Source organism: Pseudomonas umsongensis (genome assembly GCF_002236105.1).
In the GTDB taxonomy this organism is placed as follows: Bacteria; Pseudomonadota; Gammaproteobacteria; order Pseudomonadales; family Pseudomonadaceae; genus Aquipseudomonas; species Aquipseudomonas umsongensis.
On the sequence record NZ_NIWU01000004.1, the window covers coordinates 461,372 to 548,654 of the forward strand.

General features: G+C 59.4%; 76 protein-coding genes, 1 tRNA gene and 3 rRNA genes (1 of these 80 only partly in view). 33 read left to right on the plus strand and 47 right to left on the minus strand.

All coding sequences use genetic code 11. The annotated features are described in order from the left end of the window. Both betT and epsC read right to left on the minus strand, forming a co-directional pair. Positions 1-917: the start of a choline transporter BetT gene (gene betT, locus PSUM_RS21835; protein ID WP_168759123.1), read on the minus strand. 1,039 nt of this gene lie to the left of the window's left edge; the window shows 917 of its 1,956 coding nt (coding positions 1-917); its start codon is at positions 915-917; the stop codon falls past the left edge of the window. A 415-nt stretch (positions 918-1,332) separates the two neighbouring features. Next, the gene (gene epsC / locus PSUM_RS21840) at positions 1,333-2,259 is read right to left on the minus strand and encodes a serine O-acetyltransferase EpsC (RefSeq protein ID WP_020795807.1); all 927 of its coding nucleotides are present in this window, start codon (positions 2,257-2,259) and stop codon (positions 1,333-1,335) included. Positions 2,260-2,449: 190 nt separating this feature from the next. On the opposite strand from epsC, the gene PSUM_RS21845 reads away from it, so the two are divergent. The 13 genes from PSUM_RS21845 (at position 2,450) to PSUM_RS21905 (ending at position 15,451) form a co-directional block, all read left to right on the plus strand. Further along, positions 2,450-3,442 (plus strand): D-cysteine desulfhydrase, encoded by a 993-nt coding sequence (locus PSUM_RS21845; RefSeq protein ID WP_020795808.1) that lies wholly within the window; start codon positions 2,450-2,452, stop codon positions 3,440-3,442. A 259-nt stretch (positions 3,443-3,701) separates the two neighbouring features. Beyond that, positions 3,702-4,502 (plus strand): cystine ABC transporter substrate-binding protein, encoded by an 801-nt coding sequence (gene tcyJ / locus PSUM_RS21850; RefSeq protein ID WP_020795810.1) that lies wholly within the window; start codon positions 3,702-3,704, stop codon positions 4,500-4,502. Then, entirely contained in the window at positions 4,502-5,167 is a 666-nt protein-coding gene (tcyL, locus tag PSUM_RS21855) for a cystine ABC transporter permease (protein ID WP_020795811.1), read from the plus strand. The genes tcyJ and tcyL overlap by 1 nt, the downstream gene beginning before the upstream one ends. Before the next feature lie 4 nt (positions 5,168-5,171). Then, entirely contained in the window at positions 5,172-5,927 is a 756-nt protein-coding gene (tcyN, locus tag PSUM_RS21860; protein ID WP_020795812.1) for an L-cystine ABC transporter ATP-binding protein TcyN, read from the plus strand. A gap of 458 nt (positions 5,928-6,385) precedes the next feature. After that, complete coding sequence (locus PSUM_RS21865; protein WP_020795813.1) at positions 6,386-7,144, plus strand: hypothetical protein; 759 nt, start codon at positions 6,386-6,388, stop codon at positions 7,142-7,144. 220 nt (positions 7,145-7,364) lie between these two features. After that, a complete protein-coding gene (locus PSUM_RS21870; protein WP_033042113.1) occupies positions 7,365-8,606 on the plus strand; it encodes an SfnB family sulfur acquisition oxidoreductase in 1,242 nt (413 codons plus the stop codon). Between the two features lie 38 nt (positions 8,607-8,644). Then, entirely contained in the window at positions 8,645-9,838 is a 1,194-nt protein-coding gene (locus PSUM_RS21875; RefSeq protein ID WP_020795816.1) for an SfnB family sulfur acquisition oxidoreductase, read from the plus strand. Then, a complete protein-coding gene (locus tag PSUM_RS21880; protein WP_083349989.1) occupies positions 9,838-11,196 on the plus strand; it encodes an LLM class flavin-dependent oxidoreductase in 1,359 nt (452 codons plus the stop codon). Before PSUM_RS21875 ends, PSUM_RS21880 begins: the two co-directional genes overlap by 1 nt. Positions 11,197-11,343: 147 nt before the next feature. Beyond that, complete coding sequence (locus PSUM_RS21885) at positions 11,344-12,153, plus strand: MetQ/NlpA family ABC transporter substrate-binding protein (protein WP_083349988.1); 810 nt, start codon at positions 11,344-11,346, stop codon at positions 12,151-12,153. A 2-nt stretch (positions 12,154-12,155) separates the two neighbouring features. Then, entirely contained in the window at positions 12,156-13,277 is a 1,122-nt protein-coding gene (locus PSUM_RS21890; RefSeq protein ID WP_083349987.1) for a methionine ABC transporter ATP-binding protein, read from the plus strand. Next, positions 13,267-13,911 carry a methionine ABC transporter permease gene (locus tag PSUM_RS21895; protein ID WP_008057629.1) on the plus strand — a complete coding sequence of 215 codons (645 nt, stop codon included), beginning with the start codon at positions 13,267-13,269 and terminating at the stop codon, positions 13,909-13,911. Before PSUM_RS21890 ends, PSUM_RS21895 begins: the two co-directional genes overlap by 11 nt. Positions 13,912-14,355: 444 nt before the next feature. Beyond that, positions 14,356-14,688 (plus strand): DUF6124 family protein, encoded by a 333-nt coding sequence (locus PSUM_RS21900; RefSeq protein ID WP_020795821.1) that lies wholly within the window; start codon positions 14,356-14,358, stop codon positions 14,686-14,688. Between the two features lie 133 nt (positions 14,689-14,821). Next, complete coding sequence (locus PSUM_RS21905) at positions 14,822-15,451, plus strand: class I SAM-dependent methyltransferase (protein ID WP_020795822.1); 630 nt, start codon at positions 14,822-14,824, stop codon at positions 15,449-15,451. Between the two features lie 52 nt (positions 15,452-15,503). Here PSUM_RS21905 and PSUM_RS21910 read toward each other — a convergent pair whose 3' ends face one another. The 3 genes from PSUM_RS21910 to PSUM_RS21920 are packed head-to-tail and all read right to left on the minus strand — an operon-like array spanning position 15,504 to position 20,721. Beyond that, the gene (locus PSUM_RS21910) at positions 15,504-18,557 is read right to left on the minus strand and encodes an efflux RND transporter permease subunit (protein WP_020795823.1); all 3,054 of its coding nucleotides are present in this window, start codon (positions 18,555-18,557) and stop codon (positions 15,504-15,506) included. Then, positions 18,554-19,621 carry an efflux RND transporter periplasmic adaptor subunit gene (locus tag PSUM_RS21915; protein ID WP_042955232.1) on the minus strand — a complete coding sequence of 356 codons (1,068 nt, stop codon included), beginning with the start codon at positions 19,619-19,621 and terminating at the stop codon, positions 18,554-18,556. Before PSUM_RS21915 ends, PSUM_RS21910 begins: the two co-directional genes overlap by 4 nt. Then, a complete protein-coding gene (locus PSUM_RS21920) occupies positions 19,618-20,721 on the minus strand; it encodes an efflux RND transporter periplasmic adaptor subunit (RefSeq protein WP_020795825.1) in 1,104 nt (367 codons plus the stop codon). Before PSUM_RS21920 ends, PSUM_RS21915 begins: the two co-directional genes overlap by 4 nt. Before the next feature lie 184 nt (positions 20,722-20,905). Between PSUM_RS21920 and PSUM_RS21925 the strand changes: the two genes are divergently transcribed. Further along, a complete protein-coding gene (locus PSUM_RS21925; protein WP_083349986.1) occupies positions 20,906-22,102 on the plus strand; it encodes an AAA family ATPase in 1,197 nt (398 codons plus the stop codon). 97 nt (positions 22,103-22,199) lie between these two features. Here the strand turns inward: PSUM_RS21925 and PSUM_RS21930 are convergent, their stop codons facing one another. The 4 genes from PSUM_RS21930 to PSUM_RS21945 form a co-directional block, all read right to left on the minus strand. Next, the gene (locus PSUM_RS21930) at positions 22,200-22,982 is read right to left on the minus strand and encodes a MetQ/NlpA family ABC transporter substrate-binding protein (RefSeq protein ID WP_007972924.1); all 783 of its coding nucleotides are present in this window, start codon (positions 22,980-22,982) and stop codon (positions 22,200-22,202) included. Between the two features lie 262 nt (positions 22,983-23,244). Next, complete coding sequence (locus PSUM_RS21935; RefSeq protein ID WP_083349985.1) at positions 23,245-24,168, minus strand: sigma 54-interacting transcriptional regulator; 924 nt, start codon at positions 24,166-24,168, stop codon at positions 23,245-23,247. A 56-nt stretch (positions 24,169-24,224) separates the two neighbouring features. Further along, entirely contained in the window at positions 24,225-24,806 is a 582-nt protein-coding gene (locus tag PSUM_RS21940; protein ID WP_007972928.1) for an alpha/beta hydrolase, read from the minus strand. Positions 24,807-25,410: 604 nt separating this feature from the next. Further along, on the minus strand, positions 25,411-26,484 hold the full coding sequence (locus PSUM_RS21945; protein WP_033045533.1) for a fatty acid desaturase: 1,074 nt from the start codon (positions 26,482-26,484) through the stop codon (positions 25,411-25,413). A 100-nt stretch (positions 26,485-26,584) separates the two neighbouring features. On the opposite strand from PSUM_RS21945, the gene PSUM_RS21950 reads away from it, so the two are divergent. Next, positions 26,585-27,589 (plus strand): AraC family transcriptional regulator, encoded by a 1,005-nt coding sequence (locus tag PSUM_RS21950; RefSeq protein WP_020795829.1) that lies wholly within the window; start codon positions 26,585-26,587, stop codon positions 27,587-27,589. A 144-nt stretch (positions 27,590-27,733) separates the two neighbouring features. Here PSUM_RS21950 and PSUM_RS21955 read toward each other — a convergent pair whose 3' ends face one another. Then, a complete protein-coding gene (locus PSUM_RS21955) occupies positions 27,734-28,099 on the minus strand; it encodes a response regulator (protein ID WP_083349984.1) in 366 nt (121 codons plus the stop codon). Positions 28,100-28,156: 57 nt separating this feature from the next. Further along, the gene (locus PSUM_RS21960) at positions 28,157-28,843 is read right to left on the minus strand and encodes a Crp/Fnr family transcriptional regulator (protein WP_020795831.1); all 687 of its coding nucleotides are present in this window, start codon (positions 28,841-28,843) and stop codon (positions 28,157-28,159) included. Positions 28,844-28,927: 84 nt separating this feature from the next. On the opposite strand from PSUM_RS21960, the gene PSUM_RS21965 reads away from it, so the two are divergent. Next, entirely contained in the window at positions 28,928-29,449 is a 522-nt protein-coding gene (locus tag PSUM_RS21965) for an Mpo1 family 2-hydroxy fatty acid dioxygenase (RefSeq protein WP_083349983.1), read from the plus strand. Positions 29,450-29,553: 104 nt separating this feature from the next. Here PSUM_RS21965 and PSUM_RS21970 read toward each other — a convergent pair whose 3' ends face one another. The 6 genes from PSUM_RS21970 to dibA all read right to left on the minus strand — a co-directional run bounded on the left by PSUM_RS21970 (position 29,554) and on the right by dibA (position 35,761). Then, positions 29,554-30,543 carry a sulfate/molybdate ABC transporter ATP-binding protein gene (locus tag PSUM_RS21970; protein ID WP_020795833.1) on the minus strand — a complete coding sequence of 330 codons (990 nt, stop codon included), beginning with the start codon at positions 30,541-30,543 and terminating at the stop codon, positions 29,554-29,556. Positions 30,544-30,547: 4 nt separating this feature from the next. Beyond that, a complete protein-coding gene (gene cysW / locus PSUM_RS21975; protein WP_008055400.1) occupies positions 30,548-31,420 on the minus strand; it encodes a sulfate ABC transporter permease subunit CysW in 873 nt (290 codons plus the stop codon). A 13-nt stretch (positions 31,421-31,433) separates the two neighbouring features. Next, a complete protein-coding gene (gene cysT, locus PSUM_RS21980; protein WP_008055402.1) occupies positions 31,434-32,252 on the minus strand; it encodes a sulfate ABC transporter permease subunit CysT in 819 nt (272 codons plus the stop codon). Between the two features lie 69 nt (positions 32,253-32,321). Then, positions 32,322-33,335 (minus strand): sulfate ABC transporter substrate-binding protein, encoded by a 1,014-nt coding sequence (locus tag PSUM_RS21985; RefSeq protein ID WP_020795834.1) that lies wholly within the window; start codon positions 33,333-33,335, stop codon positions 32,322-32,324. A 153-nt stretch (positions 33,336-33,488) separates the two neighbouring features. Further along, positions 33,489-33,671: a sulfur starvation response protein OscA gene (gene oscA / locus PSUM_RS21990; RefSeq protein ID WP_007975618.1), complete on the minus strand. Its 183-nt coding sequence runs from the start codon at positions 33,669-33,671 to the stop codon at positions 33,489-33,491. 170 nt (positions 33,672-33,841) lie between these two features. Next, positions 33,842-35,761 (minus strand): phosphodiesterase DibA, encoded by a 1,920-nt coding sequence (dibA, locus tag PSUM_RS21995; protein ID WP_020795835.1) that lies wholly within the window; start codon positions 35,759-35,761, stop codon positions 33,842-33,844. A 147-nt stretch (positions 35,762-35,908) separates the two neighbouring features. Here dibA and desA point away from each other — a divergent pair, with 147 nt between their 5' ends. Both desA and PSUM_RS22005 read left to right on the plus strand, forming a co-directional pair. Beyond that, positions 35,909-37,093, plus strand: coding sequence for a delta-9 fatty acid desaturase DesA (gene desA / locus PSUM_RS22000; protein WP_020795836.1), 1,185 nt, complete (start codon positions 35,909-35,911; stop codon positions 37,091-37,093). 148 nt (positions 37,094-37,241) lie between these two features. Continuing rightward, positions 37,242-38,228, plus strand: a complete 987-nt coding sequence (locus PSUM_RS22005; RefSeq protein ID WP_020795837.1) for a GGDEF domain-containing protein — start codon at positions 37,242-37,244, stop codon at positions 38,226-38,228. A gap of 116 nt (positions 38,229-38,344) precedes the next feature. Here the strand turns inward: PSUM_RS22005 and PSUM_RS22010 are convergent, their stop codons facing one another. The 3 genes from PSUM_RS22010 to gabD form a co-directional block, all read right to left on the minus strand. Beyond that, positions 38,345-39,559 (minus strand): HDOD domain-containing protein, encoded by a 1,215-nt coding sequence (locus tag PSUM_RS22010; protein WP_020795838.1) that lies wholly within the window; start codon positions 39,557-39,559, stop codon positions 38,345-38,347. Positions 39,560-39,696: 137 nt separating this feature from the next. Then, positions 39,697-40,974, minus strand: a complete 1,278-nt coding sequence (gabT, locus tag PSUM_RS22015; protein WP_020795839.1) for a 4-aminobutyrate--2-oxoglutarate transaminase — start codon at positions 40,972-40,974, stop codon at positions 39,697-39,699. 185 nt (positions 40,975-41,159) lie between these two features. Continuing rightward, the gene (gene gabD / locus PSUM_RS22020; RefSeq protein ID WP_020795840.1) at positions 41,160-42,602 is read right to left on the minus strand and encodes an NADP-dependent succinate-semialdehyde dehydrogenase; all 1,443 of its coding nucleotides are present in this window, start codon (positions 42,600-42,602) and stop codon (positions 41,160-41,162) included. Between the two features lie 347 nt (positions 42,603-42,949). On the opposite strand from gabD, the gene PSUM_RS22025 reads away from it, so the two are divergent. Then, positions 42,950-43,026 (plus strand) — tRNA-Arg (locus tag PSUM_RS22025). Positions 43,027-43,105: 79 nt separating this feature from the next. On the opposite strand, the gene PSUM_RS22030 is transcribed toward PSUM_RS22025, so the two are convergent. From PSUM_RS22030 to PSUM_RS22050, 5 genes are all read right to left on the minus strand, one after another. Further along, positions 43,106-43,375: a hypothetical protein gene (locus PSUM_RS22030; protein ID WP_231989891.1), complete on the minus strand. Its 270-nt coding sequence runs from the start codon at positions 43,373-43,375 to the stop codon at positions 43,106-43,108. A 20-nt stretch (positions 43,376-43,395) separates the two neighbouring features. Next, positions 43,396-44,025, minus strand: a complete 630-nt coding sequence (locus tag PSUM_RS22035) for a hypothetical protein (RefSeq protein ID WP_083349981.1) — start codon at positions 44,023-44,025, stop codon at positions 43,396-43,398. Then, a complete protein-coding gene (locus PSUM_RS22040) occupies positions 44,022-44,603 on the minus strand; it encodes an RNA polymerase sigma factor (protein WP_223194248.1) in 582 nt (193 codons plus the stop codon). The genes PSUM_RS22035 and PSUM_RS22040 overlap by 4 nt, the downstream gene beginning before the upstream one ends. A 29-nt stretch (positions 44,604-44,632) precedes the next feature. Further along, positions 44,633-46,342 carry a vWA domain-containing protein gene (locus PSUM_RS22045; protein ID WP_083349980.1) on the minus strand — a complete coding sequence of 570 codons (1,710 nt, stop codon included), beginning with the start codon at positions 46,340-46,342 and terminating at the stop codon, positions 44,633-44,635. An 86-nt stretch (positions 46,343-46,428) separates the two neighbouring features. After that, positions 46,429-46,989: a YbhB/YbcL family Raf kinase inhibitor-like protein gene (locus PSUM_RS22050; RefSeq protein ID WP_083349979.1), complete on the minus strand. Its 561-nt coding sequence runs from the start codon at positions 46,987-46,989 to the stop codon at positions 46,429-46,431. A 140-nt stretch (positions 46,990-47,129) separates the two neighbouring features. Between PSUM_RS22050 and PSUM_RS22055 the strand changes: the two genes are divergently transcribed. Continuing rightward, entirely contained in the window at positions 47,130-48,653 is a 1,524-nt protein-coding gene (locus PSUM_RS22055) for an FAD-dependent oxidoreductase (RefSeq protein ID WP_083349978.1), read from the plus strand. A gap of 110 nt (positions 48,654-48,763) precedes the next feature. Here the strand turns inward: PSUM_RS22055 and PSUM_RS22060 are convergent, their stop codons facing one another. From PSUM_RS22060 to PSUM_RS22100, 9 genes are all read right to left on the minus strand, one after another. Then, positions 48,764-50,275 carry a YdgA family protein gene (locus PSUM_RS22060; protein WP_083349977.1) on the minus strand — a complete coding sequence of 504 codons (1,512 nt, stop codon included), beginning with the start codon at positions 50,273-50,275 and terminating at the stop codon, positions 48,764-48,766. Positions 50,276-50,508: 233 nt separating this feature from the next. Continuing rightward, positions 50,509-51,144, minus strand: coding sequence for a hypothetical protein (locus PSUM_RS22065; RefSeq protein ID WP_020795858.1), 636 nt, complete (start codon positions 51,142-51,144; stop codon positions 50,509-50,511). A 93-nt stretch (positions 51,145-51,237) separates the two neighbouring features. Next, positions 51,238-52,686: an efflux transporter outer membrane subunit gene (locus PSUM_RS22070; protein ID WP_033042760.1), complete on the minus strand. Its 1,449-nt coding sequence runs from the start codon at positions 52,684-52,686 to the stop codon at positions 51,238-51,240. Next, on the minus strand, positions 52,683-53,570 hold the full coding sequence (locus PSUM_RS22075; protein WP_083349976.1) for an efflux RND transporter periplasmic adaptor subunit: 888 nt from the start codon (positions 53,568-53,570) through the stop codon (positions 52,683-52,685). The genes PSUM_RS22070 and PSUM_RS22075 overlap by 4 nt, the downstream gene beginning before the upstream one ends. Then, positions 53,567-53,776 carry a DUF1656 domain-containing protein gene (locus PSUM_RS22080; protein ID WP_008059581.1) on the minus strand — a complete coding sequence of 70 codons (210 nt, stop codon included), beginning with the start codon at positions 53,774-53,776 and terminating at the stop codon, positions 53,567-53,569. Before PSUM_RS22080 ends, PSUM_RS22075 begins: the two co-directional genes overlap by 4 nt. Continuing rightward, entirely contained in the window at positions 53,773-55,845 is a 2,073-nt protein-coding gene (locus tag PSUM_RS22085; RefSeq protein ID WP_083349975.1) for an FUSC family protein, read from the minus strand. The genes PSUM_RS22080 and PSUM_RS22085 overlap by 4 nt, the downstream gene beginning before the upstream one ends. After that, positions 55,842-56,270 (minus strand): MarR family winged helix-turn-helix transcriptional regulator, encoded by a 429-nt coding sequence (locus PSUM_RS22090; protein WP_020795862.1) that lies wholly within the window; start codon positions 56,268-56,270, stop codon positions 55,842-55,844. Before PSUM_RS22090 ends, PSUM_RS22085 begins: the two co-directional genes overlap by 4 nt. 114 nt (positions 56,271-56,384) lie before the next feature. Further along, positions 56,385-56,630 (minus strand): DUF2789 domain-containing protein, encoded by a 246-nt coding sequence (locus PSUM_RS22095; protein WP_020795863.1) that lies wholly within the window; start codon positions 56,628-56,630, stop codon positions 56,385-56,387. A 132-nt stretch (positions 56,631-56,762) separates the two neighbouring features. After that, positions 56,763-57,224 (minus strand): aminoacyl-tRNA deacylase, encoded by a 462-nt coding sequence (locus tag PSUM_RS22100; protein WP_033042421.1) that lies wholly within the window; start codon positions 57,222-57,224, stop codon positions 56,763-56,765. 196 nt (positions 57,225-57,420) lie between these two features. On the opposite strand from PSUM_RS22100, the gene PSUM_RS22105 reads away from it, so the two are divergent. Both PSUM_RS22105 and PSUM_RS22110 read left to right on the plus strand, forming a co-directional pair. Next, complete coding sequence (locus PSUM_RS22105) at positions 57,421-57,954, plus strand: NfeD family protein (protein ID WP_083349974.1); 534 nt, start codon at positions 57,421-57,423, stop codon at positions 57,952-57,954. 2 nt (positions 57,955-57,956) lie between these two features. Continuing rightward, positions 57,957-58,715, plus strand: coding sequence for a slipin family protein (locus tag PSUM_RS22110; RefSeq protein WP_020795866.1), 759 nt, complete (start codon positions 57,957-57,959; stop codon positions 58,713-58,715). Between the two features lies 1 nt (position 58,716). Here PSUM_RS22110 and PSUM_RS22115 read toward each other — a convergent pair whose 3' ends face one another. The 8 genes from PSUM_RS22115 to PSUM_RS22150 form a co-directional block, all read right to left on the minus strand. Further along, positions 58,717-60,216 (minus strand): efflux transporter outer membrane subunit, encoded by a 1,500-nt coding sequence (locus PSUM_RS22115; protein WP_083349973.1) that lies wholly within the window; start codon positions 60,214-60,216, stop codon positions 58,717-58,719. Next, positions 60,213-61,277, minus strand: a complete 1,065-nt coding sequence (locus PSUM_RS22120; protein ID WP_020795868.1) for an HlyD family secretion protein — start codon at positions 61,275-61,277, stop codon at positions 60,213-60,215. The genes PSUM_RS22115 and PSUM_RS22120 overlap by 4 nt, the downstream gene beginning before the upstream one ends. Positions 61,278-61,303: 26 nt before the next feature. Continuing rightward, positions 61,304-62,839 (minus strand): MFS transporter, encoded by a 1,536-nt coding sequence (locus PSUM_RS22125; protein ID WP_083349972.1) that lies wholly within the window; start codon positions 62,837-62,839, stop codon positions 61,304-61,306. Between the two features lie 211 nt (positions 62,840-63,050). Beyond that, complete coding sequence (locus tag PSUM_RS22130) at positions 63,051-63,977, minus strand: LysR family transcriptional regulator (protein WP_020795870.1); 927 nt, start codon at positions 63,975-63,977, stop codon at positions 63,051-63,053. 74 nt (positions 63,978-64,051) lie between these two features. After that, complete coding sequence (locus PSUM_RS22135; protein ID WP_020795871.1) at positions 64,052-64,918, minus strand: ABC transporter permease; 867 nt, start codon at positions 64,916-64,918, stop codon at positions 64,052-64,054. Positions 64,919-64,940: 22 nt separating this feature from the next. Further along, a complete protein-coding gene (locus PSUM_RS22140; protein WP_020795872.1) occupies positions 64,941-65,801 on the minus strand; it encodes an ABC transporter ATP-binding protein in 861 nt (286 codons plus the stop codon). Between the two features lie 5 nt (positions 65,802-65,806). Continuing rightward, complete coding sequence (locus PSUM_RS22145) at positions 65,807-66,832, minus strand: ABC transporter substrate-binding protein (protein WP_020795873.1); 1,026 nt, start codon at positions 66,830-66,832, stop codon at positions 65,807-65,809. An 18-nt stretch (positions 66,833-66,850) separates the two neighbouring features. Beyond that, positions 66,851-67,738 carry a TauD/TfdA dioxygenase family protein gene (locus tag PSUM_RS22150; protein WP_020795874.1) on the minus strand — a complete coding sequence of 296 codons (888 nt, stop codon included), beginning with the start codon at positions 67,736-67,738 and terminating at the stop codon, positions 66,851-66,853. 672 nt (positions 67,739-68,410) lie between these two features. Here PSUM_RS22150 and bcsE point away from each other — a divergent pair. From bcsE to PSUM_RS22200, 10 genes are all read left to right on the plus strand, one after another. Continuing rightward, on the plus strand, positions 68,411-69,955 hold the full coding sequence (bcsE, locus tag PSUM_RS22155) for a cellulose biosynthesis protein BcsE (RefSeq protein ID WP_083349971.1): 1,545 nt from the start codon (positions 68,411-68,413) through the stop codon (positions 69,953-69,955). A 56-nt stretch (positions 69,956-70,011) separates the two neighbouring features. Continuing rightward, complete coding sequence (locus tag PSUM_RS22160) at positions 70,012-70,152, plus strand: hypothetical protein (protein ID WP_231989932.1); 141 nt, start codon at positions 70,012-70,014, stop codon at positions 70,150-70,152. Further along, positions 70,139-71,782: a cellulose biosynthesis protein BcsG gene (bcsG, locus tag PSUM_RS22165; RefSeq protein ID WP_083349969.1), complete on the plus strand. Its 1,644-nt coding sequence runs from the start codon at positions 70,139-70,141 to the stop codon at positions 71,780-71,782. The genes PSUM_RS22160 and bcsG overlap by 14 nt, the downstream gene beginning before the upstream one ends. Then, positions 71,752-72,015, plus strand: coding sequence for a cellulose biosynthesis protein BcsR (gene bcsR / locus PSUM_RS22170; RefSeq protein WP_083349968.1), 264 nt, complete (start codon positions 71,752-71,754; stop codon positions 72,013-72,015). Before bcsG ends, bcsR begins: the two co-directional genes overlap by 31 nt. Next, positions 72,012-72,731 carry a cellulose biosynthesis protein BcsQ gene (bcsQ, locus tag PSUM_RS22175; RefSeq protein ID WP_083349967.1) on the plus strand — a complete coding sequence of 240 codons (720 nt, stop codon included), beginning with the start codon at positions 72,012-72,014 and terminating at the stop codon, positions 72,729-72,731. Before bcsR ends, bcsQ begins: the two co-directional genes overlap by 4 nt. Beyond that, positions 72,728-75,322 carry a UDP-forming cellulose synthase catalytic subunit gene (gene bcsA / locus PSUM_RS22180; protein WP_083349966.1) on the plus strand — a complete coding sequence of 865 codons (2,595 nt, stop codon included), beginning with the start codon at positions 72,728-72,730 and terminating at the stop codon, positions 75,320-75,322. Before bcsQ ends, bcsA begins: the two co-directional genes overlap by 4 nt. Further along, complete coding sequence (gene bcsB, locus PSUM_RS22185; protein ID WP_083350203.1) at positions 75,319-77,619, plus strand: cellulose biosynthesis cyclic di-GMP-binding regulatory protein BcsB; 2,301 nt, start codon at positions 75,319-75,321, stop codon at positions 77,617-77,619. Before bcsA ends, bcsB begins: the two co-directional genes overlap by 4 nt. After that, on the plus strand, positions 77,609-78,742 hold the full coding sequence (bcsZ, locus tag PSUM_RS22190; RefSeq protein WP_225441865.1) for a cellulose synthase complex periplasmic endoglucanase BcsZ: 1,134 nt from the start codon (positions 77,609-77,611) through the stop codon (positions 78,740-78,742). The genes bcsB and bcsZ overlap by 11 nt, the downstream gene beginning before the upstream one ends. Then, a complete protein-coding gene (bcsC, locus tag PSUM_RS22195; protein ID WP_083349965.1) occupies positions 78,730-82,320 on the plus strand; it encodes a cellulose synthase complex outer membrane protein BcsC in 3,591 nt (1,196 codons plus the stop codon). Before bcsZ ends, bcsC begins: the two co-directional genes overlap by 13 nt. A 112-nt stretch (positions 82,321-82,432) precedes the next feature. Further along, on the plus strand, positions 82,433-82,798 hold the full coding sequence (locus PSUM_RS22200; protein ID WP_083349964.1) for a tryptophan synthase subunit beta: 366 nt from the start codon (positions 82,433-82,435) through the stop codon (positions 82,796-82,798). A gap of 76 nt (positions 82,799-82,874) precedes the next feature. Here the strand turns inward: PSUM_RS22200 and lapD are convergent, their stop codons facing one another. Both lapD and lapG read right to left on the minus strand, forming a co-directional pair. Further along, positions 82,875-84,821 carry a cyclic di-GMP receptor LapD gene (lapD, locus tag PSUM_RS22205; RefSeq protein ID WP_083349963.1) on the minus strand — a complete coding sequence of 649 codons (1,947 nt, stop codon included), beginning with the start codon at positions 84,819-84,821 and terminating at the stop codon, positions 82,875-82,877. A 14-nt stretch (positions 84,822-84,835) separates the two neighbouring features. Then, positions 84,836-85,531 (minus strand): cysteine protease LapG, encoded by a 696-nt coding sequence (gene lapG / locus PSUM_RS22210; protein WP_083349962.1) that lies wholly within the window; start codon positions 85,529-85,531, stop codon positions 84,836-84,838. Between the two features lie 197 nt (positions 85,532-85,728). Between lapG and PSUM_RS22215 the strand changes: the two genes are divergently transcribed. Further along, on the plus strand, positions 85,729-86,436 hold the full coding sequence (locus PSUM_RS22215; protein WP_020801050.1) for a GntR family transcriptional regulator: 708 nt from the start codon (positions 85,729-85,731) through the stop codon (positions 86,434-86,436). Positions 86,437-86,753: 317 nt separating this feature from the next. Here the strand turns inward: PSUM_RS22215 and rrf (PSUM_RS22220) are convergent. From rrf (PSUM_RS22220) to rrf (PSUM_RS32690), 3 genes are all read right to left on the minus strand, one after another. Further along, positions 86,754-86,869, minus strand: a 5S ribosomal RNA gene (rrf, locus tag PSUM_RS22220). A 110-nt stretch (positions 86,870-86,979) separates the two neighbouring features. Further along, positions 86,980-87,095: ribosomal RNA gene (gene rrf / locus PSUM_RS22225) — 5S ribosomal RNA — on the minus strand. A 110-nt stretch (positions 87,096-87,205) separates the two neighbouring features. Further along, a 5S ribosomal RNA gene (rrf, locus tag PSUM_RS32690) occupies positions 87,206-87,283 on the minus strand; the annotation flags it as partial.

Genomic DNA, 87,283 nt, shown 5'->3' on the forward strand with positions numbered 1-87,283 from the left:
CCACCCAACCAGTCGCTGGGCTTGTCGTAGGCGTAGAGATCAAAACTCTTCATCGGCAAGGCGCCAAGGTAATCGCCAATGTTCTGGATCAGGGTATTGAGCAAGTGCTGGGTCGGCCCGGCGAACAACACGAACAGCAGCAGCGCGCAGGCCAGCAGCATGTTGATGTCGGACATCACTCGCACACCCTTGTCGACACCGGACACCGCCACGATGATCGCCGCGCCCATCATCAGCGTGATCAGCCCGACCTGAATCCACTGCGTGTGAGCGATGCCAAACAGGTAGTCCAGACCCGAATTGAGGTGCAACACGCCAAAGCCCATGTCGGCGCCGAGACCGAAGACTGTGGCGATAATGCCGAAGCCGTCCACCGCGTAGCCAATGGGGCCATTGATGCGCTTGCCGATCAGCGGGTACAGCGCCGAGCGCAAGGCCAGCGGCAGGTTATGTCGGTAGGCGAAGTAGGCCAGCGCCATGCCGACAAAGGCGAACACGCCCCAGCCATGCAGGCCCCAGTGCAGAAACAGGATCTGCATCGCCTGCCGCGCCGCATCCGCGGTGCCCGCCTCGCCCTGAGGCGGTTGCAGCATATGGGTCAGGGGCTCGGACACGCAGAAGAAAAACAGCGTGATGCTGATTCCGGCAGCGAACAGCATGCCGGCCCAGGACAGATAACTGAATTCGGGCTCGTCGTGGTCGGCACCGAGTTTGATCTTGCCGTAGCCCGATAACGCGGTGACCACCACGAAGACCAGATACAGGGTCATCGCCAGCATGTAGTACCAGCCAACGGTGTTGGCTGCCCAGTTTTGCGCCGCCAGCAACCAGGCGCCGGCCTGTTCGGGCATGGCCATGACCACGACACCGAACAACAGAATGAAGGTTGCCGCGAAGTAGAAAACCGGCGGATTCATGCGGACCAGGCCGCTTGGGGGAATGGACGATGCACTCATTGAAGGTGCACCTCGACGGGGTTGGACGTGGCTGTAGAAATCGGACTCAGCAAAGGCAAGCCTCCTGTTGTGAGCGGGCAGCGAACCACCGGTTTAACTTGAATGAACGTTCAAGTTAAACATGAATAGGGTGCTAAGGACTAATCGCAAGGTTCGGCGGTCGTGGTTGAACACTAGCTCAAGGAGGTGTATTACGCGGATTTTGGAGGATTGGCCCACCGCAAAATTGCTGGACGCCATTACCAGGGTTCGCCTTGAAACCATTCGCGAGCAAGCCCGCTCCCACATTAGACCGAGTTGCCAGGCAGGTACGCATCTAATGTGGGAGCGGGCTTGCTCGCGAAGGCGGCATATCGAGCAGCGGAGGTCTCAGGACTTACTTCTGCGCCCCGTCATCAAGCTGCAAATTCGCCTGGGTCAGGTTACTGCCTGCCGGTACGCTGCGGGTCAGCCAGACATTACCGCCAATGGTCGAGCCCTTGCCGATGGTGATCCGCCCCAGAATCGTCGCGCCGGCGTAAATCACCACGTCATCCTCGACGATCGGATGCCGTGCCTGGCCCTTCTGCAACTGGCCGTCTTCGTCCGCGGGAAAACGCTTGGCCCCCAAGGTCACCGCCTGATAGATCCGCACCCGCTCGCCGATGATCGCGGTCTCGCCGATCACCACGCCGGTTCCATGGTCGATAAAGAAACTGCGGCCGATCTGCGCGCCCGGGTGAATGTCGATGCCGGTGGCCGAGTGGGCGATTTCCGCGCTGATCCGTGCCAGCAACGGCAGCCCGGCGCGATACAGATGGTGCGCGAGGCGATGGTGAATCACCGCCAGAATACCGGGATAGCACAGCAACACTTCGTCGACGCTACGCGCCGCCGGGTCGCCGTGATAGGCCGCCAGGACGTCGGTGTCCAACAGACTGCGCAGCCCCGGCAACGCGAGGGCGAAGTCCTGGATGATCTGGATGGTTTTAGCCTCGACCTCAGTGTCGACCTTGGCGCTGTGCCGTGCGGCGTAGCGCAATTCAAGCCGCGCCTGGGCCAGCAACGCATTTAACGCCACATCAAGGGTGTGGCCGACGTAGAAATCTTCACTCTCTTCGCGCAAGTCCACCGGTCCCAGGCGCATCGGGAACAGCGCACCGCAGAGCGCTTCGAGAATATCCGCCATGGCCGCCCGTGACGGCAATTCGCGACCACCCTGCTCACCGCTGGCGCGGCCGTTTTGTGCACGCCACTGCTCACGTGCCGTGCGCAGTTGGCTGACGATGGTTTGCAATTGCCAATGGCTGGAACGTTCACTCACGGTAAAAACTCCTCACGGGCGGCCGGACTGTCTGGCCGCACTAACGGCGATTACTTTACGGCAAGGCCCGCAAGCCAAATTAAGAACCAATTGTGCTGTGATAAGCACAAACGGCTATAAGCGATTGGCGGTTGCCCCGACAAAGTGGCGTGCCTATAGTCCAGAGACCTTCCACCGCCAGTACGGACCCATGATCAAACAACAGCTTGCCCGCTTTAATCGTCTCGACCTGCTCGGTCAGCCCACCGCCCTGGAAAAACTCGAACGCCTGTCGGCCTGGCTGGGTCGCGACATCTACGTCAAACGCGATGACCTGACGCCACTGGCGATGGGCGGCAACAAGTTGCGCAAACTTGAATTCCTGGCAGCCGACGCCTTGGCCCAAGGCGCCGATACATTGATCACTGCCGGGGCTCTGCAGTCCAACCATGTGCGCCAGACCGCGGCCATTGCCGCCAAGCTGGGCCTGGGTTGCGTGGCCCTGTTGGAAAACCCGCTGGGCACCGACGACGCCAACTACGTCGGCAACGGCAATCGGCTGTTGCTGGACCTGTTCGATGCCAAGGTTGAGTTGGTAGAGAACCTGGATAACGCCGATGAGCAACTGCAAGCCTTGGCCAACCGTCTGCGCAGCAACGGCAAGAAGCCGTACCTGGTGCCGATCGGTGGCTCGAATGCGCTGGGTGCCTTGGGGTATGTACGAGCCGGGCTGGAACTGGCCGAGCAGATCAAGGACACCGGGTTGAATTTCGCCGCCGTCGTCCTGGCCTCGGGCAGTGCCGGGACACACAGTGGCCTGGCACTGGCGTTGAGTGAAGCGTTGCCGGATTTGCCAGTCATCGGCGTCACCGTTTCTCGCAGCGATGAAGATCAGCGGCCAAAAGTCCAGGGCCTGGCCGAGCGTACCGCCGAGTTGCTGGAGATGCCATTGCCGGCGAGCTTCAAGGTTGAGTTGTGGGATGAATACTTCGCACCGCGCTATGGCGAGCCCAATGCCGGGACGTTGGCAGCGGTGAAGCTGGTGGCTGGTCAGGAAGGCCTGCTGCTGGACCCGGTCTACACGGGCAAGGCCATGGCGGGGTTGTTGGACGGGATCGGGCGCCAGCGTTTCAATGAAGGGCCGATCATCTTCCTGCACACTGGTGGAGCGCCAGCGTTGTTCGCCTATACAAGCTTTCTGTAAAGAGCCAAGATCAAAGATCGCAGCCTCTGTAGGTGCTGCCGAAGGCTGCGATCTTCCCGGGCAACACATATTCCCTTAAGAAATAATAAAAATAGAATTTATTATTTTCTAATCTAAAAGCGCCATCATATAGTCACGCCCCAGGCGAATTTGTAACGAGACGCGTGCGCTGCTTTAAGGCAGGATATCGCAGTCGTCCAAATCCCGATTTTGCCAACTTTCCTTAAGCGTCTTCCATAAGAAAACACAGGGGCTTGTCATGAATTTTTCCGCACTACGTCGAAATCTGCTGGTGGGTTCGCTAGGTCTGGCGCTGAGCGCCGGCCTGATCGGCCAGGCATGGGCCGGTGAGCAACTGAAACAGATCAAGGATAAAGGCGTGATCAACGTCGGCCTGGAAGGTACTTATCCTCCGTTCAGCTTCGTCGATGAAAACGGCAAGCTTTCGGGTTTCGAGGTCGAGCTCTCCGAAGCCCTGGCCCAGAAGCTGGGCGTCAAGGCCAAGATTCAGCCAACCAAGTGGGACGGCATTCTCGCCGCTCTCGAATCCAAGCGCTTGGACATAGTGGTCAACCAGGTGACCATCTCCGACGAACGCAAGAAGAAGTATGACTTCTCCGAGCCATACACCGTTTCCGGTATCCAGGCGTTGGTGCTGAAGGACAAGGAAGCCGCGCTGAACATCAAGAGCGCCGCTGACCTGTCCGGCAAGAAAGTCGGCGTGGGCCTTGGCACCAACTACGAACAGTGGGTAAGAGCCAACGTACCAGGCGCCGACGTGCGCACCTACGACGATGATCCGACCAAGTTCGCCGACCTCAACAACGGTCGTACAGACGCCATCCTGATTGACCGCCTCGCCGCGCTTGAATACGCCAAGAAAGCACCGAAAACCGTCGCTGCCGGCCAGGCGTTCTCCCGCCAGGAAGCCGGTATTGCCCTGCGCAAAGGCGAGCCGGAACTGCTGGCTGCCGTGAACAAGGCTCTCGACGAGTTGCGTGCCGACGGTACCCTGGCCAAGATCTCGGAAAAGTACTTCCAAGCTGACGTCACCAAATAATGGAAGCTGCTTTCCAACTCGCACTGGATTCCGCGCCCTTTCTGCTCAAGGGCGCGTATTACACGGTCATCCTCAGCCTGGGCGGAATGTTCTTCGGCCTGGTGATGGGGTTCGGTCTGGCGTTGATGCGCCTGTCGCGCTTCAAATCGGTCAACTGGCTGGCCCGCATCTACGTGTCGTTCTTTCGCGGCACGCCGTTGCTGGTGCAACTGTTCGTGATCTATTACGGCTTGCCGCAATTGGGCATGGAACTCGATCCACTGCCCGCGGCCCTGATCGGCTTCTCGCTGAACATGGCGGCCTACGCCTGCGAAATCCTGCGCGCCGCGATCGGTTCGATTGAACGCGGGCAGTGGGAAGCCGCTGCCAGTATCGGCATGACCCGTGCGCAAACATTGCGCCGGGCCATCCTGCCGCAAGCGATGCGTACCGCATTGCCGCCACTGGGCAACAGCTTTATCTCGCTGGTCAAGGACACCGCGCTGGCCGCTACCATCCAAGTGCCGGAGCTGTTCCGCCAGGCGCAGCTGATTACCGCACGCACCTTCGAAGTGTTCACCATGTACCTTGCCGCCGCGCTGATCTACTGGGTCCTGGCCACGGTGCTATCGCACCTGCAGAACCAGTTGGAAGCACGGGTCAATCGGCACGACCAGGAGTCCTGACCCCATGATTGTCGTGGAAAAACTGACAAAGCAGTTCAAGGGTCAAGTCGTGCTCAACGGCATCGATCTGCAAGTGAAGGAAGGTGAGGTGGTGGCAATCATCGGGCCAAGCGGCTCGGGCAAGACCACCTTCCTGCGTTGCCTGAACTTCCTCGAAGCACCCACCAGCGGCCGGATCAAGGTCGGCGACATCGAAGTCGATACCAGCCGCCCATTGAACCAGCAACAGAGCCTGGTGCGCCGTTTGCGCCAGCACGTGGGCTTCGTGTTTCAGAACTTCAACCTGTTCCCCCACCGCACAGCCCTGGAAAACGTTATCGAAGGCCCGATCATCGTCAAGAAGATCCCGCACGCCGACGCCGTTGCCCTGGGTAAAAAGCTGTTGGCCAAGGTCGGCCTGGCAGGCAAGGAGGACGCCTACCCGCGCCGCCTTTCCGGTGGTCAGCAACAGCGCGTGGCGATTGCCCGCGCGCTGGCGATGGAACCGGAAGTGATTCTGTTCGACGAACCGACCTCGGCACTCGACCCGGAGCTTGTGGGTGAAGTGCTGGCGACCATCCGCGGCCTGGCCGACGAGAACCGCACCATGGTCATCGTCACCCACGAAATGGCTTTCGCCCGTGACGTGGCCAATCGCGTGGTGTTTTTTGACAAGGGTGTGATCGTCGAACAAGGCGAGGCCAAGGCATTGTTTGCCAACCCCAAGGAAGAGCGCACGAAACAGTTTCTCAGCAAGTTCCTGAACAACGCACACCATTAAATCCCTCGTAACACTTGTCAACTTCCATGGATGGAAGTGACACCTTCCTGCCACAAAACCCAATCCTTAGAATATTTATATACCTGTGCGCGACAAGCATATTTTGTCAGTGCACTCGATACATATATGTATAGCGCAACAGTTTAATGACTGATTCTCGACCACCGCCCAAGCAACACCAACCCTCAAAAGATGGCGCCCTTGGCAAGTATATTCGACGTATCTGGACAGTTTATTAACTTCAAAGCGTAGGATAATTCTGAATAACGCCAGACATCCCTTTTAACCAACCCACTCTATTGACACTTACTCTAGCTAACTCTTATCTAGTCTCTTTCCAGCGGCACCGCTCGCGCCCAGTCATTATTTAAACTCAAAGTAATGAACGGTTTTGCTGTTCGAATTCACGTTTTGTTTTCCCCAAACGGACTTCATTGCAAAACATCAAGGAGACTTCCATGAAAAGCACCTCAACTAAAACAGGACTTGCCGCCCCGACTCTCGCGCAATCGCACAAGGTAGGGATCAACCTCGCCTCGGCGACGCACTTGCTGATCGAGGTGCCGCCCTACCCCGCGATGGACGAAGGCGACCTGATCGAACTGTTCTGGGACAACTGCTTCGTCGCTTCCAGGGTCCTGACGGCCAACGAGATTGGCCAACCCGTCCAGCTACGGGTACCCGAGAGTTTTATCGCTAGCGGCTCTTCATACGTCCACTATCGAATCATGCAGATAGGACAAGCACCGATCGTATCCCCCGCCCAGCGCGTGCAGTCCAAACTCGAGTGTCCGGGCGGGCAGGTATCTGCGTTCAGTGGTGACGAAAATCAGAGCCTGGCCCCGGTAAACATTCCCGGGACAATTCGACGCCAGGGAGTGAACCCTAACCAGATCAAGCGTGGCGTGCCGGTGACCATCGAGCCCTATGTGAACATGGCCGCCGATGACGAAATTACCTTGCGATGGGGCGATGCCCGCATGGATTTGCCCCCACTCAAGGAACGCGATGTGGGCCAGCCGGTTCAGGTCTGGGTGCCTCCGGCGATCATTCTGGAAGCCGGCGAAGACCTGCGACTTGAAGTGACTTACTGCATCCTCGATCGCGTAGGCAACAATTCTCGCTGGGCACCCGCACGGACATTGAAGATTGGTTGTGCCAATCCCTACCTCAAGGAGCCGAAGAGCGATCACCTCCAGGCCGCGGAACATCGCTAGCGATGGCTGCGATCTTGGGACCTTCTATGCATATTCCTAAAAGTTAGTTTTAAAATAATTTATACAATATTAGGGTATATACACCGGACCACCGGACATTCTTGTTTTCGTTCGCCGCACCCCGCGGCGTTTTCATGAGATGTGAGGTAGGTATGGTCCGGAACACAATCACCCCAGTGCAGATCGCCAGGGCATTGCGTGTAGCCAAGGAGTGGCACTGATGTCCAGTCTGGCTGATGCAATCGTCCAGAGTGACCTGGACATCGCCCCATTGTTGTTGCCCGCGCAAGTGCTGCGCAACGACGCCCAAGCCATCAAGGCCGCCCATGAACTGGCGCAAGTCGCTCTCTTGCAGGCGGCCAGGCGCGACCAGCAACGCAAGTTGCCGTGGTCGGAAATCGAACAATTCACTCGAAGCGGCCTGGGCAGCATTGCCATTCCCCGCGAGTACGGTGGTCCAGAGGTTTCCTTCGTCACCCTCGCCGAGGTGTTCGCGATCATTTCCGCGGCGGACCCGGCCTTGGGGCAGATTCCGCAGAACCAGTTCGGCATCCTGAACCTGATACTCGGCAGCGCTACCGAAGCGCAGAAAAAACAGCTGTTCAAAAGCGTGCTCGAAGGCTGGCGCATTGGTAATGCCGGACCGGAACGTGGCGCTAAAAACACCCTTGAACTCAAGGCGCGCATCACTGCCGATGGCGACGGTTTTGTCCTCAACGGCCAGAAGTTTTATTCCACCGGCGCGCTGTTCGCGCACTGGGTCGCGGTCAAGGCGCTCAATGACGACGGCAAGCAAGTGCTGGCCTTCGTTCGTCGCGGTACACCGGGGTTGCGCATCGTCGATGACTGGTCCGGTTTTGGCCAGCGCACCACCGCCAGCGGCACCATTTTGCTCAACAACGTGCGAGTCGACGCCGAGCTGGTGGTGGATAACTGGAAGATCAATGAAAAGCCCAATACTCAGGGCGCGGTTTCGCAACTGATCCAGGCGGCCATCGATGCCGGCATCGCCCGGGGCGCGATTGATGACGCCATCAAGTTCGTGAAAACCCGCGCCCGGCCATGGGTTGACGCCAACGTTGAACGGGCCAGCGATGACCTGTACGTCATCGCCGATATCGGCAAGCTGAAAATCGAACTGCACGCCGCCGAAGCGCTGCTGCGCAAGGCCGGGCAGGTGCTCGACCAGGTGAGCGCCGCACCGCTCACCGCTGAGTCCGCTGCCCGCGCTTCGATTGCCGTCGCCGAAGCCAAAGTGTTGACCACCGAAATCTCGTTGCTGGCCAGTGAAAAGCTGTTCGAGCTGGCCGGCAGCCGCGCCACCCTTGCCGAGTTCAACCTCGACCGCCATTGGCGCAACGCCCGGGTGCACACCCTGCATGACCCGGTGCGCTGGAAATACCACGCGGTTGGCGCCTATTACCTGAACGGCGCGTTGCCGGCTCGGCATTCCTGGATTTGACGGCCAGACACTTTTTTACCAGAGCTCTGGAGAAACACATGACCCTTTCTCAACACGTCGCAGTCATCACCAGCGATGAGCAAGCCCTGATCGTCGCCAGCGATCTGGCCGAAGATTTCAAACGCGACAGCGCCCTGCGCGACCGTGAACGTCGCTTGCCACACCCCGAGCTGGAGGTGTTCTCCCGCTCGGGCCTGTGGGGCATCAGCGTGCCGAAGGCGTATGGCGGCGCGGGCGTTTCCAACGTCACCCTGGCCAAGGTCATCGCACTGATCGCCCAAGCGGATGGTTCCCTCGGGCAAATCCCGCAGAACCACTTCTATGCGCTGGAAGTGCTACGCGTGAATGGCAGCGAAGCGCAGAAAAAGCGCCTGTACGCCGAAGTACTGGCCGGCCAGCGCTTTGGTAATGCACTGGCAGAGCTGGGGACAAAAACCGCCCATGATCGCGTCACCCGTCTGACACGCGATGGCGATGGCTATCGCATCAACGGTCGAAAGTTCTACGCCACCGGCGCGATCTACGCCCAGCGCATCCCGACCTCGGTGATCGATGAAAACGGCGTGCAGCAACTGGCTTTTGTCCCGCGCAACAGCAAGGGCCTGACGGTGATCGACGACTGGAGCGGCTTCGGCCAGCGCACCACCGGTAGCGGCTCGGTGGTGTTCGAAGAAGTCTTTGTGGCCGCCGAAGACGTGATCCCGTTCCAGACCGCCTTCGAGCGGCCGACACCGGTCGGCCCGCTGGCGCAGATTCTCCATGCCGCCATCGACACCGGCATCGCCCGCGCGGCCTATGAAGACGCGCTGCATTTCGTGCGCACCAAAACCCGGCCATGGATCGACGCCACCCATGAAAAAGCCAGCGACGACCCACTGACCCTCAAGAGTTTCGGCCATTTGAGCATTCGTCTGCACGCTGCCGAAGCCTTGCTTGAGCGCGCTGGTGAATTGCTCGACAAGGCCCAGGCCGATACTCATGCCGAGAGCGTCGCTGCCGCGTCGATTGCGGTCGCCGAGGCTCGCGCCATCAGCACTGAAATTTCCCTCGCCGCCGGCACCACCTTGTTCGAATTGGCCGGCAGCCAGGCCACCCTGATCGAGCACGGTCTGGATCGCCATTGGCGCAACGCCCGGGTGCATACCCTGCACGACCCGGTGCGCTGGAAATATCACGCAGTCGGCAACTACTACCTCAACGATGAAAACCCGCCACTGCGGGGGACCATCTGATGGCCGAGGCGAAAAAGAAGATCCTGCTCAACGCGTTCAACATGAACTGCATCGGGCACATCAACCATGGCTTGTGGACGCATCCACGGGACACCTCGACCCAGTACAAGACGATCGAATACTGGACCGAACTGGCACAGGTGCTGGAACGCGGGTTGTTCGACGGCTTATTCATCGCGGATATCGTCGGCGTCTATGACGTGTACCAGAACTCGGTGGACGTGCCGCTCAAAGAGTCGATCCAGCTGCCGGTCAACGACCCGTTGCTGCTGGTTTCGGCGATGGCTGCGGTGACGAAAAACCTTGGCTTCGGCCTCACCGCCAACCTCACCTACGAACCGCCGTACCTGTTCGCCCGGCGCATGTCGACGCTGGATCATCTGAGTCGCGGTCGAGTCGGTTGGAACATCGTCACCGGTTACCTCGACAGCGCGGCCAAGGCCATGGGCCTGAACGAACAAGTCGAGCATGACCGCCGCTACGACCAGGCCGATGAATACCTGGAGGTGCTCTACAAACTCTGGGAAGGCAGTTGGGAAAACGGCGCGGTACTCAACGATCCGCAGCAGCGCATCTACGCTGCGCCTGAAAAAGTACACAAGGTCGAACACAAGGGCGAGTTCTATCAGGTGGAGGGTTATCACCTGTGCGAGCCGTCACCGCAGCGCACCCCGGTGCTATTCCAGGCGGGTAGTTCCGATCGCGGTTTGCTGTTCGCCGGGCGCCACGCCGAGTGCGTGTTCATCAGCGGCCAGAACAAACCGTCGACCAAGGTCCAGGTGGACAAGGTTCGCGCCAGCGCCGTCGAGGCCGGGCGCAACCCTGAGGACATCAAAGTGTTCATGGGCTTGAACGTGATCGTCGGCGCAAATGAAGAACTCGCTTGGGCCAAGCACGCCGAATACCTGAGCTACGCCAGCGCCGAGGCCGGCGTGGCGCATTTTTCGGCCTCCACCGGCATCGATTTTTCCGAGTATGGCATCGACGAACCGATCCAGTACGTCAAGAGCAACGCGATCCAGTCGGCGACCAAAAACCTGCAGAACAACGACTGGACCCGGCGCAAATTGCTGGAGCAACACGCCCTGGGTGGCCGCTACATCACCGTGGTCGGCTCGCCCGGGCAAGTGGCCGATGAGCTGGAATCGTGGATCGCCGAAACCGGCCTGGACGGCTTCAACCTGACGCGCATCGTCACACCGGAAAGCTATGTGGATTTCATTGAGCTGGTGATCCCGGAGTTGCAACGGCGTGGGTCGTACAAGACTGCTTACGACAGGGGCAGCTTGCGCGAAAAGCTGTTTCACGAAGGGGCGCATTTGCCTGAGCAACACACCGGATCTCACTACCGACACTAACCCTTGTAACTGATCGTTCCCACGCTCTGCGTGGGAATGCAGCCAGTGACGCTCCGCGTCACAGCCGCAGGGACGCGGAGCGTCCCGAGAGGCATTCCCACGCAGAGCGTGGGAACGATCGGCCATAACTTGACTGGAATAAACATCATGACCAAGCACTCTCTCTCTAACCCAGTCAAAGCACTGGCCCTGGCCCTCGGCCTGTTCAGCTCTACGGTTTTCGCCGCCGACGCGCCTTTGAAAATCGGCACCACCGCCGCCTTCGCCATTCCTCTGGAAGCGGCCGTAGAAGAGGCCGGCAAACAAGGCCTGAAAGTTGAACTGGTGGAATTCACCGACTGGATCGCGCCCAACGTCAGCCTCGCCGCCGGCGACATCGACGTGAACTACTTCCAACACATCCCGTTCCTGGAAAACGCCAAGAATGCCTCAGGGTTTGACCTGGTGCCCTTTGCACCGGGGATCATCAACAATGTCGGTCTCTACTCGAAGAAGTACAAAAGCTTCGACGAGCTACCGCAAGGCGCCAGCGTGGCCATCGCCAACGACCCGATCAACAGCGGGCGTGGCTTGCAGCTGTTGGCCAAGGCCGGCTTGATCACGCTTAAACCGGGGGTCGGCTACAAGGCCACCGAAGAAGACATCATCGCCAACCCGAAGAACATCAAGATCCTGCAAGTCGAAGCCGTGCAACTGGTACGTGCCTACGACGACGCCGATCTCGTCCAGGGCTACCCGGCCTATATTCGCCTGGCTAAAACCTTCGACGCCGGTTCTGCCCTGCTGTTCGACGGCCTCGACCACAAGGAATACGTGATCCAGTTCGTGATCCAGCCGAAGAGCAAAACCGACCCGCGCCTGATCAAGTTCGTCGACATCTACCAGCACTCGCCAGCCGTTCGCGCAGCCTTGGATAAAGCCCACGGCAAGCTCTACCAAGCCGGTTGGGAGAGCTGAGCATGACAGCTGCGATCCAACGGCGACTGGATATTCCAGAGCCCCAGAAAGCTGAACAGACCGAACTGCACCCGGACCTGAACCGCGCTCACGTGCGCTTCATCGGCCTGGGTAAAACCTATGACGGCAAGCAAGGTCCGGTGGCCGCGTTGCAGGGCATCGACCTGGCGATCCAGCACGGTGAAGTGTTCGGCATCATCGGTCGTAGCGGCGCCGGCAAGTCGTCGCTGATCCGCACCATCAACCGCCTCGAACAACCGACGTCGGGGCGCGTGCTGATCGATCAAGTGGACATCGGCGAGTTCGATGAAGACCATCTGGTGGCGTTGCGTCGGCGCATCGGCATGATCTTCCAGCACTTCAACCTGATGTCCGCCAAGACGGTTTGGCAGAACGTCGAGCTGCCGCTGAAAGTCGCCGGCGTACCCAAGGAAAAGCGCGAGCAGAAGGTTCGTGAACTGCTGGAACTGGTGGGCTTGCAAGCCAAGCACAAGGCTTACCCGGCGCAACTGTCCGGCGGCCAGAAACAGCGCGTCGGCATCGCCCGCGCCCTGGTTCACGACCCGGCGATTCTGCTGTGCGACGAAGCCACTTCGGCACTGGACCCGGAGACCACGCAATCGATCCTCGGCCTGCTGCGCGAGATCAATCAGCGCCTGGGCCTGACGATCATTCTGATCACCCATGAAATGGCGGTGATCCGCGAGATCTGTGATCGCGTCGTGGTGCTGGAACACGGGCGCATCGTCGAACAAGGCCCGGTGTGGGAAGTCTTCGGCAACCCGCAGCATGAGGTCAGCAAGACCCTGCTCGCACCGTTGCAACACGCCCTGCCGCCAGAGCTGCAAAGCCGCTTGCATCCGCAACCGCAGTCCGCGGAAGACGCGGTGGTACTGCGCCTGCAGTTCACCGGAACGGCCCAGGCCGAACCGGACCTTGCCGCACTGTTCAGTGCACTCGGTGGCCGCGTGCGCTTGCTGCAGGGTGGCGTGGAACGGATTCAGGGACACGCGCTTGGGCAACTGCTGCTGGCCGTGACGGGCTCGTCCCTGGGCGTCGAAGAATTGCGTCAACGCGCCGGCCAGTGGGCGCAACAGGTAGAGGTATTGGGCTATGTGGTTTGATCGCTTGCTGCAGGGATTCATCGACACGTTCTTGATGGTCGGCGTGTCGTCGTTGATCGCCCTGCTGGCGGGCATTCCGCTGGCGGTGATCCTGGTCACCAGTTCCAAGGGCGGTATCTATGAAGCCCCGGCGCTTAATCGCGCACTGGGTGCCTTCGTGAACCTGTTCCGCTCGATTCCGTTCCTGATCCTGATGGTCGCGTTGATTCCGTTCACTCGCTTGATCGTCGGTACCACGTACGGCGTTTGGGCAGCCGTGGTGCCATTGACCATCGCCGCTACGCCGTTCTTTGCGCGCATCGCTGAAGTCAGCTTGCGCGAAGTCGATCACGGCTTGATCGAAGCCGCACAGGCCATGGGCTGCCGACGTGGGCACATCGTCTGGCATGTGCTGTTGCCTGAGGCGCTGCCGGGGATTGTCGGGGGCTTCACCATCACCCTGGTGACGATGATCAACTCATCTGCCATGGCGGGGGCGATTGGTGCCGGTGGGTTGGGGGACATTGCCTATCGGTATGGGTATCAGCGCTTCGATAGCCAGATCATGCTGACGGTGATCGTGTTGCTGGTGGCGTTGGTGGCGGTGATTCAGTTGGGTGGGGATCGGTTGGCTCGGGGATTGAACAAACGTTAGATCAAGATCAAAAGATCGCAGCCTTCGGCAGCTCCTACAGGGTGGCGCCACAGGGAATGTGTACACCCTGTAGGAGCTGCCGAAGGCTGCGATCTTGGCGATATTTCGTACAAGAAAATCGGCAATTCTGAAGGCTCAATCCCTTTCCTTTGCAGGACGTTTCCTAGATTATTCCGCTCGCTTGCGCCTGCCAAACTCCGTGGTTAGTCTCGGTCCGTCACTGCTCATCAGTGATCGGGTTTAGTAGCCCGGAACAATAGGCGCATAGCAATTCCATGCTCATGTCCGGCACTTTGCCGCATGCAGAAAATGGTGGCTGTGCGTGGGGTACCTTCGGGTGCACCGGTTTCTCCTATTGACCGGCCTACTAACCTGCGTACAGCCGCCACCCAATCGTTTAGTAGGCGAAAAGTGTCGGCTCCCATGCAGCAATAGGAGCAACACATGGAAAGATCAGTACCCGACCCACCCCCCGAAAAAGACCCGCTCAGGGATCGATCAGCGCTCTACCGCGCCATTGATTTCTACCTCACCGGCGATCAACCCTCCCCGCCCGACGAACTGCGGTTCTACAACGTCAGCAAAGACGTGAGCTTCGAAGACACCCAACTCTACATCGCCGATCTGCTGCGCTGCGCCTCGGTCACAGCCTATCAATGTGGCGACCATCTAAAGGGCGCCGACCGTGCAATGGTGTTCTCGGTCTGGCATTTGCTGGAGATTGCCAAGGCGATGGTGGATCATTCCATTGAGTGCCTGGGGATGAAGAAGAGCTGAATCAAGATCAAAAGATCGCAGCCTTCGGCAGCTCCTACAGGGAGCTCCTCTGTAGGAGCTGCCGCAGGCTGCGATCTTTAAAGCGCGAAAGCGCTTATAGTTTGCGCATCTCCCTTTACCTGCGCAGCCGACCATGAAACAGACTCCCGCCGACCTCGAGCAGATCACGTCCACGACTCTGGACCATTACAACTCGGTGGCCGAAAGTTTCCGCGAAGGCACCCGCGATCACGATGTCAGCCAGAACATCGACGCGCTGTTGCGGCATATTCAGGGCGAGCCGCCGTTCGACATTCTCGATTTTGGCTGTGGTCCCGGTCGCGACCTGCAGACCTTTACGCGCATGGGCCACACGGCGGTAGGCCTTGATGGCTCGCAGAAGTTTGCGCAAATGGCCCGGGAGGACAGCGGTTGCGAGGTCTGGCAGCAGGACTTCCTGAAGCTGGATTTGCCTCAGGAACGCTTCGATGGGATTTTTGCCAATGCGGTGTTGTTTCACATCCCGCGCCAGGAGCTGCCCCGGGTACTGAAAGAGCTGCGCACGGCATTGAAGGCAGGTGGTGTGTTGTTCAGTTCCAATCCCCGTGGCGACAACCAGGAAGGCTGGAACGGGCCACGCTATGGGTCGTATCACGACCTGAAGGCATGGCAGCAATTGCTGACCGAAGCGGGCTTTGTGGAGCTGGAGCATTACTACCGGCCAGCGGGGCTGCCGCGCGAGCAGCAGCCTTGGTTGGCGAGTGTATGGCGCAAGTCTTCGTAGTCAGTACTGACGCCATCGCGGGCTTGCCCGCGATGAGCGCGCAGCGCTCGTCTTAGCGCACTTCTTTCTTCGGCTCGCGAATCTTGTACCAGGCCACATACAAGGCCGGCAAAAACAGCAGCGTCAGCAAGGTGGCGACGATGATCCCGCCAATCATCGCGTAGGCCATCGGCCCCCAGAACACTTCCCGGGCAATCGGGATCATGCCCAGGCTCGCCGCCGCCGCGGTCAGCAGGATCGGTCGACGACGATGCTCGGTAGCTTCCACCACCGCATCCCAGGGTGACGAACCTTGTGCCACGAACTCATCGATCTGGGTCACCAGGATCACCGAGTTGCGGATGATGATACCGATCAGCGCCAGGATGCCGAGGATCGCCACGAAGCCCATCGGCGTTCCGGTCGGCACCAGCGCCAGCACCACGCCAATCAGCCCCAGCGGCGCGACGCTGGCCACCAGGAACATCTTCTGCACGCTGTGCAGCTGAATCATCAGGAAGGTGGCCATCAGGAACACCATCAACGGCACCACCTTGTTGATCGGCCCCTGGGCCTTGGCGCTTTCCTCCACCGTACCGCCCGTGGCGACCTTGTAGCCAGCCGGCAACGAGGCGGCGAATTTTTCGATATCCGGCTTGAGCTGTGTCACCAGATCGGTTGGCTGGATATCACCGATGACCGCCGTCTTGATGGTGATTGTCGGTTTGCGGTCGCGACGCCACACCAGCGGTTGCTCGAGTTCGTAGCGCACGGAGGCAAACGCCAGCAGTGGAATGGAGGTGCCGCCCGGTGTGAGGATCTGCAGGTTCTGCAGGGTATCCGGTGAGCCCCGCTCGGCGTCCACGGCGCGACCGACCACGTTGATCAGATAGATATCGTCGTCGACCTGGGTCACCGTCGAGCCGCTGACGATGCTGTTCATCAGGTTCGCCACGTCTTCGGACGACAAGCCGAGCTGGCGCGCCTTGTCCTGGGCGATGTCGATGCGCAGTACCTTGCCTGGCTCGTTCCAGTCGAAAATGATTTCACCGATGTGCGGGTTCTTGTCCAGTTGGCTGGCCAGATCGATGGCGTGCTTGCGCACCTGGTCGATGTCCGGGCCGCTGACGCGGTACTGGATCGGCCGCCCCACGGGTGGGCCCATTTCCAGGGCCTGGACGAAACTGCCGATGCCGACGAAGTCTTTGCGCAGGCGTTCGCGCAGGCGGTCACTGAGGGCTGCGCGCGTCTCGAAGTCTTTACTCACAATCACCAGCTGAGCGTAGTAAGGGTTCTGCAGTTGCTGGTCGAGGGGCAGGTAGAAACGAATCGCGCCCTGGCCGATGTAGGTACTCCAGCGCACGATGTCGGGGTCGCCCTTGAGGGTCGCTTCAAGTTTATCCACGGCTTTGCGGGTTTCATCAATCGAGGCATTTTGCGGCAGGTTCAGATCCACCAGGATTTCCGGGCGATCCGAGGCCGGGAAGAACTGGTTCTGCACAAAGCGCATGCCGACCACCGACAACCCGAACAGCAGCACCGTTATGCCGATCGCCCACCAGCGGTTACGCATGCTCCACAGCAGGCCGCCATTGAACGCCCGCCCGAGGCGCCCGGGCTCTGCCGAGTGCGGCTTCACATTGGTACTGAGGATGTGCACGCCAATCACCGGGGCGAACAACACCGCGACAACCCACGAGACCAACATGGCCACTGCAATGACCGCAAACAGGGTGAAGGTGTATTCACCGGCTGAGCTGCCATTGAGACCAATGGGGACGAAACCCGCCACTGTTACCAGCGTACCGGTGAGCATCGGGAAGGCGGTCGAAGTGTAGGCAAAGGTCGCGGCCTGTTCCTTGGTTTCGCCCAGTTCCAAACGCGAGACCATCATCTCGACGGTGATCATCGCGTCATCCACCAGGAGTCCGAGAGCGATGATCAATGCGCCGAGGGAAATTCGCTGCATGGTGATGCCGCTGTATTCCATGAACACGAAGACCATCGCCAGCACCAGCGGGATCGAGCACGCCACCACCAGCCCCGCGCGTACGCCGAGGCTGATGAAGCTGACCACCAACACGATCACCACGGCTTCGAACAACGCACTGGTGAACCCGCCTACGGCCGCTTCCACGACGACAGACTGATCGGACACGTTGTGCACACCGACGCCTACTGGCAGATCCGCCGTGAGCTCGCTGATGCGCTGGTGCAGGGCCTTACCGAAGTCCTGGATGTTGCCGCCCGTTTGCATCGCAATGGCCAAACCGATGGCGGGTTGGCCATTGAAGCGAAATTCCGGGGTCGACGGGTCGACGTAACCACGGCGAATATCGGCGATATCGGCCAGGCGATAGAAACGGTCATTGAGCCGCAAGTTGACGTTGGCCAGATCCTTCTCGGAAATGAACTGCCCGGACGTGCGCACGGAAATCCGCTCCGGACCGGCTTCGATCACCCCGGACGGCGTCACGGCGTTCTGGGTCTGCAGGGCTTGTACGACTTGCTGCTCGTCGATGCCCAGCGCCGCCAGTTTGCGTGTCGAGAAATTCAGGTAGAGCACTTCGTCCTGCTGGCCGACCATCTCGATCTTGCCCAGCCCCGGCACACCGCGGATATCGGCGCGCGCCTGCTCGACGTAATCGCGCAACTGGCGCAACGACAGGCCATCGGCGGTGAAGGCGTAGATCGAACCAAACACGTCACCGAACTCGTCGTTGAACGACGGCCCCTGAATGCCCTGGGGAAACGAGTAGCGGATGTCGCCGATTTTCTTGCGCACCTGGTACCAGATTTCCGGGATGTCCTTGGCCTTGGTGGTATCGCGCAAGTACACGTAGACCGTGGATTCGCCAGGGCGGGTATAGCTTTTCACGTAGTCGAGGGAATCAAGCTCTTCGAGCTTTTTCTCGATACGGTCGGTGATCTGCTTGAGGGTTTCTTCCTGGGTTGCACCGGGCCAGCGGGTCTGGATCACCATGGTCTTGATGGTGAACGACGGGTCTTCCTCGCGACCCAGGTTCAGGTACGAGAAGACGCCCATCAGCAGAGAAACAAACATCAAATACCAGACGAACGACTGATGCTTGAGGGCCCATTCGGATAAGTTGAAACTCCCTTTCATTGTGGGTTGCCCTCATCGACTTTCACTTTCTGCCCCGGCTTGAGGCTGTTCACACCGGCACTGACGACTCGCTCGCCAGCCTTGATATCGTTGGCCAGCACCACCGTAGTTTGCGTACGGCTGACGATGCTGACATCCCTTGGAGAAACCGTTTGCGTCTGCGCATCAATGATCCAGACGCGGTTTTTGCCGTCGACCTCCTGCAAGGCACTCAGGGGGAGCTCGATGCGCGGCTTGATCGCGCTACTCAAGGTCACGCTGATCGCCGTGCCGAGGCGAAACGCCGGCGGTGTTTCGGTCAGCGTCAGGCGTGCGCGCCGGGTTCGGGTCGCACTTTCGGCCTGGGGTTCGATTTCACGCACAATGGCCGTGGTGGCAATGTTCGGGTTCAGTTGCGAGGCAACCTGGAACACCACGTCGGCGGGCAACTGGTCGATCAAGGTGTCGGGCAGGTCGATCACCGCTTCCTTGATGTCCGGCTGCGCCAAAGTGACCACCTGCTGACCCGCGGTGACGACCTGCCCGGCTTCGGCACTCCACGCTGTGACCACGGCCTTGTGATCGGCGCGCAACTCGACATAGTTGAGCTGGTCCCTGGCCTGGCTGACCGCGGCCTTGGCCTGGTCGAGCGAGGCCTGGGTGGTTTTCAGGTCGGTGAGTGCGCTGTCGAGCTGCGCCTGGGAGCCCACCCCGCGATCAAACAATTGCTGCTGTCGCCGGGCGCTGGCCTGGGCGTTGATGAGTTGCGCCTGGACACTCGCCAGGTCGCCCTCGGCCGAACGCAACTGGTTCTGCTGGTCGGTGGGATCAAGCGTGGCGAGCAAGGCCCCTTTGTCGACTTCGGCACCGACATCGACGCTGCGACTGGCTATGCGCCCCGGCACTCGGAAACCGATATTGCTTTCATAACGGGCCTGGATGCTGCCCGCGAAACGCCCGAGATTCTGCTCATCCAGGGCCTGGACCGTGATCGACAACACTGGACGCACTATTTCCGGGGCGGGTTCTTCTTTCGAGCAGGCCAGCAGCATCATACCGGCGAGCACCACTAACAGACGCTTCATTGCGCAGCCCCCACAGACAAATCCTTGTAGGTGTCTTCGGCGATTTCCACCGTCACACCGGGGTGCAGCAACTGACCGCCCGCGACGACGACTTTTTCACCGCCGGTCAGTCCGGCGCTGATGATGACTTTACCGGTCAGGTAGCGGCCAACCTTGACGTTGTGCAATTGCGCCTTGCCCTCCCCATCCACCAGCCACACCGCCGGCTCGCTGACATTTTTGGTCAGCGCCGACCACGGAAGCTCCACGGCGGACTTGCCCCGGGTATTGGCGGTGGCACTCACCACCGAGCCCAATTGCATCCCTGGCGGCAAGCTGTCGAGGGTGACTTTGACCTGCACCGTACCCGTTTGCTCGGAGACGGCCGGAGTGACTTCCCGCACGGTCCCGGTGGTCTTGACCGCCGGATTATCCAGCAGACTGACCACCACCGCCCTGTCCGACGGTGGCTCGGCCAGTAGCGACTCGTAGACGTTGAACACCGCATCCCGATCCCCGTCCCGGGCCAGGCTGAAAATCGGCACCGTGGCCTGCACCACCTGGCCGACCTCGGCCTGCCGCGCCGTGATCACGCCCGGTGCGTCGGCGATCAACGCGGTGTAGCTCAATTGTTCACGGGCGTTGGCCAGTTGCGCCTCGGCAGCCGCGAGCGAACTTTGGGTGCTGCGCAATGCCGCCTGGGCGGAATCGTATTCGCTCTGGCTGGTATAGCCCTTGGGCAACAATTTCTGCTGGCGCACGAAGGCCGCGGCGTTCTGCTTGACCTTGGCCTGCTCGGCGACGACCTGGGCCTGGGCCGAATCGACGTTGGTCTGCAGGTCCTTGGGATCGAGCCGGGCGAGCACCTGCCTGGCCGAGACCCGGTCACCGACATCCACCATACGCTGGATGATCTTGCCCCCGACGCGGAACGACAACTCGGTCTGCACCCGGGCCTGGACATCACCGGTCAACGTGATGTTGACGGCGTAGTCGGCCAGCTTGACCTCTTGCACGAAAACCCGGGGCCGGTTCTTTTCGACCGGTGCCTCTTCACTGCAGGCGCTCAGCAAGGCCAACAGGCTCAGGCCAAGCGCTATTTTCATTCCGGGACCAACCATGCAGACTCCTTTGCGTTTAACGGGCGCGATTCGCATGTGAGCTTAGAACAGGGATTAACCTTCGCCTACGCAATAATCGTCATTTCCTACACAGGAGCTGCGAAAGGCTGAGATCTTTTGCATTTAAATGATAAGAATCAAAAAAGATCGCAGTCTCCGGCAGCGCCTACAGAGAACGTCCTTCATGCTCAAGACCCTCGCGGTGGCCAATTACCGCTCGATCAACAAACTGGTCATTCCGCTGGGTCGGTTGAACCTGATTACTGGCCCCAACGGCAGTGGTAAATCCAATCTCTACCGCGCGCTGCGCCTATTGGCGGAAACGGCTCAGGGTGGCGTGGTCAATGCGTTGGCTCGCGAGGGTGGACTTCATTCGACCTTCTGGGCCGGCCCAGAAACCATCACCCGGCGCATGCGCAATGGCGAAGTGCCGGTAGAGGCGACGGTGCGACAGGGCGTGAAGCGCCTGCGATTGGGATTTACCGGAGAAGAATTCGGATACTCGATCAGCCTGGGGCTGCCCGATTCGAATGGTCATTTCATGCTCCCTGGAAACCCTTTACCCATTCCGTCACGTTTCAGCCTCGACCCGCAAATCAAGCGCGAATGTCTGTGGGCCGGGACGTTCTATCGCCCAGCAAGCGTTTTGGTAGATCGTGACGGCCCGCTGATTCGCAGTCGGTCCAACCGCAGCTGGGACGTGCTGGCGCAACACACGCCGAATTTCGACAGCCTGTTCGATCAGGTCGGCAGCCTGCGTACTTCGCCGGAAGTCCTGGAGACCCGTGAGTTCATCCGCCGCTGGCGCTTCTACGATCACTTTCGCAGCGATGCCGACGCTCTGGTGCGTCAGCCACAACTGGGCACCCGCACCCCGGTATTGCACCACGACGGTCGGGACCTGGCGGCAGCATTGCAGACCATTATCGAAATCGGCGACCCCGAGGCATTGCGCAACGCGATCAGTGACGCATTTCCCGGTGCACGACTGCACATCGAACCGCTTCCCGGCGGACGCTTTGCTATCGAGTTCTATCAGGAAGGTTTGCTGCGGCCGTTGTCGGCGGCTGAGTTGTCGGACGGGACGTTGCGTTACTTGCTATTGGTGGCGGCACTGCTGACGCCCCGGCCGCCGACATTGATGGTGCTGAACGAACCGGAAACCAGTCTGCATCCGGATCTGCTGCCAGCGCTGGCGAGGCTGATTATCCGGGCGTCGGAGCAATGCCAGGTGTGGGTGGTGTCCCATGCGCGACGCCTGATTTCGGCACTGCAAGAGGACCCGCAGTGCAATTGCATCGTGCTGGAGAAAAACCTCGGGCAAACCGGGATTGTCGGGCAGCGGATGCTGGATGAGCCGGCGTGGTATTGGCCGGATTGAGGCACATGGATTGTTCCCACGCTCTGCGTGGGAACGATCACGCCGACGCTGTCTCAGCTGTCGGCGTTGGCAACCTGGAACGGGTTTACCTCGTGAATCAGAACGCTGGCAAAACCGCGCCGCTGTACTTCTTCTCGATGAAAGCTTTCACTTCCGGGCTGGTCAGGGCCTTGGCCAGTTTCTGGATGGCGACGCTGTCCTTGTTATCAGGACGAGCAACCAGGAAGTTGACGTAAGGCGAATCGGCACCTTCTATCACCAGTGCATCCTTGGCCGGGTTCAGGCCCGCTTCCAGCGCGTAGTTGGTGTTGATCATGTCCAGGTCAACCTGGTCCAGCACACGCGGCAGCATGGCGGACTCAAGCTCCTTGAACTTGAAGTTGTGCGGGTTCTTGGCGATGTCTTTCGGGGTGGCCAGGGCGTTCTTCGGGTCTTTCAACTCGATCAGGCCAGCCTTCTGCAACAGGATCAGGGCACGGCCGCTGTTGCTGCCTTCGTTAGGGATGGCAATGGTCGCGCCGTCTTTCAGCTCGGCCAGGGTTTTGACTTTCTTCGAGTAGCCACCGAACGGTTCGACGTGAACGCCGATCACGGTTTCCAGGTGAGTGCCTTTGCCTTCGTTGAAGCTCTTCAGGTACGGCAGGGTCTGGAAGTAGTTGGCGTCCAGACGCTTCTGGTCGACCTGCACGTTTGGCTGAACGTAGTCGGTGAAAACCTTGATTTCCAGGTCCACGCCTTCTTTGGCGAGGGTTGGCTTTATCAGTTCGAGAATCTCGGCGTGTGGAACCGGGGTCGCCGCAACCACCAGTTTCTCGCCAGCCTGTGCCAGGCCCGCAGTCAGGGCAGCCGCCAGTGCGGTGAACAACAGAACCTTTTTCATGCAGTGTCCTTATCGAAAATCACGGTCGCTTGTGGCGACGGCTAGATATTTAGGTGCCAGTGAAGTGCTATCGCTGGCGTGACGCGGACAATACCGGGATTTTTTATTCCCGAACAATATCTTTTATTCACTTTCATATTCCATTTTGTTCATGCATCGCCACAACCCATGTAGGAGCTGCCGCAGGCTGCGATCTTTTGATTTTGCTCCTTTGTGACCTCAAGGCAGCTGAAAATCAAAAGATCGCAGCCTGCGGCAGCTCCTACAGGAGGCCGGCGTTTTGTAGAAGGCGTTTCAAGGCTTCTTTCTCAGCAGTGGAGCCGCTTCCGAGTATCCGCTTGAGCTGCTGTTCGACCTGCTTCAGCCCTTCATCAGGCAAATTCAAATGCTCCGGCAAAATCTCGTCGCCGGTACTCACCAACAGCGCAAAGTGAATGACGTTTTCCAGCTCACGGGTATTGCCCGGCCAGCTATGTCGCTCCAGCATCGCTTGCGCGGCCTCGCTGATCAACGGCACTGGCAGGTCCAGGCGCTGGCTGTAGATGCCGAGGAAGTATTCGGCCAACGACAGGATGTCGCCCACACGTTCGCGCAGTGCTGGTAGTTCGAGTTGACCTTCGCTGAGGTAATGGTAGAGCCGCTCGTGGAATTTCCCGGCGGCGACAGCCTGGGCCAGGTCGATACTGGTAGCGGCGACCAGGCGCACGTCCACCGGGCTCGGTTGATGCGCACCGACGCGGGTCACTTCGTGGTTTTCCAGGGCGGCGAGCAATTTGATTTGTATCGGCAGCGGCAGGTCGCCGATTTCATCCAGGTACAACGTGCCACCGTTGGCCGAACCGAACCAACCGGCGCGGCTGCTGGCAGAACCGCTGTAGCTGCCGGCGGCATAGCCGAACAATTCGGCGTCGGCATAGGTTGGGCTGATTGCTCCGCAATTGACCGAGACGAACAAACCGCCGCGATCACTGGCGCGGTGGATGTGCCGGGCCAGCAGTTCCTTGCCGCTGCCGGTTTCACCACGAATCAGTACCGAGATCGAGCGCGGTGCCAGCTGTTCCAGCTCCTGGCGCAGTTGCCGCGAGCGCGGGTCGACGAATACCAGCGCCTTGGCGCGGATGCTCAGGGGACTTTTTTCAGCATCGGGAAAGGTCAGCAGTGGCTGGCCAAAGGTTTCAAAGCTCATGGCAGACTCCCGCCCAAAACCGCCAGGGGACGGGGGCGTTGAAAAAAACAAAAGGTTCAGGCGCGGCGCAGGGCGTGGTGTTCCATGCGGTTTTGCAGACGATAGAGATAGGCAAAACCCTGCTCCCAACGCTGATGACCCGACTTCACATTGATGTGCCCGGCCCCCGCTAGGATCCCCGCCTCCGCGCCCCAGTTACGCGCCAGCTCCAGAGCCCGCGGCGCGCTGACGGCGCTGTCGTTGTCAGAGCTGACAACCTGGCTGGGAAACGGCAAAAGATCGGTTGGAATCGGTGCAAAATTGCGCAGCGCCGGCGCGCAAGCCGGGCGTTCAACGTCCGCTGGCGCGACCAGCAAGGCACCACGTACCTGACGCAGAAACTGCACTGGCGCCGTAGCCGCCCAGTGCGCGACGGTGATGCAGCCAAGGCTGTGGGCGATCAGGATGACGGGAGTGCTGTCGGCTGCAATCGCCTCGGCCAGCGCCGCCACCCAGTCTTCACGACGCGGCGTCAGCCAGTCCGCCTGCTCCACCCGTGCGCTGTTCGGCAAACTGTTTTGCCAGTGGCTTTGCCAATGATCTTCTGGCGATCCTTGCCAGCCCGGCACAATCAGGTAGCGAATTGATTCGTTGCGCATGGGGCAAGCTCTCCTGCTGCGTGTCTGTTCCTGATCGAGTATAGGGATGGGATTTATATTCGTTAAGGAATAAGAAGCTATTTATTAAGACCTGTATCGAATATAAGAATTGTAGGAACTGGATTTGCCAGCGAAGGCGTCCTTCCAGTCAAAGAGCTACCGCCTGACAAACCGCTTACGCTGGGAAGCCAGAGCCTACAGGTAAAAAAAGGGGCCGCACCCTGCCAAGGAGACGGCCCCAGGAAACTTGAAAAATTGTCAGCGCGCAGTGATCACCGACAACTTGATCAATAACGTCATGGTGAATTCCTCCTATAAACGTTTCGCGCTAAATAGGTGTCGGTTTAATGAATCTTGAAGTCGATGGGGATGCCCGAGGTCGAGCAAATTGCTACCCGATGGCTTAATCATCAAGCCAGACGCTTATCTCTTAAAGTAATTTTTAACGTTATAGATAGACCAAAAACGAATATTAACAATGTGTGATTTACTGCGGCCTTGCTCTGTAAGGGCTGCAGCGACCAGACATTGAGTGAGCCGCCATTTCAGCCGGATTGAGGTTGTCTGAAAAATCGCTATCGCTGGCAAGCCAGCGATGAGGCCATCAGACGCGCACGCCCTCTACGTTTTCACCCTGAGCTTCGTCCTTGCGCACAAACCGGTTCGCCCGCGCAAACGTCCCGAAATCATTGAACCGCACCCCCATCTCACGCATCACTTTATGCGCCACCGGCACGGTCATCTGGCGGATGTAGAACGGTTCCTTCACCACAAAGTGATGAATCCCGTGGCTGCTGCCGAAGTTGAAACAGAATGCCTGCAACGGCCATAACCACCAGGCATTCAGCACCTGGCACTGCTGCATGACGTTCCCTGGCTCGATGTCACCGTAGTAGTGCATGTTTGAACTGATGAAGTGCAGGCAAAAGGTGCGCAGCACATTCGGGCCGATGATCACCACCGCGGCGATATCAATCACGCTCATCACCGACATCGTGGTCGCCGACCACTCGATCGGCGTGCCCATCAGGTAGGCAAGGCCGTTCGCGGCGTGGAAGCCGAGAAACACGTACCACGCGCCCCAGTGCATCAGCGCCAGCGGCGCATAGACCTTCAGGGTGCGCTGGATGATGCTGAGTTTCATTGCCCAGGTCTTGGCCCGCAGCATGCGGATGAACGACGACATGATGTTGTCGCCAATCATCAACAACCGCGCGAAACCCCAAGGCTCGCCGTTGGTGATGGCACGCTCTTCCATGTCGGTTTCGGAGCCGGATACCTTGTGGTGATTGAGGTGCAGGTGACGACGAATCCACGGATTGATCGTGCTCGGACGCGCCAACCAGACCAGGCCCATCATCACGTTGTGCGGCACCCGCTGTTTGCGAAAGTACATGCTGTGAATCAGGTCGTGCTCGAGTTCGTGGGTCAGGGACGCAAAAAAAGCATTGAGCAGCAAGCACACCCACCAGGCCATTTGACCCTGGATGTAGAGCGCCGCCGAGCCGATCATCCCGGCCAGCGCGAAGGCCAGGATGCCCGCGCCCAAGGCGTCCTGGTGCTTGAGAATCGGGTAGCGCTGGCGCAGCGCTACGCCCTTGGCCAGAACCACTTCACGAATATGTGCCGATCGCGTAGCTGCATTCAGTCGCTGGGGACTTGCAGAAGTACCTTGCATGCTTCCATCCTCTGGTTATTGATGTTCGCATCCTGCCCGCTTCACACACCTGGAGCGGTAGCCGAGAACGCCAACCTGTTGACCGGAAGCGCCAATCAGCATGACTGAACCGACCTCCCTCGCCAGCTGGACCCGCGCCCTGCGCAAGCAACTCGACGCCCTGGGCCTCGACAGCACCGCCCTGTGCCAGCAGGCCGGGCTCGACCCGCAACTGATGGACGACCCGAATGCGCGCTATCCGTTGTCCGGCACCACGCGCCTGTGGGAAATCGCGGTACAGGTCAGCGGCGACCCGGCGATTGGCCTGCGCGTCTCGCGCTTCGTCAGCCCCACGACCTTCCACGCGCTAGGTTATGCACTGGTGGCCAGCGGCAGCTTGCGCGAAGTCTTCGAGCGCATCGTGCGCTATCACCAGGTGGTCAGCGACGCCCTGGAACTGGAGCTGACCCGCTGCGATGACCGCTACTGTTTCCATCTGAAAATCCCGCCAGGCAATCCAGCCCCGGCCTTCGAAGCCATCGACGCCTTCGTGGCGATTTATGTGCGCACTTGCCGCAATCGCCTGGGCCGCGACTATGCACCGCTGGCGGTGTACTTGCGTCGCCCTGAACCGGCGGACCCGCACCAATGGCACAAGGTATTTCGCTCACCGGTGTATTTCGCCACCGGCGAGGATCGGCTGGAATTCGCGCTGTCTGATTTCGACAGTCACCTGGACGATGCCAACCCGGAACTGGCCGAACACAACGAAACCGTGCTCAACCGTACCCTGGCGCAGCTCAAACCGCTGACGTGGGAACGCAAGGTCCGCGACGCCATTGAAGAGCAATTGCCGGAAGGCGAACCCAGCGCCGAACACATCGCCAAGGCTCTGCACCTGAGTCTGCGCAGCCTGCAACGGCACCTGGCGGATGAGGGTTGCCGGTTCGATACGCTGCTCAACGAAAGCCGCGAAAACCTGGCGTTGCTGCACCTGCGTGATCCGCAATGCTCATTGAGTGAGATCAGCTATTTGCTGGGATTTGCCGATACCAGCAGCTTCAGCCGTGCGTTCAAGCGCTGGACGGGGATGACACCGGGGCAGTTTCGGGATGGGTTGCGGTGATTGATCCAGGAGGTTGGTTGTCTCGTCTGGCCTCTTCGCGAGCGGGCTCGCTCCCACAGTTGAACGAGTTGTTCAGACTGACCCGGTCTAATGTGGGAGCGAGCCTGCTCGCGAAGAGGCCCGGACAGGCACCACAGAAACCACTCAGCGCCCCCGATCCCGCCGCAACAACTTGCGCACCCGCGCCACCAGCTCACTCACGGCAAACGGCTTGATCAGGTAATCATCCTCGTGCAACTCCAACCCACGCAGGCGATCCTCGATGCCGTCCTTGGTGGTGAGGAACAGCACAGGGGTTTCGCCGAGCTTGCGGATCTGTTGCAGCAACTGCCAACCGTTGAGACCTGGCAGCATGACGTCGAGGATAATCAGCTCATATTCGCCATCCTCGATAAAGCGCCGGCCGTCCATGCCATTGACCGCTACATCCACCACAAAGCTTGCCTCACTCAAGCCATTGGCCAGAAGTTTGGCGAGTCCTGGTTTGTCTTCTACTAGCAGTACACGCATGGCACACCTCGACTGTCGTTCTGACAGGCTAAGCGCGTTCACGGACAAAGCCCACCATTAAACAACAACCAACGCCCGCAACCGCTGCACATCGAGGATTTCGATTTCGCCATAACCGAGACGCAATATCCCCTGCCCCTGCAGATCCTTGAGGATCTGGTTGGTGGTCTGGCGTGACAGCGACAACATGGCAGCAAGCTGTTCTTGCGGCAGTTGCAGGACGCGACGCGGTTCGTCGAGCTGGCCGTAGCCTTCGGCGATCATCAGCAAGCGATGCGCCAGCCGGGCCGGGGCCGGCAACAGGCTCAACTGTTCGAGATTGATGAAGGTCATGCGCAGTTTCTGGCTCATCAGCAATGCCAGTTGGCGCCAATGCCCTGGCTGTTCGTCGAGCATCTTGAGCAGCACGGTTTGCGGGAGGTGCAGCAGCGTGCTCTGCCCCACGCCGAACGCATCATGGGTACGTGGCTGACCGTCGAACAGGCAGATCTCGCCGAACCAGTTAGGCGATTCCACCAGGCCCAGCAATGCCTCCTTGCCCTGCTCGTTGACGGCGCCGACGCGAACCGCACCTTCAAGCACCGCGTACAGCCCACAGGGCGGATCGCCACGCTGGAACAGGCGCTGACCCGCTGACAGGTGCCGCACCCGCGCAGCACCCAGCAGACTATCCTGTAGGGACACAGGCAGATGGCTGAACCACTGACCACGCATCAGGCGCGCACGCCAGACCTGCTTATCCATCAAAACTCCTAGAGATTGTCGTCTGGCTGACAGAGCGCGAAATGGCCCCAAGGCATGATCAGTCACCCTACAGGAGGAATAACAATGAAAAAAAGCCTCGTTGACCATCTCAGTCAATACGCCGCCTACCACCGCGACCCGCGCAACATCGCCACCCACTTCGTCGGCATTCCATTGATCGTCGTGGCAGTGGCGGTCTTGTTGTCCCGTCCGCAATGGGCCGGGGGCTGGCTTTCGCCTGCGGTGCTGGTGTCACTGGCGTCGGCGTGGTTCTACCTGCGCCTGGAGTTGCGCCTCGGCGTGCTGATGACGGTGTTGCTGGGGCTGTGCGTTTGGGCCGGCCAGGCACTCGCGCAGCAAAGCACGCTGGTCTGGCTGGCGAGCGGCATCGGGATGTTCGTGATTGGCTGGGCGATTCAGTTTGTCGGGCATCACTACGAAGGTCGCAAGCCGGCGTTTGTCGATGATGTGACGGGGTTGATTGTCGGGCCGTTGTTTGTGGTGGTTGAACTGGCGTTTTTGCTGGGGATGCGCCATGAACTCAAAGAGCAGATCGAGGCGCGGGCGGGGGGTGTGCGGGTTAATCCAAAGCGCGCTGCTATCTAGATCGCAATCGCGAGCAGGCTCGCTCCCACAGTGGATCTCGGTTGTTCACAGATTTTGTGTTCACTGATGATCAAAATGTGGGAGCGAGCCTGCTCGCGAAGCTTTTAGAGGTTGGCGACTTTCTGCCAGACCTTCGGCTTGAAGAACAGCGTCTCGCCCTTCGCCAGGCCGATCAGGCTGTCGTGATCCTTCACCACTTCGGCCTCGATCAAATCACTCTGCCCTTCGACCTTCAGCGTCACGCGAGTGGTCGCGCCCAGCGGACGGATATCCCGCACTTCGGCCGCATGGTGATCTTCCAGTTCATGCCGCGACAGCGACACTTCGTGCGGACGGAACAGCACGTGATTGTCTTCTCCCAGATGCAGGCGGTTCGAATCGCCGAGGAAGTGATAGACGAAATCGCTGGCGGGATTTTCGTAGACATCACCCGGCGAGCCGATCTGTTCGATCACGCCCTTGTTCATCACTACGATGCGATCAGCGACTTCCATCGCCTCTTCCTGGTCGTGGGTCACGAAAACGGACGTCAGGTTGATGTCTTCATGCAGGCGCGCCAACCAACGCCGCAGCTCCTTGCGGACCTTGGCGTCGAGAGCGCCGAAGGGTTCGTCGAGCAGCAGCACTTTCGGCTCCACCGCCAAGGCGCGGGCAAGGGCGATACGCTGACGCTGACCGCCGGAGAGTTGTTCCGGGTAGCGATCAGCCAACCAATCCAACTGCACCATGTTCAGCAGTTCGTGAACCTTGGTTGCGATCTGGCTTTCGCTCGGGCGCTGGTTTTTCGGCTTCATGCGCAGGCCAAACGCGACGTTGTCGAACACCGTCATGTGGCGGAACAAGGCGTAGTGCTGGAACACGAAACCGACGTTGCGATCACGCACGTCGTGGCCGGAGACGTCTTCGCCGTGGAACACGATATTGCCCTGGTCCGGGGTTTCCAGGCCGGCGATGATCCGCAGCAACGTGGTCTTGCCGCAGCCGGACGGGCCAAGCAACGCCACCAGCTCACCGCTCTGAATGTCCAGGCTGATGTCATTCAGCGCCTTGAACGCATTGAAATTCTTGCTGACATTACGCACTTCGATCGACATGAAATCATTCCTCCGCGGCGCTGGCGCGCAGGCGGTTAATACGGTTTTCGCTCCACTGCTTGAGCAGCAGGATGAAGAGCGCCAGGATCAGCAACAGGCTCGCCACGGCGAACGCGGCCACGTGGTTGTATTCGTTGTAGAGGATCTCGACGTGCAGCGGCAAGGTGTTGGTCACCCCGCGAATGTGCCCGGAAACCACCGACACCGCACCGAATTCACCCATGGCCCGCGCGGTACAGAGCACCACGCCGTAGATCAGGCCCCATTTGATGTTGGGCACGGTGACGTGCCAGAACATCTGCCAGCCATTGGCCCCGAGCAAACGCGCGGCCTCCTCTTCCTGAGTGCCTTGTTCCTGCATCAGCGGGATCAGCTCACGGGCCACGAACGGCACGGTGACGAAAATCGTCGCCAGCACGATGCCCGGCAAGGCGAAGACGATCTGGATGTCGTGATCCTGCAGCCACGGGCCGAATAGCCCCTGGGCGCCGAACATCAGCACATAGACCAGACCGGCGATAACGGGCGATACCGAGAATGGCAGGTCGATCAGGGTCACCAGCATGCTTTTGCCGCGGAACGAGTACTTGCTCACGCACCATGCGGCGCTGACGCCGAACACCAGGTTCAACGGCACCGATATCAATACGGCAATCACCGTGAGTTTCAGCGCCGACAGTGCGTCGGGTTCGAAGATCGCGGTGAAGAACGCACCCAGGCCATTTTTCAAACCCTGGGACACCACGATAAACAGCGGCAGTAACAGGAACAGCGCAAAAATCAGCCAGCCAAGGCCGATCAGGATTCGCCGCGACGTTGCACTGCCACGGCGGGCAGCGTTGGCCGAAGAGGCGGCAGCAATAGACGATTGGGACATTGTTCGCGCCTCCTTATGGGGTTTCGATACGCCGCTGCAGCAAGTTGATCAGCAGCAACAGAATGAAGGAAACCACCAACATCAGTACACCAATGGAGGTAGCGCCGGTGTAATCGTATTGGTCGAGCTTGACCATGATCAGCAGCGGCAGGATCTCGGTTTTCATCGGCATGTTGCCGGCGATGAAAATCACCGAACCGTACTCGCCAACCCCGCGGGCAAAGGCCAAGGCGAAACCGGTTAGCCAGGCCGGCAGCAATGCGGGCAGCAGGATATGACGGGCAACCTGCCAGGGTTTGGCACCCAGGCACGCCGCCGCTTCTTCCACTTCACGGGGAATATCGGCCAACACCGGCTGTACCGTACGTACTACGAATGGAAGTGTCACAAAAGTGAGGGCCAGGGTGATGCCCAGGGGGGTGTAGGCAATCTTGAAACCCAGATCCGCTGCAAATTGACCTACCAGACCGGTGGGGGTGTACAGCGCGGTCAGTGCAATACCGGCCACGGCGGTAGGCAATGCGAAAGGCAAGTCGATCATTGCATCGATGACTTTGCGTCCGGGGAAGGTATAGCGCACCAACACCCACGCTAGCAGCGTGCCAATGATGCCGTTGATGATTGCGGCATAAAGGGCGGTGCCGAAGCTCAGTTTCAACGCCGCCAATACCCGTGGCGCCGAGATAATTGCCCAGAACTGATCCCAGGTGAGTTGAGCGGCGTGCACGAACATCGCCGCCAGTGGTATGAGCACAATCAGGCTGAGGTACACCAAGGTGTAGCCCAGCGTCAGCCCGAAGCCGGGTATGACGGGGGAGATACGACGCGACATAAGAGTCCTTGGTTGAGAACGCACAAAGCCTCGAATCGCGATTCGAGGCTCCTTGATGGCTATTTAAGATTACTGCGCCTGGTAAATCTGGTCGAATACGCCGCCGTCGTTGAAGAATTTCGGCTGCGCGGTTTTCCAGCCGCCGAAGTCTTTGTCGATGGTCACCAGGTCCAGTTTCGGGAACTGCTGGACGTATTTGGCGGCCACATCCTTGTCACGTGGACGATAGAAGTTTTTCGCGGCAATTTCCTGGCCGGCAGGGCTGTACAGATGCTTGAGGTAGGCTTCGGCGATCTGCTCGTTGCCCTTTTTCTCGGCGTTCTTGTCGACCACGGCCACTGGCGGCTCGGCAAGGATCGATAGCGAAGGCACGACGATCTCGAACTTGTCGGCGCCGCCATCTTCTTTCAAGGCCAGGAAGGCTTCGTTTTCCCAGGCCAGCAACACGTCACCCTGACCGTTGTTGACGAAGGTAATGGTCGAGCCACGAGCACCGGTGTCCAGTACAGGCACGTGCTTGAACAGGGTTTGCACATATTCCTTGGCCTTGGCTTCGTCACCGCCGTTGGCTTTCAGGCCATAGGCCCAGGCAGCGAGGAAGTTCCAGCGTGCTCCACCGGAGGTTTTCGGGTTCGGGGTGATCACCGAGACGTCGTTCTTGACCAAGTCGCCCCAGTCCTTGATGCCTTTAGGGTTGCCCTTGCGCACCAGGAACACGATGGTCGAAGTGTACGGCGTGCTGGCTTCCGGCAGACGCTTCTGCCAGTCGACCGGCAGGGTCTTGCCGAGCTTGGCGATTTCGTCGATATCGCCGGCCAGGGCCAAGGTCACCACATCAGCGCGCAGGCCGTCGATCACCGCCCGGCCCTGCTTGCCCGAGCCACCGTGAGACTGCTGGATTTTAACGCTGTCACCGGGATTACTTTTCTTCCAGAAGCTGACGAATTCAGCGTTGTAATCCTGGTACAGCTCACGGGTCGGGTCGTATGACACGTTAAGCAGTTCGTAATCCTTGGCAACGGCGGAACCGGCAAACAAGGCGCTGGCCAGGGCGGCCAAGGCGAAATGGCGAATCGACGACATGGTGAAAGCTCCTGGAATTCTTAAATGTGTTGGCTTTTCTTATGATCTGGAATCGGGTTGCCTGCTCAAAGATCGCAGCCTTCGGCAGCTCCTACAGGGAATTGCGTGCCCCTGTAGGAGCTGCCGCAGGCTGCGATCTTTTGATCTTTCGCTTCAGCCCGGTTTATTGCCCGGTTGCTGCAAGCGGAATTTTTCCTTGCGTTCGATCTGGACCACCTGGGCGTTGTGCACGGTGATTTCCACCGCACCAAACCGCAGGTCGCGCAGGGCGCTCTGGATTTCGCGCAGGATGGTTGCTTCGTCCTGGCCGTCAACGCTACGTAGAGATGCGCTCATGGTGCTGCTCCTTCGACTGAGAGGTTGCCTGGCAGTGGCGGCACTGCTTACGGCGTGAGACCAATAGTAGAGAGGCGCTGATATTCTTAAAAAGACTATTTAAGAATGTTTATATAACCAGAAGAGATTATTCGGCGGGACAACGGTTTGCGGCGCTGAAGATCAAAAGATCAACGAATGACTGGGATTCGAGACCAATCCAATTGCCCGGCCGGCACTGGCCGCCCAAACCAGTACCCCTGCCCCAGATGACTGCCGTGTTCCAACAGGAACGCCGCCTGCTCGACCTGCTCGATGCCTTCGGCTTGCACCTGCATGCCCATGCTCTGCGCCAGGGCGATGATGACCCGCACAATGGCCACGTCGTCTTCATCCGCTGGCAACCCGGCGACAAAGCCCTGATCGATCTTGAGTTTCTGCACCGGCAGGCGCTTGAGCCGCAGCAGCGACGAATAACCGGTGCCGAAATCATCGATGGCCAGTTGCACACCCAATTCACGTAGGCGGTGCATTTGCTCAAGCGCAACTTCTGGATCTTCCATCACCGCACTCTCGGTGACTTCCAACTCCAGGAAAGCCGGGTCCAAACCGGTTTCACGCAGTACCTGCGCAACCTGTTGGTACAACTCGCGGCCGGCGAACAGACGCGATGAAACATTCACCGCGACAAACGACAACGCCACGCCCGCCCGCAGCCACTGGCACATCTGCTCGCAGGCCTGGCGCATCACCCAGGCGTCGATCCGGGCGATCAGGCCGGTTCGCTCGGCAATCGGAATGAATTGCGCAGGCGACACCAGGCCGCGCTGTGGATGCTCCCAGCGCACCAGTGCCTCGACGCCGATCAGGCGACAGGTCTTGAGATCGTGAACAGGCTGGTAATACACACGCAGCTCATTTTGCTCAAGGGCCCTGCGCAGCTCGGAGGCCGTCTCGACCCGCTGCTGGGCATGGGCGGTCAACTCTTCGGTGTACAGGGCATAGCCATCTCGCCCGCCACTCTTGGCCTTGAACAGCGCCGAGTCGGCATTGCGCAACAACTGTTCGGCACTCAAGGCGTCGCTGGGGAAGAGGCTGATACCGATGCTGACGTTGATGAACAATCGATGCCCGTGAATGTCGAATGGCTCCTTGAGACCCTCGATGATCCGCTCGGCCAGCGCTGCCGCCTGCATCAGTTGCGGGCAGCTTTCGGCCAGCACGGCGAACTCATCGCCACCCAGGCGCGCCAACGTGATTCCAGGGTCGAACATGGCACTCAAGCGATTGGCCACCGCCTTGAGCAATTGGTCACCCATCGTGTGCCCAAGGCTATCGTTGATCATCACGAAGTGATCCAGGTCGATCATCAGCAATGCACAGCCACGTTTGTGGATTTGCGCCGATGCCAGGGCTTGCGTGGCGCGGTCGGTGAACAGCAGGCGATTGGGCAGGCCGGTGAGCGGATCGTGATGAGCCAGGCGCCTCAACTCATCTTCAGAGTCCTTGATCGCGCTGATATCGGAAAACACCGCCACGAAATGACTGCAGCGCCCATGATCATCGTGAATGAGGCGGATGGTCTGCCATTGCGGGTAGATTTCGCCGCTTTTGCGGCGGTTCCAGATTTCCCCGCTCCATTCGCCGACGCTGTTGAGCGTGGCGAACATCGCCTGATAGAACGCGGGGGGATGATGCCCCGACTTGAACAGACTGGGCTGGCGCCCCAGCACTTCTTCACGCTGATAGCCGGTGATAGCCATAAAGGCGCGGTTCACATGCACGATCAGCCCTTGATGATCGGTGACCAACACGCCTTCTCGGGTGCAATCGAACACGGCGGCCGCCTGGCGCAGGCGCTCGCGGTCTTCGCTTCGTCCCTGCAATGTCGCGCCGCCGCCCAGGCAACGCATCAGCCGCGATCGGGCGAGGAAGATCACGCCTGCGCTCAACACCACCCAAACGTGACCGTTGATCAGTTGCCAGCGAAGGCGCTCGGCCGAATTATCGAATAAGCTGCTCAATAAATAGCCACTGAGCTGCATCCAGATCAGCGAAATCAGCAGGTAAAGCAGTGCTGCGCGCACGGCATTGCGATAGCTGGCAGACATAAGGCTGTCCATGTCCCTACGGAAAAGTCGGGATTATAGATTAAAGACACATCCTGCCACTCATATCTGAAAGGGCGACTGGTTTTATCTGTCCGCTTAGTGATAATGCATCGGCTGTTTTTTTCTTTTTCGAGGGCCCTATAGCCTATGTGGTACGAAGGTTTTCTCGGCTTGTCGCCCTGGTCACTGGTGGCAGTCACCCTGCTGATGACCCATGTCACAATCATCGGCGTCACGGTCTATCTGCACCGCTACTCGGCCCATCGCTCGCTTGAGTTGAATGCTGGCCTGAAACATTTCTTCCGTTTCTGGCTGTGGTTGACCACGGCGCAGAACACCCGCGAGTGGACCGCTATCCATCGCAAGCATCACGCCAAGTGCGAAACCGTCGATGACCCGCACAGCCCGGTGATCAAGGGCCTCTCCACCGTTCTGCGCAAAGGCGCCGAACTGTATCGCGCCGAAGCGGAAAACCCCGAGACCTTGCGCATCTATGGCAAGAACTGCCCCGATGACTGGATCGAACGTAACGTCTACACCCGTTTCCCACTGTTGGGCGTGGCGATCATGGCCGTTATCGACCTGCTGCTGTTCGGCACCATTGGCATCACCATCTGGGCCATCCAGATGATGTGGATCCCGGTGTGGGCCGCCGGCGTGGTCAATGGCCTTGGCCATGCCGTGGGTTACCGCAACTTCGAGTGCCGCGATGCGGCGACCAACCTGGTGCCTTGGGGCATTCTCATCGGTGGTGAAGAACTGCATAACAACCATCACACCTACCCTAACTCGGCAAAACTGTCGGTGAAGAAGTGGGAGTTCGATCTGGGCTGGGCCTGGATTCAAGTGTTCAGCTTCCTGCGCCTGGCCAAGGTCCAGCGGGTCGCGCCCATTGCCCACCGCGTCGAAGGCAAGGGCAACCTGGACATGGACACCGCCATGGCGATCCTCAACAACCGCTTCCAGATCATGGCCCAGTACCGCAAGCTGGTGATCGGGCCGCTGGTCAAGCAAGAGCTGGAAAAGGTCGATCACTCGGTCCGCCACCAGTTCCACCGCGCCAAGCGTCTGCTCTCGCGGGAAACCAGCTTGCTCGACGACAAGCACCACGTACGCATCCAGAACATGCTCGAACACAGCCAGGCGCTGAAGGTAATCTACGAGAAACGCCTGGCCTTGCAGCAGATCTGGGTCAAGACCAGCTCAAATGGTCACGACATGCTGGCTGCCATCAAGGACTGGGTACACGAAGCCGAAGCCAGCGGGATTCAATCGCTGCGTGACTTCGCCGATCAGTTGAAAACCTACTCCCTGCGCCCAAGCGCTGCCTGACGCCGTTGATCGGTGCGCCCATTGCCGGGGCGCACCCTTCGGAACTTCGCTGCAAATCCCTTATCTCAAAGACACTTCGCCATCCAGGCGGGCTTCGCTGTGGTCGCCTAGAACCTTGAGCGGTGCACGCCCCTTGAGATTTGTGACGATGGTCAATAACCAACAAGACTCATCCCTTGCGCAATGGCCCGAGGCCGCGCAAACCCTTATGGCGCTGATGCACGCCCAAGGCGAGGTGGCGCGCCTGAGCGAACGTGAACAGCTGCTGAGCACCTTGCTGGTGAGCGTCAACGCGGTGCTGTGGGCATTCAATTGGGAAACCCGCCAGGTGCTGTATGTCAGCCCCGCCTATGAACGGATTTTCGGCCGCAGCGCCGACCTGCTGCTGGCCGACTACAACCAGTGGCGCGACAGCATTTACCCTGACGACCTGGAGTACGCCGAGCGCAGCCTGGCAGACGTGCTGGTCAAAGGTGCCGTTGAAGACCGCGAGTACCGAATCATCACCGCTGACGGCCAGCTGCGCTGGCTCAGCGACAAGTGCTTCATCAACCGGCAGGCCGAGCCTGGGCAGCCGGTGATCATTGTCGGCATCGCCGAAGACATCACCGACAAAAAGCAACTGGAGTCCGAACTGCAACGACTGGCGACCACCGACGCCCTGACCAGCAGCAGCAACCGCCGGCATTTCTTCGAAGGCGCTGAGCACGAATTCGAACAGGCGCGACAACAGGGCACGCCGTTATCGTTTCTCATGCTGGATATCGATGATTTCAAGGCCATCAACGACACCTACGGCCACCAGGAAGGCGATAACGTGCTGCAACGTATCGCCGACTGTGGCCGAGCCGCATTGCGTCGCGGTGACCTGTTCGGACGCATTGGTGGCGAGGAATTTGCCGCCGTCTTCCCCGGCTGCACGCCGGACATGGCCCTGCAAGTAGCCGAGCGCGTGCAACGGGAGATTCAGGGTTTGACCTTCAACCATGAAGGCCAGACTTTCGGTATCACCGTCAGCCAGGGGCTGACCAGCCTTACTGCCGAGGATGAAAGCGTGGAAAGCCTGTTTGCCCGCGCGGATGCGGCGATGTACGAGGCCAAGCGCCAGGGCAAGAACCGGATCATCACGGCCTGACCCGTCCAACACATAACTCCTGTAGGAGCCGGCTTGCTGGCGAATCCAGACGACTCGGTGTGTCAGATACACCGCCATCGCTGGCAAGCCAGCTCCTACAGGGATCTGCGACAGCCTTATTTCTTGCGAATCCGCACCAACTCCGGCAAGCCGATCTTCAGTAATCGCGCCGCTCGACTATTGGCCAACACCTCAATGCCCTCATGCTCGTTCAGGCGTGCCAATTGCGCCGCCATATTCATCACCAGCGCCTCACGGGAGTAAACCCCGCCACCAAGCTGGTAAGCCGCCGCAATCAGCTGCCGCAGCTCCAGTGGCAAACGCCAGCGGGTGCGCAACGCCGAACCGTAGGCGGCACCGAACTCGGCCAACGCCTCGCCCACTTGCTCCTGCTCGTCCAGTTCGCCACCGGCCTGTTTCCATTCCTGCAGACAACGCAGCAACGCCAGGTCGCCCAGGCGATGCAGCATGCCGGCGCAGTAACAACGGGCCTGATCCAGATCCAGCAAGCGCGCCAGCGTTCGCGCGTACTCGGCCGTGTGTAGCGACAAATCCCAGTAACGCTCGGCATAGTCCGCCAGCTGCGGATCGCTGAGCCGCGCACTGCGCTTGAGTGTCAGGCCCAGGATCAGGTTCATGCTCTGTCCGGTGCCCAATCGGTGCAATGCCTGGGACAGCGTCTGCACGGCGGTGCCATGGTGCTGGGCGGCGCTGTTGGCGGCGGCAATCAGCACGGCGGTGACCTGTGGATCGGTGCGGATCTCACCTTCCAGCACCGCCAAATCCAGACCATCAGGATTGAGGCTTCGCTTGACCGCCACTTGCACGTCAGTCATCAGCGGCGCGCCTTCCGCCAGTTCGCGACGGCGCTCAAGAAACACCGACAGCGTCATGCCCGGCGCCAGCGCTGGCACCTCGCACGATATCTCTTCCCCAGCGTTCAGCAGCAAAGCCTGCAGGCGCTGGGTCAGGCTTGCCATGTTCAGGGGCTTGGTCAGGTAGGCGGCGGGGGCCAGCGGCAGGGCCTCACGTACGCTCGCACTGTCGTTACGGCTGCTCATGAGAATGAAGGGCAACGGTGGGTTGCGCTTGCGCTGACGCACGCTGCGCAACACATTCAGACCATCGACGCCTGGCAACTCCCAGTCGGCGATGACCAGGTCGTACGGGTTTGACGCCAGCAACTCCAACGCCTGCTGGCCATCGGCACATAAATCCAGCCGCGCATCGCAGCGAACGTTCAACAATACTTCCTTGAGCAGATCGCGGGCCCACGGGTCGGCCTCGGCAATCAATACTCTCGGAATCGCGGGTAAAATGACAACTGTCATACAGCTCTCCCTGGCAATGCGTGAACCTTAGCCAAAGCCGGTCATCGGTTACAGCGCTAATACGCGGTTTTGCGGTTTAGAGGTCATGAAAAAACCCGCCGAAGCGGGTTTTTTGTGAAACAGGTCACACTCGCAGATCAGAGCTCGGAGAAGCACTCTTCGATGATCGCCAGGCCTTTGTCCAGTTGCTCGTCCGGCGAAGTCAGCGGTACCAGGACGCGCAGAACGTTACCGTAGGTGCCGCAGGACAGCAGGATCAGACCCTTGTCGCGAGCCTTGGCCACAACAGCTGCCACGGCGGTCGGGTTCGGCTTGTGGCTGTCGCCACCTTCGAACAGTTCGACCGCGATCATTGCGCCCAGGGCACGCACTTCGCCGATCACCGGATACTTGGCCTGGATAGCTTTCAGGCCAGTCACCAGACGCTCGCCAACAGCCTTGCAACGATCCAGCAGGTGCTCTTCTTCGAAGACTTCCATCACGGCCAGGGCCGCGGCGCAAGCGATCGGGCTACCGGCGTAGGTGCCGCCCAGGCCGCCTGGAGCGATGGCGTCCATGTATTCGGCCTTGCCACACACACCGGCCAACGGGAAGCCGCCAGCGATGGATTTGGCGAAGGTGGTCAGGTCGGCAGCAACGCCCATCTGTTCCATGGCGAAGAAAGTACCGGTACGGCCTGCGCCGGTTTGTACTTCGTCAGCGATCAGCAGGATGCCGTGCTGGTCGCACAAGGCACGCAGACGCTTCATGAACTCTTTAGGAGCGACGTAGAAACCACCTTCGCCCTGAACCGGCTCGATGATGATGGCTGCGATGTCACGCGGCTCAGCGTCGTTCTTGAAAATGCGCTCGATGGAAGCGATCGAATCGTCGATGCTCACGCCGTGCAGTTCGTTCGGGTACAGCGCGCGGAAGATGCCGCCTGGCATCAGGCCCATGCCGGCCGAGTAAGGCACGACTTTACCGGTCAGGCCCAGGGTCATCATGGTGCGACCGTGGTAAGCGCCGGTGAACGCGATCACGCCGGCACGGCCAGTGGCGGCACGGGCGATCTTGATGGAGTTTTCAACGGCTTCGGAACCGGTGGTCACCAGCAGGGTTTTCTTGGCGAAATCGCCTGGCACCTTGGCGTTGATTTTTTCGCACACTTCTACGTACGGCTCGTAGGCCAGTACCTGGAAGCAGGTGTGGGTCAGCTTGTTCAGCTGTTCGGTCACGGCGGCGATGATTTTCGGGTGCACGTGGCCGGTGTTCAGCACGGCGATACCACCAGCGAAGTCGATGAACTCGCGACCTTCAACGTCGGTCACGGTCGCGTTCTTCGCGGACTCGGCGAAGATCGGGTGAATCTGGCCAACACCACGTGGAACTGCATTGGTACGGCGGGCCATCAAATCAGCGTTAGTCTTGCTCATTACATTCCTCATTCGCCGCTCATCGGTCGGCGTGGTTCAAGGATTAAGCGGCGGGGAACAACGGCGACAGCATGCGATGATCGACTGCCACAGCGTTCCCGGCCACCGAGAAAATTCCGTTTATTGCACGCAAAGGGGCAGCGCTCTCGTGCCCTTTGCGTTTGAAGCGATGCCTGTTCCCGGGATTAGATGCCCAGGCAGAGGTATTTGATTTCCAGGTAATCTTCGATGCCGTACTTGGAGCCTTCACGGCCCAGGCCGGAAGCCTTGATGCCGCCGAACGGCGCGACTTCGTTAGAGATCAGACCGGTGTTGACGCCGACCATGCCGTACTCCAGGGCTTCAGCCACACGGAACACACGACCCAGGTCGCGAGCATAGAAGTACGAGGCCAGTCCGAACTCGGTGTCGTTGGACATCGCGATCACGTCGGCTTCGTCTTTGAAGCGGAACAGCGGAGCCAATGGACCGAAGGTTTCTTCCTTGGCCACTGCAGCGTTGTTCGGAACGTTGGTCAGGATGGTTGGCTCGAAGAAGTTGCCTTCCATCGGCTTGCCACCGGCCAATACGGTCGCGCCTTTGCTCAGTGCGTCGGCGATGTGCTCTTGCACCTTGGCCACGGCTTTTTCGTCGATCAGCGGGCCAGTGGTGGTGCCTGCTTCCAGACCGTTACCGATCTTCAGCTTGGCCACGGCCACTTTCAGCTTCTCGGCGAAGGCGTCGTAGACACCGTCTTGAATGTACAGGCGGTTGGCACAGACGCAGGTCTGGCCGTTGTTGCGGTATTTGGAAATGATCGCGCCTTCGACGGCCTTATCCAGGTCCGCGTCGTCGAACACGATGAACGGCGCGTTGCCGCCCAGTTCCAGGGACACTTTCTTGATGTCCTTGGCGCATTCCGACATCAGTTGACGACCGATTTCGGTCGAACCGGTGAAGGACAGTTTGCGCACGATCGGGTTGCTGGTCAGCTCGCTGCCGATGTCGCCGGCGCTGCCGGAAACAACGCTGAACACACCGTTAGGGATACCGGCACGCTGGGCCAATTCAGCCAGGGCGAAGGCGGAGAACGGAGTTTGCGAAGCAGGCTTGAGCACCATGGTGCAACCGGCGGCCAGGGCCGGGCCGGCTTTACGGGTGATCATGGCTGCCGGGAAGTTCCACGGGGTGATGGCCGCGGTCACGCCGATTGGCTGCTTGATCACGATCAGGCGCTTGTCTGGCTGGTGGCCCGGAATCACGTCACCGTAGATGCGCTTGGCTTCTTCGGCGAACCACTCGATGAAGGAAGCGGCATAAACAATTTCACCCTTGGCTTCGGCCAGTGGCTTGCCTTGTTCCAGGGTCATCAGGCGAGCCAGGTCGTCCTGGTTCTCGATGATCAGCTCGAACCAGCGACGCAGTTTGTTCGCACGTTCTTTGGCGGTCAGTGCACGCCAGGCCGGCAGCGCTTTGTCAGCGGCTTCGATGGCACGGCGGGTTTCGGCAGCGCCCATTTTCGGCACGGTGCCCAGAATTTCGCCCGTTGCCGGGTTGTTGACCTTGATCGTCTGACCATTGTCCGCGTCTACCCAAGCGCCATCGATGAAGGCTTGCTGGCGGAACAACTGGGTGTCTTTAAGCTGCATGTCGGCTTTCCTTAACAGCACCGCGCACGCGCGGAGCAAATTATGATTGTAGAAAGGCGCCTCAGTAGGCTGCCGTCAGGGAAATCATTCACCGGGCTGAAGCACATAAATAGCGCACTGATTCAGATCGTGCGGTTCAGCACCCAGACAAGAGCGTTTGAAATCTCAAACGAATCCTAGGATCAAAGGGGGTAAAGGACAATAGCCTGTTCGAAAAAAAGAACGAAAACGCCGCATTTGCTGCTATTTTCTGATCAACGTAGCAACCGCAGGTTACGCTTTGAAAAAACGCATGCGATTCAGCAGCATGGACGCCCGCATTGCATATGAGTATCATGGCGCCCGCTGCACCAGTAGCTCAGCTGGATAGAGTACTGCCCTCCGAAGGCAGGGGTCGTGGGTTCGAATCCCGCCTGGTGCACCATACGTAGAAAACGAGAAAGCCTCAGGCCGTTGGGTCTGGGGCTTTTTTGTGGGTTAAAGAAACCGCCTAAGCAGTTTTTTCATTCCGTCGTCCAGTCAAACTCGTCGTACTCATCGTCCTCATCGTCCTCGAATTCTTCCTCTTCAAGAACGTCTTCTTCCTCAGCATCACCCTCTTCCTGCTGGTTCAGCAGAAAATCCTTACGGCTCTCGGTAATTGCCAGTCGTAATTCCTCGCCCTTTTCCGGGCAGTTGAGCATTTGGGCGATGCGGTCGATTTTTTTTGTCACGGCATCCTCCAACGCATCGACTATGGCCCGATAGTGCGCGCTTTCGGGCCTTGATGCCAAATCGACGAGCGCTGTGCCGGTCAGTTTTTCTGCAGATCCTTGAGTCGGGCGCTGAGGTTTTCGTCGGGGAAGCGTGCGTGCAAATCGGCTAGCAGTTTATCGGCGGCTTGCTTGTGCCCGGCTTTTTGCAAGCGAAGCACTTCGCGAAGTTGCTCATCCAGGGATTTAACCGGGGCTGCGGTGCGTTTGCTGGTTTTGGCTTCGTCTGCCATGCCGGCACTGAAGGATTCTGCTTGCGCCGGGGCTGCCGATTCCGCCATGGGTGCGGCGGGTGCAGGTGCGGAGAGCGCACCAACCGGGGCCTTCAGGGAACGGGCCAGAGCTGGCGGCGCTGCTTCGCTTTCCTGTTTGGCAACCGGTGCCGAGGCTTTGGGTGCAGGCGCGAAGTCGTAACCAGGCACTTGCTCAGGCGTGCGCTGCACCAGCGAGAGCATCAGCGCGATGCCGACGAGGCTGGCGAATGCCACTTGCCAACGGGGTTGCTGGCAGGCGCGAATCCAGCGCTGCCACAGCCCTGGCTTCGGCGTGGGCACGGCGTTGCGTGCGGCGGCCAGGATCAAGGCGTCGAGATGCGCCGGCGGTTCGCCGGTGGCCTGCTCGCGGTAATGGTCGAGCGTTTGGTGTTCCGTGGTGTGCTTGGCGTCAGTCATGTCAGTACCTCCTCGGCCAGCAGCCGACGCAGTTTTTGCTGGGCGTAACGCAAGCGGCTCTTGACGGTTTCCAGCGGCGTTTCGGTGAGGGTGGCGATCTGTGGCAAATCGAGATCGCTGTAGGCGCGCAGCAGGAACACTTCGCGCTGGTCGGCGGGCAAGGCTTGCAGGGCGGCGTCAAGGCGCTGGCTGTCGCGGCTCAGGCTCAGCAACTGCTCAGGATCAGCCGTCTCATCGGCCAGCGCATGGGCCTGCTCGTCGTAGCTGTCGTGCAGCGGTTGATGAACGCCGTGCTTGCGCCAGTGATCGATCAAGCGGTTGCGGGCAATCTGGTAGAGCCAGGTACGAAAAGTCGCCCGACCTTGTGGCTGGCTGCCGCTGCGGATCAGGCTCAACCAGGTTTCCTGATAGACCTCCTCGGCGAGTTCAGCCCTGCCGCTCAACCCCAGCAGAAACCGGTACAAGCCCTGGCGATGGCGCGCGTACAGAATCTCGAACGCCGCTCCGTCGCCCTCGCGATAACGGGCCAGCAGCGCTTCGTCACTGCTGGCATCCAGGCTGCTTGCGGGTGCAAACAACTGGCTGATGAACCCCTTCAATCGGCTCACTATTCAATCCGTCGTTCAGTGGCAGTTGGATTGGACGCCGTGGTGGTGCGCAAGCTCTGCGCCAGTTCCACTAATTGTATGAACTCGCTGCGCAGGCCGAAGCGGTCTTCGCCCCGGGCGCCACGGGCCAGCGCTTCGGTGTCCTTGAGGCTGAACTCGCCGGTGTAGCGTCCGTCCTTGAGCTGTTGGGAAAACGCCGCCACCGCCGCTGCAAAACGCAAGTCATCGCTGGGCTTGCCGGCCGGTTCGTTAGCGATCGGGCGTTCGATCAAGCGACTGTTCCCGCCTTCCGGTAACTGATAACGCACACGCAGCATCGCCAATTCGCCATTCTTTTCGGAAGCAGCGGCGGCCGTTTGAGCGTAGCGCAGCGGCTCCAACCAGCCCTTCTCGCCCGTGGGGACAATTTCGTACAACGCCGTCACCGTGTGTCCTGCACCGATTTCACCGGCATCGACCTTGTCATTGCTGAAATCCTCACGTTTCAACCCACGGTTTTCATAACCCAGCAGGCGATATTCGCTGACTTGCGCGGGGTTGAACTCCACTTGCAGCTTGACGTTTTTTGCCACGACGGCAAGGGTCGAGCCGAGTTGATCCACCAGCACCTTGCGCGCTTCACGCAGGTTGTCGATGTAGGCGTAATTGCCGTCGCCGGCATCGGCCAGTTGTTCCATCAGGTGTTCATTGTAGTTATCCACACCGAAACCCAGGGTGGTCAGGGATACACCTGTCTTGCGTTTATCCACAGCCATTTGCTTGAGGCTGTCGAAGTCGCTGACGCCGACGTTGAAGTCACCGTCGGTGGCCAGTAGAACGCGGTTGATGCCCTTGGGGATAAATGCCTGTTGCGCCTGTTGATAAGCCAGCTCGATACCCGAGGCTCCGGCAGTGGAACCCCCTGCGGTCAATTGGTCGATGGCTGTGCGGATCCTGGTTTTTTCCCGTCCGGACGTGGGCTCCAGCACCACGCGCGATTCCCCGGCGTAGACCACCAACGACACCCGATCCTGGTCGCGTAGTTGATCGACCAGCAATTTCAGGGTGCTTTTGACCAGCGGCAGGCCCTCGCGGCGATCCATCGAGCCGGACACGTCCACCAGGAACACCAGGTTCGCCGGGGCCAGGTCCGAGACCGTGCGGTCCGAGGCCTTGATCCCGATGCGCAACAAACGCGTATGCGGGTTCCAGGGTGAAGCTGCCAGTTCCGTGGTCACGCCGAAGGGCGAGCCGTCGGTGGGCAAGGCGTAGTCGTAAGGAAAGTAATTGACCATCTCTTCCAGCCGCACCGCCCCTTGCGGTGGCAGTCGTCCCTGATTGAGCAAGCGGCGGACGTTGGCGTAAGCGCCGGTGTCGACGTCGGCACTGAAGGTCGATACCGGTGTTTCGGCGACACTGTGGATCGGGTTGTCTGCCAAGGCCTGGTATTGCTCTCGCTGTTCATCGCGATAGCCCTGTGGATAAGTTTCTGCGCCCGGCATCGGCGCGAAACGGGTCATGGGCGCCGCGCCTACGCTGCGTTTGGCCACCGCTGCATCAGCCATGACAGTTTCATGCTGCACCGCTTCGGTTTTCAGCTCCGCCTGAGCCGGTGGCGGTACCGCTGCGGACTCAGGTTTCGAAGAAACACCGCAACCGGCAATCGCCAGCAACAGCCCGGCGGTAAAACCCTGGGCGACCGGACGTAGAACATGCAGAGGGAGAGACATGGGGGCTGACCTCAGGAGGAAATTGATCCATTCATCCCGTGAGACGGACAGCCCGGAGGGTTCGGGTTAACCCGCGCAAAAAATCTTCAGCGGTGGTAGCGCCGCACCACGCTGCTGTTTTTCAGCACATGACCTTTGATTTTTTCCAGCAACTGGGTGCGCGTCAGGCCGGCTGGCAGGGCATCCGGGGCCAGGTCCAGGGCAAAGAGCTGGATGATGTAGTGATGTGCGCTGTCGCCAACCGGTGGGCAAGGCCCGACGTACCCCGTAGTGCCTTTGCTGTTGGTGCCGCCGACACCCTCGAGCGTGGATTTTGCACCGACGCCCGCCGGGATCTGGTGAGTGCCGGCCTTGATACCGTAATGCACCCAATGATCGATGCCCTGGCCTTTCTGGCCATCCGGGTCGTGCATGACGATGGCGTAGCTGAGCGTGCCTGCAGGGCCGGCGTTCCAGTTCAGCGCTGGCGAAACGTTGTGTCCGCCGCAACCCGGGGCGTCGCTGGCGGCAGCCGACGTGAACAGTCGATCATCCGAGACGCCTGGGATGTTCAGGGTAAAACGCTCCTGGGCCTGCGCCGGAAATTGCACGCAAAGGGCGACTGTGACAGCCGCTAGCCAAGGGGTCAGAGAGGTCAATCGGGTCATACCGGGAGTACCTGGTGCGGGTGGGGCCGAGGTCGGCGAGCAAACTATAACTGGACCGTTTGCGCGGTGGCAGTGGCAATTGGATGAACCTCGAGTTAAGCGCCAGACTCTTAATTTAAACGCCTGTCCGGAGAGCGATCATGACCCTGCATCGCGTTGCCCATCTCGCCGATATACCCGAAGACCGTGGCCTGGAAGTCAGCGTCCAGGACAGCAAGATCCTCCTGCTTAAAGTCGGCGATCACGTGCGCGCCTATCAAGGCGAATGCCCGCATGCCGGAGCGCCTCTAGTCGAAGGCGCGCTCTGCCATGGGCGGCTGACGTGCCCATGGCACAAGGGACAGTTTCGGATCGAGGACGGCGGATTGTGTGAACCGCCAGCCCTGGACAGCCTCAAGCGCTACCCGCTTGAAGTGCGCGGGGACGAAATCTGGGTCGACGATCAGCCACTGCAAGACGCTCACACGCCACCGGCCGATGACGAGCGCACTTTTGTAATAGTCGGTGCGGGAGCCGCGGGCACGGCGGCGGCTTCGGCCCTGCGCGAAAAAGGCTTTGGCGGTCGGGTGCTACTGATCGACCGCGAAGCCAACGCCGGGTACGACCGCACGGTACTGAGCAAATTCGTGATTGCCGGACAGACACCACTGGAAGAAATCCCGCCCCTGCGCGACGAAGACTTCTACCGGGAGCAAAGAATCGAGCGAATGAACGCTGAAGTGGCGAGCCTGGATGCCGCCAACAAAACGCTACAACTGGTCAACGGCCAATCGCTGAAGTACGACGCCGCCTTGCTGGCGACAGGCGGTATCCCCGTTCGACCGCAATTGCCCGGCGCGGACCTGCCGCAAGTGTTCGTCTTGCGCTCCAAGGCGGATGCGCAACAGATTCTGCACAGCGCCAAGGCCGGTCAGCGGGCGGTGATCATCGGCGACAGTTTCATCGCCATGGAATCCGCTTCCTCCCTGCGCCAATACGGCCTGGAGGTCACGGTGCTGGCCCGCCATCCGGTGCCTTTCGCCAAACAGTTCGGTGACAGCGTCGGCAAGGCGATTCTGGCGCTGCATCAGGCCAACGGCGTGGTGTACCGAACCGAGGGGCAGGCAGCGCAGATTGAAGGAGCGACGCGAGTCGAAGCGGTGCAACTGGATAATGGCCAGCGTCTGCCGGCGGACCTGGTGCTGGTCGGGATTGGCGTCACCCCCGCCACTGCGCCTTTTACCGATCTGCCGAAGGAAAATGACCAGTCGCTGCTGGTCGACGGCGGGATGCGCGTAGCCGATGGGCTCTGGGCGGCTGGCGATATCGCGACGTTCACACTTAACGGCCAGCCCCAGCGCATCGAACACTGGCGCCTGGCGCAACAACAGGCACGGATCGCGGCGGCGAACATGCTCGGTGGCGATGAACATTACCTCGACGTGCCGTATTTCTGGACTTGGCACTTTGGCAAAAACTACGACTACCTTGGTTGCGCGCAAGCCTGGGACGAAGTCGAGTTCAAGGGTGATCCTGGCAACCCGCCTTTTATCGGGCTGTTTGGCAAGAATGGCGTGGTGACGGCGGCGGTCGCCTGCGATGAAGAGCGCACGATGGCGATGCTCGCCGAACGGATGAAGCAGCCGTTGTCGGTGGATGAGGCGTGGCGGTTGATCCGCAGTTGAAATGGACCTGTAGGAGCTGCCGAAGGCTGCGATCTTTTGATCTTCGGCGATAAAACAGACGCCAACATCAAAAGATCGCAGCCTGCGGCAGCTCCTACACGGCGGGGGCGTTATGGCTCTTGGGCTACACCAGGATTACCAAACTTACTCATTACAAAACCGACAAACTCCTCGACGGTCATTTTCTGGCCGTTGAATTCCACCTGGTTATTGGCGAAGTGCAGTTGGGTGACGACGTTGCTGCCATCCAGTTTCGCCAACTGCGAGCCGACCGCCATGCTGCTGAACATATCGGTGGTGGCAGTCGCCTGGTCGGCGATGAGCTTGGCGTCGGTCTGGCCGTCGATTTGCGACTGCACGCTGAGTATGTCGACGAGCATCGGCTTCGACACTTTCAGGTTGACGTCCAGTAACGCGATCATCTGGCGGATCAACTGGTCAGCCGGCAGGTCGATCGATTGCGGCTTGGTCAGGTTAAGCACCAGGTTGGCGCGGCTTTCACCATTGGCGGTGTTGAACGACAGGTTCTCCAGAGCCACCTGCGGGCCGGCCGCCAGCAATTTTTCCAGGCCGGTTTTAAGCTGCGCTTCTTCTGCAGGGGTCAAGTTCAGCTCGGGGACCGGTTGACCGGCCTCGGCAGCCTCGGCGGCGGCCTGCTCATAAGGCTGCAATTTAGTCTGGTAGATCTGCATCAGCGACAACGTCGCCGGGATGTCGAGGTTCTTCAGGCTCATGGCAAGCTGGGCAGAACCCACAGCCTTGCCGTTCAGGGACACTTCACCGATCTTGTAGTCGGCATGCCCGGAAGCGTTGGTGCCTGACTCCTCGGTGTGGTTCTTCATTTCGAAACTCTTCAAGCCCAGCACCGACTGCTTGGGGCCAAAGGTGGTTTTACTGTTGCTCAATTCGACGGTGTTATCGCCGGTGTAATAACCGTAGGTGCTTTTGGTCAGGTTGCTGGCCAGGGTAAGACCACTCAACTCGACCAGCACGGGTGCCTGGTCTTCGGAAACAGTGGTCAGCTTGAGGCTGTCCATGTAGCCATCGGCCTTGACCTTCTGCGCCTGGGCGCTGGCCGCGACATCAACCTTCAGACCGGAAAATTTCAGGCTGGACTTGTCATCCAGTGCAGTTTCCAGCGGCAGCAATTCAAGCGTGCCGTTGGTGGAATTGTCGTAGCCGATGTTGACCACGCCCTTGAGCGGCGACGCGTCCTTGGTGGCGGCGAACCATTTTTCCGTGAGCGGGGTCTTTTCCAGTTCATAGTGACTGGTGGCCATGACCGGCAACCATTTCAGCGATACCAGGCGCGAGAACGGAAGCGGGCCGTGCTCGATGTGGTCGGTAAACAGCAATTCGACCGGTACCTCGCCGAACATTTCGCCTTCACCCTTGAGGCGGTAATGCGCAGTGCTACTGAATACATGACGTTCCAAGGACACCAGTTCCAGCGAGGCCGTGCCTTTGTAACCGACCATTGCAGCCTGCAATTGCTTGTTGGCATCCGCCAGGGAGCTGTTGAGCACACCTTCGATTTTGGTGCCGGTGAACCAGGCTCCGCCGGCGCTGATTGCACCAATGGCGACAACGATTCCCAGGAGCACGCCTGCTGATTTATTCATGAATGACCCGTTCAATGTCCGTTGTTGAGGTGTGGTCGTCTTCCCTGAACCCATGAGGGGTTGCGGTCACGACTGCGCTGAAAGTGGGGTGCAGGTTAGCATCAGGCGTGCAAGGCAGCCCAATGGTTAACGGTGAAAAAGTGTCGCCTGAAAAAAGATCGCAGCCTGCGGCAGCTCCGACAGGGTGATACGAATCTCCTGTAGGAGCTGCCGCAGGCTGCATCTTTTAGCAATCAGGAATACTGCACTTCAATCTCATCGAGCTGGTGATCAAAGGTTTTCAGCCGCGCCGTCCAGGTGTAGATCAACACTTCGAAATCCCGGTTGATCACCGCCCCGCCCGTCACTTCACTGCGCGGGTCGCAGTAGTCGAGCTGATAGCGCTCCCGGGCCATGGCGGTGGCGACGTCAGCCAGCTCGCGAGCATTGTTGAGCCAGTGCCGACCGTCGTCGGCCACTTGTTTGTCCAACTCAAGGCATTGTTTTTTCAAGGTTTCGAGGCTTTTTTCCAGGGGTGTGCCCGTGAGCTCGCCCATGACTTCCTGGAAGGTCCTGCCCGGCTGCCAGTAGCTGCCCCAGAAATACCGGTCGAAGACCGATTCGACACGCCGTAGCGCCACCTTGGTGTTCCAGATCATCACCAGGGTCTTGCCTTGTTCAAGCTGTCTTTTTTTGATTCGTTGCCCTTGGACCGACGCCCAGGCCACCACCGCAATGGACATCACGGCAATCAAGAGGGCGGCGCTGTCGAGGAACGTCAGCGCTTTGTCGATCTGGTTAGCCAGCATGATGCCGTAGAAATAGGTGCCTGTGAGCAGCACCAGCGCCACAACGGCGCACCAGAAGCCGAGAGCATAAGGGTTTTTCATTATTGGTTTCCCCATGACCTGCGCATGCCTTGTACGAATCCAGGGCGCTTTTGCACGAACGCCCTTTCAACACTTCAAAGCATAGCAACGGCCTCAGGGTTTGCCGGAGTTCGATGCTTGCGTTCGTCCGCTTTCCCAACCACCGCCCAAGGCGAGGAACAAATCGATCTGGCTGATGGCAACCTGGGTGTTGGCAGCGGCCAGTTGCGCGGTGACGTCGATGTAGGTGCGGGTCGCCTGCAAGTCCGCCAGGAACGATGCACGACCGGCCTGGAAGAAACGATGGGTCTGGTCGGCGGCCAGCTTCGCCGACTGCTCGGCGTCCGCCAGCGCCTCACGGCGTTGCAGCAAGGCGGAGTACTGGGCCAGGCCGGTCTGGGTTTCACGAATAGCGTTGAGTACCACTCCATCGAAATGCGCCAGCGTCGCCTGGGTCACCGCTTCAGCTTCGCGAATTCGTGCCCTGGCGCCGTTGGTCGGCACATTCCAGGTCAGCGATGGGCCAAAGCCCCAACGGTTGGCAGAGGGTTCGCCGAGGTTTTCCAGGAGACCGACCGTGCCGATGGTCGCGCCGATGCGAATGTCCGGGTAAAGCTCACCGGTAGCAATGCCGATACCCGCGGTCGCGGCCGCCAGTCGACGTTCGGCCTGGCGGATGTCGGGGCGGCGCTTAAGCAGCGATGCACCGTCGCCCACCGGTACCAATTGCGTGATTTTTGGCAGTTCGTCGCAGCTGGCGGTGCCGGCCGGTAGTTGATCCACAGGCTTGGCCAGCAGCATCGACAAGCGGAAAAGCCCGGCCTGACGTGCCGCCTCATAGCGCGGCATGTCGGCGCGCAAGGATTTGAATTGGGTTTGCGAACGGGTGACCTGGGTTTCGTCGCCACGCCCGGCATCGCGCAAACGCTGGATCAGCGTGGTGCTCTGGGCTTGCAGGTCGAGGGAATGCTGGGCGATTTCCCGTTCCTCGTTGGCTGCGCACACCTGGGTGTAAGCCCGGACCACATCGGCCACCAGAGTGATGCGCGCCGTATCGGCGGCAGCCTGGGTCGCATCGGCATTGGCCTTGGCCGCTTCGATGCCGCGCTGCAAGGTGCCGAACAGGTCAAATTGGTAGGACGCGCTGATGCCGATATCGCCGATGTTGGCCACCGGCACCTTTTCCGGCAGCAAGAACGCTTCACCGGATTCCTGCAAGCGCTGGGCGCCCATCTTCACCCCACCGCTCCAGCCGCCCGCCGCCTCGGCCTCGTCCACCTGAGCGCGAGCGCGCAGCAGGCTGGCGGCCGCTACACGCAAATCAGTGTTGGACGCCATGGCCTGCTGCACCAGTTGGTCGAGCCGCGGGTCCTGATACAAGCGCCACCAATCGGCAGGCACCGGTGCCGAAACCACCGGCTTGCCGTCCACCGCCAGTTCGCCCTGCAGGTCTTCACGGTGGATCGCGGCTTCGTCCGGCAGGTGATAATCCGGACCGACCATCTGACACGCCGACAGCAGCAAGCCTAATCCGGCGATCGCCAAACCCGAGGCCTTGCTCATTGCACGGGCTCCCGGTTCTGGTCGTCGATGATCGATACCGTGGCGGTGCGCCCGGCGATCATGCGGAAATCCTCAGGGACCTCATCGAACGCGATACGCACGGGAATCCGCTGGGCCAACCGCACCCAGCTGAAGGCCGGATTGACGTTGGGCAGCAAGTTGTTGCCACTGGTGCGGTCGCGGTCTTCGATACCGGCCACGATGCTTTCCACATGGCCGCGCAGGCGCGCATTGTCGCCAATGACCCGGATGTCGACGCTTTGGCCGATGTGGATGCCGTTGAGTTTGGTTTCTTCGAAATAGCCGTCGATATGGAAAGAATTGCTGTCTACGACAGACAACACTGGCCGCCCGGCACTGACGAACTCCTGGGTTCGCGGCGCGCGGTCGTTGACGTAGCCGTCCACCGGGCTGCGGACAACCGAGCGATCGAGGTTCAGTTGCGCGCTGTCTACCGCCACCTGGGCTTCCATCAACGCCACTTGTGCGCGGGCCACCCGGGACTGGCTTTCTTCCAGCTGTTCGCCCGGCACCAGATTGCCAAGACCCTTGTTACGCTTGGCTTCACGCTGGGCCTGGGCCAAGGTTTCCTCGCGGTCTGCGACCGCCGCTTTCGCCTGGCGCAAGGCCAGTTTGAAACGGTCCTGGTCGATGCTGAACAGTACTTGGCCGCGCTTTACCAACTGGTTGTCGCGCACTTGCACTTGCTGGATCAGCCCGGATACGTCCGGCGCGATCTGCACGATGTCGGCCCGGATGTGCCCGTCACGGGTCCAGGGCGCGAACATGTAGTACATCACCATGCGCCAGACCACGACCACGGCGAAAGTTACGATCAACAGGGTCAGGACCACGCGACCAAGGGTTAGAAACGGCTTTTTCATGTCATCAGGTATCGACTGAGTGAATCCACGGCGCCAAGCAGCAAGGCGTAGAGAGCCACGTTAAACAATGCCCGGTGCCAGACCAGACGGTAAAAGTGCAGGCGCGTCAGCACCCCGTGCACCAACAGGTACAACACATAGGTAATGCCCATCAGCACCAGCAGCGTAGGCAAAAACACCCCGCTGATATCCAGATCACCGATCATAAAGGCGCTCCATCGATGCCATGGGGAAGCGGTTCTTCGGGCTCGGCAGATCCGACGAATTCGACGCCGGGCAACAACGCCAGGCGCAAGCCGCTCAAGGCGTGCAGCAGGTGCAAGCGGGTTTCTTCATCACCCGCGCCGCCCAACGCTCGGCGCGTGCGGTCGAGGGTCATCAGCAACGGACTCGGCGCCGGCAGGCGTTCGCCGGCCTTGAGGCAGGCCTTGAAGTATTCGCCGACCTCGGCCACTACCTGACGCAGCAATGCCTGCGGAACGCCGTGAACCCGCGGCGTATAAGCCAGCAGGTCAAGCAGGTTCAGCGCCACACGAACTTCACGCAAGGCGATGCCGGTGTCCTGGCCGGTCACGGCCAGCCGCGGCAAATGCTGCATCAGTCGATCCAGGACCTGCACGCCCAGGCGTCGATGGTCGGCCAGCGTGGCCGGCTCGGTGAGGCTGACAATGTCGCGCCAGGCGAAACGGGCCAGGCGTTTGGCCGCAAGCTCCGCACCGAACGGCCGGGCGATCAGGGTCCAGACGAACGCGAACAGCAAGCCCACCGGTCCAGCCAGGTTGGAGTTGGCGAAACTGAGGAAGTCCGCGTCGTAGGCGCCCTGAATACTGATGAACGACGAGGTATTGACCAGCGTCAGCAACATGCCCAGGTAAAACTGCGGCTTGACCGTCAGTGTGCCGATGCAGATGAACGGTACGGCGAAGGCCAGCACCAGCATCGGGAAATCATGCAGATTGGGCAGGACGAGAAACAGGTAAAGGCTGGCGAACACCACCGACATCGCCGTCCAGAAAAAGAATCGGTAGATCTGCGGTGCCGGGTCATCCATCGAGGCAAAGAAGCTGCACGCCACGGCCGCCAGGATCACTGCACTGCCGCCATCGGTCCAGCCCAGCAGAATCCACAGCACCGAGGCGACAATGATCGCCGCGACGGTGGAAGCGGCGGAATAGAGCATCAGCCCACGATCCAGAAAGGGGGTCAGGCGCCCCAGGCGCCAATGCCGATAGACCGCACGCCAACTGTCCTGGCTTTCGCACTGGATCGCGTGTTGCAGGCTGCGACAGTCCTGCCACAAATCGACCCACTCGCCGAGGCGATAAATGGCGTTGGAGAACAGCAGTTGCTTGCGATCATCCAGCACTGCGGGGCTGGGCTGCAGCGCTTCGAGTTGGTCTTTGAGCGCTTGCCAACGCTCGGGATCAGCATTCTTGTGATCGAGCCATTCAGTGGCAGCGGCCAGCAATGGCGCGAACTTGTCCACCAGCTCAGGGGTGCGCCTTTCCAGCGCGTAGAGCGCATCGTCGAGGGCATCGATCACTGGCAACAGGTGAATCATCCGTCCGCGCAACTCCTTGGTGTTGCGCACTGTTTGCGGACGCGCGCCTTCGTGGGGCAACTGACCGATCATCAGTTCCAGGGTATTGAACGTGGCGACCATTGAGGCGCGCAAGGCGCTGACCTCCTCGGGCTGCACGTTGCGGGCGAGAAAGCGCGTGCTGTAATTCGACGCGTCGGCAAACCACTTGCTCACCGAATCGTTGAACACCGGCGCCAGCCGTCGCGGCCAGAACATCGAACCGACCACCGCAGCGACGGCGATGCCGAGGAAAATTTCTTCTGTGCGCGCTTCGGCCACGTCCCACACTGCCAACGGGTTATTCACTACCGGCAGGGCGATCAAAGGCAAGGTGTAGCCGGCCAGCATCAGGGCGTAATTGTTCGCGGTGCGCAAATGCATGGACAGGAACAACAAAATCCCGGTCCACAGTGCGATGACCAGCACCAGCACATAAGGACTCTGCACGAACATCGGCACGAACAGGACCGCCGCAGCGGCGCCCAGAAAAGTGCCGACTGCGCGGTACAACGCCTTGGAACTGGTGGGGCCGACAAACGGGCTGGAAACGATATACACCGTGGCCATCGCCCAATAAGGACGCGGCATTTGCATGAGCAAGGCGATATACAGCGCGATCATCGAGGCCGCGAAGGTGCGTACTCCGTAGAACCAGTCCCGGGCCGGGGGCATACCGGAAAAGAAACCGTTCAAGGGCTGGTTACCGGCAAATGACTGGCCGACTCGAAGGCCTTCAATACGCGCAGCGTCGCTTCAAGATCTGCCGGATCGATGCCTTCGAGGACTTCATGACGCAAACGCACCAACTCAACCTCGACGGCTTGCACCAGGGTCCGACCGGTAGCGGTCAGGCTCAGGCATTTGGCGCGCCTGTCCTGGGCGTCTGCGGTGCGGCAGACGTAACCGCCATGGCACAACTGATCGAGCAAACGTACCAGGGACGGGCTTTCCATCCCCGCCGCCTGCGCCACCGTCACCTGCCGCACGCCCTCGCCTAGACGCCCGATCATCAGTAACGGGACGGCACAAGCTTCGGAAATTCCATAGTTGGCCAGGGTGGACTGGCAGATTTTGCGCCAGTGCCGGGCGGCCACCACCATGGTGCTGCTGATGTTCATTTGCAGAGCGTCGAGGTTATTCGGCACGAGGGAAAACACACTGTTAGTTTGCTAACTATCAATATGGCATTGGAAGGGATTTTCAGTCAAGTTTTGAAACAAATCTTCGGCTTTTTACATTCCCCTCCCCTTCCTCAACATCACATCCAGCTGATCCACCACCTCCGCCCAATCGGCGTCTTCCAGAATTTCATTGCGCAACAGATCCGCCTGGCTCGGGTTCCAGAAAAAAGCATCCGCCAGGTGCAGGTCCGGTTTGAGCGGTGAGTGGGTGGTGATGAATTTGTCGATGCTCTCGGCGTCGTCAGGCAGGCCGAGTTGCTTGAACAGGGAGGGAAGATTGTGGGTTGGGTTTTCCATGTCGGGCTCCAGTAAAACTGATAAAGGGACCGCTGCGCGGTCAATCGCGAGCAGGCTCGCTCCCACAGGGAAGGCGTTCACCTTGTGGGAGCGAGCCCGCTCGTGAAGACGACAGCATTGACGAAACGATCCTCAATGACTCAACTCCCGCACCTCTGCATGGGGCACCATTTTCAGGAATTGCGGCATGTCCATGTGCAACAGGTTGATGTGATTGCCAGCTTCCAGATAGATGTCTTTCTGTCGAGTCAGCAGCGGGTCGATGACAACGTCAAGTCCATAGGCTTCGCCCAGGGCCGGCACGGCCCCGCGTTCGCAGTCTTCAAACAGATGCGGAAGGTTGCTCTCGCGGGAAACCTGCCATTCACCGGTGCTGCGCACTTTGCTCAAGTCCAGGTGACGGCTGGCGGGAAGCACGGCCATCAGGTAATGCCCGTGGTGGTCGTCAAGAATGACCGACTTGGCCACCCGTTCTGCAGGTATACCCGCCACCCGTGCGGTTTCGAGGCTGCTGGCCGAGTGGGGATGGGTGACGATGTCATATTCGCATTGAGCCTGCTCCAGGCTTTTCTGCACGGTTCTTGCCATACGCATGATGCACCTCGGTGTCCGCAGAAACGCCTGGCGGACGATGGTTAACACTTTTGTACGTAGTAAAAGTCTAGGCCCGCTGGGGCAAACCAGCGGGAATTCCGCCCATCGGACAGGTCGACAACTGAGCAAAATTCATACAACCAGCTCCTCAACTAGACTGTATACAGAACCACCTGCGACTCTCCTGGAGGGTCACGTGAACACTCGTTGTTGTGCGCTTGCGTTGCTGTTGGCATTGAGCGGAGTCGCCATCGCTGCGGACACCGCCGAACTGCCCGGTTCCAATCCCGCGGGGATCTGGCTGATCACTTTCGGTATCGCTTTTTTAATCGCCGAGGCGGCGCTGCCCAACTATGGCGTGATCGGTCTGGGCGGAATCGTGATGTTCGTGATCGGCGCAGTGATCCTGACCAATGCCGAACTGCCCGTGCCGTTGATGATCGGCCTGGGACTGCTCAGCGCGCTGCTCTTGATATTCCTGTTGATCCGCGCCCTCAAGACCCGACCGCGCCACACCGTCAGCGGTGACGCCGGCCTGTTGGGCAGCGTGACCCCGGTGCTGTCTTTGCAGGCCGGCGATGCGTGTCTGGGCTGGGTGCATCTACAGGGCGAACACTGGCAGGTATCGAGCGCCCAGCCATTGCAGGTCGGGCAAAAGGTCCGGGTGGTGGCGCGCAAGGGATTGTTGCTGGAAGTGGCCGCGGCTGACGCGGTAACGGTTGGAGGTTAGCCATGGGTCTGCAAATCGGTTTTGTCGCGCTGCTGCTACTGCTGATCGCACTGGCGGGGGCGACGTTCCGCATCCTGCGCGAGTACGAGCGTGGGGTGGTGTTCCAGCTCGGACGCTTCTGGCAGGTCAAGGGCCCCGGCCTGATCCTGCTGATTCCGGTGATCCAGCAAATGGTCCGGGTCGACTTGCGCACCATCGTCCTCGACGTCCCGACGCAAGATGTTATCACCCGCGATAACGTCTCGGTCAAAGTCAATGCAGTGCTGTACTTTCGAGTACTTGATCCACAGAAGGCAATCATCCAGGTCGAAGATTTTCTCATGGCCACCAGCCAGCTGGCGCAAACCACCTTGCGTGCGGTGCTCGGTAAACACGAACTTGATGAACTGCTGGCTGAGCGAGAACGACTGAACATCGACATCCAGCAAGTTCTCGACGCCCAGACCGACGCTTGGGGCATCAAGGTTGCCAATGTCGAAATCAAACACGTGGATCTCAACGAATCGATGATCCGCGCCATCGCCAGACAAGCAGAAGCGGAACGCGAACGCCGGGCCAAGGTGATCCACGCGGAAGGCGAATTGCAGGCGTCGGAAAAACTCATGCAAGCCGCCGAAATGCTCGGCCGCCAACCCGGCGCCATGCAGCTGCGTTATATGCAGACACTGAGCTCGATCGCCGGAGACAAGAGTTCGACCATTGTCTTCCCGTTGCCGATCGAATTGCTCAAGGGTATGGCGGATCTGTCGGCTAAACCTTGAGTCAGCGTTGCGCCGCCAGCGGATAAACCGACTCCCATCCGCCACCCAGTGCCTTGTACAACCCGACTGCTGCCAGCGACACGCCGGTGGAACTCTCCACCCATTGCTCCTGGGTCGCCAGCAATGCGCCTTGCACGGTAAGGACGTTGACGAAGTCCACCACGCCCTCGACATATTGCCGTTGCGCGGTTTGCAGGGCGATACGGTTCTGGCGTACCGCTTCGGCGAGGCTGTCGCGGCGCAGTTGGCTGGCGTTGTAAGCGCTCAATTGGTCGTCGATTTCATGCCAGGCGCGCAATACGGTTTGCTGATAGGCGATGGCCGCTTCCTGTTGCTGGGCTTCGCGCAGGTTCAGCACGCCGCGCAGGCGGCCGCCGTCGAACAGCGGCAGGCTGAATTGCGGGCCGATGCCGAACGTGCGTGAACCCCAGGAACCGAAATCGCTCAGTTGCATGGCTTGCGAACCGACGCTGCCTGACAGGGTAATCCGTGGATAAAAATCCCCCTTGGCCACGCCGATGCTCGCGGTCGCGGCATGCAGGCGGGCTTCGGCCTGGCGAATGTCCGGGCGGCGCTCGGCCAGTTGCGAAGGCAGGCCGATGGCAACCTGGCGCGGCGTTTGCGGCACCGGCGCGTCAGTGGATAACTCGGCCGCCAGCGCCTGGGGAGGTTCCCCCATCAACAGGCTCAAGGCGTTGATCAGTTGGGCCTGGCGCTGCTCCAGTGCTGGCAGGCGCGACTCGATGGCCGCGACCTGGGCGGCGGCTTCGGCGACATCAAGGTCCGTTGCGACACCATCAGCCAGGCGCAGCTGCGAAAGTTTCAGGCTGTGCCGAGCGACCTCGAGGTTCTGTTCGGTAACGGCACGGGTGTTCTGCACTCCGCGCAGTTGAATGTAGTCCTGAGCGGTTTCCGACAGCACCGACAACAGCACACCACGACGGTCGTTTTCGGCGACTTCCACGGTGGCATTGGCGGCCTCGGTTTCGCGGCGCACGCGACCCCAGAAATCCAGCTCCCAAGAGGCGGAGAAGCCGGCATCCCAGAGACTGAATGCAGAATTGCCGTTGTGCCCCGACGGATCGCTCAGGCCTTCGCCGCTGTTGCGTTTACGGGCGTAACTACCCGTGGCGGCGGTATTCGGATAGCGGTCGGCGGTGATCACCTGGCGTAAAGCACGGCTTTGTTGCAAGCGGCTGCTGGCGAGTTTCAGGTCAAGGTTGTCGCTCAGGGCACGTTGAGTGAGGGCCGAGAGTTGCGGATCGTTGAACACTTGCCACCAGCGTTCGTTCATCGTCTCCTCACTGGCCTGGCTGGCGGCGGCCTTGGATGGTTTCGCCCACTCGGTGACTTGCTGTGCCTGAGGTTTTTGGAAGTCCGGGCCTACGGTGCAGGCTGACAGGCTCATCACGAGCAAGGCACAAAGGGTGAGTCGAGACGGATGGCCTCTTCGCGAGCAGGCTCGCTCCCACAGGGGATCGCAATCAACGAAGATACTCATCGCTGCGCAACCTCATTGGCCTTCGCACCAGCCGTATCGATACTCGCCTCCACCGACATCCCCACCCGCAACCGTTCGGCTAACGGCTGACCCGGTTCCAGCACGATCTTCACCGGAATCCGCTGCACCACCTTGGTGAAGTTGCCCGTCGCGTTATCCGGCTTGATTGAAGCAAAGGTCACGCCGGTGGCCGGTGCGATGCTCTCGACCCGGCCGTTCAGCGCTGCGCCGCCAAAGGTGTCGACACGCACCTGCACGTCCTGCCCTGGCTGCACATTCGTCAGTTGGGTTTCCTGGAAGTTGGCCACCACATAGGCTTGCGCCAGCGGTACCACGGCGAGCAGTTTGCTGCCCGGCGTGACATAGGCCCCGACACGCAACGCGCGCTCACCGACCATGCCATCCTGCGGCGCGGTAATACGTGTGTAAGACAGTTCGTAACTGGCGATTTCCAGCTTTGCCTGCGCCCGTTTCAACCCACCTTCTGCTCCGTCACGCTGGGCCGTAAGGATATCCACCTGCTTGCGCTCCGCCGCCAGCACCGCCGTGACATTGGCCAACCGGGCAGTAGCCTGATCGATGCGCGTGCGCGCTTGCTGAGCATTCTGCACCGTGCCGGCACCGACCCCGGCCAGGTGGTCGTATCGGTTCAGTTCATGTTGAGCGAAGGCTATTTCAGCCTTGGCGGACACTACCTGTGCCTGTGCCTGGGCGATCACCGAGGCCTGACGCTCAAGCGTCGCCCGGGCATTTTGCAGTTGCGCCTGAGCCACCACGGCTTCGGCGGCGGCCGCTTCGGCGGCGGCGCGCAGGTCGCGATCATCGATCAGCGCCAGCAGTTGCCCGGCCTTGACCTGCTGGTTGTCTTCCACCAGCACTTGCTTGATGAATCCGGCAACGCGCGGCACCACCAGTGTGTAGTCAGCCGAGACATAGGCATCATTGGTGCTCTGCTCTGTGCGCTGGCCAAACAGGCCGGGCGCCAGCAGATAAATCAGTACGCCCGTCGCGATCACGACGGCGACGCCAACAGCTACTTTTTGCTTGGATTGAGTCGTCATGAAAACCTTCTGTTTCAGTGATGCGTTCAAGTCGGCGCACGGGGCGGATAGATCCGCGTCGGCAGCCAGAAAATCAGCAGGATCAGCGCCAATGCGACGCCGGCCATGCACAGGTAAAGGTCCGAGGCGGCCAGCACCACGGCCTGCTCATGCAGCCGGTGGGCAAGGCCCGGGGCGTCGCTGTCGACCAGGGGAGAGTTGCCGAGACGGTCCACCAGCATGGTCGAGTGAAAATGCAGGCGCTGCGTGGTCAGGGTTTCCAGCACGCCGGTGGCGACCACTGCTGCCAGGCCTTTCACGGTGTTGAACCAGGACGACGCAAACGGCCCGTCCATGGGGTTGATGCTGCCAGTCGAGAGCATCAGCAGCGGCAGGACCGCCATGGGTTGACCGAAGATCTGCAGCAGTTGCAGGACATAGAACTCGTCGCGAATCCACGCCGAGGTCAACTGCGAACCGCCGATGCAGGACAACACCAGCATGCTCAGGCCGATCCCCAATACCCAGCGGCAATCGACCCAGCGCAGGTTGCACAGCGCTGCCACCAACGGCAGCGCTATCAATTGCGGGAGCGCCGCCAGCAGGGTGATGGGTGCAGTTTGTACCGGGCGATACCCCTGAACCTGCGCCAGATAGCTGGAAGGAATTACTACCACCGCCAGCAACACCACCAGCACGCCGGCCAGGGTGACCAGCGCGAACGACAGATTGCGGATGCCGAGCATCTGCATCTTGAAAAACGGAATCGGCTGCGACCACTCGTTGATCAAAAACAGCACCAGCAACAGCGTACCGCCCACCAGCAATCCAACAATCAGGCTCGACTCGAACCAATCCAGCCGATTGCCCTGCAAGATGCCAATCACCAGCATGCAGATCGCCGGAAAACCCAACAGCAAACCACGCCAGTTGAACTGTTTGAAACGCTCCAGCCGCAGCGGGTCCTGGGGTATGCCGTAGGCAACCGCGACCAGGGCAATCAAGCAGGGTACGACCACTTGCCAGAAGGTCCACTGCCAGCCCACATACTCGGTCCAGAGGCCTGCCAGTGGCGTGCCCAGGCCCGGGCCAAAAGTCGCCGTCAGGGCATAACCAGCCAATCCGTAGAGTTTTACATTGGCTGGCAGAAAACGCAGGGCAACGGTCATCAGCATCGGCGGCAGCGCGCCACCGGCCAGCCCCTGCAACGTGCGCAGGACCAGCAGGCTTTCGTAGTTCGGCGCCAGCGGGCACAACACCCCCAACAGCGTGAAGGCACTGATGGCGTAAAGGGTGAAGCGCCGCAGCGAGAACGTGACGGCACACCAAGGCGCAAACGCCATGGCAGCCACCGAGGTCGCGGCATAGCAAGCAACCAGCCAAGTGCCTTCGTCGTAACCGATGGCCAACCCGCCACGGATATCGGCCAGGGCAACCTTGGTCACCATCTCGTTCAGGCCCGACACCAGCACTGCCAGCAACACGCCAACCAGGCCGATGATGATCCGCGGGCCGAAGACCGGTGGTGTGGCGGCCGTCGGGCTGGTCGCGGCGAGAGGTGCCGTGACCGTGAGGGAAGTCATTGTTGCGAGCTCCGGGATTTGAAGTCCGAAACATTCTATGAAGCGTGTGACCTGACGAAAACTGACTTATCGACAGGTTATAAGTGCGTTACACGCAATGCTGCAGAACCTGTGGGAGCGAGCCTGCTCGCGAAAGGGTTGTAACATTCACCATCACCGTTGACTGACACCCCGCTATCGCGAGCAGGCTCGCTCCCACAGGTTCATTCGTTCAACTCACCACCGGTTGCGCTGCCAACCACGTCTCGTCACAGCAAGCTTTCAGCGTTTCACGCAGCCAGCGGTGAGCGGGGTCATTGTCGAAGCGCGGGTGCCAGGCCTGGTTAAGCACGATGGTCGGCAATGGAATGGGCAAGGTGAACGAGCGTAATTTCAGCCCCAGTCGACGCACGCTCAACAGCGTCTCCCTGGGCACCGGCAGAATCAGGTCGGAATCGGGCAAGGCAAACATCGCCGCGTGGAAACTTGGCGCAATCACCGCCACTCGCCGCTCCAGGCCCAGGGCGTTGAGCGCCGCATCGATCGGCCCGCGAGCGATCCCGCGACGGGACATGCTGATATGTGAATAGCCAGCAAAACGTTCTGCGGTGATTTCTTGATCGAGCAAGGGGTGATCCTCGCGCACCAGGCCGACAAACTGGGTGGAGAACAGATTCTGCACCTTCACTTCCGGCATCAACGGCCGGTTGTTGCTGACGCTCAGATCGATGCGACCCTCTCGCAAGGCCTCATCATCGCCATCGCCCTCTGGCGCAAAACGTAATTCGCAGTGCGGGGCCTGACGCTCCATGGTGTCGAACAGCTTGCCGCCATAGATGCCGATGAAAAAATCGTTGGCCCGAATACTGAAGCGCCGGCGCAGGCTGCCCAGGTCCACAACCCTGGCCGAGTGGAACAAGTGCGCGGCCTGCTCTACTACGTCGCGTACCTGCTCGCGTAATTCAAGTGCCTTTGGCGTCGGCACCAGACCACGGCCGGCTCGCACCAGGATCGGATCACCGATGGCTTCGCGGATACGCGTCAGGGTGCGGCTCATGGCCGCCGGGCTGAGATTCATTCGCCGCGCGGCGCCCACCACACTGCCCTCGTCGAGCAAGGCGTCGAGGGCGACCAACAGGTTCATATCTGGTAGTTGCATGGAGAGCACGCATGCCTTATCAGGATTGATTCAGGCGCAATGCTAGCAAATCATTGACAGGCAGACTCAACGGATCAGCGCTGCATCCCCCACCGCTTCACCGTCACCCGCTCCAACGTATCAAACACCAGATTCTCAACCAGCAACCCAATCAGAATCACCACCGCCAACCCGGCAAACACCTTGTCCGTGTACAGCTCATTACGGTTCTGGAAGATGTACCAACCCAACCCACCCTTGCCACTGGTCGCGCCAAACACCAGTTCGGCAGCGATCAACGTGCGCCAGGCAAAGGCCCAGCCGATTTTCAAGCCGGCGAGGATCGATGGCAGCGCCGCCGGGATCAGGATGAACAGCACCAGGCGCAGGCCCTTGAGGCCGTAGTTGCGCCCGGCCATGCGCAGGGTTTCCGAGACGCCGAGAAAGCCTGCGTAGGTATTGAGCGCCAGGGCCCAGAGCACCGAATGCACCAGTACGAAGATCAGGCTGTTCTGCCCCAGTCCGAACCACAGCAACGCCAACGGCAGCAGGGCAATCGCCGGCAACGGGTTGAACATCGAGGTCAGGGTGCTGAGCAGGTCGCGGCCCAATTGCGTCGACACCGCCAAGGTGGTCAGGGCGAAGGCCAGGACGATGCCGATCAGGTAGCCCTTGAGCAGCACCACCAGGGAAATCCACACTTTACCCAGCAATTCGCCGCTGAGCAGGCCGTCGTACAGCGCATGCGTGGTCTGCACAAAACTTGGCAGCAGCAGATCGTTGTTCTGATAACGGGCAACGGCTTCCCAGAGTACGGCGAGCAAAATCAGGATCAGGCTTTTGCGCAGCCAACCCTGTTGCCACAGGCGTTGGCCAAGCGGCAGTTCGCGTTCCAGCGGTACGCTGGTGAGTGGCTGCAAAACCGTTTCGAACTCTTCACGCGGGGATGATAAATGGCTCATCGGGCCCTCCTCTCAAACTGGCTCAATAAGCAATGCGGATGTCGGCGAAATCCAGCTCGCGCTCGGTTCCCGGCGACTGGCCTTCATCGAATAACAAGCGATGGATGCGCCGCGCCGACTCCTGGAATGCCACGCCGCCCAGGCTGTGCAAGTCGTACTGATGGCTGTGGACTTCGGCACGCACGCGCCCCGGATGCGGCGACAGCAGCAGGATGCGATTGCCCACCACCAACGCCTCCTCGATGGAGTGCGTGACGAACAGCAGTGTGAAGCGCACCTCCTCCCAGAGCAGCAGCAATTCTTCCTGCATTTTGCGTCGGGTCAGGGCGTCGAGCGCGGCGAAGGGTTCGTCCATCAAGAGGATTTTCGGCTGCATCGCCAAGGCCCGGGCGATGGCAACCCGCGCCTTCATGCCGCCTGACAGGGTGTGCGGATAGGCATCGGCAAACGCCGCCAGACCGACCTTGTCCAGGTAGTGCAACGCCCGTTCTTCGGCCTCATTGCGCTTGAGGGTTTTAGAAGCCAGCAGCGGGAACATCACGTTCTGCTTGACGGTTTTCCACGGTGGTAGTTGATCGAATTCCTGGAACACCACGATCCGGTCAGGCCCTGGCGCATGGACGCGCTGGCCTTGCAGACGGATCTCGCCTTCGACTGGCTGGATGAATCCCGCGGCAGCCTTGAGCAATGTCGACTTGCCGCACCCGGACGGCCCAAGAAGCACAAAGCGATCCGCAGGGTCGACCTCGAAGCTGACCTGGTGCGTGGCACGCACCACCCGCTGGGGCGTGCGGTATTCCAGGCTGACGTTATCGACCGACAGCAGCGCTTGGGCGCAGGCGTTCGGTTTGCTGACCGTGTGGCCTTGCAAAGGGGCGTTCATGTCGGTCAGCTCCCTTGCAGCGGTTTGGCGTCCTGGAAGAAGTAGTCCTTCCACGAATCCGGTTTGTTTTTGATCGCGCCCACGCGGTAGAGGAACTCGGCCAGGGGGTAGGTATTTTTCGGCGTGACGCTGAATTCGAACTGCGGGTTGTCGATGATTTTCAGCAGCTCGGCGCGGTCGATCTTGGCCTTGGTGACGCGAATGTAGGTGTCCGCTGCCGCGCCCTTATCGTTCTGGGCAAAGGTCGCCGCTTCAGTCAGCGCGTCGATGAAGGCTTTGTAGGTTTTCGGGTTTTCATTGCGGAATTTTTCGGTGGCGAACAACACAGTCGGCGAGTTCGGGCCCAGCAAATCATAGGTGTTGAGCACCACATGCACGTTTGGATTGGCCAGCGCCTGATCCTGGAATGGCGGGTTGGAGAAGTGCCCGCTCAGCTCGGTACCGCCGGCGATCAACGCTGCCGTGGCATCCGGGTGCGGCACGGCGATGGTGTATTTGTCGAGGCGATTGAATTCCTTGTCGCCCCACTGCTTGGCGGCGGCATATTGCAGGAAGCGCGACTGCACCGACACGCCCACCGCCGGTACCGCGATACGGTCCTTTTCGGTGAAGTCGGCAATGGTCTTGACCTTGGGATTGTTGCTGACCAGGTAGTACGGGAAGTTGCCCAGGGAGGCCACGGCCTTGACGTTCTGCTTGCCGTGGGTGCGGTCCCAGATGGTCAGCAGCGGGCCGACGCCGGCACCCGCGATATCGATGGAGCCGGAGAGCAGCGCATCGTTGACCGCGGCACCACCGGAGAGCTGCGTCCAGTCGACCTTGATGTCGATGCCTTGCTGCTTGCCGTACTTCTCGATCAGGTTCTGATCGCGCACCACGTTGAGCAGCAGGTAAACGATGCCGAACTGTTCGGCGATGCGTATTTCACCTTCGGCCTGGGCCACGGTCGGTGCGACCAGGCTGCCGGCGATCAGGCTGAACCCCAGGCCGATTGCCGCGGCCAGCGGTGCAAAGGGTAGACGTTTGGACATGGTCAAATCTCCGACAAATCAGAAAGGCGCGTCGCCCTGGATGGTGGTGCGATACAGCTTGCGGCGCAGATGGCTGGGGCATCCGGCGGCGAGGTGGATCAGCGATCGGTTGTCCCAGAACACCAGGTCATGGGGCTGCCACTGGTGGCGGTAGATGTTTTGCGGCAACACGCTGTGGGCGTAGAGCTCGTCGAGCAATTGCTTGCTCTCGTCTTCCGGCAAGCCAACGATACGGGTAGTAAAACCCTCGCTGACGAACAGCGCCTTGCGGCCGTTTTCCGGGTGGGTACGCACCACCGGGTGAATGACTTCGGCAACCTGGGCCAGTTGTTCCGGGGTCAGGGTCGGGCGCCAATTGCCTTCGAATTTTGTCTCGCTGTAGCGCGCCGTATAGGAGTGCGCCGCCGAGCGACCTTCAACGGCTTTGCGTAATGCCTCGGGCAGGCTGTCCCAGGCTTTGTGCATGTCGGCAAATAGCGTGTCGCCGCCTTCGGACGGCAGTTCCTGGGCATGCAGCATTGAGCCCAGGCTTGGCAGTTCCTTATAGGAAAGGTCGGAGTGCCAGAACTTGCCGGCGTCACCCAGGCCGATGGATTGGCCGTTTTCGATGATGTTGGAAACGATGAGGATTTCCGGGTGCCCGGCCAGCAGGAATTGCTTGAGCACATGGATCTGCAGCACACCGAAACGGCGGCTGAAATCGATTTGCTGCTCGGGGGTAATGCGTTGGTCGCGGAACACCACCACGTGATGATCCAGGTGCGCGCGGTGAATGCGCGCGAAGTCCTGGTCATTGACCGGGCGGGACAAATCGAGGCCGATGATTTCGGCGCCCACCGCACCGCTGAACGGGCGGATGTCGAAAGATTGTGGCGCGATGCTTGGCGATGGTGAAGCTGCAGACATAAATCACTCCCACGCACGGCGCGCTCAAAGGCGCGCGCGTCGATCAGAAACTCACGGAGGTCCCGTGTTGGTTCGTGTCGTGCGGCGCGCCGATTGGTCGGCAGGTACGCATGGATGTGACTTTATAGATATAAGAAAGTAAATTTAAATATCTTTATAGAATATATATATGGCTTTTATTGTCTGCTTCTTCAGCCCTTTGATCGTTGGAAACTCCTTCTGTCAGATAGACGTAGGTCTACTTGAGTGCTTTTTTGCTTTCACAGTCCATTTATGACCAGATTTAGCATCATCCTTCCCAGTTCGCCAATTGGCTGACACAGGATTCAATCATCTAAGAGCGCTGATCAGGACAAGGGCCTAATACGCCAAAAACATGTCATGTTTTTACTGGCCATTCGCTACACATGTTGCCAGTTACAAAATATTGACACAGACAGCTTGATATCCCATCATCTGCGCGCTGCAAATGGCCCATATTTTGACTGGCCCCATGACAGCTCTTTCCGGGTTACTCGCCCGAGAGTGATTTTCATCATCTTAATGAGACCGGTGTCTAGGCGAATGCAGCGCCAGGTACCTTTGTCTCTTAGTGAGCGGCCTTCAAATTTTGCCGATACCTAACCGTTCTGGCTGAGTTTTGGTGCATTCGGACAGTTGGAGTAGAAGGCGTTGGGTCATGTCACGTTAGCCATCCGGCATCTGCAGGATGAGCAAATGTTGCTGCGCCAGGGGCGGTTATATTGGGTCACCCTGGACCTTGCAACTGATGCAGAAATTTTGGCTCGTCAATTTTTATCGGGCCTGTCGCAAGAACATATTGCCACGTTGGTATGCAGCGGCATCGAACCTCAAACTGTCGTCGACTCCATGGCTGAGGATTGCGGCCCATCGGAGTTGCGCCTGTTTTGCATGCCTCACGATGCGTCTGCTCGTCTTGCCTTTACGTCCCTGGCCTTGGATTTACAGCGAACCAAAATCGCGCGCGGCAGCCATCTCGTATTGATGTTGAACTCGGTCCATCTGGAAGCACTCAGCACTAATCAGTTACAACGCTGGTGCGAAAGTACCCGTCAATGGCTGTTGAGCATTGATTGCACGCTGCTAGTACTGTGCAGCGGTCAAGCGCCCCTTTTACATCAACGCCTGTCCAGTCTCAACGAGCAACTTTCCGGTTTGGCACAACTGTATCGCCAAGATGGCGCTATTCATTACCAACTGAACTTCTGGCACAGCCAATTGGGTGTTTGCGCCGCTCAGGCATTTGACCTGCAAGCGAGCGACAGCGGTTTTTCCCTGAGTGATTCGCAGCTTTCCGGTCCCTCACAAACCCGTACCGACGACCAACGCATTTACTTGACCGAGCGTTCAGCTCTGGAGGGGACGGCACCGTTATCAGAGCAATGGCGCGTTTTCGAACACCGCGTCGATCTACTGCAGCAGGCTTCCCACGCGCGTGCCGCTTGCGTGATCGTCACGTTGGAAAGTAACCAGGATGTAGAACCCCTGGCTCGGCAATTACACAAGTTGCGCGAGCAATGCGGTGCCGCCTTGAAGATTATTGTGCGGGAAATAGAAGCCTGCCTGCGCTATCGCGACGAGCGTCTGTTACTGACGTGCGGAGCCAACTTGATCGTGCCTGCCAAAACCACGCTGGCGAACTTTCTCAGCATGGTAGAAAGCGCCCAAGGCCAGATCTGGCGCCATCGTCAGACTCCTGACATCCAGTCGCTGTTTGCACGACTGCGTCCTCCAGCGCGGCGCGGGATATTGCCGCCAAGTGACTTTATCGACCTGCTTGATGAGGTCTACAGCAGTGCTTCAGGCGAGCTGGCCCATCAATTATTGCGACTACGCCCGCGGGGCGACCTGAACATCGACCAATACTTGAGCCAGATCACCTTGCGCCGCTTTGGCGATGTCGCGTGCGTTCTTGATGGTGTGTTTTATCTCTTCCTGTTCGCATGCCGTGCCGACGGACTGGAGCCTGCGCTGGGAAACATCTGCCGTTTGCCGTGGCGGGATATTTTCAGCGATTGCGAGGTGCTTTCCAGTGCGGACGTCCTGCCGCGTCGGGATTTCATCGATGCCCCCCACAATCTTGAGGTTTCACGTATGGCCACCGGTCAAGTCACCGCTGATTTGACGCGCGCCATCAGCCAAAGCGGCTACGCACCGCAACGCATTACGTTGCCGCTGTCGGAGCCTTGCCCATGAATTACACCCAATTGCTACAGGTCATCGCGGGAAGTTGCCTCATGACCGTAGCGTTAATGCTTGTGCTGCGCAGTCTCTCAAAGCGTATCAATCGCGAACTTCAACGATATTTATCACCCCGCTACCTGCAGACGAGGGGTGTGCGTCGGCGCAAGCCTGTAGCACCCGTTGCGAGTGATGTACATGAACAGCCCTGAGCGATTCGAGGTAAAGCCGACATCAATGAAAACCGCGTGGACCTGGCCAGGCCTGGGACTGTGGAACCTTTATTTCCTCATCAAGCTGGCGCTTCTTTGGAGCGGTCACCTGAACTTGCAGCTCCTGCCGAACCTGGTGTTTGCCGCCGTATTATTGGTGCCGCTGCACAATCGTTACGTGTCGCTGCTACGCACGTTGATCGCTATACCGTTGAGTGTGGCGTTGTTCTATCAAGACACTTGGCTGCCACCTTTTAGCCGGTTGCTGGACCAGCCTGGCGTGCTGAATTTCACTGGGGATTATCTGCTTGATCTGGCCGGTCGTTTCATTGATCCAAACCTTTGCGGCGCATTGCTATTGTTGGTGGTGGCGTATTTCTTCGTGCACCAGTGGTTGCGCCTGACAACCTTGACGCTGGCCGGTTTCGCCTGGCTAGGCGGAGCAGGGCTTATGGCAATGCATGCCCCTGTCCCACAAAGCACCGCGCAGGCGCCCGTCTCCGCAGGTACGCCGATCGTCAGCGCAGAGCCGGATAGCCCGACGCTCGATGCTTATCTGCAAAATTTCTACAACACCGAGGCCGGTCGGCAAGTGGCATTCCAACCGTCGCAATCGGCTGCTCAACCGTTTGACCTGCTGCTCATCAATATCTGTTCAATGGCATGGGACGATCTGGATGCAGTTGGTTTACATGACAACAGCTTGTTGCAGCAGATGGATGTGGTGTTCGAGAACTTCAATTCGGCTACATCTTACAGCGGGCCAGCTGCTATCAGGTTGCTGCGCGCCAGCTGCGGTCAGCAATCTCATAGCAAGCTTTACGACGTGGCACCCGAACAATGCCTGCTCATGGATGATCTGCGCAAATTGGGCTTCAGCAGTGAAGTCATGCTCAACCATACGGGTCAGTTCGAAGGATTTATCGACGAAGTTCGTGCCCAGGGATCGTTGCCGGGGCCGCAGGTCAATATCACCAATCTGCCGCGCACCCTGGTAGCTTTCGACGGTTCCTCGATCTGGCGTGATCGTGAGGTTCTGGACAAATGGTGGCAGCATCGCGAGGGGCAGAGCGATTCGAGGGTGGCGCTGTTCTACAACACCACGACGCTGCATGACGGCAACCGCGCCCTGACTCTCGATGGCGGCACGAAGAGCGCCGATTACAAAGTGCGCGCTCAAACCTTGATAGATGATTTGGACGCGTTCCTCAAAGCACTGGCGAAGAGCGGACGTCGGGTGGCGGTGGTGATCGTGCCCGAGCATGGCGCGGCCTTGCACGGTGACCGCATGCAGATTTCCGGAATGCGGGAAATCCCGAGTCCGTCGATTACCCATGTGCCGGTCGGCATCAAGTTAGTGGGTATGGGCAGGAACCCGCGATCGGAGCCGATCCTCGTCAAAGAGCCAAGTAGTTATCTGGCCCTGTCGGAAATCATTTCTCGCTTGTACACCGCGCCTGCGCAAGGTGAAGGGTTGGGCCCGGACTGGCAGGCACTGCTGACCAATCTGCCCCAAACCCCGGCGGTCTCGGAAAACGCTGGAACTGTTGTCCTCGACTACGCCGGCAAGCCTTATGTTCGGATCAAGGAGAATGGAGCATGGCTTCCTTACCCGCAAAAATTCAACTGAAGCACCCAGCGCCTTCGCGCAACGAACGGACCGATGATATTGCACGGCTTAAAGTCGAACTGCGCCTGCCGAGCCTGGAATACGTCGATGTTTCGGCACAGCTTGAATTAAGCAGGGCGCTCAAGCGCTGGCCGTTGCTGGCTGATTTCCCTATCACTGACGAGCAGGGTGACCAGGTGCCTTTGCCAGTGGTCCAGCCAGTGCAACAAGGTAAGTTCGGAGCGCTTAAGTGACATCGCTGAGTATGCGCGGGGTTCGTGGGGGAGTCGGCACCACTTCGTTGATAGCGGCGCTCGGCTATGCCCTGGAAAGCCTCGGTGAGCGCGTATTGCTGATCGACATGTCCCCGGAAAATCTACTGTCCCTTCATTTCAATCTGCAGGATTGCGGGAAATCGGGCTGGGCGCGAGCGATGCTCGATGGCCAGGACTGGTACAAGCAGGCGTGGGGCCTGACGCCGACGCTCCACATACTGCCTTATGGTCGCCTGAGTACACAGGAGTCCATGAGCATCGAGCAGCAACTGATCCATGACTCCCAGATGTGGGTACGGCGTCAGGCGAGTCTGGCGGCCAACTATGACTGGCTGCTGTTTGATGTACCACAACGCTTGCCGGGGCACGGGACCATTGGTCCTTGCTTGCTCCCGATCCAGGTGGCCGAGGCAGATGCGGCTTGTCATGTGCTGCTGTTGCAGCAGGCGGGCAGCAATCCAGTGCTGGTAAACCGCTTCGATCCGGGCAGCCAGTTACAGCGCGATTTGTTGCTCATCTGGCGACAATACTATGCAACTCGTCTCTTACCGCTGACGGTGCACGCCGATGAGGCTATGCGCGAAGCATTTGCATTCAAGCAGCCAGTAGGACAATACGCGCCGGAAAGCCTTGCGGCGCAAGATGCATTGAGCCTGGCGACATGGTGCCTGGCACGACGCCGAGAGATGGCATGATCGAGCACTGGTTTCCTTACCTGCAACTGCGTCGTCGTTACGACTGCCACCCACTGACAGCTTTATGGCTAGCCTCATTCACCGCCATGGCCTGGTTGTTCTTGCGACTGGAGTCGCCGGTCTGGCAGCGCCTCATCGCGCAACGCCAACGATGGTATCCGCATTTGGCCCGCAAGGTGCCAAGTGCTGGAGACCCTTTGCGTATTGCCCTGCAAAGCTTGTGGTTGCTGGTATTTCGCCCTTGGCCGAAAGCCCGGCGGCGCACTGCACCGCAATGGGCGCGCCATGTAGGTCAGTCGAACCAGCGATTGTGGAGTCGCATAGGCACGTTTCTCACAGAGCTGCCCCGGCAAGCCAATGAGAGCAAGCTCATGCATCGCGGCGCCCGGTGGCGGCGCAACCTTGATCCTCGCCATAAACATTGGCTTGACTATATCTGTGCTGCAGTCGGGTTGGTCCTCGTGGTGGTGTGTATCACCGAGCCCTTCAACTACGTATCGCAGTTGGTTTTTGTGATTTTGCTGTGGGCAGTGGCGATGGTGATCCGGCGCGTACCGGGCCGTTTTCCGACGCTGCTGCTGATCATGCTGTCGATCATCGTTTCCTGCCGCTACCTGTGGTGGCGCTATACCGCGACCCTGAACTGGGACAGTCCGCTGGATCTGGCTTGCGGTGTGCTGTTGCTGATTGCGGAAACCTACTCCTGGCTGGTGCTGTTACTGGGCTACATCCAGACCTGCTGGCCGTTAAATCGCCCTCCGGCGCAACTGCCACGTGATACACGGTCGTGGCCTACGGTTGATCTCCTGATTCCGACATACAACGAGGACCTGTCCATCGTGCGCAGCACCGTGTATGCGGCCCTTGGTATCGACTGGCCTCACGACAAATTGCGTATTTCGATACTTGATGATGGAAAGCGCGAAGAATTCCGCCTGTTTGCTGAACAGGTCGGCGTGAATTACATCACCCGTAACGACAACAAACATGCCAAGGCTGGCAATCTCAATCAGGCCCTGAAGCAGCTTGATGGCGAGTTAGTGGCAATCTTCGACTGCGATCACGTGCCGGTACGTTCATTCCTGCAACTTACGGTGGGCTGGTTCCTGCGTGACCCCAAGCTGGCACTGGTGCAAACACCGCATCACTTCCTGTCGCCGGACCCTTTTGAACGTAACCTCGACACGTTCCGGCGCCGGCCCAATGAGGGCGAGTTGTTCTACGGTTTGGTACAGGATGGCAACGACATGTGGAATGCCGCGTTTTTCTGCGGCTCATGTGCCGTGCTACGGCGTTCGGCGATCGATGAAATCGGCGGCTTCGCCGTGGAAACCGTCACCGAAGACGCCCATACCGCGCTGCGCCTGCACCGAAAAGGCTGGAACTCGGCTTACGTGCGAATTCCCCAGGCCGCAGGGCTGGCCACTGAAAGCCTGTCGGCACACATCGGTCAGCGCATTCGCTGGGCGCGGGGCATGGCTCAGATTTTCCGCACCGACAACCCGTTGCTGGGCAAAGGCCTGACGATCTTTCAACGTATTTGCTATGCCAACGCCATGCTGCACTTTCTGGCGGGCCTGCCGCGTCTGGTATTCCTTACTGCGCCTTTGGCGTTCCTGCTGATGCACGCCTACATCATCTACGCGCCGGCCTTGATGATCATGCTGTATGTGATTCCACACATGGTTCACGCCAGCCTGACCAACTCACGCATGCAGGGAGAGCACCGCTTGACGTTCTGGGGAGAGGTCTATGAAACGGTGCTGGCCTGGTACATCGCGCGGCCAACCACCGTCGCGCTGTTCAATCCCAAAAAAGGCAAGTTCAACGTGACCGCCAAAGGCGGCTTGATGACCGAGAACCAGTTCGACTGGGGTATCGCCAGACCGTATCTGGTGTTGGCGGTGATGAATATTGCTGGCCTGTGCTTTGCGGTATGGCGTTTGTTTTACGGGCCAACCAATGAAATCGGTACCACGCTGGTCAGCAGCCTGTGGGTCATTTACAACCTGCTGATCGTGGGCGCTGCCGTGGCAATCGCCGCTGAAGTACGTCAGGTGCGCGAGACCCACCGTGTGCAGGCCAAACTGCCAGCGGCGATACGTCTGCAAAACGGGCGCTTCTATCCCTGTTTGTTGGTGGATTACTCCGACGGTGGTACCGGCGTCCAACTGGACGTTGAGCTTTCCTTGCCAATCGGCGAGCGGGTTTCCCTGCTGATGCAGCGTGGAGAACGGGAGTTCCTTTTCTCGGGCATCGTCAGCCGCAGCCATAAAAACTTTATTGGCATCGCGCTCAACGAGCTGACTGCGCAACAGAAAATCGACTACGTGCAATGCACTTTTTCCCGGGCCGACGCCTGGCTGAACTGGAATGAAGACTTCGCTCCAGACCGGCCGCTGCACAGTTTCATCGATGTGCTGCGTCTTGGCGCCACCGGCTATTACCGCTTGTATCAATACCTGCCCGCCTGGACACGCACCCTGTTCCGACCGTTCGTGCGTGTGCTCGCTTGGCTGATCAGCTATATGCCGCGCTTCGCCAAAGCGCCCCCTCTTTCTCCAACTTCTCGATCGGTATGCGCACCATGAGTCGCTATTTCAGTTTCACGCTGGTCAGCCTGCTGTCACTGGCAATGAGTTGCGCTCAGGCGCAGCCCGTCAAAGAGCAAACTTCCAAGGGGCAGCCACCGGTGCCAGTGTCGGTACCGGCAACAGTGACCAGCGTGCCGAGCTGGGACGTTTCGCGTAATTTCACAGAGCTGGGGCGTGTGGCTGACAGCCTGTTACTAGGCACGCATAACACCGATCAGCTGGAATTCACCATGCGGCGCGATCGCATCGCCAACGATGCAAAGCTACAACTTGAGTACACGCCATCGCCGGCACTCCTGCCAACGCTGTCGCACCTGCGGGTTTACCTCAACGACGTGTTGATGAACGTGATCCCCATCGACAAGGAGCAATTGGGCAAAAAGACTGTTCGTCAGGTTGATCTTGATCCGCGCCTGATCAGCGACTTCAACCGCATACGGTTGGAGTTTGTCGGTCATTACACCGACATTTGCGAAGAGCCTTCCAATAGCGCGCTGTGGGTCAATATCAGCCGGGCCAGCCTGGTTTCCCTGAAAGAGCAGGCGTTGATCGTACAGAACGATCTGGCCTATTTTCCGATGCCTTTCTACGATGCGCGCGACTACGACAAGCCCGTTCTGAACATGGTTTTCGCAGCTTCTCCCACGCTTGGCGAGCAGCGTGCGGCGGGTATCGTAGCCTCGTATTTCGGTAGCCTGGCGGCGTGGCGCGGCACGGAATTCCCGGTGTTGTTTGATCAACTGCCCACAGCAACAGCCTCTAGGCCTGTCACCGCATCCATTGTGTTTGCCACCAACAATCATCGCCCGGCGTTCCTCGCCGACATGAAGCAGTTCCCGCCGGTTGAGGCACCGGTGGTGCAGATAATCGACAACCCGACTGATCACTACAGTAAGGTGTTGCTGGTGCTGGGCCGCGACGAGGCCGACCTGGCCGCCGCCGCACAAGCGTTGGTATTGGGTGGTGATCTGTTTCGAGGCGAGCGGGTTGTCATCGACAAAGTGCAGCAGATTCAACCACGCCAACCCTATGACGCTCCGAACTGGATGCGTACGGATCGTGCCGTACGCTTCGCCGAGCTGATCAAGTACCCAGAGCAGTTGCGCACCAGCGGCGTGCAGCCGCTGCCGATCAGCCTGGATATCAACTTGCCGCCGGATCTGTTTGTCTGGCGCAACCAGGGCATTCCGCTGCAAACCAAATATCGCTACACGCCATCGGCTTCCAATGACGGTTCGCGACTGAACATCAGCCTCAACAATCAGTTCATCACCAGCCTGCCACTGCTGGCCAACACCAATGACCGACTGGAAGAATTGCGCCTTGCCGTGTTGTCCAGCGAGTCGGCGAACACCAATGAAAATCTGTCGGTCCCTGCGCTGAAAATCGGCGACCGCAACAACTTGCGGTTCAATTTCAGCTTCGCCACGACCACCAGCAGTTCCCAGCGGGATCGCTGCCAGACTTCGTTAACGGTGGACACTCAAGCGGTTATCGACGATCAGTCAACGATCGATATGTCGGGCTATCACCATTTCATCGCCATGCCTGATCTGGCAGCGTTCGCACGCAGCGGCTTTCCCTTCAGCCGAATGGCGGATCTTTCCGAGACCGTGGTAATGGTGCCGCCACAGCCCAATGCCCTGCAGTTGAGTACGTACCTCGAAGCAGTGGCCGGAATTTCCGCCCGCTCGGGCCTGCCCGCCATGAACCTGACCTTGAGCGATAATTGGGACGAGGTATCGAAGCGCGATGCAGACTTGCTGATCCTCGGTTCTTTACCCCCTGACATCCACGATAACCGCGACATGAATCTGCTGTTGGACAGCTCCCGAAACGGCTTGTTGAAAGCGAACATGCAGGGGCCTGGCTCGTCGCAGATCAAGGACGAGGGCAAACCTGCAGCCAGTCGTGTTGAAGTTTCGGCCACCGGTCCCATTGCAGCAATTGTCGGCCTGCAATCGCCTTTCCATGAACAGCGCAGCATAGTGGCCTTGCTGGCCACCGAAGACTCCGGCTACCAGTTATTGCGCGAGACGCTCAATGACAGCGGAAAGCTGGACGCAGTGGCCGGCTCGGTGGTGTTGATTCGCAGCAGCGGCGTTCAAGGTCACATGGTAGGCGATCACTATTACGTCGGCAGCCTGCCATGGTGGCTGCTGCTCTGGTTCAAGTTATCCGAGCACCCGGTCCTGCTCGCGATCATGGCGGTGTCTGGCGTACTGCTCAGTGCATTCCTGACTTGGCGCATCTTGAAATGGGCGGCTCGTCGCCGGTTGGCATATGAAGAATAAGCCGGCGAACATTGCCCGGTCACGAATCCTTGCAGCGTTCTTGCCACTGCTGGCATTGCCTGCACAGGGAGCGAGCCAATGTGTATGGCCGGCCTGGGAAAATTTCAAACAGCACCTGATCAGTGATGATGGACGGGTAATAGACGCGTCCTCCCCACAGCAGATAACGACATCTGAAGGGCAAAGCTATGGGCTGTTTTTCGCGCTGGTCGCCAACGATGGGAAAAGCTTTGACCGGTTGTTGACTTGGACCCGCAACAATCTGGCGGATGGCGATCTAGGCGCCCGCCTGCCTGCCTGGCAATGGGGACGCGACAAGAACGGTCAATGGGGCGTGCTCGACAGCAATAACGCCAGCGACGCCGACCTGTGGATTGCCTACAGCTTGCTGGAAGCCGGCCGTCTGTGGAGCAGGCCGGATTATCTGGCCCTGGGTAATCACCTGCTATGGCGTAGCGCCGCACAAACTCTGCGTAAGTTACCGGGTCTTGGCCTTATGTTGCTGCCAGGGGATGTCGGTTTCGAATCCAGTCAAGGCTGGCGCCTGAACCTTAGTTATCTGCCGCCGCAGCTGTTGCGCAGATTTTCTTTCATAGCACCGGTGTGGACCGAAGTCGCGAAAAACTCCCAACTCGCGCTGATCGAAGGCTCCCCCAAAGGTTTCGCACCCGACTGGCTGATGTGGCAGGCCGGAAAGGGTTTTTTTCCCGACGCGAAAAGCACGCAGGGTAGCTACGACGCTATTCGTGTCTATCTATGGGTGGGCATGCTGGCGACCGACGCACCCGAACGCAGCGTTTTGCTCAACCACTTCAAACCCATGATTGAAGCTACCGCGCGCCTGGGATATGTGCCGGAACACGTTGACTCCGACACTGGCGAGATCATGAACGCAGGCCCCGTCGGGTTTTCCGCGGCACTCTTGCCCTTATTGGCCAGCGACGCGTCGGCTGCTGCCGCACTGTCTGCCCAACGTGAACACCTGCGTCAATCTCCTCCGTTGGCAGATGCTTATTACAACCAATCGCTGGTGATGTTCGGCCAGGGTTGGGACGAACACCGCTATCGGTTCGACAAGGATGGGCGGCTGCAACCGAACTGGACGAGTCCATGCACGCACTGAACAAAGCCCCCCACATCAGTAACTTCAAGATTTTAATGTTGCGCTCCACCCTGCTGCTGTCCTGCTTGAGCGGTGCCGCGCTCGCGTCGACGGCGCCTGTTACTCAACAGGAACAACAGCAATGGCTGTTGCAGCAAATACGTATTGGTGAGGCCTTACAGCGCGAAGATCTGGTGCGCGACTCTTTGGCACGACTAAGACTGATCGCCCCCGACAATCCTCAGGTGCTGGTGGGTGACATTCGACAGGCCTTGGCTGACAAGACTCAGCCGCAGAACAGCGTCTGGATTGAGCAAAGGTTGACGCGCCTGCGCCAGCTGGCGCCGGACTCTGCGCAATTGCGCCAGGCTCAGGCACTTATCAAAATGCACAGTCCGGACGGTCTGCGCCAACTGCAGCAGGCACGGTTACTGGCTGCTGCCGGGCGCTTTGAAGAGGCCAGCGAAGCTTTCGAAAAGCTGTTTGCCAAAGAGCCGCCGGACCTCGCGTCGGCGCTGGAATACTGGAACGCGCGCAGTCGCATCAGTGGCCAGCGCGCAGCTGTGATCGGTCATTTGCAGGCCCTGGATCGGGATTATCCAGGCAATGCCGGCTTACGCCAGATGCTGGTCGGGTTATTGTTCGCCGAAGATCGCAACGACGAAGCCCTGACCGTGCTGCATCAATTGGCGACAGATCCTCTTGCCAGTACCAATGCCGCCGAACGGGAATACAACTACCTGATCAAGCTGCCCGTTGGCCCGCAGACGGCGCAGGCGTGGCAAGCATTCATTCGCTATTACCCGTATTCGCCGTTGGCTAAAGATGCTACGAAGCAGCTGGCGATGCAAAAAGGGCTGTTGGCCGATCCTGCTTGGCAAGCCGGCGTCAAAGCCAAGCGCATGCTCGAACAAGACAACGCCAGTGAGAGTGCGGCTGCCGAGAGCTTGTTGCGCCAGGCCCTGAAGGCATATCCGCAAGACGCGAGCCTATACGGCGCCTTGGGTACGGCGTTAATGCGCCAAAGCAAATACTCGGCGGCCTATGAGGCCTTTTCCACGGCATTGAGCAAAGAGCAAGACACCGATTACATCAGCAAATGGCAGGATCTACAGGCCGTTACCCGCAACTGGATGATCCTGCAACAAGGCGACGAAGCCCTGCAGCGTAAGGACTACGCGGCGGCACGCAAGGCATATCAGCAATCGCGAACCCTCAAGGCCGACTCCGCCGACCCATTGATCGGCCTCGCCAATGTCGCCCTGGCCGAATCCGATGAAGTCGCGGCTGAAGCGCTGTTGTTGCAGGCGCGCAAGGTCGAACCAGGCAATGGCAGCGTGGTGCGCGCCCTGATGCGCCTGTATCGGGGTCAGTCCATCGAACGTGCCGAAGCCTTCCTCAACACCTTGCCGGCCAGCAACCAGACGGAGTTTGCCAGCCTGCGTCGGAGCATTGAACTTGAACGGCTGAACCTGCAAGCGGATCTCGCCAGTCAGCATTCGGACTGGGCTCAGTTGGCGTCGCTGCTGAAAAAAATCCGCCAGTTGGAACCCGACAATCCGTGGCTGACTTATCGCTTGGCCACCGCCGAAATTGCCATGGGGCAACCGCGGGAGGCGGACAAAGCGTTTAGTGAATTACTTGCCCAGCAGGGCCGCAATCCCGAGGCTCGTTACGCTCATGGTCTGTACCTGGCCAATGAGAACCGCGACAGCGAAGCGTTAGCCACCCTAGGACAGAGCCCGGTCGCCGACTGGACCGACAACATGCGTGAACTGAACACCCGAATCAAACGTCGGCAGTTGATGGCTCAGGTCGAACAACTGCGCGACGCCGGGCACGAGCCCCAGGCCATTGCCTTGTTGCTGCGTGATCCGACCGTCGATGATCTTGGCACCCTCGCCGACTGGGCCGCCCAGCGCGGAGATTACGTCGGGGCGAAGAGCTACTACCGCAAGGTGCTCAGCGTGCAGCCACAAAATGCCGAGGCACAGCTGGGCTTGATCGAAGCGCAAATTGCCACCGGGCACGTTGATCAGGGCCGTGCCGGTCTGGACCGAATCGTCGTGGCCTCTTCTGCTCCCGCCCCCTCGCAACGACGGCTCGCCAACGCCTGGTCTGCCGTGGGCGAAAAGGATAAAGCCAGCGCGATATTCGCCCATCTGTTGAAAACACCACAGACCGACCCACTGATCTATCGCGACGCGGCGCGTCTTATGGCAAAGGATCAGCCGCAACAGGCTCTGGATAACTACGCCCACAGCATGGCCGCTGCTGGTTTAATTGCACCGGCCCATGCCAATCCCCGCGACAACGTGGCGATGACTGAGGCCAGCCGCGCCAAGGACAGCGATGATTGGCTGTCGCGCAGCCTGCGCAGCGACGTCGACGAGCTTTATCAAGAGCAGAACCCGACCGTCAATCTTTATCATGACTACACTTGGCGCAACGACGACACGGCACCGGGGATTGCCGACCTGACAACGCAGCTGACCATTTTGCGTATCGACGCACCGTTCGCCCAAGGGCAGGGTTTCGTTCAGGCCGAGCAGGTGGCTCTTGACGCCAGCGCCTTCGACACTGACCCCGATGGCTTGCACCGCGAACAGTTCGGCACCTGCGCCGTCCAGCTCCGGGACAAGGTTACAAAAGAGCCGGTGCCCAATGGCTGCCCCAGCACCTCGCAAAGCACAAGCGGGCCAAGTCTGGCGGTGGGTTGGAAGAACGATCACTGGGCACTGGACCTGGGCCATTCTCCACAAGGTTTCGAAGTGGGTAACTGGCTCGGTGGTGTCGCCTATAGCAGTGACTGGAGATCTATCGGCTGGACCTTGACCGCCTCACGTCGGCCCATGAGCAACTCGGTGGTGTCATACGCCGGAGCCGTCGATCCTCAGACCGGTATACGTTGGGGCGGCGTCACCAGCAACGGGTTAACCTTGAGCCTGAGCCATGATGAAGGTGGCATTGATGGCGTATGGGCCAGTTTCGGCAGTCATTGGCTGCGCGGCAAGAACGTGATCGACAACCAACGCCTCTCGGCCATGACCGGTTACTACTACAGACTGATGGATCGTGCCGACGAGCGTATGCGTACCGGTTTGACCCTCATGTATTGGGGTTACGACAAGGACTTGAGCGAGTACACCCTTGGCCAGGGCGGTTATTACAGTCCGCAACGATATTACTCAATTGGCGTTCCATTCAGCTATGCCTGGCGCAATGCCAATTGGTCGGCACAGCTGGAAAGCTCGGTAGGCTGGTCATACTCAAAAACCGACAGCAGCGACTTGTATCCGCTGGGCGGCCCGGCAGGCAAGCTGCTCAGCCAGGTCGACGCCGCAGGACTTGAAATCGATCCTGACACTGCCCTGACCACGGACGGAAGCAGCAGCACTGGCGCGAGCATTCGCCTGCAAGCGCTGGTCGAACGACGCCTGACGAATCATATGGTTGTGGGCTCGGGAATCACCCTGCAACACAGTGAAGGCTACGCCCCTAGCCGCGCTATGCTGTACCTGCGTTACACCTTCGATGAATGGCAAGGTAATCTCCCGATGCCGATCGAACCGGTAACGCCATATGCAGATATGCGGTGATGGCAGGGGACGTGTTCTAAATTCGTGCGCAGGATATTAGGCACCCTCTATCGGCGCGATGTTGTCTATGCTGCTGACAGCATGACGCCGTTAACTTTCTGGGGGATGTTCGATGTTCTACGTGCAACGCGATACAGACGGCCAACTGCTGCGCGTGGAAGCCGAAGCTTACGCCGAGTCCACGGAAAGGCTGCCGGCCGACCACCCTGACCTCCAGGCCTGGTTCGCCAATGAGTTGATGGCCACCAGCCATAAACAACTGCAGCAGATCAAACAGCTCAAACAACTGCGCCAGAGCGATCTGGAAATGATCCGGGTACTCGACGACTTGATCGCCGTACTGATCAACAAGGGCGTGATCCTCGTCACCGATCTGCCAGCGCCGGCACAAGCCAAACTCATGGACCGCAGCCAGGCCCGTGAAGCCTTGGGTGGATTGAGTCAGTTGCTTGAGGACGATGATGAAGGGTTTATCTGATTCTTCACTGACTGTACGGACGCCATCGCGAGCAAGCTCGTGGTGGCTGCATCACTGACGACACCCGCCCAACGCCCTAATCCCATGCCTTGGGCTCACCCAACAACCTCCCTTGTACGCCATACACCCCCATCTCCCGAATCACCGTCAACTCCCCTTCGGTCTCGACCCGTTCCGCTATCAACGGCAAATCAATACTGTGGGCGGCACGCTGGACTGCTTCGATGAACAGGCGCTTGTCACTCTCCTGATCAATCGCGCGGATGTAGCTGCCGTCAATCTTCAGGTACGCCAACCCCAGCCGCGCCAGATTGCCGATGATGCTGAAACGCCCACCAAAATGCTGCAGGCTCAACGAGAACCCGAGCTCACGCAAACGCCGCGTCAGGTTTTCGAGCATGGCTTGCTCCGGCAATTGCTCTTCGCCGATCTCCAGGGTCAGCCGCGATCCCAGATTGGAGTGCGAACGCAGTGTCTCGAAGAGGGCATTCAACGCTTTAGGGTCTTCCAGGGTCGCCGATGACAGGTTCAGTGCCAGTGACTCCTCGTGATCGCCCATCTGCTCCAGCACCCGTTCCAGCACCAGTCGGTCCAGTCGTGCCACCCAACCGAACCGTTGGAGCCATGGCAGAAAGCTTCCAGCCGGGATGCTCTGGCCCTGGTCGTCGATCAGCCGCGTAAGCACTTTGTGGTGCAACACCAGTTGAGTGTCCTGACTGGCCACCACCGGCTGAAAATACAGTTTGAATCGCCGCTGAGTCAGCGCCTGATCCAGCAGCGTGTGCCAGGTATGATGGTCGTCGCCGACGCCGGCCAAGGCGCTGCGATCCAGGCAGACCCAGTGCGTATCGGTCTGGCTTTCGGCCTGCGCCAATGCCTGATCCGCCAACCCGAGCACGGCTTGCGGTGAATCGCCATGGGCAAAGGGAGCCAGTGCGATCGAGGCCACGCAAGCAACGTCCGTGGCGCCGGTCGCGTGCAGGCTCGCCAAGGCACTGTCGAGGCTGCGTGCCAATTGCAACGCTTCTTCGCGTACCAGCCCTGGCGCCAAGACGGCAAACTCACCGCCTCGAATGCGCGTGACCAGGTTTTGTGTTTCCGGGTACTTGGCGCACTCGCGAGACAATTGCAGCCCGACTGCCTTCAACAACTCATCAGTCCGCTGACCACCCAGGCGCTGATTCAAACCCGCCAGATCGTTGACCCGCAGCAACAGCAGATAACCCGAGCTGGCCTGCTCGGTATTGCTCACCCGTGCGTTCAACTGCATCTCGAAATAACGACGGTTCGCCAGCCCTGTCAGGTTGTCCTGATAAGACTCGATCCGCAGTCTTTCACTGCGTTCGGCCTGTTCCTGAAACAGTGCCTTGAGCTTCTCGACCATCTGGTTCATTGCTTGAACGACGCGGCGCAATTCAGGGGTACGCGGCAAATCCGGCAGGCTGAGGAATTCCCGGCGGGCAATCGCGTGGGATTGCTTGACCATGTAATCCAGGGGTTTCAATTGTCGACGCAACAGCAATGCACCCAAGACGGCGCTCACCGCGCCACACAGCAGCAGCCAACCGAGACTGCCCAGCGCACTCTGCCAAAGCTTGGCCAAGGCAAACATCGGGTGGCTGACCACCTCGACCCGCGCGGCCTGCTCCCAACCGCGGCTGACGATCGCATCGCCACCGGCCGCTTCCAGGCCGATCAGCTTGATGAACCATTGCGGTACATTGTTGACCGCCGGCATACCGCTGCGCTCGACGATGACTTTGTCGTCGCTCAAATCGACCACGCGGATGCTGGCGTAATACCCGCTGTCGAATAGCGAGCTGACCAGCAACTCGACCATCGCCGGATCGTCGATGTTCGGCGTCAGGGACACCGCCAAAGCCGTCGCGCCATCCTGGGCGTGAGAACGCAACTGGTTGACGTACTGGGTGCGCGAACTTTCCAGGCTGACCATGAAGCTGCCGGTAAAGGCGACCACCAGGAACAGACAGATAGCGATCAACAGCTGTTTGAACAAAGACATCTGAGCGTGAGCTCCTAGTTAGTCGTTTCGACCGGAAAACCTTCGGCCTGCATTTTTTTCAGCACATCCTGCCAACGCGACAGGCGTTTGGTATCACCAACCTTCTTGTTACCTTTGGCGCCGGGCAAGTACAGGCCTTCTGCATTGAAGGAGTAGACCGGAAGCAGATCCGTTCGCTGACTGGCGGGCTGGATGGTGTCGATCAGGCTATCGAGGACCAACGGCATCGCCTCTGGACTCGAATAGTAGGTCAGCACCATGTGTGCCCGGTTCAGACGCAGGGCCTTGACGTAGGTAATGCGCAGTTTGTCACTGGAAACGCCAAGATGGCGCAGGCTGAAATACTTGGCGATGGCGTAATCTTCGCAGTCGCCGGCACCTTTCCACAGGGCTTCGATTGGCGTTTCCCAATAATCGACCTGCTGCCATAAATCGATGTCTTCGACGTAGCGCAACTGCTTGTTGACGAACCGGTTGACCACGTTCAACTGTTCAAGCTCGCCAAGCTGCTTCTGGCTGGCCAGCAAATGCTGCCAATCATCTATGCGTTGCTGGCCTGGACCCAAAGGTTCGTACAATGCCTGCGCCCGACGACTGATTAGAGAAAAATCCCAATCGGCATGCAGCCCGCCCAGCATCACGCCAGCCAGCAACAACGCGCAGGACAGCCAGCGCAGCATCCGTGGAATCGGGAAAAAACGTACCGCCAATGCGAGGCATCCAGGGTAGGCAGTTGGAAAGTCGGTTGATGGTGTAGGTTAGTACGGCAAAAAACAATGGCACCGTGAGATCAGCGATGGCGCGCTAAACTTGAAATAGGCAATTTGCTGATCGTTTGACAAGCTTTCAGGCAGTCACTAGTGTCAGTTGGATCCAAAAATAACTCAGTCAATCAGGGTGCGTTGTAGTGACACGAAAAGCCAACCCTCTCAGCAGCATCAAGGTCAACGGCCCCATTGCCGCTCACTTGGCGCGCTCGGTCATCGAGGAAACCTTGCGTTCGGCCATCCTGGACGGTCGGCTGCCGTGTGGCATCGCTCTGCGCCAGCAAGACCTGGCCGATCTCTTCGGTGTCAGCCGCATGCCTGTGCGCGAAGCGTTACGCCAACTCGAAGCCCAGTCATTGCTCAATGTGGTTGCCCACAAAGGTGCTGTGGTCGCCCCACTGGTCCAGGGCGATGCAGTGGAGACCTATGCACTGCGGATTTTACTGGAGTCCGAAGCCCTGCGCCTGTCGGTGCCATTGCTTGAGGCGGCGGATCTCGAACAGGCCGCGCTTTACATCGACCAGCTGGAGACGGAACAGGACTACACCGAAATCGGCCGGCTGAACCGCCTCTTTCATATGTCGCTCTACAGCAAGGCACCCAATCGCCGGTTGCTCAAACTGGTGGAGGACGGGTTGAACGAAGAAGAACGCTTCCTGCGCTTCAACCTTGAGGCCATGGGCCTGGGCAAGTTATCACAGGAAGATCACCGCGCCATGTGGCGGGCCGCCGAGGCGCGGGATGTCGAAGGATCGGTGAGGCTGCTGGTCAACCATCTCAATCGTGGGGTTGAGGTCATCACCCGGTACCTCAACAGTCCGGAAGCCAGGAACAGAAAAACCTCGTAGCAAAGGCAGCGGCAGGCCTGAGGGTGACTTCACTTGCCGCAACATTTCGTCGCTCATCATCCACGCATAATCTGCTTACAACATCCCCCGGCCCCGACTCCCAGCCCGCTATAACCATCCCCAGGCTCTTTTGCACGCCGATGCCGCGCGAGTCTGGGCGATGGTGGGTAGCTTTATCCGGCTTCCATCGATTCATCCCGGTGCTGTCTCACATTGAGTGACCGGCTACTCGATGAGCAATGTGCTGAAGCTCTTTTCGTAGGCCCAAAACGACAAAACCCCTGTCTGCGTGAGCAGACAGGGGTTTTGGAATTTAATCTTGACGATGACCTACTCTCACATGGGGAAACCCCACACTACCATCGGCGATGCATCGTTTCACTTCTGAGTTCGGGATGGGATCAGGTGGTTCCAACGCTCTATGGTCGTCAAGAAATTCTGTGTGCCGGTCCGTCCGTAAGGACGTGCCAGCGAATTCTTGATGTTTCTACTATAAAGACAAAACCCCTACCTGCATGCGCAGATAGGGGTTTTGGAATTTAATCTTGACGATGACCTACTCTCACATGGGGAAACCCCACACTACCATCGGCGATGCATCGTTTCACTTCTGAGTTCGGGATGGGATCAGGTGGTTCCAACGCTCTATGGTCGTCAAGAAATTCTGTGTGCCGGTCCGTCCGTAAGGACGTGCCAGCGAATTCTTGATGTTTCTACTATAAAGACAAAACCCCTACCTGCATGCGCAGATAGGGGTTTTGGAATTTAATCTTGACGATGACCTACTCTCACATGGGGAAACCCCACACTACCATCGGCGATGCATCGTTTCACTTCTGAGTTCGGG

Bases quoted from the DNA above. Each gene is read 5' to 3' on its own strand.
- PSUM_RS21845 (WP_020795808.1), top strand. From the start codon at position 2,450: ATGATCAAACAACAGCTTGCCCGCTTTAATCGTCTCGACCTGCTCGGT.
- tcyJ (WP_020795810.1), top strand. From the start codon at position 3,702: ATGAATTTTTCCGCACTACGTCGAAATCTGCTGGTGGGTTCGCTAGGT.
- tcyL (WP_020795811.1), top strand. From the start codon at position 4,502: ATGGAAGCTGCTTTCCAACTCGCACTGGATTCCGCGCCCTTTCTGCTC.
- tcyN (WP_020795812.1), top strand. From the start codon at position 5,172: ATGATTGTCGTGGAAAAACTGACAAAGCAGTTCAAGGGTCAAGTCGTG.
- PSUM_RS21865 (WP_020795813.1), top strand. From the start codon at position 6,386: ATGAAAAGCACCTCAACTAAAACAGGACTTGCCGCCCCGACTCTCGCG.
- PSUM_RS21870 (WP_033042113.1), top strand. From the start codon at position 7,365: ATGTCCAGTCTGGCTGATGCAATCGTCCAGAGTGACCTGGACATCGCC.
- PSUM_RS21875 (WP_020795816.1), top strand. From the start codon at position 8,645: ATGACCCTTTCTCAACACGTCGCAGTCATCACCAGCGATGAGCAAGCC.
- PSUM_RS21880 (WP_083349989.1), top strand. From the start codon at position 9,838: ATGGCCGAGGCGAAAAAGAAGATCCTGCTCAACGCGTTCAACATGAAC.
- PSUM_RS21885 (WP_083349988.1), top strand. From the start codon at position 11,344: ATGACCAAGCACTCTCTCTCTAACCCAGTCAAAGCACTGGCCCTGGCC.
- PSUM_RS21890 (WP_083349987.1), top strand. From the start codon at position 12,156: ATGACAGCTGCGATCCAACGGCGACTGGATATTCCAGAGCCCCAGAAA.
- PSUM_RS21895 (WP_008057629.1), top strand. From the start codon at position 13,267: ATGTGGTTTGATCGCTTGCTGCAGGGATTCATCGACACGTTCTTGATG.
- PSUM_RS21900 (WP_020795821.1), top strand. From the start codon at position 14,356: ATGGAAAGATCAGTACCCGACCCACCCCCCGAAAAAGACCCGCTCAGG.
- PSUM_RS21905 (WP_020795822.1), top strand. From the start codon at position 14,822: ATGAAACAGACTCCCGCCGACCTCGAGCAGATCACGTCCACGACTCTG.
- PSUM_RS21910 (WP_020795823.1), bottom strand. From the start codon at position 18,557: ATGAAAGGGAGTTTCAACTTATCCGAATGGGCCCTCAAGCATCAGTCG.
- PSUM_RS21915 (WP_042955232.1), bottom strand. From the start codon at position 19,621: ATGAAGCGTCTGTTAGTGGTGCTCGCCGGTATGATGCTGCTGGCCTGC.
- PSUM_RS21920 (WP_020795825.1), bottom strand. From the start codon at position 20,721: ATGGTTGGTCCCGGAATGAAAATAGCGCTTGGCCTGAGCCTGTTGGCC.
- PSUM_RS21925 (WP_083349986.1), top strand. From the start codon at position 20,906: ATGCTCAAGACCCTCGCGGTGGCCAATTACCGCTCGATCAACAAACTG.
- PSUM_RS21930 (WP_007972924.1), bottom strand. From the start codon at position 22,982: ATGAAAAAGGTTCTGTTGTTCACCGCACTGGCGGCTGCCCTGACTGCG.
- PSUM_RS21935 (WP_083349985.1), bottom strand. From the start codon at position 24,168: ATGAGCTTTGAAACCTTTGGCCAGCCACTGCTGACCTTTCCCGATGCT.
- PSUM_RS21940 (WP_007972928.1), bottom strand. From the start codon at position 24,806: ATGCGCAACGAATCAATTCGCTACCTGATTGTGCCGGGCTGGCAAGGA.
- PSUM_RS21945 (WP_033045533.1), bottom strand. From the start codon at position 26,484: ATGCAAGGTACTTCTGCAAGTCCCCAGCGACTGAATGCAGCTACGCGA.
- PSUM_RS21950 (WP_020795829.1), top strand. From the start codon at position 26,585: ATGACTGAACCGACCTCCCTCGCCAGCTGGACCCGCGCCCTGCGCAAG.
- PSUM_RS21955 (WP_083349984.1), bottom strand. From the start codon at position 28,099: ATGCGTGTACTGCTAGTAGAAGACAAACCAGGACTCGCCAAACTTCTG.
- PSUM_RS21960 (WP_020795831.1), bottom strand. From the start codon at position 28,843: ATGGATAAGCAGGTCTGGCGTGCGCGCCTGATGCGTGGTCAGTGGTTC.
- PSUM_RS21965 (WP_083349983.1), top strand. From the start codon at position 28,928: ATGAAAAAAAGCCTCGTTGACCATCTCAGTCAATACGCCGCCTACCAC.
- PSUM_RS21970 (WP_020795833.1), bottom strand. From the start codon at position 30,543: ATGTCGATCGAAGTGCGTAATGTCAGCAAGAATTTCAATGCGTTCAAG.
- cysW (WP_008055400.1), bottom strand. From the start codon at position 31,420: ATGTCCCAATCGTCTATTGCTGCCGCCTCTTCGGCCAACGCTGCCCGC.
- cysT (WP_008055402.1), bottom strand. From the start codon at position 32,252: ATGTCGCGTCGTATCTCCCCCGTCATACCCGGCTTCGGGCTGACGCTG.
- PSUM_RS21985 (WP_020795834.1), bottom strand. From the start codon at position 33,335: ATGTCGTCGATTCGCCATTTCGCCTTGGCCGCCCTGGCCAGCGCCTTG.
- oscA (WP_007975618.1), bottom strand. From the start codon at position 33,671: ATGAGCGCATCTCTACGTAGCGTTGACGGCCAGGACGAAGCAACCATC.
- dibA (WP_020795835.1), bottom strand. From the start codon at position 35,761: ATGTCTGCCAGCTATCGCAATGCCGTGCGCGCAGCACTGCTTTACCTG.
- desA (WP_020795836.1), top strand. From the start codon at position 35,909: ATGTGGTACGAAGGTTTTCTCGGCTTGTCGCCCTGGTCACTGGTGGCA.
- PSUM_RS22005 (WP_020795837.1), top strand. From the start codon at position 37,242: ATGGTCAATAACCAACAAGACTCATCCCTTGCGCAATGGCCCGAGGCC.
- PSUM_RS22010 (WP_020795838.1), bottom strand. From the start codon at position 39,559: ATGACAGTTGTCATTTTACCCGCGATTCCGAGAGTATTGATTGCCGAG.
- gabT (WP_020795839.1), bottom strand. From the start codon at position 40,974: ATGAGCAAGACTAACGCTGATTTGATGGCCCGCCGTACCAATGCAGTT.
- gabD (WP_020795840.1), bottom strand. From the start codon at position 42,602: ATGCAGCTTAAAGACACCCAGTTGTTCCGCCAGCAAGCCTTCATCGAT.
- PSUM_RS22035 (WP_083349981.1), bottom strand. From the start codon at position 44,025: ATGACTGACGCCAAGCACACCACGGAACACCAAACGCTCGACCATTAC.
- PSUM_RS22045 (WP_083349980.1), bottom strand. From the start codon at position 46,342: ATGTCTCTCCCTCTGCATGTTCTACGTCCGGTCGCCCAGGGTTTTACC.
- PSUM_RS22050 (WP_083349979.1), bottom strand. From the start codon at position 46,989: ATGACCCGATTGACCTCTCTGACCCCTTGGCTAGCGGCTGTCACAGTC.
- PSUM_RS22055 (WP_083349978.1), top strand. From the start codon at position 47,130: ATGACCCTGCATCGCGTTGCCCATCTCGCCGATATACCCGAAGACCGT.
- PSUM_RS22060 (WP_083349977.1), bottom strand. From the start codon at position 50,275: ATGAATAAATCAGCAGGCGTGCTCCTGGGAATCGTTGTCGCCATTGGT.
- PSUM_RS22065 (WP_020795858.1), bottom strand. From the start codon at position 51,144: ATGAAAAACCCTTATGCTCTCGGCTTCTGGTGCGCCGTTGTGGCGCTG.
- PSUM_RS22070 (WP_033042760.1), bottom strand. From the start codon at position 52,686: ATGAGCAAGGCCTCGGGTTTGGCGATCGCCGGATTAGGCTTGCTGCTG.
- PSUM_RS22075 (WP_083349976.1), bottom strand. From the start codon at position 53,570: ATGAAAAAGCCGTTTCTAACCCTTGGTCGCGTGGTCCTGACCCTGTTG.
- PSUM_RS22080 (WP_008059581.1), bottom strand. From the start codon at position 53,776: ATGATCGGTGATCTGGATATCAGCGGGGTGTTTTTGCCTACGCTGCTG.
- PSUM_RS22090 (WP_020795862.1), bottom strand. From the start codon at position 56,270: ATGAACATCAGCAGCACCATGGTGGTGGCCGCCCGGCACTGGCGCAAA.
- PSUM_RS22095 (WP_020795863.1), bottom strand. From the start codon at position 56,630: ATGGAAAACCCAACCCACAATCTTCCCTCCCTGTTCAAGCAACTCGGC.
- PSUM_RS22100 (WP_033042421.1), bottom strand. From the start codon at position 57,224: ATGCGTATGGCAAGAACCGTGCAGAAAAGCCTGGAGCAGGCTCAATGC.
- PSUM_RS22110 (WP_020795866.1), top strand. From the start codon at position 57,957: ATGGGTCTGCAAATCGGTTTTGTCGCGCTGCTGCTACTGCTGATCGCA.
- PSUM_RS22115 (WP_083349973.1), bottom strand. From the start codon at position 60,216: ATGAGTATCTTCGTTGATTGCGATCCCCTGTGGGAGCGAGCCTGCTCG.
- PSUM_RS22120 (WP_020795868.1), bottom strand. From the start codon at position 61,277: ATGACGACTCAATCCAAGCAAAAAGTAGCTGTTGGCGTCGCCGTCGTG.
- PSUM_RS22125 (WP_083349972.1), bottom strand. From the start codon at position 62,839: ATGACTTCCCTCACGGTCACGGCACCTCTCGCCGCGACCAGCCCGACG.
- PSUM_RS22130 (WP_020795870.1), bottom strand. From the start codon at position 63,977: ATGCAACTACCAGATATGAACCTGTTGGTCGCCCTCGACGCCTTGCTC.
- PSUM_RS22135 (WP_020795871.1), bottom strand. From the start codon at position 64,918: ATGAGCCATTTATCATCCCCGCGTGAAGAGTTCGAAACGGTTTTGCAG.
- PSUM_RS22140 (WP_020795872.1), bottom strand. From the start codon at position 65,801: ATGAACGCCCCTTTGCAAGGCCACACGGTCAGCAAACCGAACGCCTGC.
- PSUM_RS22145 (WP_020795873.1), bottom strand. From the start codon at position 66,832: ATGTCCAAACGTCTACCCTTTGCACCGCTGGCCGCGGCAATCGGCCTG.
- PSUM_RS22150 (WP_020795874.1), bottom strand. From the start codon at position 67,738: ATGTCTGCAGCTTCACCATCGCCAAGCATCGCGCCACAATCTTTCGAC.
- PSUM_RS22160 (WP_231989932.1), top strand. From the start codon at position 70,012: ATGCTTGTGCTGCGCAGTCTCTCAAAGCGTATCAATCGCGAACTTCAA.
- bcsG (WP_083349969.1), top strand. From the start codon at position 70,139: ATGAACAGCCCTGAGCGATTCGAGGTAAAGCCGACATCAATGAAAACC.
- bcsR (WP_083349968.1), top strand. From the start codon at position 71,752: ATGGCTTCCTTACCCGCAAAAATTCAACTGAAGCACCCAGCGCCTTCG.
- bcsA (WP_083349966.1), top strand. From the start codon at position 72,728: ATGATCGAGCACTGGTTTCCTTACCTGCAACTGCGTCGTCGTTACGAC.
- bcsB (WP_083350203.1), top strand. From the start codon at position 75,319: ATGAGTCGCTATTTCAGTTTCACGCTGGTCAGCCTGCTGTCACTGGCA.
- bcsZ (WP_225441865.1), top strand. From the start codon at position 77,609: ATGAAGAATAAGCCGGCGAACATTGCCCGGTCACGAATCCTTGCAGCG.
- bcsC (WP_083349965.1), top strand. From the start codon at position 78,730: ATGCACGCACTGAACAAAGCCCCCCACATCAGTAACTTCAAGATTTTA.
- PSUM_RS22200 (WP_083349964.1), top strand. From the start codon at position 82,433: ATGTTCTACGTGCAACGCGATACAGACGGCCAACTGCTGCGCGTGGAA.
- lapD (WP_083349963.1), bottom strand. From the start codon at position 84,821: ATGTCTTTGTTCAAACAGCTGTTGATCGCTATCTGTCTGTTCCTGGTG.